Here is a 115,343-nt window from a genome sequence, read left to right on the forward strand (position 1 = left end):
TTATTTGCTCTGGTGTAGGCGTTGTATCCCGTATGGCCCAATATTTATAGCTGCTGCGATGCACATTGAATACGCTACACAACACGCTAATTGGGTAACGCTCTTGTTGATTTAATTTCTCAATTAACGAGAATTGTTCAGGGAGTCGGACATCAAGAGAGCGGTAGCCTTTTTTAATATATCCTTTTCTAATTCAATACGTTGGATTTGCTTTTTAAGTTCGCGGATTTCAATTTGTTCGGGTGTCATTGGTGAAGCTAATGGGGACTGGCCATTCCGTTCTTGCTTTAATTGAGTTACCCATTTACTTACAGTTGATTTACCAACCCCCATAGCTTTGGCTGCATCTTCTTGCGTGTAGCCTTGATCAACTACAAGCTGAGCTGTTTCTAATTTGATTGCAGCAGAATACGTTGCGCGTTTTAATTTCGTCATTTTTTCACCCAAATTTGTATGCAAATAGCATAACATTTCTTTCTTAATGGGTGGCCAAATTAACTATGCCACTACACAGGTATGCCATTCAATTTCTGGTTACGTACTCAATACAAATTTGACAAGTGAATAACTATAACCCCCGTAACTAAAGATCTTCGTCATAAGTTGTATGTGCTCAACTTTCCATTCGAACTAAAGTGTTTAAGTAATACACTTGGAAGGTGTGTTTTTATGCCTAGGGTGTATTTTTATTACCTATCTAAAAAGCAATAAAAACGTAACCGATTGTTTTTGTTGTATTGAAATTACCTTTGGTTGCTGGCATGGTGCTTGATATCAAGGAAGAATGTTTAATTAACTATGGAAAAAGCATGGCGTTGATTTATTACACAAACTTAGGAATTCACAGGCCAGACATCCTGCTTAGTAAAGTAGTGAGTGGTCTTGGTGACTTCTATAAGTATTTAGACATCACTCGAAAATACCTAGAAAGTACGAAGGCTGTTAAAGCGATAGCTTGGGAAAAGCTGGACGATGCTCAAAGTGGAGTATGGATACAATTAGTTGAGCCTGCCGATAACTGCGGTGATTTCGAAAAGAACTTAAAGCTCTTTTTAGATGAAAGTACCGACACGGTATACGAAGCAAGCCCCGCTAGATGGAAAGCCGTGGGTAGTGCTGCTAGAGAATGCCCAAATTGTAGAAGTCACGGTAAACCTAAAATGGCTTATGCAACTGAGGAGCACGCGGACGAAATTGCGAGTGAATTAGGCAATGGGCTGTCGTCGTATGAGTGTCCAGCCGGTTATGGTTGGCATTTGACTGGGAAATCACAAAGCAATGTTGGATTCAATAAATCCAACGCAATTTCAGTCCTGGACAGAAATGTAGAGAATGACAGCTTGTTATTGGATCGTTTACCTGACCACGACTATTTGGTTATTCGTCCAAACACATACCAGCTAAAATGTCAGATTAATGCATTACAAAGCTTACAAGACACCCCTTCTATTCACCATCTTCCGCTATTGAGGCTGTTTGAAGGTAAGGATCATGCTAAGTGGCCAAATGTTCCTTACGATGAGCACTTATTTAACGATGACTACTACGTTCTTACCGATGGAGCAAGAGAGGGAACATCTCAGCAGCGTGAGTTTGTAAATATTGCACTCAATACACCAGACTTTGCCTTCCTTGAAGGCCCCCCAGGATCTGGCAAAACTACAGCCATTTGCGAACTGATTCTTCAATTAATAAAGCGAGGTAAGCGGATCTTACTTTGTGCATCAACACACGTTGCTGTTGACAATGTTCTTGAACGAATGATGTCTGAAGAAAATATTTATCGCGACATGGTGTTACCTGTACGGATTGGAGATAAATCAAGCGTTTCTCAAAAGGCAAAGCCATGGCAATTGGAAGAGTTTGTTAAAACTGAACGCACAAGATTGCTAAAACATCTTCAGCAACAACCGCACATTTCAGTTAGTCAGAAGTTACTTAAAAGTAAGGTCGGTGAAGGTAAACATATTGTTGAGCGTCTTGTTCTTGAAGCGGCGAATTTAGTTTGCGGGACAACTATTGGGTTGCTTCAGCATCCTGATATCAAAAATAAACAATCAACATCGCCAATCTTCGATGTGATGATTATTGATGAAGCATCAAAAACAACTTTTCAAGAGTTTTTGGTGCCAGCGGTACTTGCCAAGCGTTGGATCATGGTGGGAGACCCAAAACAGCTTTCACCTTATGTTGATGATGAAGCTACCGAAGTAAATTTGCAGCCATGTTTACAGGATAGTTATCAGCGAGAAGCATGCGCAGATATTTTCTCTGCTCGACAAATCAATATTCAGAAACGAGAAGTATCCTTGGTTTGCACTGACGATGAAAAGACAATTGAATTTTATCATCAGCAAGCAAAGTCCAAAAATGTATTGGTTGCATCATCTAAAGGTCCGAAGACAGATCTCCCTTACGCATCAGTAGTCCTTGGTTCGTCAGCGTTCATCGCTCAGAATGCTAATCACCTTCCCCTGGATTTGACGACCATAAGGGGGCTGCCTGCGTTACCGGAAAAGTTAGAAATGCGACTTGCAGCGCATTCGAGATTAACTCGTTCAAAAATCAAGACCGAGTCCGATAGCTGGGAATCGCAGTTAGCGTGGCGATTGGCTCGTATGTACGAACAGCGCCTGAATACAGAATCTAACGGAAGTTCTAAAACTGTTAACAAGTTAGAGGAAGATATTAAAGCGCTACTACCATTTGACTCAGAAAAAGATACGTTCACTGCAATAGACAGGGTACGTAGGATCGCACTGCCTTCTATTCTTGAATCACTGCAAGTTGGATTTGAACGAACAGAGTATCAGAAACAAGGGACCGCTCTGTCTGATGGACTTCCAGCCAGCGTTTTAAATAAACGACAAATACGGCTTAGTTATCAGCACAGGATGCATCCAGACATTGCCGAATTTTCCCGAGTACATATATACCATGAAAAAGCACTGCAAAGCCCTGATGGCCAGGCTGAAAAGCGGGACTGGGGATACCGAAGCGGCTCACATCGTTGTATATGGCACCATATTAAAGGTCAAAAAGGCAAAGAAGGTGAAATCACCGATGAAGTAGAAGAAATATTAAAAGAATTAAGTCGCTTTGATTCTTGGGCAAAATCAAACCCAAATGTTGAGAAAAACCAACAAAAGCCTTGGGAAGTTGCTGTTTTGGCATTCTATCGGGCGCAAGAGCGAGCTATACGTCGAGCTTTACGAAAGTGGACGGGAAATCATCACGGAGTAAGGCATTTCTATCGAGGTGAAAAATCCTCACCGTATATTGATATTCTGATATGTACCGTAGACCGTTTTCAGGGGCATGAGGCTGATTTTGTCATGCTTAGTTTCGCAAATAATCATCCCACGAGTTTTCTTGAAAGCCCAAATCGCTTGAATGTGGCAATTACGAGGGCCAAGCATCAGCTCATTGTGTACGGAAACCGCCCTGCAATGCAAAAGGCATCGGGTGTGTTAGGTACTTTTGCCAGCAATTCATACTGGTCTACAACAATCGAGACTGAATCACAGGAGGCACTATGAGCCAGGACATCATACTAAAACGAGAAATTAAGACTGAAAGTTGGCTCATACAGGGTGAAATCGCGCTGGCAGATAGCCGTCCAGAAATTAACTGCGTGCTGCAATTCCTTCAAGATTATCCGAATGCGAGTTCTGCTGACTGCTCCGAGCATTTATTTGGGGATAAAATCGGACGTCGTGTCGTTGCTGATAGGTTACTAAACATATGTCGGTTATATGGGCTTGCTGAGTCTAATCGAGACCAATACAGGCTCACTGAATCAGGACTGATTGCTCTTGAGAAAGATCAAATCCTAGTGCCAGAAGATGGATGTTGGAGCCTTTGCGTTTGTCATGAGCCTTTATTGCCCCATCCACTTCTAACAATTGACGCGCATACAGAGCCAAGTGCAGCTTCAATCGGACTTGGAAAAAACAGAAACGAGCTAAATAAAAGAGCAAAGCGACTCGTTGAGGTTTCTCAACTAGTCAAAGACGTTCGTGGCCTGAAGGTTGAACCAATAGGTGGAGGCTCGGAAGTACGCGTTGACAAAATTGAACTCAAAGGTGAGCGCATCTCACCTCAAGGAAAACCGTATTACATCGAGTGGAATGTGACTGATGGCAATGTCGATGTGAAGCGCGGAAAGGATCTTATATTTTCACGTCGGGTTGAACCAATCAGTCGTCAGCAAGTTTTGAAAGTACTTCTGCATAGTGAGGGCTTGCTTGAACAATGGGATGAGCAAACGGAAATCTTGTCAGTGGTTTTCGAAAATACAACCGAAGCTGAGCGAATCAATATGAAGCGCTCGGTAAGTGTAAAAAGACCATCTGTTAACAAGTTGGGCTCGTTTGATGCGATGAAGTTACACAATATATCAATATCAGCATTGACTGAATTGGATGCTAAAAAGTGGGCTGAATGGAGATTAGAGAAAAATATCAATATGTATGCCACCAATAGCAAGTACCAAGTTTGGAGAGAAAAAGCACTCGAACCATTTAAAGGTTGGAATTTCACACTACCTGATAGGGCTGAACTGGCAAATCAGTTTTGGATTGAAGAAGACCAGCAAAATCAGCATACCTGGCATGTCATTGCAGCCCATGATTGGAACCTATAAGGAATAATAGTGATGAATCTAATTGAAAAGTTTACTAAGACTGAAACCAAAATTGTTGATCAATCTAATACCAAGTTGCCCCCTGTGCTTTTACCTGTTTCAACTAAACAGGTATCTGATCCGCAACCTATTAATAGCTCTTTGTTCTGCAATGAGCTGCAAGCAAGAGTTGTCGAATTAATCGATAAAGCTGAGCACTCGGTTATTCTTAGTACGTTTTTGCTTGCTGATGAAAATGTCGAGTCGGCGGTCTTAAAAGCTGCCAAGCGCAAAGTTCGTGTGTACATACTATTGGCATGTGAGACTCGTCTTGATGGCGATGTGCCTGATGATGACTTTGGTAAAAAGTGTCTTGTGCAGCATAAGGAAATGTTAAACAAATTGTCTGGACATGTTCACTTTGCATCTGCGCCGCATTTCCACGCAAAAGCTGTTGTCATAGATGCATTACATGAAACTGGTAATGCGAACGGATTGCTTTTAACGGCAAACCTTACAGAAGAAGCACTTAAACGAAATGAAGAGTTGGGGGTCTCGCTTTCTCAGTATCAAATAGATGAGATCGTGAAAGTGTTCCGTTGGGCAATCTTCGAGAGTGCGCAGCACCATATGACAAGTCGTGGTGAATTCTCAGCATACAAGTCGCCGGGTAATGTCGGATATCCAAGAGAATTAACTGAAATACTGGTCACATCGAGTGAAGACGCTCGAATTAGGGAACACGCATTAGCGTTGATCAATAAAGCAGATAAAGAACTCACTATATCGAGTTTTGGGTGGCAAGAGGACCATCTGCTTGTAAAAGCAATATGTGAACGTGCGAAGTCAGGGGTAAAAGTCACCGTTCTATCCCGCCAAAGACCCGCAGCCATGCCCGCGCTATTGGCTATGAAGGAGGCTGGTGCATCTGTGATGTGTTTTAAATGGCTGCATGCAAAAGCGATTGTAGTGGATGGAATGCATGGCATGGTGATGTCGGCCAATTTTCAAACGCATGGCATGGATCAAGGCTTTGAATTAGGTGTGAAACTCACAGGTACTCAGGTAACAGAGCTGATGAACTGCTTAAATGTGTTTTTAGCTAATATCCACAATGAATTGCACATAAATATGAGTCTAGGGATGATTTCTGGTGGTTTTGAAGCTTGGGAAAAGAATGCATTCAAGGGGTATTTAGTCAACGAAGTTGATGTTGTTGAGTTATCGCCTATTAAAGCAGATTGTTTGTCTGATATGGATAAAAAACCGAACATACCCAATGCAAACTGGCGGGAAAACACCTCGCAAAAGATTGAGTATAAATGGCGCATAGAGCCGCCAGTTACCACTAACGCCAGTCCAGAGTATTTCAAACCCTTAATGGCTAAGGATGAAGCTTCTAAAAAGCAGGATGCAGGCTCGCCTAGAGAAAGTTATGAGCCAAAGGTTGTTCGACTGACGAAAAAACAGCTAGCGATTACAGTTCGTCAAGAATCTGAACTTGCCATGGCAAAAAGGCTGAAGCAAAGTGAATTGCCAAACGCCCGAATTTTATTGGAGGCGTAACCGTGGATTTCAAAAACACATTGCTTTGTTGGCATTCAAAGAGAGCGGGTGTTGAGGTATTAGATGAGGCGTTAAAGCGGCTTAAGAATCGTAAAGTGGATATTGATAAAGTATTCGTGCTTACTCAGTCAGCTGGGGATAACAGTCTGTACAAAAAGCATGAATTTGGCGATATACAGATTACCTTTCGAACCGTAGCTATCGAGAGCCCAGCTGATCACAACGAAATTTATCACGCAATAGAATCTGAGATTATTCCAGAGCTAAGGCTTGAACAGCATCTTCATATCAATGTATCGCCGGGAACTCCGGCGATGCATGCGGTTTGGTTGATTCTTCATGCTCGGGGGCGTTTTCCACGCGAAACAATCCTCTGGTCATCTCAATATAACCCCGATACCAAAAGAGCCAGCATTGCCAAAGTTGACTTCAGTGTAAACACGTATCTGGCAGAGATCTCTGCTATTTCAAGTTCAGGGGGCGGTTACGCCCTTTACGATTTAGACCCTAAATCAAAAGCAAGGCAGGATGCATTACAAACGTTAAAGCAGTTTTCTTGCGTCCCCAAAGCACCGTTACTTGTATTGGGTGAACGTGGTACAGGGAAAACGAGGTTAATTGAAACCGTTGTCGGTAAGGTGAAGCAAAAGCAGGTAGTTACGCTTGCATGTGGAGGGTTAGATTCTCAAGTGGTTGATAGTATGTTGTTTGGCCACGTAAAAGGTGCGTTCACTGGGGCGGAAAAGGATCGCAATGGGCTTTTGAAAGAAGCAAATGGAAAAGTATTGTTCTTGGATGAGATACAAGATTTACCAACTTCGGTTCAGCGAAAGCTGGTTCGAGTGCTTCAAGATAATCATCACAGCTTTCGCCCTGTTGGAAGTGACACCGAGGAAGCATCTGACTTCGAGCTAGTTTGCGCGAGTAATAAATCTCTTGAGCAATTGGCAGCGATACTTGATGCTGATTTCTTTGATCGTGTATCCATGCTCACAATAACTATACCTCCACTTCGGGCATGCAGAGAAGATATATTGTCCGATTGGCAAAGAATCTGGCAGGAAGTTAATGTTAACCCCAATCTGCCTTCGGAAGCTCCAGTATCAAATGAGTTAATCCAGTTTTTTAACTCGGCATATTTACCAGGTAACTTACGTGACCTAAAAAAGCTAGCATACATGTCTTGTGCGTTTTTGAGCTCCCAAACTACAGAGTCTGCAATCTCTAGCTCATTAGCTTCTTTGGGCGAGCCTGGTATCCAAGAGGATAGTCCTGACACAAGGTTTGCATTTGGTGATTTATCCAAGACAACTAAGGATGAGTTAACGAAAGCGTTTCATAAGGAATTTGCAGCAGCCGCCAAAAGGCAATTTGGAACATGGATTAAAGCCGCAGAAGCATTGAAGGTGGATCAAAAAACTTTGCAAAAGTATATGCGATAAGGTGATTAGTAACTTGTAAATGTTTCAAGTTAGTACAAATGTATATGAAAGTTCACTTTCCATCTTTGTTTGCATACAAATTTAGCCTTATTGAGAAAGGGAAAAACTCTACTTTCCAACTTTGTTTGAATATACGCAAAAAACGGATACTGATTTTTAAAGAAAAGTGATCAGTGGTCACTTTCCAACTTAGTTAACAGATGACATTTTTTTGTGGGTGAACAATAAAGTTTCACCAAGGTTAAGTGTCATATGCACTTATAGAGTTTCTATCCTAAAATGGCAGCGATCATAGTCGATACAGAAAACAGCAGCCAACATTAGAAGCTTTTCTTCAACCCAATCACGGCGATGTTCATAGGATTTTCCGGTCAATTTATCTTCACCGCACAGAGAGGCCCGCCTCACGCAACGGGAGATATAGTGGTAGGTGTCATTGTAGTTCTTTTGTGGTTTCTTTTGCTTGATATCTTGAACAAAAAGTGGTGTGCGTGACTCTGAGGGGGAGATCTGTTTGATGATGGCATTTATTATTTTTAATGGAATGAGCGGTGTTGGGGGAGTAAGGCAGTACCTATTAGAGGATAAATTAACTGTTTAGCATTGAAATTATTAGGTTTTTGTGACTATATGTTGTTGGCTTTTCAATATTATAAAAGGAGATTTTATGAAAAAGTTTACAATGACGGGCATTGTCCTTGCTTTGTCACCCATGTTGAGTGTTGCGAGTTCAGACCTTCCTCTGCCAAGCGGATTTTCGGATTCACTGGAAAGGGGGAATACTGTTATTCACAGCAATCGGCAATTAATTACAAAAAGCGAAATGCGTGCTTCTTCTGCCACAGTGTTTGCTGAAACGAATCAACAAACTACGGCTATTACGCTGCGTTGCCCGACCACATTAAACATCAATACTAGCTATCCACTTGGTGGTGCGCAGACTGGCGGCTCAGATTGCTTTCACTTTAAACTCGACAATCCGAGTAAACTATATGCCTTTGTGACGGCACAAAATGCACAAACCAATGTGAATTTAACGCTGATCCGCCACAAGCCGGACGATACGCTGACTGTGATTGGCGCTTCATCAAATGAGGGAGGGCTGGATGAGCTGATCACGACGGTTTCACAAGCTGGTGATTACTATTGGTTATTGGACTATGTTCAAGCGGATGGCGGTGAGTTTAATTTTGGGGTGATGACCAGTGAAAGTATTGATAGCAACGAGCTAAATGATACGATTGCGGAATCAACAATTTTACCGGATCAGCTCAATAAAGTTGTGGGTAATCTGGACAGTATACTTGATGTTGACCACTACGCGTTCGAAGCGAAAAGAGGGCAAGAGGTCCTGTTAAAATTTCTGGATCCGGGTAATACCGGTGAGTTTGTACTTGAGCACTTAGAGGCCGGAGCCTGGGTAGAAGTACCACTTGCAAAAGGTAAGCTAATTACTCCTGCACAAGCTGGCGAGTATCAGATTGTACGGGTCAGACCAAGCTATAGCCTACCTAATAACCCGGCGAGCGCTTATCAACTTACTTTAGGTTCTAATGTTGCGTCATTTTCGCAGCACTCAATTGAAGGTGAGTCGAATGTTTTACGCGTACCTTATGCCGCTCAAAGCTCTCCTTACATGACTACACAGGCTTATCAAAAGTTGAAATGGAATGTTACTTTGCAAGACTCTAAGGGACATCCTGTACCTGGAGGACAGGCATTATTGTTCTTATGGCGTGATTATTATAACAGGACTACGTCCAACTTTGAGCTAACTCCCGCAGTGGCTGATGCTCAGGGAAAAATTTCTCAAGTCATTGACTTGGGACGTTGCGTGTCTGGAAATGGTGAGGCTTTGCATACTGAATATAGTGGTGGCTACACTAATGAGTGGTACTCCCAGTATCAAATCGGGGCTTGGCGAGTAGAAATTCCAAGTGGTCTTGAAGGTTCTATAGGCATTGGTGGAAATCGGCATCCGATTGTAACCCTGGGTCATATTTGTGATCAGGATCTTCTGTCAAGTACTCGTCAGTAACGCGTCTTATAGCCGGAATGCGAAGGCCTTCCGGCTATAAGGTTTATTTTGTGAAAACGGGCGCTGCTCTGGCGCTGAGCTGGTCGGATATATTGAATGTCCAATCCCACTTGTTGAGCAAATAGCCTGTTTTCTCTCTTTGGAGCTCGTTGTTGCTGCTTTGTGTGATCATCTCTTTGAAATCGATGATCTCCGCAAAGTTGTCTTCGTTGACATCATATTTTCCCCAGTACTGGCTCGTGCCGGAGCTACCCCGCTCAATCTCCAGCCCTTCTAAAAAGTTGGCTTTAAAGTCCTGTGCGGCACTGACTAGTTTGTCATTACTATTCAAAACTCCTTCCACAAGTTTTTTATCTGCCTGACTCAAATGGCCTGTTGCAACCAGTTTGCCCGTGTCATCAACTGAAAAGCCCCAACTTTTATTCTTTAGTTGTGGGTGTTGTTCATACAAGCCTGCAGACACTTTTTCATATTCTTCTGCTACCCTGTCAGCGGCGGCTGGGGTGTCGTGTAAATACAATTTGCTTGTGGAGTTTGCTACACGCTCAATGAGATCTCGGTGTTCTTCAAATCTGGCTGGTAGGTCCAATTTACCGTTACTGGTATAAGTGATTACTGTCAACTTGCCATCGTCAGACTTAGCTCGTAATTCTTCAGCAGAACGTGTCGGTTCGGTATTGGTAAATTGTGTGGCAGAGTCTACTGAAAATGTTTTTTTACTGCTTGAGGCAGTAACCCTAGTTTCATCATTAACCTGGTTGTTTTTTGCATGCAGGTGTTGACCCGCACTAGCGTCAATCTTCATGTCATTATCCTTATTACACGCTTCACTCATAACTGTATCGGCTGTACGGTGAATTAATTTAACAAAATTTACACTTATTTTAATCTAAATTGAGTAGATAACCTATGGTTGACTCAGAGTGTAGACTCTAGGTTCATGTATCCAATCTGTATCTGGCGGGTAGAAACCCCAGATGGTCCTGAGAGCCCCGTTAGTACCGAATCGATGACACCCAATACTATTTGCATCAACGCTGGACAAACTTAGGTTAAAAAGTATCAAAATACTTAAATCACTGGGTACAGAAACGCTCATCTATAGGCCAATTTTGAGCGCCCAAGCGTATCTCCGCACTAAAATTGGGTTATCACGCACGGCAACGCGCTGCAAACACAGCAGCACTGACACCCACGATTATTTACTCACGATGGTTATGGCAGTTTCGACTTAGAATTATACAAGATTGTTCATTATGTGTATCAAAAGCGCTTCTAAAATAAGGTAGCTGTTGGTGTTTGCTCATTTTTCGACACTAAAACTAGTGTATCACGCACGACAAGGGCGCTGTAATTTGCACAGCTTGAGGGGTTATCGCTAAAGGCGTTATTTGGTTAAGCTAGCAAGCGTTCACAATTTGCTAGATTTGTGCGCCGTCGTTTTTTAAGGGTTCCACAATAAGCTGTGAGTACTGTTCAAAAGGCAGCCCTTTTGGTATATGTTTTCGGGGACTTCCCGCAAACCGTAATAGGCTTTTTGGTTGTTTCCCTTGCCTTGCATGGTCGATACGCTTTTTGATACTGGTAAAGTCGGAGGGGTTATAAAGACACCCATAATTATTTGTCATCAAAGCTGCACTATCCATATACAACCTAATACGATTTGCATTGGCTTAATCGAAAAACGAAAATGATTTCTGTCCAGAAGTGAGTTACAACGAGTATGATACTTTAATACTCAGTTGTAGCTTGAGTCGGATTCGATAGTAGCAATTAGTATAAAATTTTATTCATCTCCTAAATTTTTCTGTAGCTTAGAATGAAGCTATATTCCCAAGTCACACAATAATTGCAACGGCTCTAATAGTGTCTAATTTGGATAGCCGTCTAACCTAATGCGTCGCGAACTTTGGGCATGATCCTGCGACTAACTGGGACTTCGTCACCTGTCGATAAATGTAAAATGCCGGTTCCTGATGCGCTTCTGGATAATGATGTTATGAACTGAGTATTCACTATATACGAGCGATGAACCCGTAAAAAAGTGGCAGGAAGTGTACTTTCGAGTTCAGACAAGCTGTTGTGGTGCAATACACTTCCCCTATTATTTATAACCAGCTCAACATAATCTCTCGCCCCCTTACAAAAACAAATTTCTTCGCAAGATGTAAAGTCTGTTTTTCCAGCATGGCTGATTTTTATTCTAGTTGGTTGTTCCCGTTCCTTCTGTTCGTCCAATATGCGCTGTAATCGATCTGCCCGATTTTGCTCAAACCGCTTTTCTTCCTGTTCTTTCTTGTAATCAATAGCATGTTGAGCAAAAAAGAAGACGAAAAGCAAAGCGATGCAATAGTAGTAATAAATATCCAAAAACTGGTTTGGGCTACTAGCAGTCAACAGAACAAACGCAAACAGTGCAATGCTATGTGGCAGCGCGTTGCGGGCTTTCTTTATCGCAGCATACCCGGTAATTAATGTGCCTATTCCCATAGGCAGCAGTACTGATGCAAGCGTTTTTGATTCAAAATGATCCAGTAACAAGACAGATATAAGGGTTGTTACACAACCAACGGTTAAGGCTGTTTTTCTCCTTTGTGTTAAAAAGCGTTTACATACATAACTCAATAAAAAGAATGAAACTATTAAGCTTGAGCAAAGAATAGTTAGCATCCTGATCCCATTGTATGGGTAACTATAATCAAACAATCCGCGTGATATTTCAGCAATTAATTGGATAACTGCGAAAAGCGATGCAACAGGGATGAATAGATTTTGCTTGGTGTTATTACTTTGCAAGGCTAATACAGATGAATAGATAAAACCGATAATTAAAATACCAAGCGGGATAAACACGGGTAGGTAGTGGTTTGTAAGATAATCCTTGGGCGTTTGATAATCGGTGATAAGCAACCTTTGTATAGGCGGATCAATCTGTAATAGCCTGTTATGTGAAGATAACTCGATGACTAAAGTATTGTGTTGTTTTATAAGGAGGCTGTCGGGTAAATAGAAGCTCTTATCTATGCGGCCGGCAACTTCATTTTTTGCTTCCTCAGCTGGCGAGCCATTGCGGCCGATCTTTACTCCATTAAGATAAACCGTCGTAGATGCTTCGGCTGACAAAACCAGTCCAAGAGGGCGCTCCCTAGGTTGCCCTGCGTTTGCCACATCGAAATGAACTTGTATCCAAACTAATGATTGCTTTGGGTCGACCTGATTGATTGACACCGATCCACAGTTTTTGACTTTTGTCAGTGTTCCCTGTGTATTTTTAGATACATCCAGACAGACAGATACTGATGAGATATGAACGGGAGAGGTTGAGGTGGCGTTTACCATTATTGAATAAAATAGACTTATCACCAAACAAAAACGTAAAACGTGGCCAGCACAAATTGAAGCATGTCTGGAAAAAAGACAGGTGACACCCTGAAAAAACCCTACCGTTAGCATAAAAAAACCGACCGTTAGCATAAAAAAGCGAGCAAAAAGGAATTTCGTAGATATATTCAAACGCACATTCTATATAACTTTCAGACACATGACAGCACAACTACTGCGGTCTGGACATTTATTAAAAGGAAAAGCAGTTTTATGAAGCTTTTAAGGTGTTTAATTTTATTATTTGCTTTGTTTTCAGTCGTGGCATCAGCAAAGCAACCTGTTAATTTTGCGAACGTAGACTTCGAAGCATTACTCAAGCAGCACAACTTGCCCGGGCTAAGTGTTGCGGTAGTGGAGAATTACGAAGTGGCATTTATCGGCTCGTATGGGAAAAAGGAATATGGTACTGGAGAGAACATAAATCAGTATACCGCTTTTGGCGCAGCTTCTATTTCAAAAGTGATAACTGCCATCATTGCAACTCAATTATCGGAACAAAACAGACTGAATTTAGATGTGCCTGTAAACAATTACCTGCGGAGGTGGAAACTTCCTGAAAACAAATATACAACCCAACAACCCGTGACGTTGCGCCACTTGCTCAGTCATAGCGGTGGGGTAAATCAAAGCGGATATTCTGCTTATTTTACGGGAGATGACATACCTACTCTGGTTGAAAGTTTAAACGGTAAAAAGTTAAAGAAGCCTGAGGACCCTATTACTGTTCAATCCTCTCCTGGAAGCCGCTTTAGTTATAGCGGAGGCGGTTTTGTTATTGCGCAGATGGTTATTGAGGATGTGGTAGGGCAACCCATAGCTCAGATAGCGCAGAATATGCTTTTTGAACCAATTGGAATGACCAATAGCACCTTGCTGCAATACGGTAGTCCAAATTTCCCAAAGAATGTAGCAAAAGCGCACAATTTTGACGGTACACTTGCCGGTGGGACTGGGCTTCCTATCTATCCGCAAGTGGCTGCTGCGGGGATGTGGACTACTCCGACAGATATGGCAAAACTGATAATTGATTTTCAACGTGCTTTACGAGATGAGTCTGGAACAGTAATTTCACCAAGAGTTGCAAGAGAAACAACTAAAATTCAGACACTAAAAAAGGCGGGTGGATGGGGATTAGGTTGGATGAGGTATATGGCTGACGGAAACCTCGAGTGGTTTTCTCATTCAGGCTACGGAGCGGGGTTTGGTGGACAAGTGATGGCGACGATGGAGAGAGGGCAAGCAATTATCATTTTTGGCAACGGAGCACACAAAAGCCGTATCCCTGTTATTGATGCCGTAATTAGTTCCATAATTAGCGAGCGCAACTGGGGACGAGAAATCAATGGCTCTAAAATTGCGTCAAATAAATCTCAGCATTTGGATATGGTGGGGCATTATTACAATATCAACAGAGGCTTTTTTTCACCGTTTAATGAAATAGTTACCGTCTTTGTAAAAAATGGAAGGTTACTTTTAGATAACTCATTTGGCACTAGGATGCCATACGAACTCCTACCAACAGAGAATGGCCGTTATCGAATAGATCAGTTTGTTAGTGCCGAGATTGGCTTATACAAAGGCAATCTCGCATTTTTTCACAAAGATGCTGACAAACCTGCAACTGCGCTCACACGCATAACCAAGGACACCCAACCTCCTTTTGTGCATGCTAGGAACAGTGGATATAAAGGAGGCTTAAATGCGTATAAAAGCTGGGCCGCAGCATACCCGAATACGCTATTAACGCGAGCAGCGACGTTTGAAAGGCTTGCTACTCATGCCCGAGGTGAAGGGCGAAAACAAGAAGCGATAACGTTTTATCAGTTAGGTTTACACTTCCACCCTGATAACGAGACTTTCCAAGCAGGGCTGAGCGCACTGAAAGTGAACAAACAACACTGACACCCGCTGTTATCTACACTCACCATGGTTATGGCAGTTTCGACTTAGCATTGTACAAGATTGTTTATTATTCGTATCAAAAGCGCTTCTAAAACAAGGTAGCTGTTTGTGTTTGCTCATTTCTCGATACTAAAACTAGTGTATCGCGCACGGCAACGGGGGAACACTGTGCCCCAGGCTATTAATGCGGTAATGATGTCTGCGTGAGCTTGTTCAAATTGAATCTTAAACTAGTTACGTGTTGTGTTAAAAAATATTTAAACTTGTTTTGTTTTATTTAAATTTGTTATGTGTTAGGTTTGCAATGCCTTAAATTTCAAGGGCTTTTAAATTTAATAAATGTATAAAGGACTAATATACAATGAAAGTATTAAACAAAGTTTTGGGTGCAACCGTTTTAGCGCTAGGTGTATCTACTGGGTCGGCTTCTGCTGCTGAAGTAAAAATCACAGAAGTAGATTATGGTAGTGTGATCATCCAAACTGCTGATGTTGTGTTAAACCACAGCCAAGCAGGCACTTTCTCTATGAATGTGAGCGAAAACCATTTAACGGTAAATGCTCAAGACTCTAATGGACGTAAGTTCCGCTGCGTAATGAATGGCACTTCAAGCTACAGCGATCCTGCTACTCTTGAAAGAGTAACGAACATCGCAGCGACTATCTCAGAAGGTGATAGAGTACAAATTGAGGTGCAAAAAAATGTATTACCTCAAGTTTGTCATGTTAAAAAAATGCTAAACTTCTAAGCTTTGCTATTTCGCAATGGAAAGTGTGCGCACCTTCCATTGCTTTAAGTACTTCTATATTAGCTATCTTGACTACACAGTGATAAAAGCTTTGGCAAAGTCATGACGGCTATATCTTATTAAACCACTGAATTATACAATGACCCCACTAAAAGTTGATTCAAGTAGGTAGGCAATAAATAAGTATCCTCTCGATCCTTTCAATTTTTTGATGATTCTCACTTTAATTACCATATAGGCGATAAAGGGATTATATCTACCGCTTTTGCCAACCATCCTTGATACAGTGTAAATACCTGTTTGGTGTAAGCTTGCTGATGATGAAAATCGAATGCGGCTTGATCGATAAAGCGCTCAACTAAGGTAAGCTGGGTGCGGTTTTCATTTTCATAAAGTTCAAAGCGTAAACATCCTACTTCTGCTCGAGTGGCTGGCAAGATCTCTTGGATGGCGTTAATACAATCTTGATAGTGCTCGGTTTTAGGTGTGATATGGGCGATAAAGTTGACGTTATTGTGGCTGTTGGCCATGGTATTTCTCCATAATGCGTTTAGTAACGGCGGTAACTGGGGCTGATAAAACATAGGCGGCGGTAAAAGAAGCTGGCCAAGCATTAGCAAAGGCATGCGCCCATCGCGTGGTGAAGTCTGCCACTAATCCCAAATTGATGTACGTGACCCATCCAGACACCATAAACGACAGGCACAATGACAGCAGTAATGTAAAAATGAGTTTTTGCATGTTTCCTCCTTTGGCTGTTGGTATGATTGTAGGGAATTGCCAGCCGATCAGAATGGCAAAAATGGAAAGCTAAGATTGCGGAGATAACTATGCTAGATGACTTACGACTCTTTGTTGAGGTAAGCCGCCGAGGAAGTTTTGCCAAGGCGGCAGAAGACCTTGGCATAGGCGCGCCGACCTTATCTAAGCGGATGTTAGCGCTGGAAGACAAACTCGGTTATCCGCTCTTACTGCGTAGCGCCAGAGGACTTACATTAACAAATCATGGTCAGGCGGTGGTGGATAAAATGGCGGAGTCTTTGCTCGCCTTGCAAGCGCAAAGTGAGGCGCTATCAACACTAGAAGCGTCCACTTTCCATCTGTTATGTCCGCAAAACTTAATGATTGGTCCTTTGTATAATGCGCTGCAATCGTTTCAGGCCCAGCATCCTGAGATCCAGTTGCATGTGGAGCCTGCCAATAGCGTGGCCTTACTCAGCCAAAAGCGGTTTGATTTAACCGTGCGAGTTGGGGAGCTGGATGATTCAAGCGTCTATCAAAAGCGGCTGGGGCAAATTGCGGTAAGAGCGGTGGTAGCCAAGGAGATTGCGACTACAAAAACCTTGTTTTTGCCCTTTAAAGCATCGCAACTGCCTGCAACCGATGCGTGGCGAGCACTACTGGCGCAGTTTAGCCACGTCTCTTATGTGGGTGATATTACCTTAGTGCGTAAATTGGTAAGCTCGGCTAACGGTGCGGGCGTATTGCCGATGACAGAAATTGCAGCGTTGGCAGCGCAATCTCAAACCGCATTTAGCTATATCGGTGACTGCCAATTTATTCGCAGCATCTACGCACTTTGGCCAAATCAACGAACTCCACCGACTCATACCAGAGATTTTATTGAGTTACTGCAAATGCGGTGTCAGGAGCTTGATTATCTGCAAGGGGCAGTGATAGCTCTGTAATGAACACCGCACAATCGCATTTTATCCTAAGCTCAGATTTCGCTCAAAATGCACAATATCGACATCAGGCTTTAGCTTATAGAGCTGTGCTAAACGTCCGCCTGACTTGACCTTTTCATCCAGTGCTTCAAACATGTTTGAGGCTTCAATTCGTCTTACCAAGCTCTTGCGCTGAATGGGTTTGGCGATAATGGCTTCAATGGCGGTTTTGAGTTGTCCAATGGTAAATTGATCAGGCAAACAATAAACCGGGATCATGGAATATAACGCCTTTTGCTGCAGCCTTGCCTTGGCCTTTTCAATAATGTGTTTATGATCAAAAGCCACGGCGAGATCTGGGATCTCGCTAAGATCCACCCATCTCACATCATCTACCGAGTCAATTTGCGTTGCCACTTGCTGAGGTGAAATCAAGGCGTAATAAACCAAGGTAACACTAAAGCCTCGCGGATCACGATTGATCCCAGAAAAGGCCTGAAGTTGTTCAAGGTATTGTGGGGCGACACTGGTTTTCTCTTTGATCTTACGCAGCGCGCTCATATCCGTGTTGTCATCCAGTTCAACATCAACAAACCCTCCAGGTAATCCCCAGCGGCCTTTAAAGGGAGCGTTAGCGCGTTTCACCAGCAGCACTTTTAAGCTGTCCTGCAAAATTGTAAATAACACGCTGTCTACCGTGAACAGTGGGTTTTGGTATTGGGTTAAATCGTAATCAGGGCTCATGATATTTTTAGTTTGTGTCTTTTGGACACAATAAACAATTGTAGCCAGTATGGCAAATATACTGAATATCCCTATGTTAAAAATAAACATTAAATGTCCTTTAGACATAAAGTTGTTGATTGATCAAAAAATGTTTGATACCTTATTTGTGTCTTAGGGACATTATTAAGGAAAGGTTATGAAAGTCACGAGTTATGAATTCTCTGGAAACAAAAAAGATGTTCAATATGAAGCATTTACCTTCTCAGGTGGGGAAGAGCATATTCGTTTCAAAGCATTTGATTTCCGTGATTGCGAAAAAGTTCAAATCACAGCCAGAGTGACCAATTCTTCTCATATCATGCGTTTACTGATGGCGGTGGATGCATTGAAGCGACTTTGTTTGGCGCGGACGCCAATAGAATTAGTGTTACCCTATTTCCCCTACGCGCGCCAAGACAGAGTATGCGTAACGGGTGAGGCGCTAGGTGCAAAAGTGATGGCGTCACTTATCAATCAACTGGCGCTAGACAAAGTCACCGTGTGGGATGCACATAGCGACGTCGTACCTGCACTCCTTGAGCGAGTGGAGAATGTTGAACAAACGACATTGATATCGCAGTGTCCGGCTTTACAGCAACAGTTGCAGTGCGGTGCACTCAGTTTAGTTTCACCAGACGCTGGAGCGAGTAAGAAAACACTGAAAATTGCGCAGCATTTTGGTGGTGAAGTTGAGGTGATCCAAGCACAAAAAGTACGTAACCTTAAAACGGGGGAGATTGTACAAACGCAGGTACTTGGTGAGGTAAAGGGTAAAGATTTACTAATCGTTGATGATATTTGCGATGGTGGTAGAACCTTCACTGAGCTTGCTAAGGTACTAAAAGCACAAGGCGCTAACTCAATTGCGCTTTACGTAACACACGGTATTTTCTCTCAAGGATTAGGCGTTTTTAGTGGACTGATCGATACCGTTTACACGACTAATTCGTGCCGTGATACAGGCGACTTAGCCGAGCACCACGATGTGCAACTCAACATGATTGAATTATAAGGAACATTGCCATGACAATTACCGCAGCAAGTATGCAAAAAGACGTTTATAAAGAATTTCACAGCCGCGCTTATCACCCCGAAGTAACAGAGGTTTATGCAAACTTTACCTCGCGCAGCGGCAAGTTAAGCAATGTTGCACATAACGATAAAGTGGCTTTTGTGGGGCTGCAGTATTTTATCAAAAGTTACTTACAAGAAGAGTGGCAAGACTTTTTTGCAGCAGACAAGCACACCGCTGTGGCAAATCATAGACGGATCATGACAGCAATGTTGGGCTATCCTGTAGACGTGGGTTATCTCGAGGCGCTACACGACTTAGGCTATTTACCGCTGAGGATTAAAGCGCTGCCAGAAGGGACTTTAGTGCCGTATCAGGTGCCGCCCATCACTGTGGTCAATACTAAGCCTGGATTTGAATGGCTAACCAATATGATTGAGACGGTATTAAGCTGCGAAAACTGGCCAATCCAAACGAGCGCTACCACCTCAGTTGCATATTTAAAAGTGTTCCGAGAATTTGCTCAAAAAACCGGTTTACCTCAGGAGATCGTGCCGTTTCAGGGTCATGATTTTAGTTTTCGCGGCATGTTTGGTAAGCACGCTGCGGCTATGAGTGGTTTCGGTCACCTTGCGTCTGGTCTTGTAGGGACGGATACCATCCCAGCAGTACTATTTGCTGAAAAGTACTATGGCGCGGATGTCGACAAAGAGCTGGTTGGCTGCTCAGTAGATGCAACCGAGCACTCTGTAACCTGTTCTTGGATCCAAGAAGGTGAAATCGAGTTTTTCCAATATTTGATGCGTGAGCAGTCACCGACTGGGATCCTCAGTGTGGTCTCTGATACTTGGGATTTTTGGAAGCTAGTCACTGAGTATTTGCCAGAATTAAAAGCAGAGATCATGGCGCGTGATGGCACTGTGGTGATCCGTCCAGACTCCGGAGATCCGGTGAAAATCCTGACTGGGTATTGTGTCTCACCAGTATCAGAATATAGCGAGTTGGTTGACTCTCAGCAGCAAGCGCAAGAAATGGCAATGACAGATGGCTTTGAAGCGTATCGTTGGCAGGGGAATTACTATTCAGTCGATCCACACTCAACGCAGCTGCAAGAGTGTGAAGTAAAAGGACTGATTGAATGTCTCTGGGACACCTTTGGTGGCACTATGACTGATAAAGGCTTTAAATTGCTAGATGAGCATATTGGCGCAATATATGGTGATGCAATTACCCTTGAACGTCAGCGTCAAATTCTACAGCGACTGATGGACAAAGGATTTGCGTCCAAAGTGGTGCTAGGCATTGGCTCATACAGCTACCAATATGTCACCCGCGATACCCATGGCTCTGCGGTAAAAGCAACTAGTGTGGTTAAAAATAACCAGCGTGTGGCAATTTTTAAAGAGCCAAAAACCGACAGCAAAAAGCGCTCAGCAAAGGGACTGCTGAAAGTAGAACGCGTAAACGGTGAGTTGATCTGCAAGGACAATGTCACCGAGGAAGAAGAAAAGCAAGGCTTGTTAGAAGTGGTGTTTGAAGATGGAAAATTACTAAAGGAAACCACTTTGAGTGAGATCAGAGCTTTGATCAGCGCGCAAATTAGTTAGATTCCATTGTTGTTCTCAATTATTTTTTGGTCGCGATAGGTTCCAGCCATCGCGACTTTTGTGCTTCACAATTGTACAGCTAATAATTACAATCAGTACAAAAAGCGCCTCCCTATGTCTGACCGATATACAGTTTTATATGTAGAAGATGACCCAAGCAGTGCCGAGATCTTACGTTTATATCTGGCACAAGCGGATATGCAGGTTGTCCATTTCGATAACGCCCCAGATGCCCATAGGGCGCTGCAAAATCTAACATTTCAACTCGCTATTTTAGATGTCATGCTACCTGGCGGTGATGGTCGTGAGCTACTCAAAGACGCCGTTGCGCGCAACATTCCTACCATTATGGTGACCGCCAAAGTGTCTGAAACCGATCGTCTTGAAGGATTTGAGCTTGGTGCGGACGATTATGTATGTAAGCCTTACAGCCCACGAGAAGTGATCTCACGAGCAAAGGCACTATGTAAGCGTAGCTATCGAGGTCAGCAGAGTGCTGCTTTGTTGTTTGATGGCTTAAGTATCAACCTTGAGAGCAAATCCGTAACGGTAACACAGCAAACACCAGCGTTAACGGCTGTGGAGTTCGAGTTATTACTGACCATGGCCAAGCAACCGCAACAAGTATTTAGTCGGGCGCAATTAATTGAACAAGTATGGGGAAGTGATGCGCCTATTACGGATCGGGCAGTCGATACTCACTTGGCTAACTTGCGTAAAAAACTAGGTGACAGTAAGGCTGAGCCCAAGTTTATCGCCACTCGTTACGGGCAAGGCTATCAATTTATCGCGCGTAAGGTGTCTTCATGAAGCTAAAAACCAAATTTACCTTACTCGTGGCGCTTTGTACCTTTGCGCTACTCGGGAGCTTCTATCAACTATCTAAAAACTCAGCCGAGCGCACCTTTTTAGCATTTAATAAGCAAAGTGCGGTAACGTTTGGTGATTCATTGCTTGATGATGACTTAGTGGAAGAAGCATTGGCTGGCAAAACCTTTGCGAGCCCAGACGCGACGTTAACGTTTTTAGCATCAACCTTTCCTGAGCAGCTGTTTATCTGGCGAGATGCTAACTCAACAGCGGATGTAAAGATCCTCAACCCCGAGCTCACCATAGACTACGAGCAGGTCGAATCCGGTCATCAATTTGCTATCCATCATCCCGGTGTCGCGGCGTTTGTGGTGCAATTTAATGAGGCGCAATATGCGTTATCACCACATGGTGAGTTGTTTTGGTTACCTGAGGTATTGCTAGATAGGTCGTTTGAAAAGGAAGCGCTGCAGCAAGCTATGCTGGACGATTTTATGCTTACTTTGGTCATCTTATCGATTATTGCAGCATTACTGGCTTGGTTGGGGTCATGGTACTTTTTGTCGCCACTTAAACAGCTCAAACGTAGCTTTAAGGCGATAGAATCGGGCGAGTTAGACACCCGCTTAGCGCTAAAACGCCATGATGAAGTGGGTGAAATCATTAGTAGCTTCAATAATCTTGCTGCTTGGCTACAAGGTTTGCATCAGCAGTATAAACAAATGAATTCCGACTTATCTCATGAGCTTAGAACACCACTTAACGGCATTCGTTCGCGCTTGGAGGCGATGGAAGACGGTATAGTCCCGATGGATAAGGCTCAGTTAGCGGTGATAACCCAAGACCTTCACAACGTTAACCGTATTATCGACGACTTGTGTTTATTATCATTAACCGAGTCAAAGCAGCTGACTTTGTCACCTGCACAGGTGAATGTCTCTGAGTTGATGACTTCGCTTTTGGTGCGTTATCAAGCGCAAGCAGAGGAGCAAGGTGTGGCGTTAACAGCGGATATTCAAGCGGGCGTAACGGTGACACTCGATGCTGGAAGAGTCAGACAGATAGTGGTGAATCTACTCGATAATGCGTTTAAATACGGCGCTGATGGCGGCATTGTGATGCTACATCTACATTATCAGGACAATGAACTGGTTATCACGGTCACTGACCGCGGGCAGGGTATGTCTCCTACTCAATTAACACAAGTATTTGAACGTTTTTACCGAGTGCAGGCATCACGCCATGATACATCCAGTTTGGGGCTCGGCTTACCAATTTGCCGTCAACTTGCTGAACTGATGGGCGCGACATTGACCGCGACCAGTACTGAAAATCAAGGCGCTAGCTTTTCACTTCGGTTTTCTCGACTAACTTGATAATTGCTTGACAATTGCTCGGCATAGTTAGCTCAACAACGACATCAACAGTTTGAGAGCAAGATTATGAGAGCAATTATTTTATCAGCATTGGCATTTACCACCGTTGGCTGTGGGAACACCGCGTCTACCGCGCCACAATCGCTCACTTTACCGATGAAGTACACCGAGAAAGGTCATGCCTATGCGATGGCAACGCTTAACTATACGGTTACCCATCCTATGATTTTAGACAGCGCTGCGAATGTTGGTATTTTACCGGTTAATCTGAAAGCAGCACTTGCCTTGCCAGAAGATAAGCTAAGCAAAATGGACGTGCAAGGCGCAAGTGGCAGCTCTGAGCTAGTATTGGCAACGATAGACCACACCAGCGTCGGCCACTTAGCAGCAGAGTCGCTTCCTTATGTATTTAAAGATATGACCCGCTTAGATGTGGAAGGCGTCTTGCCTGGAATTTTGGGGCATGGATATATGTCGCAATATTGTAATGTGTTTGATTTTAAAAATAATGAGCTGAGTTTGTATCAAGGGGCTTGCCCAAGTAGCGTGACACAGGGATTGGAGAGTGAAAGTTTTAAAATAGATAACAATTTTATCAAGCTGACAGCAAGCTTTAATGGCGTAGAAGTAGACGCCGTGCTTGATACCGGCGCTCCAACCAATTACATCAACTCACACTTGGCCAATAAACTAACATTAACGCTGGGCGAAGAAGATATCAGCCGCGGGTTAAACGACCAAGCAACTAAAAAGGTGGCCATAGGATCACTGCGCTTTAGCTTAGGAGGCAAGGAAATCATCAATACCGAAAGCCACTTATCGGATATGCCAGTGTTTGAGGTGCTTGGGTATAAAGACGAGCCGTTTATCCTGCTGGGTTTAAGTAACTTTAACGATGATAAGCTCATTATCGACTACGCTGAGAACAAAATTTACTTTTGATCCCAACGCTGCTGGCTTGACGCTCGACCAGTCAGTAGCTAATTAAATTTCATATTAATTTAGACAGTTATTGTGTTTACTATAGCGAATAGTTATTTGAATGATCATTCAAGTAAGGTTAGTCTAGCAGCCAATGAGTAGTTACCCTGAGGTTAGTTAGAGCTCAGGTTATACCAATACAAAATGCACCAAGAGGAGCAACTGATGACTGACTTTACAATCCATACTGTAGAAACTGCACCACAAAAAGGTAAACCATTACTTGAGAAATCCCAGCAAGCGTTTGGACGTATTCCGAATCTTCATGGTGTGATGGCGGAATCACCAGAGCATCTGCATGGCTATCAAGTGTTACATGAGGCTTTTTTAAATAGCTCGTTTAATAACGATGAAAAAACCGTGGTGTGGCAAGCGATTAATGTAGAACATGAATGTCACTACTGTGTGCCGGCTCACTCTGCCATCGCAAAATCAATGAAAGTAAGTGATGAATTGGTCAAAGCGCTGCGTGAGCAAGCACCACTTGGCGATGAGAAACTAGAAGTGCTGCGTGCCACTACACTTGAAATGCTGCGCGAGCGTGGCAAGTTGAGCGATGCACAAACGAAAGCGTTTTTTGCCGCAGGTTATACTAAACAAAATCTGCTGGAAATTATCTTAGCGTTAAGTCAAAAAGTGATGAGTAACTACGTGAATCATATCGCGCATACTCCGCTGGATGATGCTTTTAAAGCGTTTAGCTGATCAGTAGAGAGGCATTTAGCCTCTCTACTAGGTATTTACTCGCTTTCCAAACCGCCAAGCTGTGAGCCTATCTGAGTGCTCATTCCCACTAATATTTTGTTATAAATGTGGCTGTTTTACATCCACGGGGATGACCGAAGGACGTGTAAAAATATAGCTGAGTACGGCTGCCTCAGTTATCGCAACGGACCACACTACCCAAACAGGCGCGCTACTGAAACTCAAAGCCAGTAAACCAACACTCATACCAACCGCAGCGCCAATCTTGCCTTTTATGGGGATCACCTGATGTTGCCGCCATGCAACCAGACTCGGGCCAAATTTGGGGTGGGTGAGCAGCCAATTTTCTAGCTTGGGAGATGAACGGGTAAAGCAAGCAAGAGCGAGAATAAAAAAGATGGTGGTAGGCATAACAGGCAGTGCCATGCCGATAAAGCCAAGACCAACAAAGACGATGCCAGCAACATGAAGCCAAAAACAACGATTGAATAAGGGGATTTTTTTACGCATAGGCATCCTCATATTTCGGGAGTGCTGAACTGACAGCGCATCACGATGACCTGAACCAACATTGTTAACCAGAAGCCAATTATTAAAAGCATATCACAGCGGCTGAAATTCGCGAATTTTCAACTAAGCTAAAGCAAAGAGATTATCAGTCGGACGTTAGTGTTTAAAATAGCGAATCTGATCTCAGGTTAAATACAAGGAAGTAGTGCGACTGAAACGTTGAGGGGCAAAGTATGCAAGTAAATTTAGAACGTCTTAAGTCTACCTTATTTGCGCTCGCGGAGTTCGGCTATAACCATGAAGATAAGGGAATTTATCGCCAAGGTTTTAGCAATGAGGATTTTGCAGCGCGTAAATGGCTGATGGAATGCGCACAAAGCGAAGGATTTGTGAGTCGTATGGATGGCGCTGGCAATGTGATTATTGAAATGACCAGCCCGGATATTGCAGCAAAACCCGCGGTGATCATCGGCTCTCATCTTGATAGCGTACCGGCAGGAGGTATGTTTGATGGAACCTTGGGCGTCATTGCGGGGTTTGAGTGTATTCGTATTTTAAAAGAGCACAATGTGCAATTAGATAGGCCGATTTGGGTCATCGGTACCAGCGAAGAAGAAGGGCGCTTTGGTGGCATGATCGGGGCGCAAGCGCTCACTGGAAAATTAACGCCTCACCAATTGCTCACAAGTCATGATGCGGATGGCTGTATGCTTAGCGATGCCATGCGTGCGCAAGGGTTAGACCCTATGGATGCACTGAATGCAAGACTGGAACCTGAGCAAATAAATAGTTTTTTTGAATTACATATAGAGCAAGGGCCCGTGCTTGATCAAAAAGGCATTCAGATTGGCGTGGTGGAAGGGATTTCAGGGGTATTTAAATGGATGGTGAAATTAATTGGGAAAGCCGACCACGCAGGCACAGCCCCCATGGAGATGCGTAGCGACGCCTTTATGGGGCTGGCTGATTTTGCTTACCAGTTAGATCGCATTATTGCAGAGGACGGTACGGATACCACGAGGATCACCGTCGGTAAGGCGGAATTAAAGCCGGGTTTTGCACATACGATTGCTGGAGAGGTGGATTTCACCATCGTTGCGCGTGATATGGACGAAACGGTGATGGAGAACCTTGAAATTGCCTGTCGAAAAGCGCTTTCAGCCATCGCTCGGAAACACCATTTAATGTTTGAATACGAGCAGGTGAGTTGGTTGTCTCCAATGAAGTGCACACCTGAGATGGTTGAATTTATTAGTCAACAGGCAGAGGCCTTGTCGCTGAATTATCAAATCATGCCAAGTGGTGCTGGTCACGATAGCCAATTTTTTTCAGAAGTGTGTCCCACGGGGCTGATATTTATTCCATCACTCAATGGCGTTAGCCATGCGCCAGACGAATGGAGTCATTGGCATGATGTTGAAGCAGGGAGTAATTTGCTGCTGCAATGTGTTCAAAAAAGAGCAATAGAAACAAAAGAATAAATGTAAATTGAGGAACAAGCTGGGTGGCGTTTTACTAGACAAATTTGATCCTTGGGCTAGTCTTTGTTACTACTAGAATAATGTGGATAGCAAAACTTGCGGCGAATTCGGACTTGGATAACCGCAGTTAGGGATTATGAGGATGTGGATCGCCCGAGTAGTAACCTTAGTCTTACTTGCTGCGAGCTTTAATGGGCTTGCCGCCTCGCTGAGGGTGAGCGATGAGGTCGTGACTGCTGGGTTTATTACGCTACACATTGAGCGCACAGGTCCACCTCTACAGCAATCAACACAGCTATCTATTCAACATCTTTCAGAACCTTACTCCCTCTCCCTTTCGCTTCAGCCGACTCAACAAGCGGTAACCATTAGTGGCTTGGCTGATGGTGATTATCTCGCTACCTTAGGTGGGCTCTCAGCTAACTCGGCACAAACGTCGGTCTCATTTACAGTCAAACATCATCAGTTAACGCTGGCGCTTGCACTGTTTGTATTGGGCTTGTGCTTATTTGTGCTGCTTGTAGGAATGATTGTGGTGGGTAATAAGCAAATGCACGATAAGGAAAGCGTATGATAAATGCTTCATTGGCGCTCGGTCTCGCCCTGGCGTTTGCTTTGCTATGGGTATTTTTTGGCTGGTGGATTGGCAGGCGCGTACAGTCACATAATGAATTTGCGCTGGCCGGTAGAAATGTTGGGTTGGCCTTTGCTTGCGCCACTGCGATGGCAACTTGGGTCACCAGTAACACCACTTTAGTTGCGCCACAGCTCACTTATCAGTTTGGTATTTGGGGCATGATTGGCTACGCCTGTGCCGCATTCGGATTGCTGCTATTTGCGCCGCTTAGCCAACGCATCAAAACTTTACTGCCCCACGGCTACACCAGTGGCGACTTTATGCGGTTGCGGTTTGGGCGTTTCTCTTGGTGGGTCTTTTTGCTGATCTCTTTCGTGTATGCCATGAGTTGGCTCGTTAGCTTAGGCATGGCCGGTGGCATTTTGCTACACACCCTAAGTGGCTTAGATTATCACCTTGGTATGTCTATTATTCTGCTGATGTGTGTGGTCTACACGCTGTTTGGCGGTCTAAAAGCGGTGATCGCCACGGACTTTCTACAGGCCATTATTATTTTGGCAGGTGTCGTCGGAATTGCCATTGTCGTGGCGATGAATGTTGGGCTTGAACCAATTCATCAAAAACTCAGTAGTGACCATCCTAAACTACTCGACCTGCTTTTTCCTGCTGCTGTGATGTTTTTGTTCAACAATATCTTTTTTGGTTTAGGAGAGATTTTTCACAGCAACGTATGGTGGTCAAGGGCGTTTGCATTTAAAGGTGGAGTGGGCAAAAAGGCGTATTTTATCGCAGGTCTACTGTGGCTACCGATCCCCATCGTGACAGGGTTTATTGCGCTGGCAGCGCCGAGTTTAGGCTTGTATCCCGCTAGCGCCGATATGGTGGGACCCTTGGTTGCAAGCCAAGTGCTCGGCTATACCGGCTCGATCATTCTGTTCATTGTGGTGTTCTCAGCGCTGGCATCGAGTTTGGACTCCTTGCTCGCCGCAACGTCAGATCTCATCAATCAAGATATTTACCTGCAATACATCAAACCAAAGGCGAGCGATAGTGAACGCTTAAAAAGTGCTAAGTGGATTATTGTCATCCTCGGCGTCGTGACTTGGCTCTTATGTTTACCAAAAATCGCCACGCTGGGTGCCTTGTTGAACTTCGCTGGCGCTTTTGTCGCCAGCACCATTTGGCCTATCATATTTGGTTTGTACTTTGCGCGAATGACGGGAAATAGCGCTGGCTGGGCTATGTTGCTTGGTACGGTATCAGGTTTGATTGGGTATTTTTATATTGGTTTTTATGTCGCTGCATTAGTTTCTTGTGCGGTGTCGTTATTAATTTGTGTGATTGCTTGGCGTTTTAGTCAGCAATCATTCCATTGGCAAGCGTTGGGCACGCAAAGCAAAGTGGAGGATGTATGATCTCATTGGGCGCATTTTCTAGTTTAATTTGGCTGGCCATAGTGCTCAGTTGTTTATGTCCTGTTGTCCTTGTCGTTATGTTCCTTATTGATTTTAAAAAGAGGCAGTTATGGTAAGTGCGCAGCAAGTAGAGTTTAATCGAGCGCAACCGGATGTTTACGGGGATGCACATCCCAAAGCATTACTCAGAGCGATACAAGAAGACGGTGACAGGCTGCATTGTTTGGAGAATAAGCACATTATCAGTGTCGACCATCTTGACCGAGATGTGCTGATCCAGTTGTTTCGCCTCGCCGCGAAGTATGAAAGTAATCCTGCAAGGTTCAGCTCGCCGCTTAGTGGCAAAATTTTGATCAGTGCGTTTTATGAACCCAGCACCCGCACCCGTCTGTCGTTTGAAAGTGCATGGCACCGCTTAGGGGGCGACATTATGTCGATCACTGATCGCTCCTCAACGGGCATCGCGAAAGGGGAGTCGCTGCAAGATGTCGCTGAGATGTTCAATAATTATGGCGATTGTGTCGTCTTACGCGACACCTCAGTGGAGTCTATTGAAGAGATGATCCACAGCCTACGCATTCCAATTATCAACGCTGGTAATGGCATTGATGAGCACCCAACACAAGCGATGTCTGATCTCTACACTATCTTCAAATGGCGGCCGTCGTTATTACTCCCTGACAGTGAAGCTTTTAGTCCTATAAAAATTGGCGTGATTGGTGTGCCGAGCCAAATGCGTACGGTGCGTAGCCTGTTGAAAATGTTTACGCATTTTCCGCGCATTGTGGACGAAATATTCCTGCTCTACGACGAGAGTGTCGAGGAAGCGGTGTCGAGCGAGCAATTAGCCCAGCTAGAGGAGGCGGGGGTCAAAGTGTCTATCGGCCATGACTTGAACGCCGTTTTACCTGAGCTTGATGTGGTGTATATCAATTCCATTGCATGGGTTGGTGAAAGCTTCGAAACCTATGGAAAGTCATTTAAATTAAGTGCAGATTCCCCCTTTAAGCCCGATGCGATAGTGCTTCATCCTCTGGCTCGAGGTGAAGAGTTGTGCACCAGTTTAGATGCCACGCCACACAATTGGTATTTTAGTCAGGCACGTGGTGCCGTCTTTTTACGCCAAGCCTTATTGACCTGTATGGTGCAGCGCGCCAGTACTGTGATGGATGTGATTTAGGGAGATATTATGTGCGGAATTGCTGGTATTTTTTCAACGCAAGCGCAAACACAAATAGATAATCAATTATTGGTAAACATGGCAGCCATTCAACATCATCGTGGTCCCGATGGTTTTGGCTATAAACAAATGGCTGGCGTGGGATTTAGTCACGCCAGACTGTCGATAATCGACCTCGACGAGCAACGAGGTCGACAGCCCTTTATTAGTTCTGATAAGCGTCTAATGTTGGCGCACAATGGCGAGTTTTACGATTACGCGCGGATCCGAGCTGAACTAGTAGCAAAAGGGGCAAGGTTCCAAAGTAAAAGCGACTCAGAAATTGCTATGCACTTATATCAGCAGCTTGGTCTCGATGAGATGCTGACGCATTTGCGCGGTGAGTTTGCGTTTGCGTTGTATGACCAACAAACCGATACGTTGCACTTAGTGAGAGACCGCTTTGGTATTAAGCCTTTGTACTACACCCAAACAGAAGACGAAATTGTGTTTGGCTCAGAACTGAAGGTGCTGTTTGCCAACCCTAAAGTTAAGCGCCGATTCTCAAGTGAAGGCCTATTTCATCAACTGATCCAAGTCATGGTGCCCGGCAGCACGGCGTTTGCGAATGTACATCAAATCAAACCTGGACATGTTGTTAGCATCACCAGAAGCGAACAAGGTTTTAGCATTGAAGATAGACCTTATTGGGATATTAACTTTCCAACGGCGCAATCGTATTTAAATAGCAAAGATGAAGCATACTACATTGATGGCGTGCGCAAACAGCTGCTAGAAGCGGTGCAGTTGAGACTCACCGCAGACGTTCCGGTAGGTTGTTACTTAAGTGGTGGCATAGACTCATGCGCCATTTTGGGTTTGTCTTCAGCTGCGGCACAAGCACCAATTAAGGCCTTTACCATTGGCTTTGATAGTGCAGAGTACGATGAAACGCCAATTGCAAAACAGATGGCACAAGCGACCAAGGCCGATCATCATATTATGTCGTTAAGTGGCGACGAGCTATATGGCCATTTTGAGCGAACTTTATGGCATACCGAACGAACCATTTATAACACGCTTGGTGTTGCTAAGTATTTGATGAGTAAGCAAGTTAACGAGTCTAATTATAAAGTTGTGATGACCGGAGAGGGCTCCGATGAACTTTTTGCGGGTTATCCCGCATTTAGAAAAGACCTGTTTTTATATGGCTTAGATGAACTTGATGACACCGAAAAAGCCCAGTGGCAAACCATGCTGGAAGACAGCAATAAATTATTTAAGGGTGCCATGCTCTCCCGTGAGCAATACGATAGTGCAGCATTAGACGAAGTTGTAGGCTTTACGCCGAGCTGTTTACAGCCTTGGCTGTCATGCAGTCACTTTGCCCATCAACTCGTTGCCGCCGAACACAGAGAACTACTCACGGGTTATGACGCAGGCAAAGCAATCGCTGAGACTTTAGATGATGCCATGTTAGAGTCCCGTCATCCACTCGACAAAGCCCAGTATGTATGGATTAAAACCATGCTTGAAGGGCAAATATTAACTTGGGGTGGAGATAGGGTCGACATGGCCAATTCGATGGAGGCAAGGCCTGCCTTTTTGGATCATCACCTCGCAGAGTTTGCCTTTACTATTCCCCCGCAATATCGCATTAAAGACCGTAAAGAAAAGTATGTGTTACGTGAAGCGATGAAAGGGCTGCTGCCAGAAGTACTGTATGAGCGTGAGAAATTTGCATTTATGGCGCCACCGGCGCACTCAGATGAGAAAAAGTGGGCTGCAATGCGCGTGTTGGCTGATAAGTACTTATCTAGACAAGCTGTAGAAGCCGCAGGTTTATTAGACTTTGAAGCGGTAAATGCGCTATTTGAGTTACATGATTCACCAGACGCCGATGATTCACTCAAAGTGCAATTAGATGCCGTGATCAATCATTTACTTGGTGTGCAAATACTCCACAAACAATTTATTGCCGCAGATTTACCACAATTTGCCGCCACTGAAGCGGAGCGCCTAGGTTGGAGAGCTGCCACAAACTAACGTTGGTCTTATTGGTATTACAGGAAATAAGGTAATAAAAAGGCGATGCATCAACTAGTGCATCGCCTTTTTGATTTAATACCTAAGATTAATCCCAAAGATTAAAAGTAATAACCGAAGTTAATGTTGAAGCGACGCTCGCTTTCGTCACTATCGCCCGCGATTGAACCACCAATAAACGGCTGGTTTTTCGCGTGAACTAGATCAACATAGGTAAAGAATGCACCCGCAGCGAGTGACACACCTGTGACATTCATCCAAGTGTCTTCGGTGTTGTCAGATTTGTCGTAAATAATACCGAAGTCGTTATAAAACTGCAGATCAGTAATTGGACCGAACTCAACTGGCAGATTGTACGCTACATTAAAGTTCGACATAGTGGCTTCTGCTGCGATGGAATCATAAAACGCATAAGCACCTACTGCCATACGGTTTACATCGTCAATATCGTACTGGTACTCACCGTGTTGTAGCTGTAAATTCCAAGGGCCAATGTTGCTATTTAAATGCAGTGCCCACGCGTTGTAATCACCTGCTCGGTCATTACCATCGTGAAGGCCACCGGCAAGACCAGAGACGCCAATTTCAGTTGTGCCACCATTGTGTTCAATATGATACGCGTAGCGACCAACAAAGGTGTTGTATTCCCCGATTGGTTGCGTTGGGTCGTCATAAACGCCATCGCCCGCTTTACGGAAACCCACCACGTCATAAGAGTAGCGATCACTGCGGTCATCCACGTAACCATCGACACCACCTAGCTCATCGTTTTTGAAAAAACCAAGGTCAAGCTGCCAGTTGTCCGCCACTTTACGTTTAAATACCACCCCCATGTCGTGGTCGTCTTCAAGACCAATATAATAGGTGGTGTTAAAAAACCAGTTGTGCGAATTGTAAGGTGAGTTACCAAAAGGCACTTTAGTCATACCAACCTGAGCTTGCCAATGGTCGGCAAAGTCATAGTCGAGATAAGCGTATTTTACCGCAGTCATATAGTCGAAAAAGCGGATTTCGGCATTTAAGCCAAAGCCACCGACATTGCCAGAAAAGTTTAATCTGAAAATATCGAAGTCAAAATCGCCGCCACGGTTCTTGTTGTCATCGTCATAAGACGTATGGCTGTAGTTTGTTCTGATCGCGCCACCGACTTTGATGGTCGGTTTTGTTTCAGCTGCTGCAACTTGAGTTTTAGTTTCAGCTTTTGCTTCGGCTTTTTCAGCCTTAGCGATTTTTTCCTGTTGTGCTCGCGCCTGCTCTTTTTGTTCTAGCTGCGTGAGTTTCTTCTGAAGTTCAGCCAATTGGCGCTTTAACGCGTCAATTTCTGAGTTTTCGGCAAGCACTGAATTAGAGCAAAGTGCTAGACCTAATCCGAGTGAGATGGTTGAAAGTTTTAACATAGTTGTCCCGTTGTTAAATGGTTGAGCGCAAAAACCTCTTACAAATTGTAGACCACCAAAGCTATCATTGCAGAAAGCAAATAAATTTTATGGTCCTTGATTGAATTATCTATAGTAACACTGCGGCCTATCTGACCTCAAAGTTACCCAACATTTAACCATACCTAAGATGAATATAAGACGAACAAGTGATCACATTTGTATGTCATTCTTGCTCAATAGCCTAACCCTCACTATATTTTTACTATCTGTGAAATGGTGTTTATTCATGAATATATCGCAAAAATTAAAGCTGTCTTTCGCAACGGCAATCGCGCTTCCTTTGTTAATCATCGCGGGGCTTATTATCAGTCAAACTAGGCAGCAGGGGATAGAGACTTTCTCGGAGCTCAGTGATCGAGAGGCGCTACAGGTTGAGAATGGTATCCAGATGTTTTTTGATGAAATTGCAAAAAACGTAGACTATTTAGCAACCCATGCGCAGGTCTTGAGTGCGCAGCAAGACGTAAAAACTTATATGGATTCAACCAGCACCACTCGACTTAATTCCAAAGCTGGAAGCAAAACAGAGCAAGCAGCATATTCGTTATTTGAGCACTTTGGTAACACGCATCCCGGCATTGCCTATATCTACATGGGAAATCAGCAAGGTGGTTATATTCAGTGGCCTCTAGGTGAAGTGAATGCAAACTATGACCCTAGGCAGCGTCCTTGGTATCAAACAGGACAATCAGGAAATGGCGAGACGATCCGCACCAGCGCTTATTATTGGGCGCCGGATGATATGGTGATTGTGTCGACGGTAAAAGCGATAACTGCCAATGGTCAAACCGTGGGTGTCCAAGGTATGGATGTGTCATTGCAAGGGCTGACCAAAATCATCCGCAATATCAAATTGGGCGAGACCGGCTATTTAATGCTAGTGGAAGACACCGGAAATGTGTTGGTCGATGCCAAGTTCTCCGAACATAGATTTAAAAAGTTGGCAGACATTGCTAATGGTCGCTATCGTGAATTGGCTCAAAATAAAGATGGGCTATTTGAGCTCGAAATTAATGGGCAAGACTACTTTGCCAACATCTATACAGCACCCAAATTAGGCTGGAAGTTTATTGGTTTAGTTGAAAAAAGTGAGGTAATGGCTGCAGCCAATGCGATGACGCTGACGATATTGATTCTAAGTGCCGTCCTGATCACCGTATTTTTATTGCTAGCAAGTTATATTTCTAAGTTGATCTCAGCGCCCATTGTAGAAGTGAGTGATGGCTTAACTGAAATTTCGCAAGGCGGTGGTGATTTAACGCAGCGTTTAGACATTAAAGCTCAGGATGAAACAGGCAAACTGGCGACGAGCTTTAATTTGTTTTTAAATCTCATTGCTGAGCTGGTAACGCAAATTAATGAGTGTGCGCAGCAAGTTAATGAAACCTCACGACAAACCGCTTCTCAGTCTGATCAGCTCACGGGCGCTACCAGTCAACAGCAGCAAGCGCTTGAAATGGCTGCCACCGCAATTAATGAGATGGCGGCAACCGCAAACGAAGTGGCGGCAAGCTGCGCCAATGCGGCTGAGCTGGCAGGACAAACTCAACAAGCATCTGAGCTGGGCCAAAGGGTGATCACAGAGTCTGTCGAGAGCGTCACAACATTATCTGAAGTGATCAACAAGGCAACCGCAGATATCATGCAGCTCGACACCGAAAGCGAAAATATTATGTCGATACTCAGCGTGATCCGAGGCATAGCAGAACAAACCAATCTTTTGGCATTAAATGCGGCGATTGAGGCGGCACGGGCAGGTGAGCATGGCCGCGGTTTTGCTGTCGTGGCCGATGAAGTGCGAGCGTTGTCGCAGCGTACCTCTGAATCGACGGAAGAAATCGCTTCTCAGCTTGATAAGCTTAGAAAAATGACAGAAATGGTGTCGGGAGAAATGAAGCGCAGCCTAACGCGCACGGAGAAAACGGTTGAACTGACAAACTCAGCGCAACAACAATTTAGTGAAATTACCCAAGCGATTGTCAATATTAGCGACCTTAACACGCAAATCGCCACCGCAGCTGAAGAGCAGCAACATGTTGCTGAAGACATTAATCGTAACGTGGTGGAAATTAAAAATGCCGCGGATAGCGTGAGTGATATCGCTGTGAATACCAATCAAAATGGCGTGAGATTACATTCATTGTCGAGCACGCTCACTGAGCTGGTGGGCAAATTTAAAGTATAGCTTTAGCCCAATCCTCAAGTTCCATAAACCGTGAGAGCAACACTCTCGCGGTGCTACCGCATTGGTATAATTGAATAACTTTCAAATTGGATGGATAACAGTTTACTCGTAGTATTTAAGTGGTAAGGTAGGCATATCATTGAGTTGACGTAGGAATCACCATGGAATTATCACCTTCAGTTTCAATCGAGCGCACCGAGTCCGGACTTGAGTATATTTGGGTAGACAGTGCATTTTGCCAAGCAAAGATCTTTTTACAGGGCGCGCAACTTACCGAGTTTACACCAGCAGGTAAAGGCAATTTAATTTGGGTTTCTGAGGCGGAAGATTACCTTGAAGGCAAACCGGTACGCGGTGGTATTCCAATCTGTTGGCCTTGGTTTGGCGTACATAGCAAAGCGGATTGGCCAATTCATGGGGTTGCGCGCAAGCTACTTTGGCGCGCACACAGCGTTGAAGAAAAAAGCGATGAAATTACCGTTAAACTCACACTACCAATGACTTTAGTTGAAGCGCAATACTGGCCACACACGTCACAATTAGAGGTCGAGTTTGTGTTATCAGACAAGCTTGAAGTGCGACTGACCAATACCAATACTGGTGATGCGCCATTTACGTTAACGCAAGCCTTACATACGTATTTTCCAACGCCAGAAGTCAGTAATACCACGGTAGACGGGTTACAAGGCGCGAAATATATCGAGTTTGATGAAGGTCCATTTGAGCAAACCGAAGTGGTTGGCTTTGCCCGCGAAACCGATATGGTATACACCCAAGCAAGCCCAGTACAAACCATCAACACGCCTGCGGGCATTATTGAAGTAAAACGTGAAAACTCAACTTCTTGTGTGCTTTGGAATCCATGGATTGAAAAGTCACAGCGTTTAAGTAACTTTAATGATGATGAATACCACAAGATGTTGTGTTTAGAAGCTTGTAACGTAATGGACGATGCCGTGCAACTTGCACCGGGTGAAAGCCATACCCTAAGTACTATCATCCGTTGGTTATAATTTTATATTCGCGGAGCACACCTTGCTCCGCTGAAACTCTATAACAATAAAAATTCTCTCTATGGAAAAGCCCACAATACTGGTTATCGATGATAACGCCGAAGTACGCCTCAGCGCCGTATTCTTTTTAGAAGATCAAGGGTTCAATGTAATTGAGGCGGCAACCTTAGAGCTTGCCAAACCACTGATCACCGCTAAGCAAGTGTCATTAGCCTTGCTCGATATGAACTTCTCCCGAGATACCACTTCAGGCAATGAAGGATTGGACTTTTTGCGCTGGCTACGTGACTCCAACCTTAATGTGCCTGTGATCTGTATTACCGGTTGGGGAAATGTCGTGTTAGCGGTATCTGCAATGCAGCTTGGTGCGAGCGACTTTATCGAAAAGCCGTGGGACAATCAGCAGCTGTTGCAAGCCGTGCAGCAACAACTCAAAATATCATTGAAGCAAGCGAGTATCGTAGCAAAACACAGCGAGCGTGGCGCGTTTCAATGGCGCTCTCAGGCGATGCAATCTTTATATAAGCAGCTTGCAAAAGTAGCAAAAACCGACGCTCGGGTGCTGCTTACTGGGCCAAGTGGCGCGGGCAAAAGTCATTTCGCTCAGTGGTTACACCAACAGTCTAATCGTTCAGCAGGACCTTGGGTTGAAGTGAATATGGGCGCAGTGCCAGAGTCATTATTCGAAAGTGAGATGTTTGGTCACAGCAAAGGGGCGTTTACAGATGCAAAGCAGCATCGTGTTGGTCGTTTTGCGATGGCAAAGCAGGGCACATTATTTTTGGATGAAGTTGCGACTATTCCACTTCCTTTACAAGCAAAATTACTGCGGGTGCTGGAAAATGGCAGTTATGAAGTTGTGGGTAGCAGTCAGACGCAACAAGCGGATTGCCGACTTATTTGCGCAACCAATACCAATCTAGACGCTTTAGTGAAAGCCGGTGAGTTCCGAGAAGACTTGTTATATCGCATCAACACGATTGTGATTGAAGTGCCGAGGCTCGCCGAGCGGTTTGGCGATATCGTGCCGTTGGCTGAGTATTTTGTCGCTAAGTTTTGTGCGCAGTATGGTGAGCCAATTCGTGAACTTAGCCCAGCGGTTAAAGCTGCGTTGATTGAACACGCTTGGCCCGGCAATGTGCGTGAGTTAAGTCACGTTATGGAGCGTGCCGTGTTAATGGCTGAGGGCTTGCAGATTGAGCTCAGTGATTGCCAACTACGCTTTACCGCCGCACCTAAAGTGGCCAGTGATATGCCAAGTAAGACCTTGCAACAAGTGGAGCAAGAAATGGTTGAGCAAGCGATGCAACGCGCTCAAGGCAATGTCGCAGAAGCTGCTAAAATACTTGGGCTCACGGCCTCTTCTCTTTATCGGCGTTTGGAAAAATATGGTCTTAAAACATCTGGCTAGCGCTGAGTGGCGGTTTGGGGCTTACTGTACGCTGTTAACCATTAGCTGTACGGTTTTACTGACTTTGCTGCTTCTGCAATTACAGCTTGAGGTAATGTGGGTTGTGGCTGTATCGGTTGGTGTGTTGGGGCTATTGGGCGGGTTACAAAAAATACTGTTGTCTCACCTTAAACGTATTGCCATGCGTGCTAACTGGCAGCTAGAAGCGATTGCACAAAGTGATTTTACTCAAACCATTAAGCCACATTATACAGCGGGCGTGGTAGCTGAGTTTGAACAGCGTTTGCTTGCCTTAAGTGCACAGCTTCACAGCCAAAAGCGCCGCTATCATAGTCAGCAGTTTATCATTTATCAGTTAATAGATAGCCTTAATACGCCTATTATGATGTTTGACGAAAAACTCAAACTTGCTTATGCCAATGGTGCATTTGAGTCGCTTTATCATCGCCCTTGGTTAGAGTGTAAGGGAATAAGCGCGGCTCAGTTTGGGCTGGTGCAACAAGACAATCACTGGCATTTTGCAGATACAGCGCAGCAATCTCGGTGGCAGCTGCAAAGCAGTGAATTCCTTCAAGAGGGTAAGCAGTTTTCTTTACTAGTCGCACTCGATATTACCAAGGCATTACGTAAAAAGGAGCTGGCTGCTTGGCAACATTTAATCCGAGTAATAAGCCATGAGATCCACAACAGTTTGACACCCGTAAGCTCCTTAGCGCAAATCCTATTGGCAAGAGCGAAGGACGAAAAAGAGCAGCATGCGCTAAGAGTAATCGGTCAGCGTTGTCAGCATTTACAACAATTTGTGAGCCAATACGCCAAGGTTACGCAAACCCCAAGGTTAGATCGGGAGTCAGTCTCCATCATGCTGTTACTGTCTTCTGTTGCTGCGCTATTTGAGGATACCGACATCCAAGTAAATTGCACCGTGAATACGCTCAATCTTGATAAAGCTTTAATTGAGCAAGTGCTGATTAACTTAGTTAAAAATGCCATTGAGGCCAGTGGTGAAAATGCCAAGTTGACGCTACATGCTTATTATCAGCAGCAACAAGCGGTGATTGATGTGCAAGACAATGGCCCAGGCTTTGCCAACCTAGATAACATGCTTACACCTTTCTATTCCACCAAAGAAGGTGGGCAGGGAATAGGGTTAACCTTTAGTCGCACCATTGTAGAGTTACACGATGGACAACTGAGTTGTCATAACACCGACCTAGGTGGATTAATAAAAATCACTTTACCTTGTTGATAATAATTATCATTAGCATATAATTGAAGTTCCTTCAAAACCTTGGCAAGGAGCTACCATGTTAGTCACTTATCTGTTGGCCAGCGGCTTTATCTTTATGGCGTATAGCTACTCCAAATCATTCAACCCACATGCACATACCAAGGCAAAGTTGGCGGTGTTATTGAGCGCGGGTTTAATCGCTGCGGCAAAATGGCAGGCTGGGTTGAGTTCAACCGTGGTATTTTTTGTGTTTGCTGTGTCTCTAGGGGTACTTAGCCTGTTTATCACCCTCGCACAGCCACAAAAACACTGAAAATTACGCGCATTTAGAGCAACTAACATGTTGCTTGCCTCAAAATAGACGTTTTAAGGTGTAGCGTGCGCAAGAAATTGTTACTAAAAAGCACACTTTTTCTTTATATCTCTTGTTAAGCTAGCGCAACTGGATTTATTTAGGAAAGGTAATGCGAGCGCTACTGATAATTTTTGTTGCATTTACTAGCTTTGGTTTACAGGCTAAGTGGCAAACCATCAAAACCGAAAACTTCAATGTGCATTATCCCCAGTCGCTTCAGCAATGGGCGTATTCTGCAGCAAATGAGCTGGAGGTGGTACGAGATAAAGTACTGGCACAACAAGGCAGAGCATTGAGTGAACGTGCTGATGTGATTATTTACGATCCAGAAAATGCGGCCAATGGCTTTGCATTACCCAGCACAGATAAACCAATGATGGCATTGCAAGCAACGCCACCTCAAGCTGATTCCGTCATCGCAAATAACACCAGTTGGCAGCAGTTGCTCATTTTGCACGAATATATTCATCTCATTCATCTATCACAGCCTAGCCGTAATCAATGGCGACAACACCTCAGAGATTGGCACGATATTACCGACTTACTCGATGCGGTATTACCGCGTTGGGTCAGCGAAGGCTATGCGACCTTGCTGGAGTCTAGATTAACGGGGCGAGGACGTTTGTACGATAACTACAGTGAGAGCATTGTGCGTTATTACGCGCAGCAAGGCGCATTACCGACCTATAGCGCTTTAGATGATGGCGACAAGTCTTACCTTTCCAATTCCATGGCGTACTTAGTCGGCGTACGTTTTCTAGCATGGCTTGAGGATAATTATGGCGCACAGACGTTAGATGCCGTGTGGACAAGAGTGCAGGCGGTGGAATCTCGCAGTTTTGAAACCGCATTTAGTGGGGCTTTTGGAGCGCCAGCCAGCCAGTTATATCGTCGCTTTATTGTTGAATATAGCTATCAGGCCATGCAGCAAGAGAAAGCCTTGATCCCGACACAGAGTGAACTTTGGCAGCAGTTTGCGTATGCTGCTCGAGATATCGCGTTCTCTCCCGATGGCAGTCAGTTTTTGGTGGTAGAGCAAAATCGTAAACGCCAAGTCACACTCAATATCTACGAAAGCAAAGAAAATGTAGAAGCCATTGAGCAATTTAATAAGCGCAATGAAGCGATATTAAATGCCGATCCTAAAGATATTGTGGATATCGCACCTGAAGTCTTTCCAAAGAAGCGACTCGCGCAGCTTAATGCTCATAATTTTGCTGGTATCTATTACCCCCAATGGCTGAATGACAGCCATATTTACTTCGTTGCAAAAACGCCGGCTGCAGACGATAGCTTTATTAATGATTTATTTGTCTGGAAAGTTGGTACTGGAAAGCCTAAACAACTAACCGAAGGCGCGGGTATTCGCCGCTTTAGTATTGTTGATTCTAATACCGTTATTGCGGAGGTGTCCCGTTTGGGTTACTCACAGCTAGTGATCATGGAGTTGGACTCAGGCAAGCAAACGCCAATCACCACAAGTAAGCTTGGTGATGTCCATGACTTTCCTGTGCTTTCTAATAAAAAGACGACATTAGCTTATGTGCATGTTACTCCTAATAAACGCTGGCAGCTTGTTGTTAAAGATCTTAGCCATGATGCAACCGAAATCGTCTATTTGCCCAAGTCACATCAATACCTTTCGGGGTTAACTTGGTCTCATGATGATGACAAGTTGTACTTTATTTCTGGAGTCGCAGGCCACTTAGCAGTGATGCGTTATGATGTGGAGAGTAAAGTACTTGAGACCTTACCTGCAAGTGCTAAACCGCTTGAGCAAATTATTACCCATTCACAGCAGTTACTGGTGAGCTATGCGACCCCTGAAGGGGTCAAGGTTAACAAAATAGTTTCTCCGGCTTGGCGCACCGTGAGCGTGTTGGAGCAAGTGGATGAGGCGGAACAAAAAGAGCTGCATCCCCATCAATTACCTGCGGCTAAGATAGATCAAACTGCGCTGCCCAGTTCTGATTATTCTGTTTTCGAGCAGTCTTATTCTATCGCCTTATCTGGCGCATTAAATAGCGCTTCCTTTGATAGTTTGGGCGTGTCACTAAAAGGGCAGGATGTGCTGCGCCAACTTGCTTGGCAGCTTGGAGCTGAGAAAAGTATCAATAATGGCGCGTTGATGGGTGCATTCGCCCAATTCGAATATCGTCATGAAAACTGGAAAACAACGTTTGATGCTGGATATCAAGAGCTAGAAGCGGATAAGCAGTCTCACTCGCTACAAGCAAACACTTTGAATGAACGCAGCTTTAAGCAATTTGCTTTGTCATCTAGCTATCGTTTTGGTGAAGCATTGAATTACCTCGCTCCTGAATTGGGGGTTATTCGAGTGCAACATGGTGAAAAGACATGGAGCGGCGGACGTTACGGCTTTAACGGTCGAGCAATGTGGGATACGCAGCAGCATGGTGTAGCACTGCAAGTCTCTGCAGCTCAGTGGCTAGGTGAATTAGATGGTTTTGATTATCAGGTGAATCTGTTCGCTAAAGCATGGCAAATTCCATTCTACGCATCGGTCGATAGCCGCTACAGCAGCAAATTGCCTCTATCTGTGGGTGGTGGAGCGCTTACCAGCACTAGTATTAGTAACAGTTTACACGCTGTCAGCGAGCCTGTGTTACCGCATCTATTTGCTACGGGAAGCCGCTATTTAGGCTATGAATTTGCAACTTCATGGCAGCAGGGTAAACCTAAGTTATTTTATAAGCAGCATCAGTTAGATGGAGAAGTAATTGGGCAAAATTACGGTATTAAGATGCGCTTACCTTTGTCTCGAGTAATATTAGACAAGGCCGCTGATTTTGCTCCTGCAGGATTAACCGATCTACAGTTTAGTGCTGGAGTGGGTCGTATAGAGGGGCGTAACATGACCAATGAAAACCGTGTTTGGTTTAGTGTTTGGTATGAGTTGTAGGTAATCGCTGAAGATTGCTATCAAAAAAGCGGGGGTGAGCCCCCGCAAATCATTCAGTTTGTTTATTCGAAGTTTAGGCTAGTTGTGATCTGCTACGATTTGCAAATCTGAGTATGCATTATATCCGCGGATCATCACCCAATAACGTCCAGCCCCTTCATTGAGGCTGCAAGATTCAGTATTGCCAGAGCGATAAGGACGACAAGTCCAATTACTGGTTGTGGGCTCTGTGCCTTTTAGTACATACATATCAGCATCACCAGTGCCACCGCTAGTGTTAAATGTCACTGTATTTGCGCCAGCTGGCGCATCGTAATAGAAGAAAGTTTCACTGCCGCTAGCACCAGCAAGCCCCGTTTTTGCAACTCCCTTGATAAGCTTTTGCTCTTCACCCGGTAGCGTTACGGCAACTTGTTGTGTTGTTGACGCGGTGTCGCCATTACTATCTGTCACGGTGAGTTCTACGGTATAGCTGCCAGAGTTTGTGAAGCTATGTGAAGTTTGCGCGCCTGAGGCGGATGCGCCGTCACCAAACTGCCAACTATGCTGTGTAATAGAACCCTTTGGTGAGCTAGATCCTGAACCATCGAAGCTGCAGCTTAGGTCATTACAGCTGTAAGTAAATAACGCAACAGGCAATGGATCGGTAGTGCCATTATCACCAACAGGAATTTGGCCACCAAAGTGAGTAGAAACCTGAGGCCAAATTAAGCTAATTTTAGCGCCCTTATTGGTACAGCCACCTAAGTGGTGTAGCGCAACAACATTATTGGTTGAGGCTGCAAGTACGGGTGAACCTGATGAGCCACCAATAGTGTCGCAGTAATAGCCTATATCTGTACCAGTACCTCGACCATTCGCCGTTGCTTGGTTCACAGAGCATAGTCCATTGGTGTCTTGATCAGACTCAATCGACAGCTCTTTAGGGTTACCTGAACCATGCTGAGGTATGTAAATACGCTCGCCCTGCGATGGATTACGCACATCTAAGCCAAAGTAACCAAACGGCTGGGCCTTAGCGAAATCATTGATGGTAAACAGCGTATAATCTAGCGTGTAATCTGTTTTAAGGAAGTCTTTGCCTGTGACCTTTACCACAGTTTCGCGCTGGCTGCCGTTACAGCTCGTGCTTTGATAGTTAAACCATACCTCAGTATTTGCCAGCTCTGATGCTGATCCCACACAGTGATTATTGGTAAACATGCGGTTATCTGCACCAACACGCCAACCCGTACATAAACGACTGCCGTTCATAAGCAGTCTGGCGACTGGACGTGAACGCTCGAACTCTACCGGATGCGATTGCGCCCAGCACTGCACGTCTTTACGTTCCATTGCACCACAAGTTGACATGGGCGTCACATCGGTCATGCCCTCAACAGTTGCTTGCCCTTCAGTACCATGATAGTAAAAGTCGATCTCGGGTGTTTTGCCCGCATTATCTTGGCCTGAGGTATATTCAATGATGACTTTATCAGCAGAGACTGACATAGCAGAAAACTGTTTAACGCCGTCATCGCCGAGGTTTGGATCAACTGTTGCAGCGCGGAGGTTTGCTTGGGTATATTCATAGCGCTCGCCACTATCTTCCGAGCGAACAACGAGTTTACCGCCGTTTGCAAGATTGAGGTTTTTAAAGTGTAGTTTGATGTAGCTTGCATCTGGGTGTGAAACCGTTTGCACAATGGTCTGTGTAGACGTTGAAGTACTTGTAGCGCTGCTTTGAGTAATAAGCGGAAGGTTGAGTTCATACTTTTTACCAATCATTGCTTTACTAGCTTTGCTGGTATATTCCATCATCTGAGCTTCCGTTAATGGCGCTTGTGCCATCGCGATACCAGATGCTAAACCTAATGCTGTGACAAGAATGTGTCGTTTCATTGTTATTCCTTTTGAGTGTGTGGTTATCCAACTTGAGATAAAAAGTTGGGCGTCGTTCAATACCGAACCAAGCCTTGGGTGCACTGTAGAGCACGACTAGTGGTGGTATGTTTTTTGAACATCCACACACCAAAATAGAAACAATAATGTATTTTGTAAAGTTTTATATATATTGTTTTAACATAAGTTTTACTTAACTTGTGTCATTCCTTATTTTATATCCTCATTACGAACCAATAAATGGTTCAACATTTTTTGCTTGGCGATGTATAGGTCCTTTTTATACTGCTCTCTAGACTTATTGACAGCTTGCTCAAAATATTCAGATGCGGTTTGGTATCTTTGCTCTAAATAAGCAATTTTTCCAAGCTCGACATAAACTTCCGGCAAGTAATGATAATTCAGCAATAAAGGCTCAATAAGTTTTTTGGCTTTTTTATAGCGTTGTTGTTCAATGTAGCTGGAAGCTAACGAGAGGGTATCGAAAGGGGATGCAGGGCTTTGTTCAAGCTCCGCTAGGATCATATTCTTGAGATTAGTTTGGTCTTTGGGAACATAGTTAAGGTAATTCAATAACAGGTTGGTGCTGGTGAGATGATTGTTGAAGGCATAACCATAGATTTGCTTCGCACTATTTATATCACCAACATGCTTATGTAACAGCGCGGCAGTATTGATAGCTTCAGCGTCTCTTGGGGCGTATTTGAGCGCAGCAGACAATAAAGAGTAACTTAGGTCATAATCAGCTTCCAGCAGAGCAGAAACGGCTAAGTTAGTATAAAACTTTGCGACTAAATCTTCATACTGTGCGTTTCCAGAAAACACACTATCTTGATCTGGGAAGTAATCAACGACAGTACCTTTAATCAAAGTTTGTTGTTCATTCTCACCACCTTCTGTCGCCCTATTTGCGAATAACTTGGTTTTAAAATGGCTTGAGGTGATGATAAACTTTTCGTGCTTCCGAAACATTGGATAGCTGTCAACTTTAGCATAACTTGTTTTGATCCCTAATACATTGGCGTACGCTTGTGTTAATACGGCAAGAGAAATGCAATTGCCAGCTCTGTTGAGCGTTGCTTCAGTCGCAGTAAGCGTTTCTCCATCGTAAGAAAAGTTATCCAATTTTGCGTCTAGGAATCTTCCTAATACTTGGTCATCTCTCATGTTGGCATCTGCATATTTGCCAAAAAAGGAGATTGCAGCTTGCTGTTCGGATTCAGGTAAAGCGAAAATTTCAGCTTCAGTTTGCACTGGTTTCAGCGTAAAAAGAGAGTGGTTGAATAAAGAAGTTACGTCTACCTTCTGTTTCGTGTCAGCTGTAGTGGTGTGAGTGGAATTGCATCCGCTCAAGCCAATGCTAGTAAGTATAATGAGTAGCCACTTCATCGTAATTCCTTGTATTTATTTATATACACCTGTATTCCAGCCTTGCCATCTATTCAAAGTTGGATGTTCGGCGTCCAGTTGTATTTTAAAACTTAGCTCTTAAAATGCGCGCCTTCAAAAATAAAACCTTAAAAATCATAAATTTACAATGTGTTTTTAAAGGTTTTACAGCACTTTAACTTAGCAACAATTTAGACATTTGGAGTTGGCATTGAGCGAATATTTACCGATCGTTTCTTCCTTCGTTTTGGTTTTAAGCTTTGTTCCTTTGATTAGGAAGATCCGTAAAAATCGCAGTGTGTCAGGTGTATCACTGTTAATGATGAGTTTTGGTGTTGCACAAAGCTCTTACTTTATTGCCTACAACGTTTTCTTTGAACGTTTTTTTATGGTGCTACCTTTTGTTATTACAGGCTCTTTAAGTGCACTTATTTTATATTATTTTATTCGGTACAACGCAAGCTCGAAACAGCGTAATCAATTAGCACTTTTGCTTGGTTTGTCGACGTTGCCATTTGGGCTTTTATTGGCAAAGGACATCGAAGCAGCGGCGTTGTTAAATGCGTTAACTTACTTAGGGCTAGTGATGAGCTCAATTCGAGTTATGCCACAAACCTATAAAACGATAAAAAGCGGTGATGTCTCTAACTTAAGCGCTAGGTATTTTTCACTGCAGTTTTTAGCTGGAGGAATTGGATTGGCTGCTGAACTGAGCTTAGGTCATGTTAGCGTGGCTCATGTATTGATGTTTGTGATGATTTTACTGACTAATGCGGCGCAATTAGGTTGTATTCAGTACTATCGCTCTAAACCTGCTTTAGCTTAGTGATATAAACAGATAAAACATGGGCTAGCAAATTGCTAGCCCATAACGTTTTCGCTAACTTCACTTGCGCAATACAAAAATTTTTGAGTTACGCTTCAAGCGCTTTTGTGATCATACGGTCAATATACGCTTTATGTGCCTTAGTTGCCTGATCGGCACCCCAAGCTGTGCTCTTATCCAAAATACTCTGCAGTTGGAATAGTGCAGTGGCTTTTGCCAAATTGTCGTATTTGCTCGCTTTGCTCAATCCTGCAACATTAATTAAGCGAGAAACGTACTCTATTTTCAGGTTTTGGCTCAGTGTCGTTGCACTCTTATCAGCAACGAAAATAGCGGCAGTCAGGTCGTTCATCACCTCGTTTAGGCTGTATTCGTTACCATAGTACGCAGAGTCGTTGATACCTTGTGTTTTTGACTTGTTGTGTACTTATTTAGAGCCCCACAAAAGATAAACTGCATCTACTGCCTTTAATCTCCGATCCCGGAGTGAATGCTCCGATTTCGGAATATCAGCTGACTTTTTCAGTTACGTGATTTTTAACATGCTGAAATGTAATGTTATTTCAATTTGGCATAGTTCTCGCTCTTAGCGCTTATTCAGTTAGGAGAGGAAATGGATTTAGTCAAACCGGCCAAGCCAAAAAAAACCACACATTACATCGTTGTTGTCTGTTTAATGTCGGTGATAGTTGTCTATTTGCTGTGGCAACAATGGGCATTTCATTCCAGTGTGATGCGCGCTGAAATACTGGTCGCGGAGGTGAAACAAGGTCCGCTTACGTTGTCAGTAGATAGCTTTGGAGAGTTACGTAGTGCTGAGCAGTTTTTGTTAAACGCGCAAAGTGCGGCCATTGTTAAAGTGATCCATCACAAAGCGGGCGCAATTATTCGTAAAGGTGATGTGATTGCTGAGCTCATGAGTCCTGATCTGGTGTTGCAAGTTCAGCAAGCCAAACAAGCTTTGCGTCAGTCGTGGGCAATAAAAGAGCAGCTGCTACTCTCTCAGCAAAGGGAGCAGTTAAACGAACAAAAACAGCTGATGCAAAAGCGGGGGGAGTTAAAAACCTTAGTGTTGCGTCATCGTGCTGAGCAAAACCTTGCACAACAAGGCATTATTTCCGCGCTTAATTTTGCCCAAACTGAAACTAGTTTGAGTACCTTACAACATGAAATTACCATGCTAGAACAGCAAGCTAAACAGCTGCAAGCACTGCATGGTTCGGCGCTTACCCTTGCCAATGAAGAAATTAATATTCGCGAGCAAGAACTCAATAACTTGCTAGAAAAACAACAGCAACTAGAGATTAGAGCTAGTACCTCAGGGGTTATTGAGCGAATGCCTCTGGCGCTTGGGCAACGAGTCAATGTTGGTGACGAGTTAGCATTAATTGGCTCTAACCAGTCGTTGGTGGCGGTATTGTCTGTGCCACAATCCCAAGTGCGCTGGGTTGAAACTGGGCAAGATGTGATGGTGAACATGCAAGCCAATAAAGTAAAAGGCAAAGTGATCCGAGTTGACCCGGTGGTGACAAACAATAGCGTGGAAGTAGAGGTGAGTTTACCAAATGCCTTACCGAAGCAGGCGCGAGCGCAGCTGAGCATTTCTGCCAGCGTCGCCATTAAGCATCTTGCCAATGCCACTTATGTACAACGCCCCGCCAATGCCAAAGATAATCAAACGCAGACCTTATTTGCACTGACTAGTGATGACACCGCAAAGCCGATAGAAATCACTTTTGGTGCTTCAACTGGGAAATATATTGTTATAGATTCTGGCGTTGAAGCCGGGAGACGATTAATCATTTCTGATCTAGCCTATCTTGCCAGTCTAGATGAGACAATCTTATTAGAGTAGGAATATCAAAATGATAGTGCTTAAAAATATTAATAAAGTGTTCGAAACCGAAGAGCTGCAAACACACGCACTGAGAAATATTTCACTGGAAATAGCAAAAGGCGATTTTATTTCGATCTCTGGCCCATCAGGATGCGGTAAATCTACTTTGCTATCCATTATTGGTTTAATTGACCAAGCGACAAGTGGTAGTTATACGATTGGTGCTCATGATGTGACAACGCTGACGCTTGATCAAGCCGCTGAGCTTCGCAATGAGCATATTGGGTTTGTCTTTCAGGCTTTTAATCTCATTGATGAAATTTCGGTATTCGATAACGTTGCTTTACCGCTAAAGTATCGCTCTGAAAAGCTGAGTAAGGTTGAAGTAAAGCAGCGAGTCGAGTCTTGTTTACAAAAGGTTGGACTGTCGCATCGTGTTCAACACAAGCCAAATCAGCTATCAGGCGGGCAGCAGCAGCGTGTCGCGATTGCTCGTGCTTTGGTGACCGAGCCAAGCATTCTACTGGTGGACGAACCGACAGGTAACTTAGATTCGAAAAGTGGCGATCAGGTGATGCAATTAATCGCTGAATTGCATCAGCAAGGCACCACAGTTTGTATGGTGACGCACGATCCACGTTATGCCGATATGGCTCCAAGGCAGGTGAAATTGTTTGATGGTGAGCTGTTAGGTACCGTCGCTTCTGCTCAATCTGTTAGTCAACGAGCATAGAGAGGGCACCATGCAAGTGTTCAACTTAGGCCGTGCAAATATTTACCATGTTAGTGTAGTGACCACGCTGAGCTGCGTATTCGTTGTGATGCTGGTCGCGATGGGGATGTTACATAGCCTGTATTTCTCACCTCTACCATACCCGGATGCAGAACGTATTGTTAAACTTGAATATCCGATGTTTGATGAAAATGGCAACGAGAGCAGCGAAGCCTTTAACTACCCATCATTGATGCATTTATACGAGCATAAACCAGTCGCAATGGAGCAACTGGCGATGGTGCATTATGCCGAGCAGTTACTTACCTCAGATGCTGATACGCCTCAAGTTGAATCAGCTTATGTCTCGCCACAGTGGTTTAGTATTTTTGATATGCCGCTTGCGATGGGGCGGGTTATTACTGAATCTGTCGATGAGAGCAACCCTGTTGCAGTACTGAGCTTTCAAGCTTGGCAAAGTCACTTCAATGGCGATCCTGATATTTTAAATAAAACGCTGCGTCTGGATGAGCGAGAGTTCACGATTGTCGGGGTGGCGGCAGAGCGGTTTTATGAACCTAACTTAAAAAAGCTGATGCACAACACTGCGGTATGGCTACCTTGGCAATACAACCTAACCTCAGAGGAAGCTAAGCCTTACTGGTGGAACCGTTATGCGCTTAACTTGATGGTGGGTAAACTGGCTACAGGGGTGGAGCATGAACAAGTCAGCCTCTCGCTTTCCAACGAAATGAACACACTTTGGCGCAGCAAAGTGAGCGACAGTGAGTATTTTGCGAAGTGGCATATTGGCATTCGTGCGGTGTCGCTGAAATCAATTATGCTCGGTAAGTCTCCCTTATTGTTATTTGGAATGTTTGTGGTATCGCTTGGTTTACTTGGTATAGCGCTATTAAATATCAGTAATTTATACCTTGCAAGACTCAGTCAGATCCAGCGCCGGCTGGCAATTCAGGCAGTGGTGGGAGCAAAAATAAGAGATATTGCGCTGATGCAGTGGTTACCACTGCTAGTACTTTGCTTCGTATCACTCGTGGTTGCAATTGGATCGTCTTATGTTATCTGCCAGTGGCTACAAAAAGAACTAGTAGGGCTGTTGCCGCAAGCGCAGCTGATTTCGTTAACTTGGCAAAGTGTGCTTGCACTGGGATTGGTCGCTTTATTGACGAGCTGGTTATTGTTGTTAGCTGGAATGTCAGCAATACGCTTTCGTCACTTAACGCACATGCTAAAACAAAGCGGTAAGGGGAATGCCGTTGTTGTGAGTGAGCGAGTACAACGGATCATGGCGGTGAGTCAGTTAAGTATTTCTATTATCTTGACCTTCTTCTGCTTTAATGTCGGTGTTGCTGCCATCTCTCATCTCAAAAATGCTTATGCGGTAGATCTCAAGAATAAATACGAAGTCACGTTTTATGCTCCTGACACAATGCTGAGAGACGAATACCGAGAAGTCATGCGTCAAGCCAGTGAAGCCCTAGCCAATACCGCAGAAGTCATCGTGGTGAGTCGAAGCCGTTCACCCATCGGGCAAGGCGTTGGCACTTGGTCATTGCAAGAAGTCGAGACGCTCGAACGCTTGCATCCAGTTGGCCGAGTTGTGGATAGTGGTTATCTTGAGTTTTTTTCTTTACCGTTACTTCAAGGTCAGTTTTTCGATAGTGAAGCGGTGCGCCGCGGTGAGCAGCAGTTAATTATCAATAAAACCTTTGCCGAGCAACTAGGTGGAGAGGAAAAGGCGCTAGGCAAGCGCTTGAGTTTTAACATTACTGACGAAGATGCAGCGTTTGAAATTATTGGTGTCGTTGCTGATTTAGCCGTGCCAGGCGAACCCGCACTGCCCCATGTGTATCGAGCAGTACAAGGAAGTAATACGGCGTTAATTAAGACTCAGCAGCCAGTTACTAAATCCCATTTTGCAGCGCTACTTACACAAGTTCATCCAGCATTGAAAATCTTTAGTTTTAAATCACTTACAGCGCAGCGTGAGCAATACCTGTTGACTGATACCTTGGTTACCTATGGATCACTGTTTATCTTTGCGTTGGTGTTGCTGCTCGTGATTATTGGCCTGTTTGGTGTCTTTCGTTATAGCCAATCACTTAAGGTTTCTTATTACGGCACGAAAATGGTGCTGGGGGCCAAACACAGCGATCTAACTCGAGAGGATTTTACTACCCACTTTAAGCACATAGGTATTGCGTTAATGATCTCCCTGACAGGGTGTTTATTATTGTCGCCATACTTTCAACAAACATTTAATGTGGCAGATTTTTCGATTGCGGCAGTGGGGATAGTGTTGGTGTCGAGTTCGTGTTTGTACTTTTCACTACAACAAATACTACGCAGGCCACTCAATGCATTAATCAACCCATCTGAATTAGGGAAGGGATAAGCATGACATTATGGCATCAGCTATTGGGGCGATTGAGGTATAGACTTAGGTTAAATCTAACGTTAGCCGGGTTATTGAGCGGCGCTTTCGCCGCTATGATGCTAAGTATTGGCTTATCATGGCAAGCTTATCAGCCGTTACCTTATCCACAAAGCGATAAACTCGTATGGCTACAGGGTGATATGCTAGATGAACATGGCAAGGCAATCATGGAAAATGCTATCTCTACGCCTGTTGCGTGGCAGCTTGCTCAAGATCAGCAACTGTTTGATAAAGCCTCCGCAGTATTGTATAGCCACAGCTTATTACGTGGTTCAGTGGTTGAGCCGAGGATTGAGACAACTTACGTCAGTGATGATTTCTTTTCGCTCTTTAATATTACTTTAAAGGAAGGGAGGTGGTTTTCCCAAAGTAATGGGCTTGGTACCGCACCTAATGAAGTCGTTGTGACAGAGTGCTTTGTGCAGCAACATTTACCCGATGAAAATATTATAGAACAGAGCATTCAACTTGATGACCGTCGTTATATCGTGGTGGGAGTGGTCGCGTGCGATGAGTCCGAACCGCAGTTATATCAATCTAATCGGATGAGTGAGGTATTCTTGCCATTTGCACAGATGATGGGTGACCATATTACGGGTATGGATCACTTGGCGGTAAGAAGCGACTTATTTCTTGTGGGTCGCATAAAACAAGAAAATGCGCTGCTGCAATTAACGCTTTTGCAAGCGCAGTTTCAAGCTGCATTTGAGCAAGCACAATTAGAACAAGCGATATCTGGTCGTGCGACGCTCAGATTTTCGTTGTCACCACTTGCGGATAAATTAAAAGGGCAGCTAAGAACAACGACGCAATGGTTAGCATTTGCAGGCGTTGGGCTGCTTGTCATTACCTTAGTGAATGCATTTTCACTCTACTTGTTAGATTTTAAAGCCAAACAAAACCAGCTGGCACTGGCGGTTGTACTCGGTGCTAAGCGCGGCAATCTGCAACTCGAACAGTGGCGTTATATTGCCTTGATTTTTTTGTTTGCGTCATTGCTTGCCATAGGGATAGCGAATGCTGGCGTTTGGCTAATGCAGTTTTGGTCGAAGGAGACCCTAGCCCATGCTGTTTGGCTCAAACTTCCTTGGTGGAGCTTCTTATTGGTAGTTGCTTTTGCTCAACTCTGTGCACTGGTGTTTGTAAAACTGGCAATGTCTCAGGTGTCATTTAAGGATATTCGTAGTCAACTAAGTGGCTCAGGAAAGGGACAGGTCAAACAATTACCTAAGTCAATGAGCCAAGCCTTACTCGGATTGCAAATCGGTGTGGGCATAGTCACAATGAGCTTTGCGTTTTGGCTATTGAGCTACTTTGGCGGGCAGCTAAATACCCCAAGTGGTTTTAACTCAAATAACCTTTATTTTGTTGAGTTACAGCAAAGTAACTACGACCGCAGCTCAGGTGCTATTCAAGCAAGATATAATCAAGCGATGACAAACTTGTCGGCGCTTAGGCAGCACCCAAGTGTCGAGAGTGCTGCTCTGGCTGGCGTATTACCCCACGAGTTTGTGTTTCTGGAGCCGCTAAGCTTGCGTGATGATGGCAGCAACTCAGTTGTCGCTTATTTGCAGCTCAGCGGGCCAAATTACTTTAGCACCTCAGGTCTCAGGTTTATTGCTGGTGGCGGATTCTCTGAGGATGACTTAGCTATCAATAGTTCAGGGAAAAAAGTGGTGCTCAATCAGCTGTTAGCGCAGCGCCTTGGCGTAACAGCAGCAGATATCGGCATGACCATCTACGACAGGAATCAGCGCCCTATTACCCTTGTGGGTATTGTTGAAAACACCTTTAGCCATACCTCCCAAGTACAAGCCTTGGCTTATCTGCCTTTTAATTTTATTAGTGGAAATATTCTGGTGCGAGCCAAAGCGGGAGAGAAGTTTGACTTGCATACGGTTACCGCCTTGTACAAACAACAAAACCCAAGCCAATCTATTTTAAAGCTCGTCGATATTAAATTACGTATGCAGCAACTCAACAAAACAGCCAAGCTGAGCTTTTTAGCTGGGCTGATGATCGCACTGATGATGTTGATACAGGTAATTGCTGGTATGTATGGTTTGCTCGGCTACCTCGCCATATTAAATGCGCCAGTCTTTAATATTAAGCGTTTAGTCGGTGCTAAGGTACGCGATGTTCTTATCGAGCAGTGTTGGAGCCGGGCTTATCTCGTGTTAGTCGCGGTGTTTATTGCTGTTTTCTTGTCTTTAGTTGTGGCGAGTATGTTTGGCATCTTGAGTCCGCTGCTTGGGATCTATCTGTTGTTCGCTATCGTATTGGTAGGCTGTATCGTTCTAGCGCTTGAGCTTCACCATGTCACTAAGCAGATCTAGGGAGATAAATGTGACAAAAAGCCGAAAAAATTGTTATATAACTCACAAAAGTCGCACTTAGAAAGACCTTTATAAATCAAAGGTTTTGGTGCTTAATTGTTTGAAATTACTTTATAATTTCCGCTGTTTTTCGATAGTTATAAAAAGTTGTTCTAAAGGTGTAACAGATTCTTACAAATGTCACATCCGAGAACGCGCTAAACTTGGTACTATACGGTCAGGAAATTATCAATAGGTACTGTCATGCAAGCTAAAACTTTAAAATGGATTCTACCCTTTACCGTGCTTATAGTCGGTGTTGTCGGATTTATGTTCGTCAATGCCGTTGCTAAGAGTGAACCTGAGAAGCAAGAAGTCGATTCTCGTCCTGTTGTTGAAGTTGAAACTCTCGCTGCGCAAGATCACCAAGTTGTGATCCAAAGCTATGGCGAAGTAAAACCGCTAGAAAGTACACAACTTTCTATTCAAGTATCGGGCGAAGTTGAATACTGGCACCCTAACTTTGTTGAAGGCGGTGTGGTACAAAAAGGCGAGGTGTTACTGCGTATTGAGCAAGATAACTACGAAGCCGCGTTGCTACAAGCAGAAGCAGAACTTGCCAGAGCCGAGGCGCAGCTTATCGAAGAGCAAGCACAAGCTGATGTTGCCGCTGATGAAGCAAGAAGATTTCCAAATAAAAAGCATACCGACCTATTTTTACGTAAACCGCAGGTCATGAGCGCCAAAGCCTCAGTAAAATCGGCAAAAGCTGCACTGCAGCGTGCAAAGCGAGACCTAGAAAACTGCGAAGTTATCGCGCCTTATAACGCACTAGTGGTGAAAAAAGACGTTGGTCTTGGTCAGTTCGTTTCTATGGGTAGCTCAGTTGGTACGGTCAATAACATCGAAACTGCCGAAGTGATTATTCCTATCGCGGGTTTTGATTCTGTGTTTTTACCTGAGCGAGTGGCAGGCCTTGCTGCTACGGTTTATCAACGTGGTGTGAGCGCTTTTACTCGTGAAGCGGTAATTGATAGAGATTTAGGTACTGTTGACCAACAAACACGTATGAACAACCTAGTGGTACGTATCAATGACCCGTATGGTCTTACAACGCGCCAGCCAGCGATAAAATACGGTACGTATGTACAAGTTAGCTTTGCGGGTAAAACGTTAAAGCAAATCTACCGTCTACCTCAAGATATCGTGAATAATCAGTCGGTTTGGTTGCTTAATCAAGATAACCAGCTTGAGCCACGTAAAGTGCAAGTTATCCGCGAAGAGGGTGAGTTCTTCCTAATTGGTGATGGCATCACAAGTCGCGATAAAGTGGTCATGACACCACCTGAATATCCACAAAAAGGCATGGAAGTTAAAGTTGCTGGCACGGACTCTTCATCAAAGCCAAGTAGTCAGCCGGAAAAGCTGTAACAGCAAGGAGCGACCATGAGTGATATAGAAAAAGCATCGCAGCGCGGTATTATCGCTTATTTTGCGAATAATACGGTAGCGGCAAACTTGTTGATGGTCTTCATACTGATAATGGGTTTTATCAGTTATATGACTATCCAAAGGCAAATGTTTCCAAACTTTGAGATCAATTATGTAACGGTGTCAGCCGTGTATCCTGGCGCGTCTCCTCAAGAAATTGAAGAGGGGATCTTGATCAAAATTGAAGAAGCATTAAAAGACGTTACAGAAATCAAAAAAGGGGTTTACCGTGCTGCTAGAGGCAGCGGTAGTGCGCAACTTGAAATCTATAAAGATGAAGACTTAACGGAAGTAGAAGATAAAATTCGCTCGCGTGTGAATAGTATCGCGACCTTTCCAGCGTCCATGGAGCCTGTGCAGGTTCAGCTTATAGAATTTCGTCAAGACGTGGTGAACATCGCGCTGGCTGGTAATCTACCGTTGAATGCACTCAAGCCAATTGCCAAAGAAATCGAGGATGAATTACTCGAAATTCCAACGATTTCACTGGTTGACCGTTCAACCCCAGACTATGAGATTGGTATTGAAGTTGATCCAGACGCTCTGCGCCGTTACAACCTAACGATTAGTGATGTAAGTAGCGCAATTAGACGTTATTCGACCAACATTTCAGCAGGTCAAATCAGGACCGAATCTGGAATTATTGCAGTGCGTGTTGAAAACCAAATGTACCGCGGTAATGAGTTTAGAAACATTCCAGTTAAGGTCGGTGATAACGGCGCCAAAATTTATCTTCAAGATATCGCAGAAATTAAAGATGGTCTGACTGAAGGTGAATATTACTTCCGTTTGAATGGTGAAAATGCGGTATTCCTGTCGGTTAAAGCGACCAAAGACCAAAATATGATCCCAATCGCGAAGGCGGTACATAAATATATCGAAGAGAAAAACGCTAAGTTGCCTGCAGGCTTAAGATTAGAACCAATCGTTGATATGACGTACTACCTGAATGCTCGACTCGAGATGATGAAGAGCAATATGTTACAGGGGGCGTTACTCGTCGCCATCATGCTGACTATTTTCCTACGCTTCAAATTAGCGCTATGGGTAATGATTGGCTTGCCGGTGTGTTTCCTTGGTGCGTTCCTATTTATGCCAGCACTTGGGATCAGCATTAATATTGTATCGCTGTTCGCCTTTATCATGGTACTTGGGATCGTGGTGGATGACGCCATCGTCATAGGGGAGTCCGCCTACTCCGAAATTGAACGCAAAGGTCACAGCGTTAAGAATGTGGTAATTGGCGCTAAGCGTGTTGCAACGCCAGCAACCTTCGGTGTATTAACAACCATTGCTGTGTTTGCACCTATGTTGTTCTCATCTGGTCCTGAAAGTGCATTCTTTAAGTCAATCTCGGGCGTTATTATTCTGTGCTTGGTATTCAGTTTGATTGAATCCAAATGGATTTTGCCTGCGCACATTGCTCACACTAAGATTAAACCACTACGTCCAAACAGTCGTCGTGCTGCATTTAACAAGAAGTTCTTCGCATTTGTAAACGGACCATACAGACGCTTTATTCAGCGCTGTGTTGACTGGCGCTGGACCGTATTATTAACTTTTGTGGCGATGCTGGTATTTAGCTTTAGCTTAGTAACTTCGAACTTAGTGCGCTTTATTCCGTTCCCTAAGGTGCCTGAAGATTATCCAAAGATCGAAATTACCATGAACGACAACGTATCAGACGAGCAGACCATTACAGCGATGCAGTCTATTGAGTTAATGGTACGCAATGTCGATAAAGAGATTGCCCAAGAGTTCGGTCAAGGCATGATTAAGGATGTATATTCTTGGAACCAGAGCCGCACTAAGGGCTCAGTGTTATCGACGTTAGTGGACGAAGAGCAAAGACCATTTACGGCTTTTGAACTTGCACGCCGTTGGCGCGAGGCAATGCCAGAGATCACTGCAGTGAAGTCAATTATTGTGTATGACAGTGTTGGCGATCAAAGTGGTGGTGAGGGTGAATTTGGTTATCGCTTGCTAGGTTCTGATATCGAGACTCTCAATGCAGCGGGCAGACAGCTTATTTCAATGTTGCAGCAGCAACCTGGGTTATTTGATATTAGCTCGAGTATTGACCCTGCGAGTAAAGAAATGCAGATCGCGCTTAAGCCAGTGGCTTATGAGCTTGGCTTGCAACTTGCCGATGTTGCGATTCAGGTTGGTAATAGCTTCTACGGTGGCGAAGCACAGCGTGTTATTCGTGATGGCGAAGAGATCAAAGTGATGGTGCGTTATCCTGAACTTGATCGTAAAGCTTTGGCTTCACTTAAGCGTACTATCATCACAACGCCAAAAGGCAAAGAAGTGATGCTAGGCGATGTTGTAGAGTTCACCGAGAAGCCGGGTATCAATTATATTCGTCGTGAAGATGGCTTTAGAACGGTATATGTATACGGTAGCATCGATGAAGAGCTGATTGAGCCAGATGCCGTGGTTAAGAATATCGAAGAAAATATCTTACCAGAGCTACTAAAACAGTTCCCAGGCGTAAAAACTAAGCTAGGTGGTAGCGTGGAAGAGCGTCAAGCGCAAACCAGTGAGCAGATCTTATTCTTTGCCGCTGGTATGTTGATGGTTTATATCCTATTGGCTGTACCGCTTAAGAGCTATGCACAACCGCTTATCGTGATGTCGGTAATCCCGTTTAGCTTAGTTGGCGCGCTATGGGGTCACTTAGTGTTTGGCTTAGATATGAGTACTATGTCTATGTTTGGATTGGTAGCCGCTGCTGGGGTTGTGATCAACGACTCCTTGGTAATGACGGACTATATCAACCAAGCACGTGCTGAGGGCGTTAAGCTTAAAGAGGCTGTTATTGAAGCGGGTTGTGCACGCTTTAGGGCAATCACGCTAACCTCTATCACGACGTTTGCCGGTGTCATGCCAATCATCTTTGAAACCAGTCTACAAGCAAGGTTTGTTATTCCGATGGCGGTATCACTTGGGTTTGCAGTGCTATTCGCAACGCTTATCACGCTTGTGTTAGTGCCAGCTTTATACATCATCTTAACGGATGTGCAGGGTGCGGGTTCACGCTTAAAAGCGAAGATCAGACGCAAGCCTAAATCTGACGATAACCAACTAGAGAAAGCAGAAGCTTAGAAACTCTCGTCTACACTCAATAATCTAAAGGCCGCGCAGTGATGCTCGGCCTTTTTCTTTGTGCGCTGGTATGGCTCTTGAATCATGATACACTGGCGAAAAATAACGAATTTAGGATGACAACTTGGTGATGGAAAAAACTCAACCGCTAGCCAAAAAGCAGCCGAAATCCTTGCTGCACCATAATCATGAGCGTATCGACAACTACTACTGGATGCGTGATGACGAGCGTAAAAATGCTGATGTGTTGGCACACCTCAAAGCAGAGAATGATTACTGTGAAGCGCAAATGGCGCCTCACCAAGCGTTGCAAACCCAGCTGTTTGAAGAAATGAAAGGTCGTATCGTAAAAGACGATAGCTCAGTGCCCGCAAAAGATGGCAACTATTGGTATGTGAGTGAAGTGAGTGGTGATGAGGAATATGCTAAGTATTATCGCGCATCACAAGAAGATTTGTCGGATAAAAAACTGCTGTTAGACATTAATCAGTTAGCTGCTGGCAACGAGTTTTATGACATCGGTGATATTACCGTAAGCCCAGATGAGCAACTGCTTGCCTATAGCGAAGATACTGACGGGCGTCGAATTTATACCATCAAGTTTCTTGATTTAAATACCAATACATTACTGCAAGACGTGCTGTATAACACGGAAGGTCAGGTCATTTGGGCGAACGACAATAAAACCGTATTTTATGTCAAAAAAGACGAGCAAACGTTGCTCGGCTTCCAAGTGTATCGCCATGTGTTGGGAACGCCACAAAGCGATGATATTTTGGTGTTTGAAGAGCAAGATCGCCAATTTTATATGGGATTGGGTAAAAGTCGTGACGAAAGCGCTATTTATATCTATCTCGCTGCGACGGAAACGAGCGATCAGTTAATACTGGATGCAAACGATCCTTGCGGTGAGTTTAGCACCCTAATTCCAAGAGAAATTGGCCATGAATATGGTCTTGAAAAAATGGGAGAGTTCTTTTACATCCTGAGTAACAAGAATGCTAAAAACTTCCGCTTAATGCGTGCAACAGCGGCAACCGTTGGTGATGTCGAGCAATGGGAAGAGTTAGTCGCCCATCGCGACCATGTACTATTAGAAGGCTTGGAGCTGTTCAACAGTCACTTTGTGCTGACTGAGCGTGAACAAGGGCAGATCCGTTTTGTTGTCCACGATTATCAAGGGCAGAGCTATCACCTTGGATTTGATGATGCTTGTTATTTTGCTACGGTCGGAAATAACCCTGAGCCAAATTCAAGTAATATTCGTATTCACTATTCGAGCATGACAACTCCAAGCTCAGTGTACGATTGTGACTTAACCACAGGTAAGAAGACGCTGAAAAAGCAGCAGCAAGTGTTAGGCGATTTTAAACCAGAATATTATCACTCTGAACGTCTGCATATTACTGCAAGAGATGGCGTTAAAGTCCCTGTATCTTTGGTGTATCGCAAAGATAAGTTTAATCAAGACGGTAGCAATCCACTATTGCAGTATGGTTATGGTTCTTATGGTATTACTATCGACCCAAACTTCTCTAGTCAAATTCTAAGCCTGTTAGATAGAGGGTTTGTATACGCGATTGCGCACATTCGAGGTTCTGAGATGCTTGGTCGTGAATGGTATGAGCAAGGCAAAAAAGCGCATAAGCAAAATACCTTCAACGACTTTATTGATGTTACCAAGGCCTTGGTTGAGCAGGGCTACGGCCATAAAGACAAAGTGTTTGCATCAGGTGGAAGTGCAGGTGGCCTGTTAATGGGTGCAATTGCAAACCAAGCTCCAGAGCTGTATTTAGGGTTAGGCTGCCATGTGCCTTTCTTGGATGTGTTAACTACCATGTTGGATGAGTCAATCCCATTGACCACCAACGAGTATGATGAATGGGGTAATCCGAATAATGAAGCGGACTACCAGAATATTTTAGCGTATTCGCCGTATGACAATATTGAAGCCAAAGCCTATCCAAATATTCTCGTGACCACAGGCCTTCACGATTCACAAGTGCAGTATTGGGAGCCCATGAAGTGGGTTGCTAAGCTTAGAGAATATAAAACGGACGATAGCGTACTGGTCTTTAAAACCGACTTGGAAGCGGGTCACGGTGGTGCGTCAGGCCGATTTAAAAGCCTACATGAAAGAGCACTAGAAATGGCATTCTTTATCAGCTTATTGGATAGTAGGTCGTAGCTGCCACGGTTTGTAGGTCGTAGCTTTAGCTCGACTCGTACATCCAAGTCTTAGCTCGACAACAGCGAGATAAAAGATCGCGAGGTGAACTCGCTCCTACCAGAGGATAACCTGAGTAGGAGCTGGCTCGATTGTAGGTCGTAGCTTTAGCTCGACTTGTATATCGCAGCCTTAGCCCGACCTATCTTAGTTTAAATACGCTTTAAGCATCCACACCAGCTTTTCTTGCTCTTTGATGTAGTCGCTCATTAACGCGGCTGTGCCTTCATCTTCGGCTTCGCCCGCCTGCGCTAGAATCTCACGCTGCATAGAAATAAGCGTTGTGTAGCCATCAAGCAAGGTTTCTAGTGCTTGCGTACCATTGCTGATCCCTTTTGCTTCTTGAATTTTACTGGTTTCCAAATAATCAGAAAACGCATGCAATGGGTTGCCTTCAATCGTCAAAATACGCTCTGCGATTTCATCTACTTTCTCAAGCAATAGCGTATAAATTTCTTCAAATTTTAGGTGCAGTTCAAAAAACTCACGACCTTTGATGTTCCAGTGAAAACCACGGGCATTCATATATTGAATTTGGTAGCTGCTTAGTAGCGTATTAAGTGACGTTACTAGCGCTTGGCTCTTGGCTTTGTCTAAACCGATAGAATTAATGTTTGTCATGCGATGCTCCTTGTTGATTCACAGTCAGTATGGCGCAACCTTAGGTGATTGCCCAATGATTAAAATCAAAGTGTTTAATCGGAAAAATCAATCAATAAAATAAAAACATATCAAATATTAATACAATATGACGTTGGGATGAGCGTGGTAAAAAACAAGATGAAACCCTAAAAGGCACTCAAAAATAACAAGATGGCATGAATACTTGGCGGGAATAAAGCTTGCCAACTTTTCCCAAAGCCTTACCAGAGCGCGTAGTTTTTGATCTAAGACAAGTGTTTAATCTCGTTCGTATTTTGGCGGTTTTAAACTTGATTTAGGTCAAAATATCACCGCATCATAAGCGCATAATCATTTCATCAAGACACAAAAAACGCGGTGTCTACTACTTGAGGAAATGAGTATGAAAGGCAAAACAAAATCAGAACATAAAATGGAACTCGTCGTCGTTGTTATCGCTTTAGTGGCTTTTGTTGTTGGGCTAGTAGGTCACTTAGCTGGCGCAAGCATCGCAAACTCAGATACCTTTGGCTATATTGCTGCGCCAGTGCCGTTATTAGTTGGCTTGATCGCAGTGATTGCTTACAAAGTAGCTGCAAGTGCAGAGCACTAAGGCCTCTCTAACAGCTCGCAAATATAGTTCATTACCGCACGGGAATATATTAAGCTGGTATGGCTGAGATGAAATACTTTGTGCTCGGCCATGCCACTGAGCTTGGTTTCTTCTAACAACACAGTGCCATCCGACTGGCTACCTTTTTGTAGCAGTGGCATTAGTCCAATAGGTAAGTCACCGGCAATACTGTAAAGCTTGGCGTCGAAAGGCCAATCTTGATTGTTAGATAATAAAAACTCCACACTGTTTTTTAACAGTAGCTCCAGTCCTTTGTCGTGCATATGCTTGGCAATGGCACTGCCTTTATGTGGTGTCCCTAAGGTCACCACTTTTTTTACTTGCTTGCTCGCTATAGAGTCTCGCTCTAAATACGCTCTTGCAACTAAGCCTCCCATGGAGTGGCAAACGAGTGCAGCGGGGCGGTCGCCAACAAAAGTATCAATAGCGGCGCAGATCTCATCAATATTTGGTGTTAACGTGTTATAGCTTAAATTGAGAATACGGTAGCCCGATTTACCTAATCGAGCGCTAAGCGGACGCATCACAAAACCAGACATGTACAAGCCATGTAGCACCACAATGCTCTCGATTTTGGCGCTTGCGGTGATATTGAGTGGAATAGGAGCGTGGTTCATACCGCCTCTTCAAACTTGAATACTTCTAAGCCTTGCGCGAGTGTACCACCCTCACTTGAATACTTGATGTATAAATCAAACCAAATTGAAAAATTATTATCACAAGATCCTGTGATCTTGGTTAATCAAATTGCCACTCTTGCTTGTAATCGTACCTAAAGCCAATAGAGATGGAGTCCATATCGATTTGGTTGTCGAAGGACTTGTTTAAGTACTCCAAGTGCACTCTGAGGGGCGGTGTTGGCAGCCACTCAAGTGTAACATTGTAGCCATCGAAGCTTTGATTAAGCGGATCATGACTGCCGTAACCGTCATCAAAATCAAAATATCCGGTTTTGAGTTTATAGTGTTTTGCGAGTTGATAGGCCAACGAAAGATCAAAGGTGTGGCCTTGTCGAGAATTAAGTACGCCCACACGTTGATAGTCTTTGTCCTGATACGCCATGGCAGCGTAAAAGCGGGAGGTAAATTGATAAGCCAGCGCACCAGACCAGAGTTGGTTTTCACCAATATGCTGCTCGTTATCGTATACATTGTTTTGTTGATAAGTAATCGCCGCATGTAAACCCGCGTTATCGTAACTTAACCCAGTGTTGAATAAATCCGTTTGATTATCGCCCTTATCCCCATTAAATTGGCCTGCAGCGATAAACGTCATTGGTCCCAATTCATAGCGGTAAGTAACTAAATTATCAACGAAAAAAATACTCTCTGGATCGTAAGCAAATGGGCTGCTGGCGTGATTAAAAATATCAACGTATTCGGCAATAAACAGATACTGTGCAGGCCTTTGTTTGCCAATGCCAAACCGACCATACGGTGTACCTAGCGCTGTATAAGCACGACGTGATTTGCCAAAATTTCCTTCATTGGCGAGATCGATGCCCCATTCACCATGAAGTTCGGCCTGCCAGCCCGGCATAAATTCATGTGTCACTTTAATCCCTGCGTGGGATAAGGCATCACGAACATCCCAGTTACTTGTATCATCTTGATTGATTACGCCAAATGTCGGGCGTATTGTGGCATAGGTTTTGAGCGTGGTTGAGTGCTCAGTAGGTGGTTTTACCGGGTCACTTTGTGGTGTTGATTTTGCCACTGGGGCTGCGGCCTTTGGTTCGCTATTTTGGGTCATAAACCGAGCTTTAAGCTCAGCCAATTGCCGCTCAAGATTTTCAATGTCGGCCATGGTGACAGGTCGCTCGACTGCCAAAGCTGCTGAAGAAGTCAGTAAACAGGCTAGGCCAATCAGTGCGGTTGAGTTGCTCAAAGTAAAATTCATGGTTTTTACATCGCTCAGTTGCCAATAATCGAATTATAGACAACACTTTTGATATTCGAGCACTTTTTATTCAGGCTGTTGAATATGAAGATCCGCACTAAGTTCTCTGTGACTTCTGCCATAGTGATCTTATTGATCATCACCACGACGACGCTTTCTACTTATTGGTTTGTTAGTGATTCGGTGAAAACCAAAACTCATGCCTATGTAACGGATAGCACGCAATTGCTGGCTGTGAGCATAGAGAATTGGCTGGCCGGTAAAGCAACGCAAATTAATGTGATAAAAAGTCAGTTAGAGCAAAACTTTAGCGATGATAACTTTCAACAAGCGTTGAATACACCAGTGTTTAAAAACGAATTTTTGCTGGCTTTTGGTACTTTGGCTAATGAAGAAGGGCTCAGGTCGAACAACCCCGCTCGCAAAAATCCTCCAGGTGTCGATTTTAGAGAACGAGCTTGGTATAAGCTTGGTAAAAACCAAAATAAAACCGTTTATACCAGTCCATATACTGACGCAGCGACAGGTGAATTATTGCTGTCGGTGGTGTCTCCCATCATAGTGAACGGTAATTTTAAAGGGGTAATTGGGGGAGATTTAAGCCTAAAAACCATCGCCAATAGTGTCAATCAGGTCAACTTCGATAACACGGGTTATGCCTTTTTGGTCGATAAGTCTGGTAATGTCATTTCTCATCAACATGCCGAATTTAACGGCAAAAAATTGCAACAGGTATATCCAGCTTTACGCTTAGATAGCGTAGATAAGTTGCAAGAAGTGGATACCAAAGAAGGCAAAAGGTTGTTTTACTTACATTCGCTTGATAACACCTTTGGTACGGACTGGTATTTGGCGGTATTAATCGATAAATCAAAAGCCTACAAAACACTGACTGAAATTACAATAAACTCCCTGATCATTGCTATTTTAGCCGTGGCTATTGGAGTATTCTGCGTACGGACGTTAGCAATTCACTTACTCCAACCATTACGGGATTTGGAATCTGCAATCACCGGCATGGCAAGTGGGGGCGGTGACTTAACTCAGCGCTTAAAAATTGTTAACGAAGATGAGTGCGGCACGGTAGCGCGACAATTTAATTTGTTCTTGGGCTTTTTGCATGGGTTAGTAAGTAATGTAAAAGAACGTGCAGACGACGTGGTGATAAGCAGTGATGCCGCCAAAGAGCTGTCGACGCATTCTTCACAGAAACTTGATCAACAAGTTAGCCTAATTGAAAACCTCGCTACCGCGATGAATGAAATGAGTACTACCTCGACCGAAATCGCAGGTAACGCGCAGCAAGCCGCAAGCTCTATCACCTCTGTAAATGAAAAGACCTCCGAAGGGCAAGAGATATTCTTTAAAGCGCGAAGCCAAATTAATGCTTTGGCTGACGATATTACTGCATCGTACGAGTTGAGTACGCAACTTGCAGAATACAGCCAAAATATTGAGAATATTCTTTCGGTCATCAATGGCATTGCAGAACAAACCAATCTATTGGCACTTAATGCTGCAATTGAAGCCGCACGTGCCGGAGAGCAAGGTCGTGGTTTTGCGGTTGTGGCCGATGAAGTGCGTTCTTTAGCATCAAAAACGCAGGAATCCACCACCGAAATTAAATCCATGATCGACCAGATCCAAGCCTCGTCCATTCAAGTTCAGCAATCTATGGGAAGCAGCCGCGATAAAACCCAGCAATGTGTGTCGCAAACCGAGCAAGCGACACATATGCTAGAAGAAATCTCAGAAGCAGTAAAAGAGCTTATGGATCGCAATATTCAAATCGCAACCGCCATAGAAGAGCAAAGTGTGGTGATTGAAGAAATCAATAAAAATACAATACATATCAACGATATTAGCGTGGAGGTCGGCAGCTTTTCAGACAAACAATATAATGCCAGCGAAGAACTCGCTAAAAACGCCCATGAACAAGAAGCGCTGCTGTCTAAGTTTACGCTTTAAAAACATTAGTGACTAGCAGGCTTATATACCCACAGTTTGCTACAAAGGAAATTGCCTGCCGTCGCTAAGAGAATACTCAAGACAAATGCAGCATGTACGTTGGTAAGTGGTAAAAAAAGCCAAAATACACTTAGGTTCACAATGCCAAATAAATGGCTGATAAGTATATGCTTAGACAGCTGACTAATAATTTGCACTCGTTGTGCTTGTGTAAAAGTGAAAAGCCTATTACCTAACCATGTTGTAATCACTGCGCACCAAAATGCGATTAATCTTGCGAAAAATGGTGTAGATGAACTAGCTAAAAGCGTGCTAAAAACACTCCAGTCAACGACGCAGCCCACTCCTCCAACACATAAGAAACGAAAAAACTGCATAACAAGTCACCTCAAAATAACTGATCTTGCCGAGTAGCAGGTCGAAAAAAGTCGTCCCAACGTAGACATTTTTTCGACATTGTTAATTTTAAACTGCGCTAAATGCAATAATTGGAACAGAGTTATGACCAAGCGAATAGTTGCCATTGATAGGTCAAATATGGCCTGTATGCAGCGCAAAATACGTTTCACCAATAGGGCGCTTATCTCTTTAATAGTCCCAGCGTTTAATGAACAAGAGGTACTTAATACGGTACATCATAAATTGTGTACAGTGATTGCGACACTGCCTGAGTACCGGTTCGAATTAATCTACATTGACGATGGGAGTACAGATGAGTCGTGGAAAATGATGTGCCAGTTAAACAACAGTTTTTCATCTGTAGTTTGCCTTCAACTGAGCCGTAATTTTGGTAAGGAGGCTGCATTAACTGCTGGATTTGAATATGCGCAAGGCGATGCGGTGATCCCTATTGATGCTGATTTACAGGATCCACCAGAGTTATTGCAAAATCATTTATTTCAAGAGGTGCACAAGTGAGTTTATACAAACAAGAATTTGGCCAAGACTTTGACCTAGGCGTTGATTTAAAAGAGCATCCATATCTAATAGATAACAGCTGGCACAATTACCTTTGCCCAAGTTTCTATTTCAAAGTAGATGAACATTATTATTTTCTATGGGTGGACTATGCTGAAGAAGAGCAAAAAGAGGAGAATACGACACGATATACAGTTATTGAAGCTAATAATGAAGGGAGTGCGGAAGAGCCTGAAATTTATAATAGTACCAGTGCCAAAATTCTAGAGTATGACAACTTTCATGAGTTAGGAATACTTTTTCTATCACTGGGTGTAATCTCAACTTCAAATTAAATATTTTCCCAAGAAGACTTTAGAAGCAATAACATGTAGTATCAATTTTAATTAAAGGATTTTGCTGGATTTTTATGACTACATTAACAAAAAGTATAAGGCCTGCTGCTCGCTTATTAAGAACTATTGGCCAAGATTTAGTAAAAGATAGTTATGCAGCTATTGTAGAGCTCGTTAAAAATGCATATGACGCAGACTCACCGGATGCGAGTATTAAATTTAACTATGACAATGAAAAGACAAGCCTCATTATTGAGGTAATTGATCAAGGTCATGGCATGAGCTTAGACATCATCGTAAATAAATGGTTAGTCCCAGCAACAGATGATAAATTATTAAGAAAAAAGAGCTCAAAGAATCGAGCTTTACAAGGAAGAAAAGGTATTGGTCGATTTGCTGCCTCTATCTTAGGAGACATAATAATCCTAAGCTCAGTTCAAGACGGTAAAAAAACATACCTCAAGCTTGATATGAAAAAACTAGCTGAAGTTGAGTTTTTGGACCAATTTAAACTTGAAGTTAAAGAAACTGATACGGACAAAAAAAACGGAACATCCATAAAAGTTATTAAAAAGAATGTTACTGAAAAGGTTGTTAACGATATTTGGAATGATAAACAAATACAAAAGCTCCTTACTGAACTTAGAAACCTTTTATCACCTGAAGAGGTCTATAAAGCAGCTGAACAACAGGGTTACGAAATATCTCACGATAGCTTCTCGATGACTCTTGAATTCCTAAACTTCCCGAATCCTCGGTACGCATCAAGAACTATTAACTTAAAACCCTTCCCAATTCTCTCAGTTTATGACTATAAAATTTCAGGTAAGATTAGTTCAAAAGGAAACGCTACTCTATATTTTGAAAATCAGAATTTATCAAACTTAGGCCTAGAAAAAATAGAAGTTAACATTCCTATCTCTAGTAAAGAAAACCAAAATAGGCCCGGTGAAATATTTATTGACCTTAGAGTTTATGATAGAGACCCAAGCAATATTGACAATATCATAAAGCGGGGTTTAAAAGATCCTGACACTGGAGAGTTTGTTGGCAAACAAGATGCTCGTAAAATTTTAGACGAAACATACGGCGTTGGCCTTTACAGAGAACAATTTCGGATCAGACCATACGGCGATCCTTCATTTGATTGGCTAGACTTAGATAAGCGAAGAGTACAGCAATCAAATAAAGTGGGGCATAATCAAATCATTGGTTTGGTATATATCCGTTCTGAAGAAAGCTCAGGTTTAGAAGAGAAAAGTGCACGAGATGGGCTTGTAGAAAACAATTACTATTTTGGCCTTATCCACTCTGTAAAAGTCGTTTTAAATGAATTAGAAGCAAGACGAAGTCAGTATAGGCGTCTAACATCTAAGTATTTCAAAACAGGTGCTGTTGATGCCGAGCTCGAGGAGCTTTTCGACTTTTCATCAATTAAAAAACGAATATCCACTCAATTATTAAAGCATGGCTTATCCCATGGAAACCTTTTAACTGTCGAAAAAGTTGTAAGCAAAGAACTAGAATCTGATAGTGAGAAAAAGTCAGAATATCTTAGAAAAATCAAAGAGACTATTGCAACTTATCAAGGACAAGCATCTCTAGGTAAAATTACTCACGTTCTTCTACATGAAGGCCGGAAACATATTAAATATATCTCCGAGACAGTTCCTAGAATAACAAATTGGGCACACAAGTTAGGACAGGAACATGATACTATTCTTGAGGAGAAGCTCAGAAAACGTTCACACTCTGTTAAAGAACACACTAAAGGACTTACAAAACTATTTAAGCGAATAGAACCTTTGGCAAGAGTAAGAAAAGGCTCTGTAAAAAGCTATAACTTAGTTGATCAAGTATCTGAATGCTTTGATATTTTTCAATCAGAGCTTAAGTCTGAAAATATTGTCTATAAAATCAACTCACCAAGTAATGATATTGAAATAAAAGGCTATGATTTTGATATTATGACTGTTTTCTCAAATTTATTAGAAAATAGTATTTATTGGTTAAAAGACCAAGATGAAAAGCTAATATCTGTCGATATTTATCAAGAACATAACAAAGTTTTTGTTGAGTTTATTGATAATGGCCCAGGGTTTGAAGGTAATAATTTAGAGCTTATTTTTGAGCCCAACTACAGTATGCGGCCAGACCAAAAGGGCACAGGCTTAGGCTTAGCCCTAGCGGGCGAGTCAATGAAAAGAATGGGCGGTAGCATTTCTGCTCAAAGTTTAGAACATGGGGCATGTTTTGAACTAACATTCAACTTGGAAGAATAATTATGAAACAAGAATTAAAGCTTTTAATCGTAGAAGATGATAATGATCAGTATGACTTATACACAGATGCAATCGAAGAACTAAATGAAGACGATACTGATAGAATAAGAATAGAGATCACTAGAGAGAAAAATTCCGATAATGCGCTTCAACAAATATCTTCTGAAAAGTTTGATGGAGCAATAATCGACTTAAACCTTGAAGGTGAAGAAAATAATCAAGCATCAGGGAACAAAGTAATTAGAAGAGTTTTAGAGCAGCATAGATTTCCTATTTATATCGTGTCCGGTAATTTAGGCAACCTAGATAATGACATAGTAAATTATCCTAGCCCATTCATTACCTCATACAATCGTGATGACGAAGTTCAATATGTTGAAATATTAAAAGAATTAAAAGAAATTTTTAAAACTGGGATTACTAAAATCCTTGGTGGAAGAGGTTTGATCGAAGAGCATTTAAAAAAGATTTTTTGGGAGCACCTTGCAAATGACTACAAGAATATTGCCTCAACAACCGAACAAAGTTCAGAAAAAACCCTTTTAAGGTATGCCTTGAGCCATTTGAGTGAGTATTTGGCAGAGTATAGCGATGGGGAGTCAAGGTATTTCCACCCTGCAGAGTATTACATTAAACCTCCTATACAAAAACATATAGCTACTGGTGATATTATTAGCCAAAACAATAAGTATTTTATTAATATCTCACCAGCATGTGATGTAGCGGTAAGAAAAGTTAATGAAGATGGCACGTTAAAAATAAACGCTAACAAAGTAATACTAGCTCCATTAATACCTGTTTTGAGAGAATCATTTTTAGAAAAGGGAATTATTAAAGCAGATGATCCAGCAAAAACGATTGAAAAAATCATTGGGGAAATAGTCAAAGGGCAAAGAGATAAATATGCTCTTTTACCAGAATATAGTGATCTAAATGCCAAATTAATTGACTTACAAAATATCGAAACCATTGAAGTTAACCAATATCAAGAGTTCAATAGGGAAGCTACAGTGGCAGGTATTTTTTTGAAAGATATTCAGTCTAGATTTTCATCGTACATGGCAAGGCAAGGACAACCTGATCTCGATAAAAGTATCTTAATAGGTAAATACAAAAATATATTAAAGCGTGAATAAAATCCATAAACAGCCACGGTACATTAGAAGTGTACCGTAGCTGTTAATTAATGTATCTACCTGATATGTATATCGATAGAATTTTTGTTGGGCAATGAAAAAGACAAGAGATCACAGGATATTCATCAAGCAAGTTTTCCTCTTGAATCTCGCACTTAGTTGGCTCAGCCATTTGTGCAGATTCAATTGGTCCATTCTTACCAGGGAAGATAAACATATTAGAGACATTGTTCTCAGGATATATTGATTTCACAGCCCTTGCGTAGAAAAATTGCTTAACTAAATCAGGCCATCCTGGAGCCGTCTCAATGCTTTTTGCAGAGTAATATTTAGCGTCAATAACAGTGAAGTCACCAGTTTTAGGATCTCTAAGCACTATATCGGTTCTTTGTCCTTTCCTACTAGCCAGCTTCAATTCACCATTTATTTTATATACAGGCTTAGCTAGCTTTTTGTTAATAGGAAATACGTTTTTCAGTGTTTTTGACAGCATATGTTCCCACATGCCTTCAAACCTTTTTACACCAATAGAGAAGTCACTTTGCTGAGACATACTTTCTAATTTAAGATAATTTATTAACTGTTTAATGAGATAAATATCGCGATCTGAATATGCTCTTGTTAGCTCATTACTCAGGTGATAAAGCTTCGCATCATTATTCAGTAATGAGGCAGGAACATCGATAAGCTGTCTAGTTATTGCTCCATCAACATTAATTAACCACCCAATTTTTTGATCTAACTTGCGTAATATTTCAGCATGGATCCTCGCAGTTTCACAATTAGAGTATACGCGTTTGATAGAACCAGCTAACTCTAAATAAACAGGACTGTCGCCTGACATATATGGTATAGATTGCTTAATAGTACGGTTCCAATCTATTTTACCTGAGTTTACCTTCCTCTCGGATACTCGACGTGTAAAAAGACCATTGTTGAAGTAGTCTTCAAATAAGGCAAATATTAAACCTAGGTACTCCTTTCCATATACCCCTTCATCAATTAATTCATCAGCATTTATAGCGTTGTCTTTGTTATCTAAATAACGCTTCAGTGCCTTCAAAAGTGTCGCACACACCTCCTTTTGACTTAATTCATCAGCTTCTACAAAATCACTGTTCCGTGGAAGGAACACTGCAATTTGATCATCAAAGCTAATTAAGCCACAAAACATTACTTTTTGCTTATTACTGTAAAGAAGCCCTAGTTGATCCAGTTTTTGAACTAACTTCTTGGGCATTGCTTTTACAATACTTTGCCTGTCTTCAAATAGGTGTAATTTACGCATTTTTAATTACATCTATTCTGCTTGTTCATCTGCGGCCACTTCTTGGGCTTTTTGTGCGCTGTTTAACGTCTCTTGTAGTTTAATTTCAAATGTTTCGGAGAAAATAGGAGCACCTTCTCCAAATTTATGCGACAACTGACCAAAAGTGCTTACTTCTGATGTATTAAAAATCACATCACGCTTTCCATGGCGAAGTACATCATCCCAGAGGTAAACTAATATTTTACCTTTTAATGTATTATTGGCTTCCTCAATACTCGTAAGCTCATCATCAGATACAAAGCGGTGTCCTAGTAGGCGATCTTCTGGTACTTGTAAGGAAGACAAAGTATCATTAACAACTTCTGCAAATACTTTCCAAGGCACTTCTATCTTCTCACCGTCAGAAAGTGCAATCTCAAAATTACCATTACCTGCTTTAGTAAAATCTATTGGTAAATATTCGAATAACCAACGTCTCTTAAAGGCTGTATCCATTGGCATGACTGATTGATCGCTACTATTCATCGTTGCTAGAATTGAGAAGTTTGAGGGTAAGTAAAGCTTATGAAACTTATCAGGCTCATTTAGATGCTCCTTGATGTGGAGCAACATATCAGGATCTGATACTTCTATCTTATATTGACTTTCACCCTGCGCATTTCTATCTAATAGTTGGAATATCTCACCAAAAACAGCTGCTGCAGGTGCTCTATTAAGTTCTTCAATTACAAGATAAACATGTTTAGTAGTATCATTTAGAGCCTCTATAAGCGCCTTAGTGAAGGGCCCTGGCCTAAACTTATAAGAAATCTTCTTTTCACCATTGGCATCGACCATAACAGGCTTTAAAACACCTACAAGATCACTATATTGCGTGTCTGGGTGAAATACCGTTACATATCGAGAATGGCTTTCTGTTACTTTATCTATACGATGGCTTTTTCCTGTACCCGGAGCGCCATAATAAACCTTATTAAGACCTTTACCTGCATTGGATTTATATTGAAATAAGTTTTTATCTTCTACGGATTTGGTATTTCTTAGAACCTCGCCATCAGGGATAGTATTCTTTTCTTCTAGGAATTTTCTTAAGCTTGGCTTTTCGCTCAATAACTCAATAAGTAACTCAATTTTCCCTGAATTCTCTTGGATGAGAGAACAAACTTTGATTACACTTGAGGCGATTATTTCATCATTTCTTCGTGACAATTTTCGACCTTGCAACTCCCCCCTCTCTTCATTCTTAACTTCTAGCCAGCTTCGCCCCTCTAAGAAGTCTTCAAAAAAAGATATATCTTCTTCACTCAAGTTACTATTCAGAAAAGTATATAGCTTATCTAACTCCTCATTTGTAAATTTTGACTTCCAATTTAGAGAAGGCAGCGATTCAAATACTTTATGATCAACTCCAGATTCGTTTTTGATTCTATCTAAAACAGCTAAGTACTCAATTAGCCCTTCAATAAAACCAACACATTGTTGTAAACGAGCAAACCAACTAAAAGGAATATATGCTGTCTGTTTGCTTCTATTTACGAGTTTTATAGAGTCAGAAAGGAGGCTCGTATTCAAATTTTTAAAGTAGCCGATAAACTCTAAATAGATTTTTTCTTTATCCGTACTTGATAAGCTAATCTCATTAAAAATATTAGCTTGTACCTTCTCTATTGCTTCAATACGTAATGTAGAAAGATCTTTTAACATTGTTTCCCTTGCCTGATCATTTATACAGTGCTATATTTACCGGGATTAAAACCGGACAAGTTTAATAGCATCATGAGTAAAGTTTTAATGAATAACGATATAGCAAGTCAAATCAAAAGTATACGAGAAAGCTTAGGTTTAGGCCGGACTGAATTTGCGAACTTACTTGGTATGGCTTCTACTGGCGAACGAACAGTTAGAGGGTGGGAAACAGGTGAACACAAACCGACTTCAAAAAAGCTAACTGATATTCTCAATCTAGAGTCAGAGTTAAAATCACATCTAGATAATGCACCATTTAAACAGAAACCTTTATCTCAGTCTGAATTTTCATTCATAGACTTATTCGCAGGGATTGGGGGTATAAGGTTGCCTTTCCAAAAACTCGGTGGACACTGTGTTTTTACTTCTGAGTGGGATAAGTTTGCTCAAAAAACATATTTAACTAACTTTGGTGAAATGCCCAACGGTGATATCACTCAAATTGCTGCATCAGATATTCCAGATCATGACATACTTTTAGGTGGTTTCCCTTGCCAAGCTTTCTCTCAAGCTGGCCTAAAGCAAGGTTTTAATGATACCCGTGGAACAATGTTCTTTGAAATTCAAAGAATTCTTACTGAAAAAAAACCCAAAGCTTTTGTACTTGAGAATGTTAAACAGCTTCAAGGGCATGATAAAGGCCGTACTTTAAAAACTATTTTAGATATTTTAAAAGGTAATTTTGACCTAGAAATACCTGATGACGTACCTCTAAGTGAAGAAACACGACATGCGTTATCAGAGAAACTAAATTATTGGGTTGATTATAAAGTACTTAGAGCTGGTGACTTTGGTGCCCCACAAAATAGAGAGCGGGTATTTATAGTTGGATTTGATAAGAATCAATTTGATGGATGTGATTTTGATGAGTTATTTAAGTGGCCTACGCCTCCTAAAACACCAACTAAAGTAGGTGATATTTTAGAAGATTTAAGTGAAATAGCACCGAGTGATGATAAATTCACGATATCTGAAAAGCTTTGGGCTGGCCACCAGCGGAGAAAAGAAGAACATAAAACGAAAGGAAATGGCTTTGGTTATTCACTTTTCAATGCTGAAAGTGAATATACAAATACAATAAGTGCGCGCTACTATAAAGATGGTTCTGAGATACTAATTGATCAATCTGAGCTAGGTAAACGCCCCAGGAAGTTAACACCTAGAGAATGCGCTCGATTACAAGGTTTTCCTGAAGAGTATATTGTAGATGCGGTATCTCAAGGCCAGATTTACAAACAATTTGGCAATTCCGTTTGCATGAAAGTCGTAGATGCTTTAGCCGTGGAAGTAAAGCAAGCTCTGATTTTGGCTCTTGATAGTTGCTCAATAAAAAAAGCATCTTAGATCATTAAATAAATTTACAAGGAGCTTCTACTTGACAGCTTGGAGAAATAAAAACACTTTATTACACTTATAAGAGTACGTCGATTTTGATCCTTATGTTCAAAGAAAGTCAGGTAGAAGAGATGCTTAAACTTTTAAATAATCATACTCAATGTAGTAAACTACCTATATTAGATAAGTACTAATAGCATATCTTTACTTTTAGTACCCACATTAGTACCCATGGCCAAGAGCCTGAAAATAAAGGTAATATAAATCAAATGAGTAGAGCAGGAATACAGTGGTTCCCAGGGCATATGAATAAAGCGCGCAATGAGATCAAAGAGATCATGCCGCAGATGGATGTCATTATTGAAGTGCTGGATGCTCGTATTCCATACAGTAGCGAAAACCCGATGGTAGGGCAGTTACGTGGTGACAAGCCTGTTATCAAAATCATGAACAAAGCGGACCTTGCCGATCCTGAACTGACCAAGCAGTGGATGGAGTATTTTGAACGTGAGAGCGGCGTAAAAGCACTGGCGTTTGGTCATGATAAGGCGAATGAAGTACAGCGTATTAATGCGCTTTGCAAAAAGCTTGCACCTCATAAAGTGGGTCAAGATAAGCAGCTAAAAGCTATGATCATGGGTATTCCAAATGTGGGTAAATCGACACTTATCAATACACTTGCTGGCAGAATCGTTGCAAAAACAGGTAATGAACCAGCGGTAACTAAAGCGCAACAGCGTATTAAGCTTGAAGACGGCATTATGCTTTACGATACGCCGGGTATGTTGTGGCCAAAGGTTGAGAACGAAAACTCGGGCTATCGTTTGGCGGCAACGGGTGCTATTCGCGATACTGCTATCAATTATGAAGAAGTGGCGAGCTACACCGCTGAATATCTGCTAGGTGCATATCCAGAGCTTTTAAAAGCACGTTACAAGCTCGACGAATTACCGGACTGTGATTGGACATTTATCGAGATGGCTGGCCGCAAGCGCGGTTGTGTAAAGGGTGGCAATCAGGTCGATACGCATAAGATGTCGGAGATTTTAATCAACGAACTGCGCGATGCTGTTATCGGGCAGATCACGATGGAAACGCCGGAAATGCGAGAGTCGGAAGAAGAAATGGTTGCTGAGTTACGAGCACAAGCTGAGGCTAAAAAGGCCGCGCGTGAAGACGAAAAACGTCAGCGCCGCGCAAGAGCGCGTAAGAATCGCCGCTAAGCGGCGAATTTGGTTTGATTCCGGCCTTGTTTGGCACGATAGAGCGCGGCATCGGCGCGCTTTATAAAACCATCTTCTGATTCATCAATATGGTATTGTGCAACGCCAATACTGACTGTCACTTTGACCTCACATTCCGCTTGCTCTAGTGCAACATGGATCTTCTCAGCAATCGCAATTCCTTGCTCTAACGTCGCTTTGGGTAGCAATACCATAAATTCTTCGCCTCCCCAGCGGCACAGCAAACCTTTGTTTTCTATCTGGCGTTTACATACGTTGGAGAAACATTGCAGCACTCTGTCGCCTACCACATGGCCATGTTGATCGTTCACTTGTTTAAAGTGGTCAATGTCCATCATCAACATCACTACTGGGGTTGATTGGGTACGCGCTTTTGCTAAATGGTGCTGAAGCTGTGGCTCAAAGGCTTGACGATTAAAGGTATCGGTGAGTTTGTCGTACTTCGCCATTTTTTCTAAGCGTTTTTGATAGTGATTAAACGTCAACTGCGCCACGGCTAATATTAATAGGGTGACGAGGCTCCCTACCCATAAATTGGTTGTGAGTATGTCGCTTATTCCACTGGATTTATCTATTGTTTGCTCAACAATTAGATACCAGCCTATAGAGTCCAAATAGCGCGAATGAACAAACTTGGCATGGTCGTCGGTTTCCAACTGAAATTGATATTCGGATTGATTGAGCAGCGCCGTTGCTTGGGTTGGAAAACGATCATGAATACTGGTGCCAGATAGGGTCTGATCGTTAAAAAATAATAGCCTGCCTTTGTGGTCAATAAAGTACAGTTTGCGTGCGTAGCTGGCTTCGTATTGTTCGATTAAATTGTGTAAATCAGCCAATAAGATGCCAACCCCAACAACGCCAATTACATCGTTGTTTTGCCTTATTTTATGATTGACGTAAACAATGGCTTCGTTGTTATCTCTTGGGTCTATATCAACATTGAGCGCATAGTCAGCATCGCTATGCAGGCTTTCTCGGTACCAATCATTTTGTTTGGCACGGATGTCTAACTGCTGGGTGTTACCATCAAAGTGGTAATAAGTGAGGTTCTTGTCATCCACTAAAAAGCTCGTTTTTGCGTGATGTAATACTCGAGTATCTTCTAAGTAGGTGAAAATAAGCGCAGGGTCTTGCTGTGAAGACGTTAGCCAACGTTTAATAAAGACGTTATTTGCCATTTGCTGAGAAACAATAATTGGAGCTTGAAGCCGTTTTTGTATATCTAAATCAATCAGATGGCTGGTGAGTGGCAGAGCATCATCGCTCACCCCTTTATACAACGATTGTTTAGCATGCTCGATACTTATCCAGCTGGTGAAAATAAACCCTACCAGCAGCAGCAGGCTTAACAACATGTTATAACGGTAGCGTCGAGCGTTCATATTATTGTTATTTTTGGAAAAATAGAATGATACGGATTCTAGTAAAAGAAAACGATTACACGACATTACAGCTGAACAAACGCTGATAGAAAATGTAGGCATAAAAAAAGCCCTGAGCAGGGCTTTTTGATTCATATCTACCGTCACCGATATGAGCAATGTAGCAAGTAAAAAGTGGTTGTCAGTGATACACATCAAGGGGCGTTGTAGCACATCACCGACAACACGATTCAGGGTCGAATCAGCAAGAGTATGTCCTCTTGTTGATATTGATTATCAATTAGATTAGCCGTTAGGTCAATACCTTTTTGAAAATAATTCTCATTAATATTTGTGCGGCTGTTTTTCGGTAAGCGTTGAAAATAGATATAAATTTTAGGCATAAAAAAAGCCCTGAGCAGGGCTTTTTACGTTCATATCTACCGTCACCGATATGAGCAATGTAGCAAGTAAATTGTGAGAATAAACTTAGTCAGGTTTAGGGGCGACTGAGTTAAGTTCATTCAAGCCATTAACGTTGGCCAGCCGTGTTTCAGGGTCGAGAAACAAACTAGAGTACTAATGCCAATCTCAAGGTAGTGAGTACATCAGGTAGACAGGGCTTTACAACTATCAACCTTACTAACTGAGTTGGCGAAACAACACGTTGCCGTCTTGTTAATAGTGATTATCAGTTAGATTTAACAATGAGTCAATACTTTTTTGAAAATAATTCTCATTAATATTAGTGTGGCTGTTTTTCTAGGAAATACCGAAGTGAAAATAAATTTTGGGCATAAAAAAAGCCCTGAGCAGGGCTTTTTGATTTCATATCTACCGTCACCGATATGAGCAATGTAGCAAGTAAAAAGTGGAGTTAGCGTCTAAATACGAGGAGCAATGCAAGTGCCTGCTAACGTCCTTGGTAGTTGTGGATACCAGCCTTGTTTCGGGTCAAGAAACTATTGTGATAACAAGTTGAGCCGTCACTCTCGTCTTGTTGATAGTGATTATCAATTAGATTTGAAGAGCTGTCAATGCTCCTTTTGAAAATAATTCTTATTTAGATCTAAGTGGTTGGAATTACGCCAAATTTAAATTTATTGAGTGTATTGTTTTATTAATGTGATGGTTTTTGGTGTGTAGTATGTCTTATTTCTGCTTATTCTAGGGGGCAAAGTATTATTCTATATTGAGCTTTGTAGGTTCACCGCTTCTAGAGCTTCAGAGAAAAACTAGGTTAATTCACCATCCACATCTTAGATATTTTGATTAACGCAGCAGTCATACTTTCGCTTTACTCGTTATTTATTTCCACACTACTTTGTATTTTGTACATATTGCTCATGATTTTTATGCACAAAACGCGTTTTACTCAACTTAATCAACTTATTTCCGCAATCTATGGTTAATTGAGGGTTAACAATAAGCTCGTACTTGATAGCAGGTTGTAGTCGCTAGTCACAATACGTTTAAGACAAATGAGTACAGAGCAATGAGAACAACAATAATGAAGCCAGTTGCAGCAATGTCATTAATTGCGGTAACTGCTTGCCCCGTTTTGGCACAACAAGATGAAGCACTAGCCAGAAAGGTTGCAAAGCTAGAAGCGCAATTAAAGGAATTACAGTCCAATAAATCACTGAACCTTGAGTTTGGTGGGCGTGTACAACTCGATTTTAACCATTTTAGTGGTGCATACAGCGCCGATAATAAGGGTAATGCCGCCAGCGATTTTTTTCCGCGCCGGATCCGCACCTATGTCGAGAGTGAGCAGGGCGACTGGGAGCACAAGTTGCTACTCGATTTTGCCGAAGGCGATGCCGAGATAGTCACAGTAAGAGTGCGCTATACCGGCTGGAACAACGGCCCGCGCTTTCAGTTTGGTAAATTAAGAGAAGATATCACCCTGAATGCGCTCACCAGCAGCAAACACATCAATACCATAGAGCGCAGTTCCATCGCTGATACGTTTTCTCCTTACTTTCGATGGGGCGCATCAGCTTATCAATATTTTAAAGATTCCGGTTTTCGCTATGCGTTAGGGGTGTATAAAAACGACGCCTTTGGTGCATCTGGGCGTGACCAAGATGACCGTCTGGCACTTGCCTATTCGGGGCGTTTGACTTGGTCGCAACACACTCCCGGTAAAACCCTGCATTTAGGTGGTTGGGGTTCGTACCGTGATATGGGCGGCGCTACGCTGGGTAATCGCCTTGCTCGCGGTGAAGTACGCGAAGCCAAAGTGCGCCTCGTGGATTATGCTGCAGGCGGTGATGTAGTTGCTCTTGATAGCATCTCACAAGCCGGGTTAGAGCTCGCTTATCAACATAACGCCTTTATGCTTGAGGCCGAATATGCTACACGCAACTTAGATACCCTCGACCCTACTTCTGCTTTAGATGGGGGAGATATTTCGGGTTATCACTTGTCCTTGAGCTATTTCCTGACCGGTGAACACAAACAATATTCTGCAGGCTCTGCGGTATTTAAGCAACCTAAAGGGGTAAAAAATGCGTGGGAGTTGGTTGCACGTATTTCCAGTATGGATGCCGAAAACGCCAACCAAGGTACGCAAGTCGACGCCTACACACTGGGCGGCACCTATTACCATTCCAGCAGCTTAAAGTTCATGGCTAACCTTGTCTATGCGGATGTTTCAGGAGCTGGAAGTTCCGCGTTGGTTGGTGACGAAGATTCAGGGTTTGGTTTTGCTGCACGCTTGCAGTATCTATTTTAACGGGAGCAGGTTATGAAGTTTGCATTAAAGCATCTCAAGTTAGCAATGGCTGGCGTGGCAATGATGTCTACTCAGGTATTAGCGGATACCCACTTTTTAATTCCCGGCGGTCCAGGTGGTGGTTGGGATACTACGGCTCGAGCTGTGGGTGAGGCGTTGGTGAAATCAGGGCTTGAGTCCAATGCGTCGTTTCAGAATATGTCAGGCGGTGGTGGCGGCCGTGCTATTGCTTACTTAATTGAATCGGGCAATAAAAAAGGCGATATGTTGATGGTTAATTCAACACCAATCGTGCTGCGCGCATTGTCGGGTAAGATCCCCTACAGTTATCGTGATTTAACGCCCGTTGCCAGCGTAATTGCCGATTATGGTGCATTCGTGGTGCGTGATGATTCGCCTTTTAAGAGCTGGAAGGAGGTGATTGCTCGTCTAGAAGTAAACCCTGGCTCAGTGACAGTTGCGGGTGGTTCTGCTCGCGGCAGTATGGATCATCTTGTTGCAGCACAAGCAGTAAAAGCGGCAGGTGTTGACGGTCGCAAGCTGCGTTACATTCCTTACGATGCCGGTGGCAAAGCCAAGGCCGGTTTATTGTCTGGCGAGGTGAAGATGCTCTCGACTGGATTAAGTGAAGCGCTCGACATGGCAAAAAGTGGTCAGGCGCGCATTCTTGCTGTTACCGCGCCAGAGCCTATCGCGGACTATCCAGAGATCCCAACCCTGAAGTCTCTAGGCTATGACATGGAATTTGTTAACTGGCGTGGTTTTTTTGCGGCTCCGGATCTCCCCCAAGCAAAACTCGACGAATATACCGTGAGATTACAAAAGCTGGTGCAAAGCAAAGAGTGGGAAGCGGTGCGTGCACGCAACGGTTGGTTGAATCTATTTAAGCCACAGCACGAGTTTATTGAGGCGCTAGAGGCACAAGAAGCGCAGCTGAAAGTGGTGATGGAAGAATTGGGTTTCGTTAGACGCTGATTAAATTAAATAGGTGGCTGCAGTGAGGTTACTGCACCACCTAAAAGTGGGTAATTCACTATGTTAAACCGAGAATTGTTAGGCCCAGTGCTGTTTTTAATTCTGTTTTCACTCTATGCGGTATCTGCTTGGCAAATCCCGATTATGCCTTTTGAAGAGTACGAGGCGGTAAACTCAGCAACTTTGCCTAAGGTATACGCGCTGATTGGCATTGTTGTTTGTCTTTTGTCGATCGCCGCAACATTGTTTAAAGGCGTCTCTGCGCTTGATAAACGTGAAGGAGCGGAGACTATCTCCAAGGTAACCATAGCCCAATGTGCAGCACTGATTGTATTGATGCTTATCTACAGCAGTGTGCTTGAAAAACTCGGGTTTATTGTTTCGACCATTTTGTTTTTAGGCTGTGGCTTTTTAATTATGGGTGAGCGACGTAAGCAAATTTTGTTATTGGCTTCAGTGCCGGTGGTTATCGTGTTTTGGGCCATTATGACGCAGCTACTTGGGATCTATCTGGTTCCTAGTGATTTTTGGAGTTAAGCCATGTTAGACGGTATTTTAGTTGGCCTGTCCACGGCCTTTATGTGGCAAAACTTACTGTACGTAATTGTTGGTTGCTTTGTCGGGACTTTTATCGGCATGTTGCCCGGCTTAGGGCCAATCACGGCGATTGCGTTGATGATCCCTATCACTTACAACATCGGTGCCGACTCCGGTATGATCTTAATGGCGGGCGTATATTACGGCGCTATTTTTGGTGGTTCGACTTCCTCTATTTTGATTAACGCTCCCGGTGTAGCTGGTACTGTGGCATCGTCATTTGACGGCTATCCAATGGCAAAACAAGGACATGCGGGTAAGGCTTTGGCTATTGCCGCTTATGCTTCATTTACTGGCGGAACGATTGGTGCGTTGATGCTTATGATAGCCGCACCACTGCTTGCAAAAGTGAGCTTAAGTTTTCAGTCTCCAGACTATGTGATGTTGATGTTTTTGGGTCTGACCGCGATTGCTGCTTTTTCTGCAAAAGGGCAATTTTTAAAAGCCATGATGATGACCGTATTTGGCTTGATGCTGTCGACGGTGGGAATAGACCCTTCATCTGGAACTGAGCGTTTTACCTTTGGTCAGGCAGACTTGCTAGACGGCGTAAGCTTTTTGTTGGTCGCAATGGCAACCTTTGCATTGTCTGAGGCGCTGATCAACGTGATCCGTCCTGAAAAAGCTAATCAAGGTTCGAATGATGATGACACCCCCGTTATTGGCTCAACAAAATTATCTGGCGCTGAAGTGAAAGAAATGGCGCCAGTTGTGGGGCGCTCTTCGATTTTAGGATTTATCATTGGTGTATTGCCGGGGGCTGGCGCAACGATTGCGAGTTTTATGGCTTATGCGACAGAGCGAAATTTGGCACCCAAAGCCATTCGTGAGCGTTTTGGGCGTGGTGAAATCCGTGGCTTAGCGGCACCTGAGTCGGCAAACAATGCCGCTTGTACTGGGTCGTTTGTACCCTTGTTAACGCTTGGGATCCCAGGGTCTGGCACCACTGCGATTATGTTAGGGGCGCTGATTGCCTATGGTATTCAGCCGGGTCCTACGTTAATGCAGGATAATCCTACGGTGTTTTGGTCGGTAATTGTGAGCATGTATTTTGGCAACATTGTGCTGCTGATTTTAAATTTGCCACTGATCCCTTATTTCGCAAAGGCTTTGACCCTGCCGCGTTCAGTTCTCACGGTGATGATTTTATTCTTTAGCTTGATTGGTGTTTATCTGGTGTCATTTAATACTTTCGATTTGTTTATGATGGTGGGTTTTGCCTTGGTGGCGGTGGTGCTGAGATTATTGAGTTTCCCGATGGCACCTTTGCTCCTTGGATTTATTCTCGGCGATATGATCGAACGTAATTACCGCCGCGCCATGATGATTTCGGATGGCTCTATTAGCTTTATCTGGGAGCGGCCGTTAACTTTAGGCATATTTGCGCTTGCCATGTTAGTGTTGTTGATCCCATTAAAAGAGTACTTCCAGCAACGAAAAGTTGCGCAGTAACCCTAGTAAACCCGCAGTGAGGAAATACGTGTGTCGCAATCACAAAAATTAGCACGCAGACCAAAACGCTTAGAAACGCGACTGATCACTTGGGTTGTGGGCTTGTGTGTGATCCAAGCATGCTTATTTACCGCGCTGGTGTATCAGGTTATTACGCAAAGCTTACACCAGGAAGTGGGAGAAAAAGCCTTGGCTTTGGCTAAGGCGGTGGCGGTTCGTGAAGATGTTATGGCGGCACTCATAACAGATAGGGATAGCTCACAGATCCAACGCCTCAATACTAATGTTGAGCTGCTGCGCCAGACAACTGGCGCAGATTTTATCGTCATTGGTGACACCGAAACGCGACGTATCGCCCACCCAGATGAGCAAAAAATTGGTCGCACTATGGTCGGAGGGGATAGCCAAGCCGCACTGTCTGGAGAGAGTTATATCTCAACGGCACAGGGCAGTTTAGGTGAATCTATTCGCGGCAAAGTGCCGGTGTACTCTCCCGCTGGTGAGGTGATTGGTTTAGTCTCGGTAGGCTTTTTAGTGCAATCCGTCGAGTCGTTGGTGTTGCAGCGCAGCATTGCCGTTTTTGTTGGAGCTGCAGCGGTGTTACTGCTCAGTGTCATTGCCGCGATTTGGATTGGTCGACGTGTCCGCCAAGCCATTTTTGGCCTGCAACCAGATGAAATCGGGCGCTTATTTGCTGAGCAAGAGGCCATACTGAATACCGTACGTACGGGGATTATCGCGCTTGATCCGGATGGCAGCGTGCGCCGTTTGAATCAACGTGCGTGTGAAATTCTCGAAAAGCCTCGCGGCTTGAGTAAGCAGAGTTTGCACCTGAGCGACTTGTTGCCAGAGCATAGCGACTTCTTGTTGCATAACCCCAATCGCCCTTTGGTTGGTTTTGAGCTATTTGTTGCAGACAAGCGTTTGGTGTTATCGCGATTTGCGTTACAAGTGCAAGGTCAACACGAAGGGATTTTACTGAGTATGCGGCCCTCCGATGAACTAGAGTATGTGTCTAAGCAGCTCACTAAAGTACAGGCTTTTGCAGAGCTATTGAGGGTGCAAACGCATGACTATTCAAACAAGTTAAATACCATTGGCGCGCTTATCCAAATGGCGCAATATGACAAGGCGATTGAGCTGATAGGTCAAGAAAGTCAAGGCTCACAAGCGCAAATTGAAAACCTCCTCACCTATATACAAGAGCCAGTGATCGCGGGCTTATTACTCGGTAAATACCATAAAGCGCGAGAGCACAATGTGGCACTCGAGGTGAGTTCCGACAGTGCGCTGTGCGCTATCCATCAAAAAGAGATGTTGGAACGAATAGTTTCAATATTAGGTAATCTCATCGATAATGCCATTGAAGCGGCAAGAACGACGGCACAGTTGCGGCCTGCCAAAGTGGTCGTAACAGTGGATGAAACGGTTCAGGATATTATCTTTGATGTTGAAGATAGCGGCACAGGACTGATTGGTAACGTCGAAGAGGCGTTTACGCCGCAGTTTAGTACTAAGTCCGGCGACCAACATGGTGTTGGCTTATATCTCGTAAAAACAAATCTTGATTCCTGCCACGGAACCTTAGAGGTTGGGGAGTCTGAATTACTTGGTGCAAGGATCACGGTCTTTATTCCCAAGCAAGTAAAAGAGCAATAACAATGACTTATTCTGTGGTGATCATCGAAGATGAAGTAGCTGTGGCACAATTATTAGCGCAATACCTAGTGACACCGGCAACACCAAGTAGCGCGAGGCAAGGGCAATATCGGGTGGTGGCCAGTAGCGACAATGTTTCTACCGCGACGGTACTGTTGAGTGCGATACAAGCTGACTTAATTTTATTGGATATTTATCTACCTGATGGCAACGGCCTTGAGTTTTTAAAGATGCTACGCGAGCAAGGCTGTAAAAGCGAAGTGATGCTGATCACCGCTGCAAAAGAAGTAGCGACGTTAGAAAAAGCGATCCGTTTGGGAGTCTGCGACTTTCTAGTTAAACCGCTGATCTTGGAACGACTCGACCTCGCACTCGCTCGCTTTGAGGCGCGTCAGCAGTGTTTGGATGGTGCCAATGAAGTGACGCAATCTATGGTAGACACTTTATTTGGTAGTGAACAGGCGAGCGTACCAAGTACGGCTAGACTACCCAAAGGCGTAGACCCACTTACTTTGGAAAAAATTCGTACGGCATTTCAAAGCCAGCCCAAGCAGGTGTTCACTGCAACCCAAATGGGAGAATTGGTGGGTGTGAGCCGCTCAACCGCTCGGCGCTATTTAGAGTTTTTGGTTAGTATAGAAGAAGTAAAAGCCGACCAAAGCTACGGTAGTATTGGTCGGCCAGAGAGAAGCTATCATTTAAATTAAGGGTGTGCCTGTAGTGACTGCCATGGGATCACCGGCGCATCATTGCTGCTAGGACGAGTAAATTCGCTGAGATAAGGTGTAGGTCCTGTGAAGAAACCGGTATTACGTAAGTAAAAGCGGCTTTGCTCCTCACCACCTTGATAATCCAAACGCGACCCTTTTCTGGCGGTGGCGTCATAAGTGAATTTAGCCTGATTCAACTCAACCCAGTTACCTTGGGTGTCACGCAAAAACTGGCGGTTATAAAATGCCTTACGCTCAAACTGTCCAGCTTCGGGTAAAAAGTTTTCCAAAAAGCTATGCGGTCTTGCAACATAGGTGTTGGTTTCAGGGCGGCTAAAGGCTGCGATCAGCTTCCATTGACCGGTTTCCGGCGCATAAAAGTAGCCACGATATTCAGTATGGCCTTCATAAGTCGTACTAGGCTCGATATTGACTAAAAAGCGATATGTCGTATCCGGTTGCCAGTTATAACGTAAATAGCTTTGCCCACCAGAACCTTCATTGCCAAATTCACCGACGTAAACGCCTTCGCCTTTAGCGAGTAATTTGATTTTAAGATTGTCAGGAATTGTGCTCGGATCATCGGTTTGGTACGGGCTCCAAACCGAAAATAGCACGCGACGCTCGGTGGGTGAGTTTACCTGAATACCAAAGTAACCTTCGCCAAAACCATTCGCCATAAAATACGAACCTTGTGGATCATAGCCAGATGGCACCGTTACTTCGTTGTAAAACCAGTTATAGTCCTTTTTGTCAGGTACGGTATAGGAAAGGTGTACTGAAGGGCCGCGACGACCCCAGTAAAAGTCTTCTTTGACATAGTTAGGCGCGGGGGTCATGGCCTCACCATCGAGACTGAGCCCGGTAATGGCAGGGAAGGTACTGTTTCGCCCATTGGCTAAGGTGTCACCGGCTATTTGGACGGTTTGATAGCCAACTTGCGTCACGATAAAGTCACCGACTTTTACCTTAGTCGGGCTTTGTCTATCGAGGTTAAGCGTCACTTGTTTATTGTTATGCGTTACCAGCAATGTACTTGGTGCACTTGGTTTCTCAAGGTGTAAATAGAGGGTATAGGTGCCAACGTTATTGGCATAAAAATAGTGATTAAATCTAAGCTGCTTATCTTGCCATGGGGCAATTCCGGCTTGAGTTATATATTGCCTGCTGGCGTCAATATCATTATTGACCCAGGCGTTACCGTAACTGCTGATATAAGCCTCTTGTGCTGAGGCAAATAGTGAGGCGCACAGCAGTATCGGTGTGATTATTGTATTCTTCATCTTAAGTTCCTTGAATGGGGCGCGTTGCCCCATGTTGATTAGAAAGAAGTGTTAATGCCTAAACTGATACTGCGGCCGTAACGGCTCAAGTGGCTCACTTGCTCTTGGGTTTTAATGTATGACCATTGACGCTCATTGGTGAGGTTAGTCACGTTTAGGTCAATTCGTGTCTTTTCAGTAAGATTATAGCTGGCACTGAAATCAAACTGACCATAATCCGCTGCCCATTCCGGGCCGCCCCATGCATCTGGATACTTCAGGTAATCATCTCGCCAGTTGTAAGCGATACGCGCTTGGTAGTCATCCTTTTCATAATAGATAACCGCATTGTAAGAATGCTCAGACATACCAGCGAACGGTAGCTCGTCTTTTTCGGGGTCGTCGTATTTACTATCCGTAAATGTGTAGTTGATTTGCATACCTAGACCGTCAAATGGTGCCGGTAGCAATTCCTCAAATGACTGTTGGTAAGCAATTTCGAAACCTTTGATCTCTGCTCCCGCTTCTGAACGTGGAGATACTTGGGTAAATTCCGGACCGTCAACTTCAACGCCGTCTTTTATGAATTTCCCCACTTTTATCGTGCCAACACGTCCCTGAGCGATAACAGATTTAATGTCTTTGTAATAGGTTGCAAAGGTGAGCGCACCATAATCAGAGAAGTACCACTCTAGTCCCAAATCAATTTGGTCAGCTCTTAGTGGCTTGATACCAGGGTTGGCAAGATTAAGTTCAAACTTACTGAAATTAATTGAGCTATATGGAGTTAGAAAATCGATGCTAGGTCTGGTGATAACTTTAGCCGCGCTGGTTCTAAATAACAGTGAGTCTGTTATTTCTAACTTAAAATTCATGCTAGGCAGTACATCAGTGTAGTCATCTTCTACGTATGAATCGGAGTAATAATCGGCAATATCCCCTTCTATGCGATAGATAATGTCGCCATCTTCGTCTTCTTCTACGTTGTATACTAGACTTGGGTAATCAAAAACATAGCCATCAGAGGTGATCTCGGTTTTGATTGCTCTTACGCCTAAGTTTAAGTTGTAAGGCATTTCCGACAGCTCGCCGACTAGATTGGTCTCTAAATAAAGTGCAAACGTTGACTCAGAAAGCTCGTAGGAATCTTTAGGGCTCTTGGAAGCTCTAATTTTTTCATCTGCGGCTTGGGCATTAATAGATTGATAAAAAGCATAGAGTTTGTCGTAGTCAAAGCTTGCCCACGGCGCAGGGTGCATGCCTGGCTCACCCTCTAAGAAATTATCAAAGTTGGCGGGTACAAGTACATCAGCGGGGAGTCTAAATAAGTTAAGGCCGCCGAGCTTTTCTACGCTTGAGTTATCAAAGCTATCGTAATCTGAGTTTTTAAAATAAGCCCCACCATTACTGAACATCGATGGGTTATTTGACTTGCTGACATCTCTGGCTTTAGATTGCTTGCCGTAATGAAAGCCAAACTTGATGTCTTTGACAAATTCCCATTCTGGAATAAATGTCCCTTCGAGCCTTAACTCTTCAACATCACTGATCACTTCCGTGCCATAGTTGTAGCTGTAGTGAGCACCAAAGGGTTGATCGGCATTAAGTGCTGGCGACATAGTCACATCTGGCAGGAGGTTGTCGCCGGTTTGATCTATGGTGATGGTATCAACAAAGCCACGCGCCACGATGTAGCGGTTATCGCCATCATTGATCCGCTCGGCACGGGACTTAGACACATCAAATTCAAGCGTTAGATCGCTGGTAGCATACCACTTGAAGTTAAGACCGGCCTGCCAAGTGTCGGTATTGCGAGGCTCAGAGACGTTCAGTAGCTCAGCCATCGCACCATCGACTAACTCAATGTAGTTGACGTTGCCATCTTCATTGAATTTTAACTCACCTACTGCTGGGATCCCCGGCGTCCAAGGTTCATCATAAGTGACGAATGAGATTTGATATTTTTCACCGTCGGTTTTGTAACTTGAGTATAAGCTATCAAAGGTGACATCAATATCATTCGTTGGGCGCCATTGTAAGGCGAGGCTTGCACCAATGCGCTCACGTTCGTCTTGCCAGTTCGAGTAGCGTACATATCCTGGGATCATTGATGGGTGTACTTTCTCGCCCTCATCTAGCTCACCATTTCGGTTACTATCAACAGGGACTCGCACGTCGGTATTTTCTTCAGGATCGTAAAACCCTTGTCCCTCGTAGGAGTCTTCGCGTTGTGTTCGCTCTGAATAAACGGCGGTGAATAGGGCGCCAAAGGTATTGTCAAAAAAGGTATCACTAATTAGGAAGGAGGCTTGAGGGTTGGTATCGCCGGTACGTTCTTCGTAAATGGCTTTGGCACTTCCGGCGAGGGTAAAGCCATCCATATCTAACGGTCGGCGGGTTTTTATATTGATGACTGAACCAATCCCCCCCTCTTGCGTTTGTGCTTGTGGTGACTTGTACACTTCTAATGCTTGAACCATCTCAGGCGCAATTAAATCGAAGTTAAAGTCACGGCTAGTGTGCTCTGATGCCATTCTACGACCATTGATGGTGGTAACGTTAAAGTCCCCGCCAAGGCCCCGCACAGTGACGTTTTGTCCTTCACCTGCGTTACGGGTAATGGCGATACCCGTCATTCGTTGTAGCGCTTCAGCAAGGTTTTGATCTGGAAACTTACCAATGTCTTCGGCAACGATGGCATCCATTACGCCGACGGCGTTTTTCTTGAGAAAGAGTGACTCTTTGATACTAGAACGTACACCACGTACTTCAATTTTCTCGACTTGTTGCTTGGCTTTATCTTGCTCGTCGGATCCGCTGTTCTGTTCTGTTTCCTGTGCGTGCGCATATTGGGACAGGGCACAGCTCACGGCCAATCCCACAGCACACAATTTTAGAGTGTGTTTCATCTTGTTGTCCTGTTGAGTGTTGTTATTATTGCGCCCGCTTTACGGGCGCTTATTCAGGCATTGATAGCATTTGCTATAGATAACGTATTTAACCTTTGGTTAGTTATGTAACAATGCCTAGTGGTGCTGCAGTGCGCCATGTGCCCCTGGTGAAATCCGGGAAGTCCTTGCTATTACTTCTGTCTGCAACTGAGTCCATTGAAAGAGGGAAGACCGCTGACCAAGCAGCTGCGTCGTAAACATCCTGATCTAGCGGCTCGCCATTACGAAGGCAGTAAATAATGCGCCAGAACATTAAGAAATCCATGCCACCATGGCCGCCGTTGCGCTCTGCTTCAGCCCCCATTTTTTGCCAAAGTGGATGGTCATATTTACTGTACCAATCATTCATGTCGTAATCCCACTCGTGAAAGCTCTTACTCCCGCCGTTTTCAAGCGCGATGCGGTTGGGGAATCCTGCAAATACGCCGTTAGTACCTTGAATTAAATTGTGGCGGGAGTAAGGGCGTGGGGTAGTGGTATCGTGCTGTACCATAATCGAACGACCTTTGATGGTTTTAATGATGCTGGTGTTCATGTCTCCAGCAATATAGTTCAGTTGGTTACGCTCATGATTTGCTGGGAATTCTCGTTTGGCATAGGCTGCCCGACCCAGTGCTGGTGAGCTCATGGATGAGATATAGTCGAAGCGATCGCCACGGTTAATATTCATATATTGAGAAACCGGGCCTAAACCATGAGTGGGGTAGAGGTTACCGTTACGTTTGGTATGCCAATGTGTGCGCCATGAGCCAGTTTTATGCTCAATTTCTTTCATTTGCCAACGAAGTTCATGGATATAAGCTGCTTCACCGTGCAGTAACTCACCGAATAGCCCTTGGCGAACCATGTTTAATACCATCAGCTCGTCGCGGCCATAGCAAACGTTTTCCAGCATCATGCAATTCTTTTGCGTGCGCTCTGCGGTATTTACCAATTGCCACGCTTCTTCTATGGTTACTGCCGCTGGCACTTCAACCAAAGCGTGTTTGCCACTTTCCATTGTGTCTACCGCCATAGGCGTATGCCATTTCCAAGGCGTAGAGATGATCACAATATCAATGTCATCGCGCGCCAACATGCGGCGATAGTCCATATCACTCTTGCCGTAAGTCGCAGGCTTGGGTAAACCCTTGTCGACAACAATTTTAACCGCTCTATCGACGACTTCTTGGTGTGTATCGCAGATGGCCTTGATCTCGACACCGTCAAGATGGCAAAAGTGTTTTACCGCGCCAACACCACGTTGACCCACACCAATAAAGCCCACTCGCACGACATCCAGTTTCGGTACGACTAGACCTTGAACTGAATTTCCTTGTGGCTTTGGTGTAAGCGGCGTCTTATTATTGTTACTTGCGCAGCCAACCACTGCGCTTGTTGCTGCGATAGCAGCCATTGATTGAAGAAATCGCCGGCGGTTTAGATCACCCATAATAACCTCTTAGTTGTTCACTCTTATTGTTAAAAACGAAATGTTATTTTTTGGTTATTATTACGGCAGTTTTATTTTGAACGCAAGAAAAATATCTTTCACATTCTTTCGTTTGTGTTTCGGTTTGTTTCTGGATTAACTTTAAATCATTATAAAACAGATGTTTGTGTTTGTTTTTGTTTAAAGTTAAAAAAATAAATTGAAAGCAAATGAAAGCTGTGTAGACTAAATTCAACCAAAACGAAAGGAGGTGTCATGCTGAACACCATCGAAAGACGCCACGAAATCGTTCAACTCGTTGGTCAAACGGAACGAGTAGAAGTATCCGAGCTGGCAGAACAATTTGGTGTATCAACCGTGACGATCAGAAATGATCTCAATGCCTTACATGATAAAGGGTTGTTGGTTCGCTCTCATGGTGGTGCCGTTGCGAGTTCTAGGTTAACCAAAGAGCTCACCATAACGGAAAAGCACGATCATCATCACCAAGTGAAAGTCGAGCTTGCAAAGTTAGTGGCGGGTCTTATAGGCAATAATGAGTCTATTATTCTGGACTCAGGTACCACCACAGAAGAGGTTGCGAAGCAACTGACTGAGCATCAACAGTTAGTGGTGATGACCAATGGTCTTAACGTGGCGCAAGCACTCGTTGCAGCTGATGGCGTTGAAGTGTTGATGACCGGAGGCTCACTGCGTAAAAAGTCGCTGTCGTTTTATGGCAGCCACGCAGAAGATCAGCTAAAGCAATATCACTTTGACCGTTTGGTGCTTGGTGTTGATGGATTCTCTGTTGATGTTGGTGTAACAACACACTTTGAGCCAGAAGCCGCGCTTAACCGCGAGATGTGTAAAGCTGCAAAGCAAGTCATAGTGGTGACGGACTCCAGCAAGTTCGATCGTAAAGGTGTACACCGTATTATCGCCTGCGAAGAAATTGACGTTTTGGTAACGGACAGTGGTATTCCAGCTGATATTCATCAGCAATTGGTTGCCGCCGGAATTGAGGTACATTTAATAACGTCTTAAGAGGTGATCATATGCGGCGTTTTCAAGCCCTAATCGAAGCCAATAAATCAGGGAAAAACTCAGGCATTTATGCCATTTGCTCAGCTCACCCTTGGGTGCTGGAAGCGTCGATAAGATATGCCAAGCAGGAAAATACGCTGCTATTAATTGAGGCCACGGCCAATCAGGTTAACCAATTTGGCGGTTACACCGGGATGCGTCCCGCGGATTTTATTGCCAAAGTCGAAGAGATGGCCGACGAGCTTGGTTTTGATAAGCAGTTACTGATTTTTGGCGGTGATCACTTGGGACCAGTCTGTTGGACGAGTGAAAATAGCCAAGCCGCGATGGCCAAAGCGTGCGACTTAGTCGCTGAATACGTGAAGGCCGGTTTTAAGAAAGTTCACTTAGATGCCAGTATGCCCTGTGCTGACGATCCTGACGCGTTAAGTGATGATATTGTCGCTGATCGCGCTGCCTTGTTGTGTCAAACTGCGGAAGCCGCCGCGATTGCGACGTTTGGTCGTAGTGATATTGTTTATGTGATTGGTACTGAAGTTCCTCCTCCAGGTGGAGCTGATGAACAGATTGACAGTCTTCAGCCGACCAGCCAAGTTGCTGCGCAAGAGACCCTAGCTTGCCACCGTGAACTCTTTGCAAACAAAGGATTAACGGATGCGTGGCAACGCGTGGTTGCGATGGTAGTGCAGCCGGGTGTTGAGTTTGATAATACCCAAGTATTTGACTACAAACCGAATGAAGCAAGTGCACTAAAAGACTTTATTCGTACCGTTGACCGTATCGCTTTCGAAGCGCATTCGACAGATTATCAAACTGCAGGCGCTTATCAGTCGTTGGTTGCTGATCACTTTGCCATTTTGAAAGTCGGACCTGAGTTGACCTTTGTGCTGCGTGAAGGGTTATTCGCGCTTCACCATATTGAAAAGCAATTACTACCCGATGTTCATAGTCAGTTTATTGAGGTAGTGGACGAGGTCATGCTGGCAGAGCCTACGAGTTGGCAGCGTTTTTATCACGGTGAGTCACAGCAACTCCGGTTCTTGCGCCAATTTAGCTTTAGCGACCGTATTCGCTATTACTGGCATCAAGAAGCGGTGCAAAAGGCGTTAGCAACGATGCTCGAAAACCTAGCGCGGCAGACTTTACCATTGCCGCTTATCAGCCAATATTTTCCAGAGTTATATCAACAAGTACGCCGTGGTGAAATAGAAAGGGACGCCAAAGCGTTGGTGATTGCCAAAATTCAACGTGTTGTAGCTCGCTATTCAAATGCGTGTTTTGCCATGGAGAAAGCGTCATGAACACTTTGCTAGGACACGAAATTGCGCAATTAAAAACACTGAATGCCTATTGGACAGCAAAAGAGATTAGTCAGCAGCCACAGATGTGGCAAGAAACCGCTCAGTTGGTTGCGAGCATAAAGCCTAGGCTTTTGGTGGAGTTAGCTCCTTTTCTAGATGACCCTGATACTCTGGTTATTTTGACAGGGGCGGGTACATCCGCTTACATCGGTGACGCCATCGCCACTCATCTTAATGCACACATGCGCCAAAGTGTGCGGGCAGTGAGCACAACTGACTTAGTTGCTGCACCAAGGCAATACCTAGCGGCGGATAAACCGTGTTTATTGGTATCCTTTGCTCGCTCCGGTAATAGTCCAGAAAGTGTAGCGGCCGTAGAGTTGGTAACACAGCTGGTTAGTAACAGTCAGCACCTTTTTATCACCTGCAACCGTGATGGAAAGTTGCATCAAGCAGCGCAGCAGGCAAGCAATGCAACAAGTATATTGCTGCCGGAGCCTACGCTTGACCAAAGTTTTGCAATGACGAGTAGCTATTCGTCAATGATGGTTGCAGCGCTACAACTTTTTGCTGCGGATGACGGCTCCGTGGATAAGTTGATCAATGCAGCGCAAAGCATGTTAGCTGCGACAGAGCAGCAAAATATCCGTGCATTTGCACAACAACCATTTGAACGTTTGGTGTATTTAGGATCGGGTTGTTTACTGGGATTTGCAAAGGAGGCCGCGCTAAAAATGCTTGAGTTATCGGCAGGCCAAGTAATGAGCGTGAGCGAGTCACCGCTTGGGTTCCGTCATGGTCCAAAATCACTTATCAATAGCAAAACTGTCGTGGTATGTTTTATCTCAAGTGATGGTTATACCAGCTTGTACGATCAGGATTTAGTTGCTGAATTGCAGCGTGACGGTACAGCCATGACGGTGCATTCACTTTGTCCTAAAGTGCCACCACTAGAAGACGTGTGGCAAGGGTTACTGTATATGTTATTTGCACAGCAGTTAAGTTTCTATAAAGCGCTGAGCCTCGGCATTTCACCAGACAATCCTTGCCCGTCGGGGGAAGTGAATAGAGTTGTGCAAGGCGTAGTCATTCATCCATTTGGGAGTGAAGTATGATTTATGGAGTGGATGTTGGCGGGAGCAAAATTGAAATAGCGGTGTTTGATGAAAAGCTACAACGCTTAGAGTCTTGGCGTGTGGCGACACCAAAGCACAGTTATGAGGCGTTTTTGGCGCAAATCGTCACTTTGGTGCAGCAAGCCGATGACAAATATGGTTGTAACGGACAGGTTGGTATTGGTATGCCGGGGATAGTAAATGCGCAGCAGCGCGTGCTATCAGCAAATGTCCCTTGCGCCAATGGCAAAGAAGTTAAGGCTGATCTTGTTGCACAACTTGAACGGCCCATCGCTGTGGAAAATGACTGCCGTTGCTTTGCGTTATCAGAGGCCAGTCTTGGAGCCGGTAAGCAATATCAAAAGGTCTTTGGGGCAATAATAGGCACCGGTGCTGGAGGCGGATTTTGTATTGATGGCGCGTTGTATAAAAGTGCCCAAGGGATCGCCGGAGAATATGGCCACCATCCGCTTTCTGCGGTGTTACAGCAAAAATATCACCTGCCTATTTTAGCGTGTGGCTGTGGACTGCAAGGGTGTTTAGAGCGCTATGTTGCAGGGCCAGGGCTTGCCGGTTTGTATCAACATTTCACTACGCGAACACTTACCTCAGAACAAGTTATCACAGCGATGCGGGCTGGAGAAAGTGAAGCTCGCCATGCTTTTAATTGTTATATGGATCTGTTGGGCTCGGCGTTTGCAAATTTAATCAAAGCATATGACCCAGAAGTTATCGTGCTTGGCGGTGGTATGTCGCTTATTGATGAACTTGTAGAGACGCTCCCAAAAGCCATCGAACCTCATGTGTTTTCAGCTGTATCAGTGCCAGATATTGTTAGAGCCAAGCATGGTGATGCGAGTGGCGCATTGGGTGCGGCATTACTTGGGAGTAAAGTAAATGCTTGAGCAGCTTCGTTATATTCAGCCCCGTCGTATCTATACCCCTACCAGCGTCCTTGAAGCGCACGTTGCGGTAATAAAAGGTGAGCGTTTTCACGCGATTATTCCAGCGGCGGAAGCGCCTGATAATACCGAGTCTTATCCCAAACTCGACATGTGGCCTGGGTTAATTGATTTGCATATTCATGGCCGCGAGGGCTGTGATGTTATTGATGGCAAACTCTCCAGTATCGAAACCATTAGCACCTCGTTGCTCAAACATGGCGTCACTGGTTTTTTGGCAACCACGGTGACGACTACATGGCCACAGACTATTGCCGCGATGAAGGTTATTGGAGCCGCCTATAAGCAAAAGATGCCGGGCGCTCAGGTGTTGGGCGGATACAGTGAGGGCTTATTTTTTAGTGAAAAACACAAAGGTGCCCATAACGAAGCTTTCTTTAAGCCGTTAGACGAAGCCTTAATTGATGAAATGATTAGCGCGGCTGATGGTGCGCTTAAAGCGGTGGCACTCGCGCCCGAAAAGGCTAATGGCGTTAAGATGACACAGTACCTAAGTAAACATGGGGTGCGGGTGATGTTAGGTCATTGTGATGCGGATTTTGCGCAAACCAATGCCGCTCTAGCACATGGTGCCTGCGGCGGGGTGCACGTGTTTAACGGCATGCGCGGCATTCATCACCGTGAACCTGGTTGTGCTGGTGCGTTGTTACTTGATAGCCAAGCCTTGGTGGAAGTGATTGCCGATGGTATTCATTTACACCCTGCGATTTTACAGTTGATCTACCGCCTCAAAGGTCAGCATAAGGTGGCCTTGATCAGTGATTGTATTAATGCTGGTGGCCTTAAAGATGGTGAATATCAATTGGGTGAAATGCCAGTTGTGGTTAAGGATGGCGTGGCGAAAACTCACAGCGGCAGTTTGGCCGGCAGTACACTAACACTTGAAAAAGCAGTGAAGAATTTAGCAGAATTGGCCAACATTCCGCTTCTAGAAGCCATCAATATGGCAAGTTTAGTACCCGCAACTTATTTAAATATGGACAATGAACTTGGTAGCATTGAAGTGGGTAAAATAGCGCATTTTTCTTTGCTAGATGATGCCTTCCAAGTCCAGCATGCCAACTTGTTCGGAAAGCAGATATTTTAAGCAAAAACCCAAGCTCACCGCCCTGAAATTGACAAAATACAACTGAATTTTCTTAAATACAGCGGCCTAGCAGTAAGCGATACGGTAAAAATGGGTCGCAAAGTTTCGCATTAGAAACTTTTTCGCGAATTGATTGCATTTTAGACGACTTCAAGGATGATGTTCGCTACAAGAGGTGATATACTCCCGCCGAATAATTTTTCTACTTTAAATAGAGTAAAACAATGGCAGATTTATCGAAATACAGAAACATTGGTATTTTCGCGCACGTTGATGCGGGTAAAACTACCACCACTGAGCGTATTCTAAAGCTTACTGGTAAAATCCACAAAACTGGTGAAGTACACGACGGTGAGTCTACTACTGACTTCATGGAGCAGGAAGCTGAGCGTGGTATTACAATCCAATCAGCAGCGGTAACTTGTGAGTGGAAAGGCCACCGTTTAAACGTTATCGATACTCCTGGACACGTTGACTTCACAGTAGAAGTATACCGTTCACTAAAAGTACTTGACGGTGGTATCGGTGTATTCTGTGGTTCTGGTGGTGTTGAGCCACAATCAGAAACTAACTGGCGTTATGCGAACGAATCAGAAGTTGCTCGTTGTATCTTCGTAAATAAACTAGACCGTATGGGTGCAGACTTCTACCGCGTAGTTGGTCAGGTTGAGAAAGTACTTGGTGCTAACCCACTAGTGATGACGCTTCCAATCGGTATCGAAGACCAGTTCTGTGGTGTTGTAGACGTACTTGAGAAAAAAGCATACGTTTGGGATGACACAGGTCTTCCTGAAAACTACGAAATTACTGACGTTCCAGCTGACATGGTAGACAAAGTTGAAGAATACCATGAGATGCTAGTTGAGTCTGCTGTTGAGCAAGACGACGACCTAATGGAAGCGTACATGGAAGGTGAAGTACCTTCTATCGAGCAAATCAAAGCGTGTATCCGTAAAGGTACTCGTGATCTAGCGTTCTTCCCAACTTTCTGTGGTTCAGCGTTCAAAAACAAAGGTATGCAACTTGTACTTGACGCTGTTGTAGATTACCTACCTTCTCCTACAGAAGTTGAGCCCCAGCCACTAACAGATCCTGAAACAGGTGAGCCTACTGGTGAAGTAGCTACTGTTGACGCTGATGCACCACTTAAAGCGCTTGCGTTCAAAATCATGGACGACCGTTTTGGTGCACTTACGTTCATCCGTATCTACGCAGGTCGCATGAAGAAAGGTGACACTATCCTTAACTCTGCAACTGGTAAAACAGAGCGTATCGGCCGTATGGTTGAGATGCAAGCGGACGAGCGTACTGAACTTACTGAAGCACAAGCGGGTGACATCATCGCTGTTGTTGGTATGAAGAACGTTCAAACTGGTCACACACTATGTGATCCTAAGCACGAGTGTACACTTGAAGCGATGATCTTCCCTGATCCAGTAATCTCAATCGCTGTTGCACCTAAAGATAAAGGTGGTAACGAGAAGATGGGTATCGCGATCGGTAAGATGGTTGCAGAAGATCCTTCATTCCAAGTTGAGACTGATGAAGATTCAGGTGAAACTATCCTTAAAGGTATGGGTGAGCTTCACCTAGACATTAAGGTAGATATCCTTAAGCGTACATACGGTGTAGACCTAATCGTTGGTCAGCCTCAGGTTGCTTACCGTGAAACTATCACACAAGAAGTTGAAGATAGCTACACGCATAAGAAACAGTCTGGTGGTTCTGGTCAGTTCGGTAAGATTGACTACCGTATCAAGCCTGGTGAAGTTGGTTCTGGCTTTACGTTCAAGTCTACAGTTGTTGGTGGTAACGTTCCTAAGGAATTCTGGCCAGCAGTTGAGAAAGGCTTCAAGTCAATGATGGACGAAGGTGTACTAGCGGGCTTCCCAGTACTAGACGTTGAAGTTGAGCTATTCGACGGTGGTTTCCACGCAGTTGACTCGTCAGCAATCGCGTTCGAAATCGCTGCTAAAGGCGCATTCCGTCAGTCTATCCCTAAAGCGGGAGCACAACTTCTTGAGCCAATCATGAAAGTTGACGTGTTCACGCCAGAAGACAACGTAGGTGACGTAATCGGTGACCTTAACCGTCGTCGCGGTATGATCAAAGACCAAGAAGCTGGCGCAATGGGCGTTCGTATCAAGGGTGAAGTACCACTATCTGAAATGTTCGGATACATCGGTCACCTACGTACTATCACGTCTGGTCGTGGTCAGTTCTCAATGGAATTCTCACACTATGCACCATGTCCAGCAAACGTTGCTGACGCGGTAATCGCAGCTGAGAAAGAGAAAAAAGCAGCTAAGTAATTAATTACTTATTTTGCATGAGAAGGTCGCCTTTGGCGGCCTTTTTTATTTTTAAATTCAATTGGTTATAAGTTAAATACCCTGTCTAAAAGTCGTCACGATTATTTCATGTTTTATTAATTTTAAAGTTCTTGCTTTAGGAATATTAGCACTTTATCATTAGCTTTTCTTCAATAAATAGAGTCACATTATTGCGTCGTGGGCTCAAATTTGATTGTGGTTGGGTAAATAAAGGAGATACTCAATGAGAACTTTAGAGCTGGAAATAAACTGGCTTTTCTATGTACTGGCACTGTCCCTTATCTGGCTGGGTAATGAACTGTTTTTCATTTTAGATACTCCCTCATCATTATTGCAAATAGTTACACTTACCTTACTATTTTTTACCCTAACAATATTGATACTGTCACTAACCGGAAAGCGTTTTCTGCATATAGATAAGGCGGGGGTTAGCTATAACTTTTTAGGTAAAACCCATTATATCCATACGGAACATATTCAGGCGATTAGGTTGCGCTCTTTAGGTATTGTAAGTCTTCCCGAGGTATATCTTGATGATGGTCGTATTATTCGCTTCTTTAGCTGGAAAATGAATCGCGATGAGCTTTTAAAAGCAGAAAGTTTGGTCAGATAAGGTGTAATAAAGGAAGTGCAGGTGAGGGTTTCACCTGCTCAAATTTAAAGGTTTCACACCAATTGCATTAATGCAATTGGTATTACTTTTCATTCAGCCAAATTGCGGCTTGTTTTGCAAAGTAAGTCAAAATGCCATCCGCACCAGCACGCTTAAATGCTAGTAGAGACTCCAGTACAACAGGCTTCTCAGCCAACCAGCCGTTATCAATCGCAGCCTTATGCATGGCGTATTCACCGCTGACTTGGTAAGCAAATGTTGGTACTCCAAACTCATCTTTAACGCGTCTGACAACATCAAGGTATGGCATACCTGGTTTTACCATCACCATATCAGCACCTTCTTGTAAGTCCAAAGCCACTTCACGTAATGCTTCGTCAGAATTAGCAGGATCCATTTGATAGGTTTTCTTGTCTGCACCTTTTAGGTTGCCTGCAGAGCCAATCGCGTCGCGGAAAGGGCCATAATAACTCGATGCATACTTGGCAGAGTACGCCATGATACGAGTATGGATAAAACCGCACTCTTCAAGTGCTTCACGAACAGCGCCAATTCGGCCATCCATCATATCGGAAGGGGCGACGATATCGGCACCTGCCTCTGCATGCGAAAGCGCTTGTTTGACTAATACTTCCACGGTTTCTTCATTCATGACATAACCATCTTCATCTAAGATACCGTCTTGACCGTGGACTGTGAATGGGTCTAATGCAACATCGGTGATCACACCAAGCTCAGGACATGCTGCTTTAATAGCACGTACCGCTCTTTGTGCAATCCCTTCAGGGTTGTATGCTTCCTCAGCTAGTAACGATTTTTGTTCCGCCGGTGTTACTGGGAATAAGGCGATGGCAGGAACCCCTAGCTCTACTAGTTGCTTGGCTTCCTCAACTAATAGATCAATAGATAAACGCTCAATACCTGGCATTGATGGGATAGCTTCACGCTTAGATTCACCATCCAATACAAATACTGGATAGATTAAGTCATTAACCGTTAGCGTGCTTTCGCTCATTAGACGTCTTGAAAAGTCATCGCGACGCATTCTGCGCATGCGAGTTAGGGGGAAAAGATCGAGTCCTGATTGAGCCACGTTAGTTCTCCTGATTGGGTTTGAAAGTAACAACACGATTACGACCTTGCTGTTTTGCTTGATACAAGGCTTTGTCCGCATTGTCAGTGTAAAGCTGTGGGTTATGTGGATCGCTAACCACTGCACTATAAACGCCTGCACTGGTGGTCAACTTAAGCGTATCTTCACCAAATTTGATATTGAGATCTGCTGTAGCCACTCTCAGGCGTTCAGCTACTCCGACAGCACCTTCTTCTGGGGTGTTTGGTAGTAGCAAAATAAACTCTTCACCACCATAGCGGAACACTTCATCATGTGGTCGCCGCAAGTGTGATTTTATTAAGTTGGCAAATTCGCAAATTGCTTGATCACCAGCCAAGTGACCATATTTGTCGTTAATTTTTTTGAAGTGATCGATATCAAAAATAACAAGGCTCAATACTGTCTGCTCTCGTCTTGAACGACGTACTTCCATCTGTAAACGCTTGTCGAAATAGCGCCGGTTCTTCACTTTTGTGAGTGGATCTTCCATGTTCATGCGCTCGAGCTCTCGGTTTTTATCCTCAAGTTCCCTTAATGTGACTTGAAGCTCAAAAGTGCGTTCCTCAATGTTGGACTCTAAGTCGTACTGGGCCTGTTCTTGTAGTTTAAGCTTTTCTTTTAATAGGGCATCTTCAGCTTGAGTATGAGCTAGCCGTTGCTGTTGCTTGGCCAGCTTTTCATCTCTTTGAAATATATATAGACGTATGAGCAGGTAACTCAGCAACGTGGCTTCAACGACAAAAATACCAAAGTAACCCAAATGGCTCAAAAAGCTGCCGGACTGAACCCCCAGCTCAACCGTAAACGGGTAGCTAATTACGATAAAGTGGCAGAGTGCGATTGCAATTAAGATATTTCGACTCTTGTGGTTAACACGAGCGAGCGTATAGATAATCAATACAGAGACAATAAAGCTGATGCTAAGCGCTAGCAGGAGAGACTGAGAAACAGGTAAAAAAGCAATGAGCAGAAACAAGCACAATGTCGCTAGAATGGCCTTTCTTTTCGTCAGCTTTGGGTGCGCAAGCAGTGACTTTCCAGAGCAATAACTCAAAGCGGGCAACAGCAGTGCGCTGAGCAATAACATCATCATGCCTTGACCATACTGTTGAAACCACTGCCATGAAGAGTAAAAATATCGATAACCAAAGCCATAGATATGTGCATTGAAAAGCCATACTGTAGCGATAAACAAAGTGGCACATAAAAAGTAACCTTTTTTTGTAACACAATAGAGCGTGGCATTGGTTAGGGCGAGTGCTAGTACAAAGCCTGCTAAAATTCCAAAAATAAGATTAAATTTACTCTTAAATTGGAGGTATTCATTCGGCTCCCAAATTGCAAGAGGAGCCGTGATAACCCCCTCATCACTGATCTGTAAGTATAAATGGCTTTGCGTTTGTGGCTGCAGCTCAAGCGGAACAACTAGAGATTCATACTTTAGTGGTCGCTTAATCAGTGGCAAGGCATCGCCCATATCTAAGCTGAATATTGGATGGTTCGGCCTGACATGATAGGCAGTTACCGCATCGATGAGATTATTGTTTATACTTACCAATACTGGCGTGAGCGAGTTATTAGTATTGTGCAGCGCTATTTTTAGCCATAAGTACTTTGCTACAGGTCGAAGGCCTGTGGGGATTTGGGTGCTGCTATGCCATTCGACAGGAGCCGCAAGCAGTTCGTTTAACGATGCATATTTACTCAGTGTGTAACTTAGCTTTACTTGATGTTCTACCTTAAATGACTCTGAAATAGTGACGGCAGAAAATACAGCAGAGCTGTATATCAATATAAGTAAAGACAACACAATGCGCATTACTGGCTTTACCTCACAAACAGCTGTTTAAAATTAGCCGAAGTCGTGCTCATCACTTCCGTGACAGGACATTGTTTTAGGTGTGCAATTTGTTCAGCCACATAAGATAAATACATTGGTTCATTGCGGCGAGACTTGGGCTTTGGGCTAATTGTTCTAGGTAGTAGGTAGGGCGCATCAGTTTCCAACAGCAAACGGTCTAGGGGGATGTACTGGATTAGATCTTGTAGTGCTTGGCCTCTACGTTCATCGCAAACCCAGCCTGTGATGCCTATCATTAACCCATAGTCCAAGTAACGTCGTAGTGCGTTATGGTCACCAGTAAAACAGTGAAGTACTCCATGAACGTTAACTTCTTGCAGTAACGAAAATAGCGCATCGTGCGCGTCTCTTTCATGCAGATACACTGGATAATCAATAGCTTCTGCTAACTGCAGTTGCGTCAAGCATACGCTTTGTTGTATCGGCCTTGGTGAAAAGTCGCGATTAAAGTCCAAGCCACATTCACCAACAGCAATAGCCCTGTTGCTACTTTTTAAAAGAGTGAGGAGATCATCGTAGAGCGTGTCAGGTGCATCTTTTGCGTCGTGAGGGTGGACACCTGCTGTACAATAAAGCTGGTATTGCTCAGCGAGTGAAATACTTTGTTCGCTGCTTGTTAAATCGCAGCCAATGGCGAGCATAGATTCTATGCCAGCGTTTTTGGCTCTAGCAATTACCTCGGCCAAATCGGATGAAAATTGCGAGCTGGTGAGGTTTACACCAGCATCGAACATCGTGTTCATCAGTTAACTCGTTTAACTCGCGTTGTACGGTTTGAGCCCGCTTTCTTCATTAAAAAAGAGCCAAAAGACGCGCGTTCAATAATTAATGTGTCTCCTTCATTGGCGAAAAAAGTTTCTGAAGAAACTTGCCTCCATACTTGACCATTGTCTAAGGTGAATACCATTTTATCGCGGCCTTGAGTGGTTGTTTTTACGAGTTTAGCTGTAATTTCTTCGATTTCTTCGCTTGCCGCTTTAACTTTATGCTCTAAACCAAAGCCATCTTCTTTCAATTCTGCTTTTTTTTCATTGCGCACTGTGTTTATTTTATCTTTGTTTACAGGCGCTTTGCTTGAATGTGTTTCCGTGATTGGTTTATTAGCAATCACATTGTCGTAGCACATGAGTCGTTTAAAATCATTTTCAATCAGAGTACAAGCTTGTAGTGCTTGCGTATTTATCGGCTCTGCGGCGCATAAAGAGGAAAATCCTAGTGCGAACAGTATCATGGTTTTTTTCATTGTTCTGACTCCTGTTGTTTTGGTTTGGCGCTGTAAAATTTGGCTAGAATGAGTCCTAGTTCAAACAAGAGTAGCATAGGGAGTGCCAATAGAGTTTGAGATAGAACATCTGGTGGAGTTAAAAACATTGCGATGACAAAAGCACCAACGACAACATAAGGTCGTTTCTCTTTTAAGCTCGCAGGGGTTGTCATGCCACTCCAACATATAAGCATGATAGCGACGGGAATTTCAAAGGCGATGCCAAAAGCAAAAAATAGCTTAAGGATAAAGCCAAGGTAACTGCTAATATCCGGTGACAATGTCATCATCTCAGGCCCCACACTGGTAAAAAAGCCAAGTATGATAGGCATGACAACAAAGTAACAAAATGCTATTCCGCCATAAAATAACAATACACTTGAGAGTAATATGGGGATAAGCATACGTTTTTCGTGTTTATATAAACCGGGTGCGATAAAGCCCCACACCTGATGCAAAATAAAAGGCACAGCGGCAAATAGTGACACAAAAAGCGTTAATTTAAACGGAGCAAAAAACGGCGCTGTAACATCTGTAGCTATCATGGTTGTGTTGCTAGGCAAGCTATTTACAAGCGGTGCAGCAACGAAGGCATAGATATCATTGGCGAAGTACACCAAAGCAACAAAGATAACGAAAACGCTCAATAACGCTCTCATTAAGCGGTTTCTTAACTCAACAAGGTGAGCTATAAATCCACTTTGGGCTGATTCTGTCATGTAACTTGACTCGTACGAATATAATTCCAGTTAGATATAACAAAAAGGAGCTGTTTGGGCGTCTAAATTACCCAAAACTAGCCTTTGACTGAACTATCTAACTGCTAGATTGATTAGTCTTTGTTTTTATTATTTTCGGTTGATTTATAAGAATGTCTGACTGATTCAGCCGCATCTTGTAACTCTTGAACGGATTGCTTGAGTTCGGGGGCCAAATCTTGCATTCCCTGTTGTTCCGCTTTCTTCAAGTTATTATGTAGCTCGTGAACACGTAATTCTTCACTCACTTCAGCCTTGACTGAATTGGCGACAGATTTTACCGTTTTTATCCATCTTGCTACGGTGCGGATTGCAACGGGAAGACGTTCAGGGCCAAGTACAATTAGGCCAACGATAAGAACGACCACTAACTCCCACATACCCATGCTGAATTACACCTTATCTTTTTCTTTCTCTGATACCGGTTGTGCTTGCTCAGTTGTTGTATTTTTTAACTTTTCAGGCTCAGCGTCAGTCGCAGTTTGCTCATCCGATACCGCCTTTTTAAAGCCTTTAACTGCACCACCCAAATCACTACCAATACCGCGTAGTTTTTTAGTTCCAAATAACAAAACAATGATGGCTAAAATAATAAGTAATTGCCAAATACTGATCCCACCGAATCCCATAATAACTCCATTGATACTTACTGCTTATGAATAATGATTATACGCCTAGCGAGCAAAAAATCACCCTGTTTTACGCCATGCGCCAATAAATACTAGCACGGCAATAATCGCAAGTAGGCTACTTGCGACAGGCTTGTCAAAAATAAAGCTCAATCCCGATATAATTGCAAAACTGCTCGCTGCTAAGCCCAATAATAGAGGCTTAGTCGCAGTATCTGCTTTTTGTGTGACAGCTGGAGGGGGGCGGCGCTTAAGATTTTGGTAAATCAAATCTGGCAGTTCAGGCATTTTTTCAGCCCAAAATGGTAAATTCGCATATAGCTTTTTCGCCACCGCGAGAGGGCCAACTTGTTCTTGCACCCAATGCTCTAAAAAAGGTTTGGCCGTTTTCCACAGGTCTAACTGCGGATAAAGTTGGCGCCCTAGGCCTTCTACATACAGCAGGGTTTTTTGCAATAATACTAGCTGTGGTTGCACTTCCATGTTGAACCGTCTTGCCGTATTAAACAAATTTACTAGCACATGACCAAAAGAGATTTCTGCAAGCGGTTTGTTAAAAATGGGTTCGCATACAGTGCGAATGGCAAACTCAAACTCTTCTACGCAGGTATCTGCAGGAACCCAACCAGAATCCACATGAAGTTGCGCTACTTGGCGGTAATCACGATTAAAAAAGGCGATAAAGTTTTCGGCCAAATAGCGTTTATCTTCGCGGTTTAAGGTGCCGACTATGCCGCAATCTATACCAATATACTTAGGATTATGAGGATTTTCACGAGAGACAAAAATATTGCCAGGATGCATATCTGCGTGGAAAAAACTGTCACGGAATACCTGTGTGAAAAAGACTTCCACGCCGCGCTCGGCCAGCAATTTCATATTGGTGCCTTGTGCTAACAAGGCTTCGGTGTCTGAAACCGGAATACCGTAGATGCGTTCCATCACCAGCACGTTTTTACGTGAATAATCACTATATACCTCAGGGATATACAGTGAATCTGAGTCTTCAAAGTTGCGTCTGAGTTGAATTGCGTTCGCGCCTTCTCGCATCAAGTCTAGCTCGTCGAGTAAGGTTTTTTTGTATTCCCTAACAACTTCCACTGGGCGCAGGCGTTTTCCTTCGCTGAGTAAGTTGACAACGATTTTAGCGAAACGCTCCATTAAAGAGAGGTCTGCATGGATTTGTTTCTCGATATCGGGACGAATAACTTTGATCACGACATCTTTTAACTCATCTTTGTGTTGTAGCTTGGCTGCATGTACTTGCGCTATCGAGGCTGAAGCTAGCGGTTTTGATTCAAATTCAGCAAAGTATTCATGAATATTGTCGATTTCTAGTGCTTGCTCAATGAGCTTTTGTGCCATCGCGGGGTCAAATGGTTGAACTTGATCCTGCAAAAATGCAAGTTCTTCAGCAATATCTGGTGGTAGTAAATCTCGACGGGTTGAAAGCATCTGGCCGAACTTGATCCACACCGGCCCCAAAGTTTGTAATGCCAGACGTAGGCGTGTGCCTACTGGTTTGTCTTTATGTTTGTTGCGTAGCCAAAACAAACTCGCTCGAGCGAGTTTACCGTACCAAGGCTGCTTATGCGCAGGGACGATTTCGTCTAAACCATAGGTTAAAAATGTTTTGGTGATCTGATGCAAGCGAAGTAAAGACAACCTAATTTCCTTTGTTTTGCTGAAGTAATGCGCTGAGGCGTTGATTTAAGCTTTCGACTTGATTGTTTAATGTTCTCACTTGCTGCTTAAACTGTTGAAACTCGAGCGGGTGAGGCGCAACCTTCAACTCATCTTGAAATAACCCAGTTAGGGTTGCCTTGGCTACCTGTCCATCTTGCTTTGCGCGATGCGCCAACTTATGAAAAGCATCTACGGCAACTTGTGCGGGCCCATCACCGACATATTTGGCGAGGTGTTCCGCCCAATCAATATCAAGTGTTGCTAATGCATTACTATATAGTTGTGCGAGCGCCAAATCCCCTTCAAGGTCGAGCTTATCTTGACGGATAAGCGCAGTGAGTTGGCTTGGATCTTTGAGCTCAAGCAAGGTTGGTAAATCGGCACTAATTGAACAATCGGCTTCGCCATCAAAAGGACATAAAACGTGAATGTTAATGCCTGTGTAAGTCACAGCTAAACAAGTATTTTGATCTCGAATATCAACACTGAGCACTTTGTGTTGGCCTTTACTTAGCACATGCTTTAGCTCAGGCGAGAGTTTAAGGCCTTTGTTTAAAGCCGTCTCAAGTACGGCGCCAAGTAATGAAGCTAACACAGCAACTCCTAGAATTTAAAGCCGCGATGAAGGGCGACGATGCCTCCGGTCATATTTTGGTAGTCAGTTTGTTCAAAACCGGCTTCATCCATCATGGATTTTAGCGTTTCTTGATCTGGGTGCATGCGAATAGATTCTGCAAGGTAGCGATAAGACTCACTGTCATTTGCAACTAATTTGCCCATTGCAGGTAATAGTGTAAATGAATACATATCATACAGCTTTGCCAGCGCCTCGTTATCGGTCTTTGAAAATTCAAGTACCAGTAAGCGTCCACCTGGCTTTAGTACTCTGTACATTGAGCGCAATGCTTTATCTTTATCAGTTACGTTACGTAAACCAAAGGCAATAGTGATGACATCAAAAGTATTATCGTCAAATGGCAGCATTTCTGCGTTCATTTGAACGTATTCAATATTGCCAACAAGTCCCGAATCGCGTAATTTTTCGCGGCCTACTTTAAGCATTGAGTCGTTAATATCACCTAAAACAACTTGTCCTTTATCACCAACTAATTCGCTAAATCTTGCGGTTAAATCACCCGTACCGCCAGCAAGATCAAGTACTTTGTGACCAGCGCGTACACCAGAGCAGGCAATAGTTTGACGCTTCCACAAACGATGGATACCGAATGACATCAGATCATTCATGATGTCGTATTTTGCAGCTACAGAATGAAATACGTCTGCAACCATAGAGGCTTTTTTGTCGGTCTCGACTGTTTTGTATCCAAAGTGGGTAGTATTGTCTTGTGACTCTTTCATGTGGGTTCCATCATTACTCTGCAACTATGCTTGCTAGTGTACTTGATTGGTAGCCGTAGGTGCAATTTCTTATCCGTGTTGTATTGTTGAAAATGCAAACAAAAGAGGATATTGCAGATCAGTGACTAATATAACAGTGTTGGCCGAGAGAATGTGCCTTCTGCGCAGCATAACCTGCACGTTTAGCCAACACGTTAAAGTCTTGCTCTGGTGCAAGTTGGGCTATCCCAAGAGCCAGAGACACATTAGGTAATGGAATTTTCCCTTTCGCGCTGACAAACTTTAATCGTTCAACACCTTTACGCACTTTTTCCGCGATAACATTCGCGGTATCTAAGTCTACATCGGCAAGGATAACCGTGAATTCTTTTTTACCTGTGCGACCAGGTAAGCCACTTTCAACGACATAACGTTTGATATTATTGGCGATACGATTAAGCACAACTTCACCTACAACATCACCAAACCGCGTTGAAAACTCTTCAAGGTTATCAACTTGGATAGAAAGCGCGCAGACAGATTTTTGCTGTGATTGCCATAGGGACACTTTTTGATGAAGATAGTGACGCTTATAAAGACCCGTTTGTGGGTCTAATAAATGTTGTTTACGTAAGTCGAGTAGTAATTTTTGATTACGTTCATAATCTAAACGCGATTTTATTAACGCTTGTTTAAATTGTTTGTGCTGTTTTAGCAATAGCTCAGTTTGTTTAGTGAGTGTTGATAGTGCGCGCTTACTCTTTTGAATGTTGTGTTCATCTAAATTATGCACACATTGACTGACTTGTTGGGCAAAGCGAATAACCTGCTTTTGTGAGGTTTCTGCATTTTCGTGTAATTCAGTCACCAAAGAATCAACGCCTTCAAGTAATTCAGATTGTGTCTTTTGACCTTGATCTAAAAATTGGTAGTAGAGTTGTTCAATGAATACGCAGTCTATTTTTGTGTGCGCTTTGATGGCTTTGTTGATGGCACAGTCAAGATCTTTGTTCGTGGCGCTAATATGGGTATAAGCAACCTGATAATTTAAAGGCGTGGGCGGCAAATGATGTTGCTCTAAAAACAGGCACACCTGTGTCATTTTTTCTTGGGCAACAGCCATGGGATCATGGAACATCATTTCATTTACCACAACAATTAATTATCAAACGTTAATGAACTACCACCAGCTCCTTCGGTGTAACTCTTGTCCTAATTGCACTAGACCTACATTAATCTGTATCGTCCGAATTTAAAAGTAAAAAATTTGTCTTTGAAATAGAAAATTTACATTTTTTTGTTGAATTGCTGATTTTCTCATCAATTTTTACTAGGTTGGGTAAATTGTATTCGATCTGAGATATTCGTGATTCTATCGAATTAAGTTGCATCTGTTACGGGACTCTCCTACTTTGACTAGCAGAAAGTTCATTTCATCATAAAAAAGCTCAGGACGATGGATAATCATTATCTTTTGGCTATTTTACCGCGAACTGAGTAACAACAAAGTATTGAGGAAGTCAGCGTGTTATCACCAAAATTAAAGCTGTGGACTAAGCGTTCAAGCGTCGCCGTTTATTTAACTGTCGCCCTATCTGGTTGTGTTATTACCGGAAGTGACAATAACGCTGAGTTTACTCAAATAGCTGGCAGCGTTATGAAATTTAGAAGTGATAACAACGCCTATGGTCGCAGTGATACAAAAGCAGAGTTTCTACTACCAAACCTCAGCGCAGAAAAGTTGGCGACCACAAATCAGCAGCGCCTACAGTTTTTGGCACAGCTCGATAATATCGACACTTCAGCGCTAAGTGAGGAAAACCAAATCAATCTCACGATATTGCGTGCACAAGTGCAGAATAACGTAGATGAATATAGGTTTCATAGCCATTATATGCCGCTCACTTCGGAATACGGTTTTCATTCCGGTCTGTCTTTTATGATCTCGAGTCATGACTTTAAGAAACGTGCTGGTTACGAGCTATATTTGGCACGTTTGCAGCAAGTTCCTCGTTATTTCAAGCAAAATATCGACTGGATGAAAGAAGGCATGGCAATTGGTCTGACTCAGCCGCAAGCTGTGCTTGAAGGTTATGAAAGTTCTATTGAAGCTTATATCGTTGATGATGTGACAAAATCCGAGTTTTATGGCCCGTTTACACAAAACCAAGCGGGTTTACCTGATGCCGAATTTAAAGCACTGCAACAGCGTGCCAAAAAAATTATTAAAGGGGATGTGATCGCAGCATATCAAGATTACCTTAATTTCTTTGTCAATGAGTATCGTCCAGCGGCTAGGACCGAAATTGGAATTTCTTCTACACCAAATGGTGAAGCGTTTTATGCGAACCGAGCGAAATACTATACCACCACGAATATGACGCCTAAGGAGATCCACGAGCTTGGTCTTAAAGAGGTGGCTCGGATCCGTGCGGAGATGGAAAGAATTATTAAAAAAGTAGGCTTTAAGGGATCTTTTGCCGACTTTGTGCAGTTCTTAAGAACCGATCCACAGTTTTATGCTAAAACCCCCGAAGCGTTACTTAAAGAAGCTGCATATATAGCAAAGAAGATGGATGCTCAGCTACCTAAGCTATTCCATACATTACCAAGAAAGCCATACGGTGTCGCCCCAGTGCCTGCTAGCATTGCGCCTAAATACACGACTGGGCGTTATTCGGGTGCACGTAGCGATACTGACGCAGGCTATTATTGGGTAAATACTTACGCGTTGGATAAGCGCCCGTTATATGTGTTAGAAGCATTGACTCTACATGAGGCCGTGCCTGGCCACCACTTGCAGATCTCCTTGAATGCTGAGCTTGATTATCTACCGGAATATCGTCGTAATGAATACATTTCAGCCTTTGGTGAAGGGTGGGGGTTATACTCAGAGTTTTTGGGTATCGAAGCGGGGTTCTATCAAGATCCTTACAGTGACTTTGGTCGTTTAACCTACGAGATGTGGCGAGCGGCTCGTTTGGTTGTAGACACCGGCATGCATATGTTTGGCTGGAGTCGCGAGCGAGCGATGAACTTTATGAAAGACAACACAGCCTTGTCCCTACATAATGTTAAAACGGAAACTGACCGTTATATCTCGTGGCCGGCTCAAGCACTGTCATACAAAATCGGTGAGCTAACCATTAAGCGCCTACGTCGCAAAGCGGAAAAAGCACTTGGCGATCAATTTGATATCCGTGAGTTCCACCATCAAATCTTACGTCATGGCTCTGTGCCATTATTCGTGCTTGAAGAGCAAATCGACAAATATATTGAAACCACCATGAATCAAGCGCGTAAGTAATCGAGATTATCCATTTAATAAAAAAGCCCAAAGTAAAGACGTTGGGCTTTTTTATTTTATTAGCCTAAGCTAGTTTAGTTTACAAAACTAATAATTAGCTGATACACATCATCTGTCGTTCGGCATTTATTGGCATTAATGATGAGCTGTTCACCTAAGTGTAGTGCTCGCTGTTGTACCGCTAAGCGCGCGTCTTCATCTTCAATCGCATCTATGTCTGCAACATGCGCGAGACCAATGGTGCGGCGGATCAATTCGCACCCACAATAACCAACCGCGTCTTGCAATACCTTAGTGAGGAAGTATTCCGCGTAGCCTTCTGCTTGCAACGATAGGTCGCGTGTTTGTGTTTTCGCCAGTTCAAGCCAAGTTACATAGAAGTTAGATAGAGTGGTGGCGATACTATCGAGTAAATACACCTGCATATTTCGACGCTTTGGCAGAGCGTTAATGCGAGCATGTTGGGCACAGTAGTTGAGCAATAAATTGCCGATAAATGAGCCTAAGTCAAAGCCTATTGGGCCAAAAAAGCCAAACTCTGGATCGATTAGCTTAGTGTGCTCGGCGTCGACGAAAATACTGCCTGTATGGACATCACCGTGAAGTAAGGTTTCCGGTGCATTGAGAAATTGGGCTTTGAGCTTTGCCACTTCAACTAATAACGTCTTATTTTTTCTCAGCATTTCCACAGACGATTGCAACGCCTCTGGGAAGTTGTTTCTTTCAGCATCGCGGTATGGGTCGTCAAAGAATAAATCTTCTGTGATTGAGCACAGTTCGGGATTAGTAAACTCGGTGACTAGGGCTTTCTTTTCACTCGGTGTTAAGTAAAAACTTGAGTGGTAAAAGCTGGTTTTTGCTAGATAATTTGCGACGTCTTTACTGAGTCTTGCAAAAGTGTTCGCTTGGTTTAATTCACCGCGTAAAATGCGTAGATGACCAAGATCTTCCAGCACAGTTAGTGCTAACTCCGTATTATGGTGCAACACTTTTGCTGTGGTATCTGGGCAGATCTCACCATGGCGCTGTAATACACTGGCTTCAATTCTGGCTCTGTCTAATGTAAGCGGCCAGCTCTCACCCACACATCGAGCATAAGGCAAAGCTTGCTTGACGATGATGCTATTTTCTTGCGTATCTTGCACGCGGAAAACCAAATTCAGATTGCCATCACCAAACTCATAACAAGATAAGGTTGCATCTTTATCAAAGAAGCTTCCTAAATTAGTAATGTAATCAATAACTTTTTCTGCATCAAATTCAATGTAGCTCGACATGTTTCTGCACCTTGTGGATATTTGCTATTAGCATTCTATATTTTTAAATGTTTAGATGTCTATACTTCTTTAGATCTTGATGTAAAATATCATTAGTACACTTTGAAAGAGCGGGATGTCATGAAAACCTTAATTGCACGTAGTCTTAAATACGAATCGGGCGTGGTACAGGTATTGGATCAATACTTACTGCCACATCAACAGGTGTGGCATGAATGCCGCGACGTTGCGACGATGAGCGAGCTAATTCTGACACTTAAGGTTCGTGGTGCTCCGCTTATTGGTTTAGCGGCCAGTTTATTAATTGGTTATCTTGCCGAACAGGGAGAAGATAAAGACACCATTGCTCGCTCGATAGATGAACTTGAAGCAACGCGCCCTACAGCGGTGAATTTAATGCACTGCATGGCGAGATTGCGTGAAGCGTTACAAGCGAATGATTGGCAACAACAAGTGATCACAACCGCTGAACAGTTATTTGAAGAAGACACTGCGTTATGCGACCGTATGGCAAACATAGGCGCGGAGCTTGTGAATGCGGGAGACAACATTCTTACTCACTGCAATACTGGTGCGCTGGCAACGGCAGGTGTAGGCACCGCACTCGGCGTAATTCATCATGCTGCAAAACAACATGGTGACATTCATGTTTGGGTTGATGAGACTAGACCACTGTTGCAAGGTGGTAGGCTTACCGCGTTTGAACTAGATGCATGGCAAATCCCATACACGCTAATTTGTGACAATATGGCTGCGAGTTTAATGGCGGCGGGTAAAGTCGATAAAATCTTTGTAGGGGCAGATAGGATTGCGGCAAACGGTGATTTTGCCAATAAAGTCGGCACTTATAATCTAGCGGTGTTAGCTCATTTCCATAATATTCCTTTTTATGTGGTCGCCCCAATCACAACTTTAGATAGCAGCTGTCCAAATGGCGCAGCCATTCCAATTGAACAACGCGCCAAAAGCGAAGTAACAGGTGTCAGTGGTAGTTTTGGTGATTGCCAATGGGCACCCAACAATGCCGAGGTATATAACCCGGCATTTGATGTTACGCCAGCGAGTTTGATCACCGGATGGGTGTTGGATACGGGGTTGTTTACGGGTGATGAGGTTGCCCTAGGTGTATTTTCACAAAGTTAAACATTTGTAATTGTTTTAACTACTCGTAAATCCAAAATCTTGTTAAACTGTACCCATTTTGTGCTTCGATATAAATGGAGAAAGTAAAACAGGATGAAGAAGTTTATTGCTCTGATGTTGTTGGCTTTAGCTGCTAATGCATTCGCTAAACAGGAAATACCGCTAGAGTCTTTTAGTAAAGGTAGTGAGTTTTCTGATGTGAAGATATCACCTAACGGAGAATATCTTAGTTTTATCACTAAAAGAGAAGGTAAAAACACATTAGGTTTTTTACAACTTGATAAATTCAAACTGATTCATGCCGTGCGATTCAATGACAATGCTCAAATCGGCCGCTATGAATGGGTGAATGATGATCGCGTGGTATTAGAAAAGGAATATATAAGAGGTTGGAAAGATCACCCTGAGTTTCATGGCGAGTTATTCGGCGTAAATGTAGATGGAAGCCGTGGTAAGTATTTGGTGGGTTACCAAGGTGAGGGACAAACGGGGTCTCGTTTGCGCAAAGCTACCCCGCTGTATGGTACATCTTATATTCTTGACCCTTTGGTCAATGACGAAAACAAGATGTTGATTGTGACCTATCCTTGGACAGGCTCGAAAGAGCCTACTACACGAGTTTACGAGGTTAACGTTCATACTGGTGTCAGGCGCAAAGTAACGAATTCTCCAAGAAAAATGGGGCGCTTTTTGACCGATCACCAAGGAGAGGTTCGCGCCGTTGTGTCTGAGGATGATGATGGCAATTCATTAGTTTTCATCCGTGAAGAAGCAGACTCAAAATGGGCAGAGCTCACATTAGAAAACAACTTAGATGATTTCTGGATGCATGGATTCGATAAAACTGGAACGTCAGTTTATCTTTCAGCATCGACGGCTGGTGAGCCCATGGCTTTCTATAAATTAGGCTTAGCAAGCAAAAAACTCACTCATGTTTTTCAAGATAAAGTGGTTGATCCAACAAAAGTATGGATAGATCCGATTGATAAATCCCCTTTCGCTATTGAACTAGACCCCGGATATCCTACCTATGCATTTATTGATGAAAGTGCTGATTGGAGTCAACGCCTAAAGTCTCTGATAGCCTCGATCCCTGGAAATCAAATACGTATTGTAAGTAGTACGAGAGATGGTGGACAAGTGGTTGTATTCGCAAGCAGCGATACCAATCCTGGGGATTATTACCTTTATGATAGTAAAGCCAACAAGATGAAATATCTTGCGTCTGCAAGAGGCTGGATTAAACCAAATCAAATGTCTACAGTCGAGCCTGTTAAATTCGCAAGCCGTGATGGACTCACTATTCATGGATATCTAACAACACCAATAAACGCAGAAAAGAAAAACCTTCCTTTGATTGTTATGCCTCATGGTGGACCTCAT

Annotated in this window: 88 protein-coding genes and 4 pseudogenes (1 of these 92 running past the window's edge); 57 read left to right on the forward strand and 35 right to left on the reverse strand. The window is 43.6% G+C overall.

Annotated features, from left to right (window positions below; all coding sequences use genetic code 11):
• Positions 1-435: pseudogene (locus tag A587_RS0115070) on the reverse strand (transposase); the annotation flags it as partial.
• A 374-nt stretch (positions 436-809) separates the two neighbouring features.
• Here A587_RS0115070 and A587_RS0115075 point away from each other — a divergent pair.
• The 4 genes from A587_RS0115075 to A587_RS0115090 are packed head-to-tail and all read left to right on the forward strand — an operon-like array spanning position 810 to position 7,632.
• Entirely contained in the window at positions 810-3,539 is a 2,730-nt protein-coding gene (locus A587_RS0115075; protein ID WP_026001010.1) for a DEAD/DEAH box helicase family protein, read from the forward strand.
• Entirely contained in the window at positions 3,536-4,645 is a 1,110-nt protein-coding gene (locus A587_RS0115080) for a hypothetical protein (RefSeq protein ID WP_017218262.1), read from the forward strand. Before A587_RS0115075 ends, A587_RS0115080 begins: the two co-directional genes overlap by 4 nt.
• Before the next feature lie 12 nt (positions 4,646-4,657).
• Positions 4,658-6,190, forward strand: a complete 1,533-nt coding sequence (locus A587_RS0115085) for a phospholipase D-like domain-containing protein (protein WP_017218263.1) — start codon at positions 4,658-4,660, stop codon at positions 6,188-6,190.
• A gap of 2 nt (positions 6,191-6,192) precedes the next feature.
• Positions 6,193-7,632 (forward strand): sigma-54-dependent transcriptional regulator, encoded by a 1,440-nt coding sequence (locus tag A587_RS0115090; protein WP_017218264.1) that lies wholly within the window; start codon positions 6,193-6,195, stop codon positions 7,630-7,632.
• Between the two features lie 294 nt (positions 7,633-7,926).
• On the opposite strand, the pseudogene A587_RS25285 reads toward A587_RS0115090, so the two are convergent.
• Positions 7,927-8,100: pseudogene (locus A587_RS25285) on the reverse strand (transposase); the annotation flags it as partial.
• Positions 8,101-8,299: 199 nt separating this feature from the next.
• Between A587_RS25285 and A587_RS0115095 the strand changes: the two are divergent.
• Entirely contained in the window at positions 8,300-9,670 is a 1,371-nt protein-coding gene (locus A587_RS0115095; RefSeq protein ID WP_017218265.1) for a hypothetical protein, read from the forward strand.
• 43 nt (positions 9,671-9,713) lie between these two features.
• Here A587_RS0115095 and A587_RS0115100 read toward each other — a convergent pair whose 3' ends face one another.
• The 3 genes and pseudogenes from A587_RS0115100 to A587_RS0115110 form a co-directional block, all read right to left on the reverse strand.
• Complete coding sequence (locus tag A587_RS0115100; RefSeq protein WP_017218266.1) at positions 9,714-10,475, reverse strand: hypothetical protein; 762 nt, start codon at positions 10,473-10,475, stop codon at positions 9,714-9,716.
• A 655-nt stretch (positions 10,476-11,130) separates the two neighbouring features.
• Positions 11,131-11,265 (reverse strand): annotated as a pseudogene (locus A587_RS25290) (transposase); the annotation flags it as partial.
• Between the two features lie 292 nt (positions 11,266-11,557).
• On the reverse strand, positions 11,558-13,183 hold the full coding sequence (locus A587_RS0115110) for a LytR/AlgR family response regulator transcription factor (RefSeq protein ID WP_083838454.1): 1,626 nt from the start codon (positions 13,181-13,183) through the stop codon (positions 11,558-11,560).
• A gap of 81 nt (positions 13,184-13,264) precedes the next feature.
• Between A587_RS0115110 and A587_RS24535 the strand changes: the two genes are divergently transcribed.
• Both A587_RS24535 and A587_RS0115120 read left to right on the forward strand, forming a co-directional pair.
• Positions 13,265-14,956 (forward strand): serine hydrolase domain-containing protein, encoded by a 1,692-nt coding sequence (locus tag A587_RS24535; RefSeq protein WP_017218269.1) that lies wholly within the window; start codon positions 13,265-13,267, stop codon positions 14,954-14,956.
• 361 nt (positions 14,957-15,317) lie between these two features.
• Positions 15,318-15,704, forward strand: coding sequence for a hypothetical protein (locus A587_RS0115120; protein WP_017218270.1), 387 nt, complete (start codon positions 15,318-15,320; stop codon positions 15,702-15,704).
• Between the two features lie 227 nt (positions 15,705-15,931).
• Here the strand turns inward: A587_RS0115120 and A587_RS0115125 are convergent, their stop codons facing one another.
• Together A587_RS0115125 and A587_RS0115130 are read right to left on the reverse strand one after the other, a co-directional pair.
• Positions 15,932-16,234, reverse strand: coding sequence for a putative quinol monooxygenase (locus tag A587_RS0115125; RefSeq protein ID WP_017218271.1), 303 nt, complete (start codon positions 16,232-16,234; stop codon positions 15,932-15,934).
• A complete protein-coding gene (locus A587_RS0115130) occupies positions 16,215-16,445 on the reverse strand; it encodes a DUF2798 domain-containing protein (RefSeq protein WP_017218272.1) in 231 nt (76 codons plus the stop codon). The genes A587_RS0115125 and A587_RS0115130 overlap by 20 nt, the downstream gene beginning before the upstream one ends.
• A gap of 89 nt (positions 16,446-16,534) precedes the next feature.
• On the opposite strand from A587_RS0115130, the gene A587_RS0115135 reads away from it, so the two are divergent.
• Positions 16,535-17,392, forward strand: coding sequence for a LysR family transcriptional regulator (locus tag A587_RS0115135; RefSeq protein ID WP_017218273.1), 858 nt, complete (start codon positions 16,535-16,537; stop codon positions 17,390-17,392).
• 21 nt (positions 17,393-17,413) lie between these two features.
• On the opposite strand, the gene A587_RS0115140 is transcribed toward A587_RS0115135, so the two are convergent.
• Positions 17,414-18,205 carry an NUDIX hydrolase gene (locus tag A587_RS0115140; RefSeq protein WP_017218274.1) on the reverse strand — a complete coding sequence of 264 codons (792 nt, stop codon included), beginning with the start codon at positions 18,203-18,205 and terminating at the stop codon, positions 17,414-17,416.
• Positions 18,206-18,293: 88 nt separating this feature from the next.
• On the opposite strand from A587_RS0115140, the gene prs reads away from it, so the two are divergent.
• From prs to A587_RS0115170, 6 genes are all read left to right on the forward strand, one after another.
• Positions 18,294-19,148 (forward strand): ribose-phosphate diphosphokinase, encoded by an 855-nt coding sequence (gene prs, locus A587_RS0115145; protein WP_017218275.1) that lies wholly within the window; start codon positions 18,294-18,296, stop codon positions 19,146-19,148.
• Between the two features lie 11 nt (positions 19,149-19,159).
• Positions 19,160-20,755, forward strand: a complete 1,596-nt coding sequence (locus A587_RS0115150; RefSeq protein ID WP_017218276.1) for a nicotinate phosphoribosyltransferase — start codon at positions 19,160-19,162, stop codon at positions 20,753-20,755.
• Positions 20,756-20,869: 114 nt separating this feature from the next.
• Positions 20,870-21,565, forward strand: coding sequence for a response regulator transcription factor (locus A587_RS0115155; protein ID WP_017218277.1), 696 nt, complete (start codon positions 20,870-20,872; stop codon positions 21,563-21,565).
• The gene (locus A587_RS0115160) at positions 21,562-22,941 is read left to right on the forward strand and encodes a sensor histidine kinase (RefSeq protein WP_017218278.1); all 1,380 of its coding nucleotides are present in this window, start codon (positions 21,562-21,564) and stop codon (positions 22,939-22,941) included. Before A587_RS0115155 ends, A587_RS0115160 begins: the two co-directional genes overlap by 4 nt.
• Positions 22,942-23,007: 66 nt before the next feature.
• Positions 23,008-23,883, forward strand: coding sequence for a retropepsin-like aspartic protease (locus tag A587_RS0115165; RefSeq protein ID WP_017218279.1), 876 nt, complete (start codon positions 23,008-23,010; stop codon positions 23,881-23,883).
• A gap of 204 nt (positions 23,884-24,087) precedes the next feature.
• Positions 24,088-24,627: a carboxymuconolactone decarboxylase family protein gene (locus A587_RS0115170; RefSeq protein ID WP_010376566.1), complete on the forward strand. Its 540-nt coding sequence runs from the start codon at positions 24,088-24,090 to the stop codon at positions 24,625-24,627.
• A 99-nt stretch (positions 24,628-24,726) separates the two neighbouring features.
• On the opposite strand, the gene A587_RS0115175 is transcribed toward A587_RS0115170, so the two are convergent.
• Entirely contained in the window at positions 24,727-25,137 is a 411-nt protein-coding gene (locus A587_RS0115175) for a YbaN family protein (protein WP_017218280.1), read from the reverse strand.
• A 233-nt stretch (positions 25,138-25,370) separates the two neighbouring features.
• Here A587_RS0115175 and A587_RS0115180 point away from each other — a divergent pair, with 233 nt between their 5' ends.
• From A587_RS0115180 to asnB, 5 genes are all read left to right on the forward strand, one after another.
• The gene (locus A587_RS0115180) at positions 25,371-26,618 is read left to right on the forward strand and encodes a Zn-dependent hydrolase (RefSeq protein WP_017218281.1); all 1,248 of its coding nucleotides are present in this window, start codon (positions 25,371-25,373) and stop codon (positions 26,616-26,618) included.
• 142 nt (positions 26,619-26,760) lie between these two features.
• The gene (locus A587_RS0115185; RefSeq protein ID WP_017218282.1) at positions 26,761-27,192 is read left to right on the forward strand and encodes a hypothetical protein; all 432 of its coding nucleotides are present in this window, start codon (positions 26,761-26,763) and stop codon (positions 27,190-27,192) included.
• On the forward strand, positions 27,189-28,610 hold the full coding sequence (locus A587_RS0115190; RefSeq protein ID WP_017218283.1) for a sodium:solute symporter family protein: 1,422 nt from the start codon (positions 27,189-27,191) through the stop codon (positions 28,608-28,610). Before A587_RS0115185 ends, A587_RS0115190 begins: the two co-directional genes overlap by 4 nt.
• A gap of 109 nt (positions 28,611-28,719) precedes the next feature.
• Positions 28,720-29,790: an aspartate/ornithine carbamoyltransferase family protein gene (locus A587_RS0115195; RefSeq protein ID WP_010376561.1), complete on the forward strand. Its 1,071-nt coding sequence runs from the start codon at positions 28,720-28,722 to the stop codon at positions 29,788-29,790.
• A gap of 9 nt (positions 29,791-29,799) precedes the next feature.
• Positions 29,800-31,815, forward strand: coding sequence for an asparagine synthase (glutamine-hydrolyzing) (asnB, locus tag A587_RS0115200; protein ID WP_017218284.1), 2,016 nt, complete (start codon positions 29,800-29,802; stop codon positions 31,813-31,815).
• Between the two features lie 101 nt (positions 31,816-31,916).
• Here the strand turns inward: asnB and A587_RS0115205 are convergent, their stop codons facing one another.
• The gene (locus tag A587_RS0115205) at positions 31,917-33,212 is read right to left on the reverse strand and encodes a porin (protein WP_017218285.1); all 1,296 of its coding nucleotides are present in this window, start codon (positions 33,210-33,212) and stop codon (positions 31,917-31,919) included.
• A gap of 268 nt (positions 33,213-33,480) precedes the next feature.
• Here A587_RS0115205 and A587_RS0115210 point away from each other — a divergent pair, with 268 nt between their 5' ends.
• The 6 genes from A587_RS0115210 to A587_RS0115235 all read left to right on the forward strand — a co-directional run bounded on the left by A587_RS0115210 (position 33,481) and on the right by A587_RS0115235 (position 42,372).
• A complete protein-coding gene (locus A587_RS0115210) occupies positions 33,481-35,439 on the forward strand; it encodes a methyl-accepting chemotaxis protein (RefSeq protein WP_010376557.1) in 1,959 nt (652 codons plus the stop codon).
• A 161-nt stretch (positions 35,440-35,600) separates the two neighbouring features.
• Entirely contained in the window at positions 35,601-36,452 is an 852-nt protein-coding gene (locus A587_RS0115215; protein WP_010376554.1) for a D-hexose-6-phosphate mutarotase, read from the forward strand.
• 61 nt (positions 36,453-36,513) lie between these two features.
• Entirely contained in the window at positions 36,514-37,863 is a 1,350-nt protein-coding gene (locus A587_RS0115220; RefSeq protein WP_017218286.1) for a sigma-54-dependent transcriptional regulator, read from the forward strand.
• Complete coding sequence (locus tag A587_RS0115225; protein WP_017218287.1) at positions 37,841-39,112, forward strand: sensor histidine kinase; 1,272 nt, start codon at positions 37,841-37,843, stop codon at positions 39,110-39,112. The genes A587_RS0115220 and A587_RS0115225 overlap by 23 nt, the downstream gene beginning before the upstream one ends.
• Positions 39,113-39,170: 58 nt before the next feature.
• The gene (locus A587_RS0115230; protein WP_010376548.1) at positions 39,171-39,407 is read left to right on the forward strand and encodes a hypothetical protein; all 237 of its coding nucleotides are present in this window, start codon (positions 39,171-39,173) and stop codon (positions 39,405-39,407) included.
• Between the two features lie 151 nt (positions 39,408-39,558).
• Positions 39,559-42,372: a hypothetical protein gene (locus A587_RS0115235; protein ID WP_017218288.1), complete on the forward strand. Its 2,814-nt coding sequence runs from the start codon at positions 39,559-39,561 to the stop codon at positions 42,370-42,372.
• Between the two features lie 78 nt (positions 42,373-42,450).
• Here the strand turns inward: A587_RS0115235 and A587_RS0115240 are convergent, their stop codons facing one another.
• Together A587_RS0115240 and A587_RS0115245 are read right to left on the reverse strand one after the other, a co-directional pair.
• Entirely contained in the window at positions 42,451-44,253 is a 1,803-nt protein-coding gene (locus tag A587_RS0115240; RefSeq protein WP_017218289.1) for a PKD domain-containing protein, read from the reverse strand.
• A gap of 210 nt (positions 44,254-44,463) precedes the next feature.
• Positions 44,464-45,642 (reverse strand): tetratricopeptide repeat protein, encoded by a 1,179-nt coding sequence (locus tag A587_RS0115245; RefSeq protein ID WP_017218290.1) that lies wholly within the window; start codon positions 45,640-45,642, stop codon positions 44,464-44,466.
• Positions 45,643-45,853: 211 nt separating this feature from the next.
• Here A587_RS0115245 and A587_RS0115250 point away from each other — a divergent pair, with 211 nt between their 5' ends.
• Positions 45,854-46,468 carry a PQ-loop repeat-containing protein gene (locus A587_RS0115250; protein WP_026001012.1) on the forward strand — a complete coding sequence of 205 codons (615 nt, stop codon included), beginning with the start codon at positions 45,854-45,856 and terminating at the stop codon, positions 46,466-46,468.
• A gap of 88 nt (positions 46,469-46,556) precedes the next feature.
• Here the strand turns inward: A587_RS0115250 and A587_RS0115255 are convergent.
• Positions 46,557-46,868: pseudogene (locus A587_RS0115255) on the reverse strand (zinc-dependent metalloprotease); the annotation flags it as partial.
• Positions 46,869-47,081: 213 nt separating this feature from the next.
• Between A587_RS0115255 and A587_RS0115260 the strand changes: the two are divergent.
• The 7 genes from A587_RS0115260 to A587_RS0115290 all read left to right on the forward strand — a co-directional run bounded on the left by A587_RS0115260 (position 47,082) and on the right by A587_RS0115290 (position 60,577).
• On the forward strand, positions 47,082-48,323 hold the full coding sequence (locus A587_RS0115260) for an efflux RND transporter periplasmic adaptor subunit (protein WP_017218293.1): 1,242 nt from the start codon (positions 47,082-47,084) through the stop codon (positions 48,321-48,323).
• A 10-nt stretch (positions 48,324-48,333) separates the two neighbouring features.
• The gene (locus A587_RS0115265; RefSeq protein ID WP_017218294.1) at positions 48,334-49,038 is read left to right on the forward strand and encodes an ABC transporter ATP-binding protein; all 705 of its coding nucleotides are present in this window, start codon (positions 48,334-48,336) and stop codon (positions 49,036-49,038) included.
• Positions 49,039-49,048: 10 nt separating this feature from the next.
• A complete protein-coding gene (locus A587_RS0115270) occupies positions 49,049-51,433 on the forward strand; it encodes an ABC transporter permease (RefSeq protein ID WP_017218295.1) in 2,385 nt (794 codons plus the stop codon).
• A 2-nt stretch (positions 51,434-51,435) separates the two neighbouring features.
• Positions 51,436-53,811 (forward strand): ABC transporter permease, encoded by a 2,376-nt coding sequence (locus tag A587_RS0115275; RefSeq protein ID WP_017218296.1) that lies wholly within the window; start codon positions 51,436-51,438, stop codon positions 53,809-53,811.
• A gap of 243 nt (positions 53,812-54,054) precedes the next feature.
• Positions 54,055-55,221, forward strand: a complete 1,167-nt coding sequence (locus tag A587_RS0115280; RefSeq protein ID WP_017218297.1) for an efflux RND transporter periplasmic adaptor subunit — start codon at positions 54,055-54,057, stop codon at positions 55,219-55,221.
• A gap of 15 nt (positions 55,222-55,236) precedes the next feature.
• A complete protein-coding gene (locus A587_RS0115285; RefSeq protein WP_017218298.1) occupies positions 55,237-58,389 on the forward strand; it encodes an efflux RND transporter permease subunit in 3,153 nt (1,050 codons plus the stop codon).
• Between the two features lie 130 nt (positions 58,390-58,519).
• Positions 58,520-60,577: a S9 family peptidase gene (locus tag A587_RS0115290; RefSeq protein ID WP_017218299.1), complete on the forward strand. Its 2,058-nt coding sequence runs from the start codon at positions 58,520-58,522 to the stop codon at positions 60,575-60,577.
• Positions 60,578-60,763: 186 nt separating this feature from the next.
• On the opposite strand, the gene A587_RS0115295 is transcribed toward A587_RS0115290, so the two are convergent.
• Complete coding sequence (locus A587_RS0115295) at positions 60,764-61,237, reverse strand: Dps family protein (RefSeq protein ID WP_010376518.1); 474 nt, start codon at positions 61,235-61,237, stop codon at positions 60,764-60,766.
• A gap of 403 nt (positions 61,238-61,640) precedes the next feature.
• On the opposite strand from A587_RS0115295, the gene A587_RS0115300 reads away from it, so the two are divergent.
• The gene (locus A587_RS0115300) at positions 61,641-61,850 is read left to right on the forward strand and encodes a hypothetical protein (protein ID WP_010376516.1); all 210 of its coding nucleotides are present in this window, start codon (positions 61,641-61,643) and stop codon (positions 61,848-61,850) included.
• Here the strand turns inward: A587_RS0115300 and A587_RS0115305 are convergent.
• Both A587_RS0115305 and A587_RS0115310 read right to left on the reverse strand, forming a co-directional pair.
• Positions 61,847-62,488: an alpha/beta fold hydrolase gene (locus tag A587_RS0115305; RefSeq protein ID WP_017218300.1), complete on the reverse strand. Its 642-nt coding sequence runs from the start codon at positions 62,486-62,488 to the stop codon at positions 61,847-61,849. The two genes, A587_RS0115300 and A587_RS0115305, sit on opposite strands and share 4 nt — an antisense overlap.
• A 121-nt stretch (positions 62,489-62,609) precedes the next feature.
• Complete coding sequence (locus A587_RS0115310; protein ID WP_017218301.1) at positions 62,610-63,770, reverse strand: porin; 1,161 nt, start codon at positions 63,768-63,770, stop codon at positions 62,610-62,612.
• Positions 63,771-63,854: 84 nt separating this feature from the next.
• On the opposite strand from A587_RS0115310, the gene A587_RS0115315 reads away from it, so the two are divergent.
• Complete coding sequence (locus tag A587_RS0115315) at positions 63,855-65,738, forward strand: methyl-accepting chemotaxis protein (RefSeq protein ID WP_017218302.1); 1,884 nt, start codon at positions 63,855-63,857, stop codon at positions 65,736-65,738.
• Between the two features lie 5 nt (positions 65,739-65,743).
• On the opposite strand, the gene A587_RS25450 is transcribed toward A587_RS0115315, so the two are convergent.
• On the reverse strand, positions 65,744-66,115 hold the full coding sequence (locus A587_RS25450; RefSeq protein WP_017218303.1) for a GtrA family protein: 372 nt from the start codon (positions 66,113-66,115) through the stop codon (positions 65,744-65,746).
• 124 nt (positions 66,116-66,239) lie between these two features.
• Here A587_RS25450 and A587_RS0115325 point away from each other — a divergent pair, with 124 nt between their 5' ends.
• The 4 genes from A587_RS0115325 to A587_RS0115340 all read left to right on the forward strand — a co-directional run bounded on the left by A587_RS0115325 (position 66,240) and on the right by A587_RS0115340 (position 70,409).
• Complete coding sequence (locus A587_RS0115325) at positions 66,240-66,656, forward strand: glycosyltransferase (RefSeq protein WP_017218304.1); 417 nt, start codon at positions 66,240-66,242, stop codon at positions 66,654-66,656.
• Positions 66,653-66,991, forward strand: a complete 339-nt coding sequence (locus tag A587_RS0115330; RefSeq protein WP_017218305.1) for a hypothetical protein — start codon at positions 66,653-66,655, stop codon at positions 66,989-66,991. Before A587_RS0115325 ends, A587_RS0115330 begins: the two co-directional genes overlap by 4 nt.
• 74 nt (positions 66,992-67,065) lie before the next feature.
• Complete coding sequence (locus tag A587_RS0115335; protein WP_017218306.1) at positions 67,066-69,273, forward strand: sensor histidine kinase; 2,208 nt, start codon at positions 67,066-67,068, stop codon at positions 69,271-69,273.
• 2 nt (positions 69,274-69,275) lie between these two features.
• Positions 69,276-70,409, forward strand: a complete 1,134-nt coding sequence (locus A587_RS0115340; protein ID WP_017218307.1) for a hypothetical protein — start codon at positions 69,276-69,278, stop codon at positions 70,407-70,409.
• 43 nt (positions 70,410-70,452) lie between these two features.
• Here the strand turns inward: A587_RS0115340 and A587_RS0115345 are convergent, their stop codons facing one another.
• Complete coding sequence (locus A587_RS0115345) at positions 70,453-71,697, reverse strand: LlaJI family restriction endonuclease (RefSeq protein ID WP_017218308.1); 1,245 nt, start codon at positions 71,695-71,697, stop codon at positions 70,453-70,455.
• A gap of 12 nt (positions 71,698-71,709) precedes the next feature.
• Positions 71,710-73,383, reverse strand: coding sequence for an AAA family ATPase (locus A587_RS24545; RefSeq protein ID WP_017218309.1), 1,674 nt, complete (start codon positions 73,381-73,383; stop codon positions 71,710-71,712).
• Positions 73,384-73,470: 87 nt separating this feature from the next.
• Here A587_RS24545 and dcm point away from each other — a divergent pair, with 87 nt between their 5' ends.
• A complete protein-coding gene (dcm, locus tag A587_RS24150) occupies positions 73,471-74,769 on the forward strand; it encodes a DNA (cytosine-5-)-methyltransferase (RefSeq protein ID WP_017218310.1) in 1,299 nt (432 codons plus the stop codon).
• A 260-nt stretch (positions 74,770-75,029) separates the two neighbouring features.
• Complete coding sequence (gene ylqF, locus A587_RS0115360; RefSeq protein WP_026001015.1) at positions 75,030-75,983, forward strand: ribosome biogenesis GTPase YlqF; 954 nt, start codon at positions 75,030-75,032, stop codon at positions 75,981-75,983.
• On the opposite strand, the gene A587_RS0115365 is transcribed toward ylqF, so the two are convergent.
• Positions 75,980-77,389: a sensor domain-containing diguanylate cyclase gene (locus A587_RS0115365; RefSeq protein WP_017218312.1), complete on the reverse strand. Its 1,410-nt coding sequence runs from the start codon at positions 77,387-77,389 to the stop codon at positions 75,980-75,982. The genes ylqF and A587_RS0115365 overlap by 4 nt on opposite strands.
• A 1,489-nt stretch (positions 77,390-78,878) precedes the next feature.
• On the opposite strand from A587_RS0115365, the gene A587_RS0115370 reads away from it, so the two are divergent.
• Genes A587_RS0115370 through A587_RS0115395 form a run of 6 tightly spaced genes read left to right on the forward strand, consistent with a single transcriptional unit; the run spans position 78,879 to position 85,498 of the window.
• Complete coding sequence (locus A587_RS0115370) at positions 78,879-80,108, forward strand: OprO/OprP family phosphate-selective porin (protein WP_017218313.1); 1,230 nt, start codon at positions 78,879-78,881, stop codon at positions 80,106-80,108.
• Between the two features lie 12 nt (positions 80,109-80,120).
• The gene (locus A587_RS0115375; protein ID WP_017218314.1) at positions 80,121-81,083 is read left to right on the forward strand and encodes a Bug family tripartite tricarboxylate transporter substrate binding protein; all 963 of its coding nucleotides are present in this window, start codon (positions 80,121-80,123) and stop codon (positions 81,081-81,083) included.
• A gap of 60 nt (positions 81,084-81,143) precedes the next feature.
• A complete protein-coding gene (locus A587_RS0115380) occupies positions 81,144-81,620 on the forward strand; it encodes a tripartite tricarboxylate transporter TctB family protein (RefSeq protein ID WP_017218315.1) in 477 nt (158 codons plus the stop codon).
• A gap of 3 nt (positions 81,621-81,623) precedes the next feature.
• Positions 81,624-83,132, forward strand: a complete 1,509-nt coding sequence (locus tag A587_RS0115385; protein WP_010606897.1) for a tripartite tricarboxylate transporter permease — start codon at positions 81,624-81,626, stop codon at positions 83,130-83,132.
• A gap of 30 nt (positions 83,133-83,162) precedes the next feature.
• A complete protein-coding gene (locus A587_RS0115390; RefSeq protein ID WP_017218316.1) occupies positions 83,163-84,791 on the forward strand; it encodes an ATP-binding protein in 1,629 nt (542 codons plus the stop codon).
• A gap of 2 nt (positions 84,792-84,793) precedes the next feature.
• Positions 84,794-85,498, forward strand: coding sequence for a response regulator (locus A587_RS0115395; protein WP_017218317.1), 705 nt, complete (start codon positions 84,794-84,796; stop codon positions 85,496-85,498).
• Here the strand turns inward: A587_RS0115395 and A587_RS0115400 are convergent.
• The 3 genes from A587_RS0115400 to A587_RS0115410 all read right to left on the reverse strand — a co-directional run bounded on the left by A587_RS0115400 (position 85,495) and on the right by A587_RS0115410 (position 91,146).
• Positions 85,495-86,784, reverse strand: a complete 1,290-nt coding sequence (locus A587_RS0115400; RefSeq protein WP_017218318.1) for a DUF3472 domain-containing protein — start codon at positions 86,782-86,784, stop codon at positions 85,495-85,497. The two genes, A587_RS0115395 and A587_RS0115400, sit on opposite strands and share 4 nt — an antisense overlap.
• Before the next feature lie 38 nt (positions 86,785-86,822).
• Positions 86,823-89,672: a TonB-dependent receptor gene (locus A587_RS0115405; RefSeq protein WP_017218319.1), complete on the reverse strand. Its 2,850-nt coding sequence runs from the start codon at positions 89,670-89,672 to the stop codon at positions 86,823-86,825.
• Positions 89,673-89,775: 103 nt separating this feature from the next.
• Positions 89,776-91,146 (reverse strand): Gfo/Idh/MocA family oxidoreductase, encoded by a 1,371-nt coding sequence (locus A587_RS0115410; protein WP_017218320.1) that lies wholly within the window; start codon positions 91,144-91,146, stop codon positions 89,776-89,778.
• 255 nt (positions 91,147-91,401) lie between these two features.
• Here A587_RS0115410 and agaR point away from each other — a divergent pair, with 255 nt between their 5' ends.
• From agaR to A587_RS0115450, 7 genes are all read left to right on the forward strand, one after another.
• On the forward strand, positions 91,402-92,172 hold the full coding sequence (gene agaR / locus A587_RS0115420; protein ID WP_017218322.1) for a transcriptional repressor AgaR: 771 nt from the start codon (positions 91,402-91,404) through the stop codon (positions 92,170-92,172).
• An 11-nt stretch (positions 92,173-92,183) separates the two neighbouring features.
• Positions 92,184-93,473, forward strand: a complete 1,290-nt coding sequence (locus A587_RS0115425; RefSeq protein WP_017218323.1) for a D-tagatose-bisphosphate aldolase, class II, non-catalytic subunit — start codon at positions 92,184-92,186, stop codon at positions 93,471-93,473.
• Positions 93,470-94,588 carry an SIS domain-containing protein gene (locus A587_RS0115430; RefSeq protein ID WP_017218324.1) on the forward strand — a complete coding sequence of 373 codons (1,119 nt, stop codon included), beginning with the start codon at positions 93,470-93,472 and terminating at the stop codon, positions 94,586-94,588. Before A587_RS0115425 ends, A587_RS0115430 begins: the two co-directional genes overlap by 4 nt.
• Positions 94,585-95,493, forward strand: a complete 909-nt coding sequence (locus A587_RS0115435) for an ROK family protein (protein ID WP_017218325.1) — start codon at positions 94,585-94,587, stop codon at positions 95,491-95,493. Before A587_RS0115430 ends, A587_RS0115435 begins: the two co-directional genes overlap by 4 nt.
• Entirely contained in the window at positions 95,486-96,637 is a 1,152-nt protein-coding gene (gene nagA, locus A587_RS0115440) for an N-acetylglucosamine-6-phosphate deacetylase (RefSeq protein WP_017218326.1), read from the forward strand. The genes A587_RS0115435 and nagA overlap by 8 nt, the downstream gene beginning before the upstream one ends.
• Before the next feature lie 224 nt (positions 96,638-96,861).
• Positions 96,862-98,949 carry an elongation factor G gene (gene fusA, locus A587_RS0115445; RefSeq protein ID WP_017218327.1) on the forward strand — a complete coding sequence of 696 codons (2,088 nt, stop codon included), beginning with the start codon at positions 96,862-96,864 and terminating at the stop codon, positions 98,947-98,949.
• Positions 98,950-99,193: 244 nt separating this feature from the next.
• Entirely contained in the window at positions 99,194-99,583 is a 390-nt protein-coding gene (locus A587_RS0115450; protein WP_017218328.1) for a hypothetical protein, read from the forward strand.
• A gap of 82 nt (positions 99,584-99,665) precedes the next feature.
• Here the strand turns inward: A587_RS0115450 and hemB are convergent, their stop codons facing one another.
• The 11 genes from hemB to A587_RS0115505 form a co-directional block, all read right to left on the reverse strand.
• On the reverse strand, positions 99,666-100,676 hold the full coding sequence (hemB, locus tag A587_RS0115455) for a porphobilinogen synthase (RefSeq protein ID WP_026001016.1): 1,011 nt from the start codon (positions 100,674-100,676) through the stop codon (positions 99,666-99,668).
• A gap of 1 nt (position 100,677) precedes the next feature.
• Positions 100,678-102,516 carry a sensor domain-containing diguanylate cyclase gene (locus A587_RS0115460; RefSeq protein ID WP_017218330.1) on the reverse strand — a complete coding sequence of 613 codons (1,839 nt, stop codon included), beginning with the start codon at positions 102,514-102,516 and terminating at the stop codon, positions 100,678-100,680.
• Positions 102,517-102,524: 8 nt separating this feature from the next.
• Positions 102,525-103,301 (reverse strand): TatD family hydrolase, encoded by a 777-nt coding sequence (locus A587_RS0115465; protein WP_017218331.1) that lies wholly within the window; start codon positions 103,299-103,301, stop codon positions 102,525-102,527.
• Complete coding sequence (locus A587_RS0115470; RefSeq protein WP_017218332.1) at positions 103,301-103,801, reverse strand: hypothetical protein; 501 nt, start codon at positions 103,799-103,801, stop codon at positions 103,301-103,303. The genes A587_RS0115465 and A587_RS0115470 overlap by 1 nt, the downstream gene beginning before the upstream one ends.
• Positions 103,798-104,541, reverse strand: a complete 744-nt coding sequence (tatC, locus tag A587_RS0115475) for a twin-arginine translocase subunit TatC (protein ID WP_026001017.1) — start codon at positions 104,539-104,541, stop codon at positions 103,798-103,800. The genes A587_RS0115470 and tatC overlap by 4 nt, the downstream gene beginning before the upstream one ends.
• A gap of 113 nt (positions 104,542-104,654) precedes the next feature.
• On the reverse strand, positions 104,655-104,966 hold the full coding sequence (gene tatB, locus A587_RS0115480; protein ID WP_010376473.1) for a Sec-independent protein translocase protein TatB: 312 nt from the start codon (positions 104,964-104,966) through the stop codon (positions 104,655-104,657).
• Between the two features lie 6 nt (positions 104,967-104,972).
• Positions 104,973-105,209, reverse strand: coding sequence for a Sec-independent protein translocase subunit TatA (gene tatA, locus A587_RS0115485; RefSeq protein ID WP_017218334.1), 237 nt, complete (start codon positions 105,207-105,209; stop codon positions 104,973-104,975).
• Between the two features lie 60 nt (positions 105,210-105,269).
• The gene (gene ubiB, locus A587_RS0115490; RefSeq protein WP_017218335.1) at positions 105,270-106,874 is read right to left on the reverse strand and encodes a ubiquinone biosynthesis regulatory protein kinase UbiB; all 1,605 of its coding nucleotides are present in this window, start codon (positions 106,872-106,874) and stop codon (positions 105,270-105,272) included.
• Position 106,875: 1 nt separating this feature from the next.
• Positions 106,876-107,490: a ubiquinone biosynthesis accessory factor UbiJ gene (locus tag A587_RS0115495; RefSeq protein ID WP_017218336.1), complete on the reverse strand. Its 615-nt coding sequence runs from the start codon at positions 107,488-107,490 to the stop codon at positions 106,876-106,878.
• An 8-nt stretch (positions 107,491-107,498) separates the two neighbouring features.
• Positions 107,499-108,254 (reverse strand): bifunctional demethylmenaquinone methyltransferase/2-methoxy-6-polyprenyl-1,4-benzoquinol methylase UbiE, encoded by a 756-nt coding sequence (ubiE, locus tag A587_RS0115500; protein WP_010376465.1) that lies wholly within the window; start codon positions 108,252-108,254, stop codon positions 107,499-107,501.
• 118 nt (positions 108,255-108,372) lie between these two features.
• Positions 108,373-109,374 carry a GGDEF domain-containing protein gene (locus A587_RS0115505; RefSeq protein WP_017218337.1) on the reverse strand — a complete coding sequence of 334 codons (1,002 nt, stop codon included), beginning with the start codon at positions 109,372-109,374 and terminating at the stop codon, positions 108,373-108,375.
• Between the two features lie 384 nt (positions 109,375-109,758).
• Here A587_RS0115505 and A587_RS0115510 point away from each other — a divergent pair, with 384 nt between their 5' ends.
• The gene (locus A587_RS0115510; RefSeq protein WP_017218338.1) at positions 109,759-111,540 is read left to right on the forward strand and encodes a DUF885 domain-containing protein; all 1,782 of its coding nucleotides are present in this window, start codon (positions 109,759-109,761) and stop codon (positions 111,538-111,540) included.
• A gap of 74 nt (positions 111,541-111,614) precedes the next feature.
• Here the strand turns inward: A587_RS0115510 and mtnK are convergent, their stop codons facing one another.
• Complete coding sequence (gene mtnK / locus A587_RS0115515) at positions 111,615-112,817, reverse strand: S-methyl-5-thioribose kinase (RefSeq protein WP_017218339.1); 1,203 nt, start codon at positions 112,815-112,817, stop codon at positions 111,615-111,617.
• A gap of 120 nt (positions 112,818-112,937) precedes the next feature.
• Between mtnK and mtnA the strand changes: the two genes are divergently transcribed.
• Together mtnA and A587_RS0115525 are read left to right on the forward strand one after the other, a co-directional pair.
• Positions 112,938-113,960, forward strand: coding sequence for an S-methyl-5-thioribose-1-phosphate isomerase (mtnA, locus tag A587_RS0115520; protein WP_017218340.1), 1,023 nt, complete (start codon positions 112,938-112,940; stop codon positions 113,958-113,960).
• A 93-nt stretch (positions 113,961-114,053) separates the two neighbouring features.
• A protein-coding gene (locus A587_RS0115525) for an alpha/beta hydrolase family protein (protein ID WP_017218341.1) crosses the window boundary here: on the forward strand, positions 114,054-115,343 show its 5' portion. It continues 654 nt past the right edge of the window; only the first 1,290 of its 1,944 coding nucleotides appear in the window; its start codon is at positions 114,054-114,056; its stop codon lies beyond the right edge, outside the window.

The sequence above is a fragment of the Pseudoalteromonas sp. NJ631 genome (assembly GCF_000276645.1).
GTDB classification, from domain to species: domain Bacteria; phylum Pseudomonadota; class Gammaproteobacteria; order Enterobacterales; family Alteromonadaceae; genus Pseudoalteromonas; species Pseudoalteromonas piscicida.

What these genes read in the sequence shown, in the direction of transcription:
- A587_RS0115075 (WP_026001010.1), top strand. Translation starts at nt 810, where the DNA reads ATGGCGTTGATTTATTACACAAACTTAGGAATTCACAGGCCAGACATC.
- A587_RS0115080 (WP_017218262.1), top strand. Translation starts at nt 3,536, where the DNA reads ATGAGCCAGGACATCATACTAAAACGAGAAATTAAGACTGAAAGTTGG.
- A587_RS0115085 (WP_017218263.1), top strand. Translation starts at nt 4,658, where the DNA reads ATGAATCTAATTGAAAAGTTTACTAAGACTGAAACCAAAATTGTTGAT.
- A587_RS0115095 (WP_017218265.1), top strand. Translation starts at nt 8,300, where the DNA reads ATGAAAAAGTTTACAATGACGGGCATTGTCCTTGCTTTGTCACCCATG.
- A587_RS0115100 (WP_017218266.1), bottom strand. Translation starts at nt 10,475, where the DNA reads ATGAAGATTGACGCTAGTGCGGGTCAACACCTGCATGCAAAAAACAAC.
- A587_RS24535 (WP_017218269.1), top strand. Translation starts at nt 13,265, where the DNA reads ATGAAGCTTTTAAGGTGTTTAATTTTATTATTTGCTTTGTTTTCAGTC.
- A587_RS0115120 (WP_017218270.1), top strand. Translation starts at nt 15,318, where the DNA reads ATGAAAGTATTAAACAAAGTTTTGGGTGCAACCGTTTTAGCGCTAGGT.
- A587_RS0115125 (WP_017218271.1), bottom strand. Translation starts at nt 16,234, where the DNA reads ATGGCCAACAGCCACAATAACGTCAACTTTATCGCCCATATCACACCT.
- A587_RS0115130 (WP_017218272.1), bottom strand. Translation starts at nt 16,445, where the DNA reads ATGCAAAAACTCATTTTTACATTACTGCTGTCATTGTGCCTGTCGTTT.
- A587_RS0115135 (WP_017218273.1), top strand. Translation starts at nt 16,535, where the DNA reads ATGCTAGATGACTTACGACTCTTTGTTGAGGTAAGCCGCCGAGGAAGT.
- A587_RS0115140 (WP_017218274.1), bottom strand. Translation starts at nt 18,205, where the DNA reads ATGTTTATTTTTAACATAGGGATATTCAGTATATTTGCCATACTGGCT.
- prs (WP_017218275.1), top strand. Translation starts at nt 18,294, where the DNA reads ATGAAAGTCACGAGTTATGAATTCTCTGGAAACAAAAAAGATGTTCAA.
- A587_RS0115150 (WP_017218276.1), top strand. Translation starts at nt 19,160, where the DNA reads ATGACAATTACCGCAGCAAGTATGCAAAAAGACGTTTATAAAGAATTT.
- A587_RS0115155 (WP_017218277.1), top strand. Translation starts at nt 20,870, where the DNA reads ATGTCTGACCGATATACAGTTTTATATGTAGAAGATGACCCAAGCAGT.
- A587_RS0115160 (WP_017218278.1), top strand. Translation starts at nt 21,562, where the DNA reads ATGAAGCTAAAAACCAAATTTACCTTACTCGTGGCGCTTTGTACCTTT.
- A587_RS0115165 (WP_017218279.1), top strand. Translation starts at nt 23,008, where the DNA reads ATGAGAGCAATTATTTTATCAGCATTGGCATTTACCACCGTTGGCTGT.
- A587_RS0115170 (WP_010376566.1), top strand. Translation starts at nt 24,088, where the DNA reads ATGACTGACTTTACAATCCATACTGTAGAAACTGCACCACAAAAAGGT.
- A587_RS0115175 (WP_017218280.1), bottom strand. Translation starts at nt 25,137, where the DNA reads ATGCGTAAAAAAATCCCCTTATTCAATCGTTGTTTTTGGCTTCATGTT.
- A587_RS0115180 (WP_017218281.1), top strand. Translation starts at nt 25,371, where the DNA reads ATGCAAGTAAATTTAGAACGTCTTAAGTCTACCTTATTTGCGCTCGCG.
- A587_RS0115185 (WP_017218282.1), top strand. Translation starts at nt 26,761, where the DNA reads ATGTGGATCGCCCGAGTAGTAACCTTAGTCTTACTTGCTGCGAGCTTT.
- A587_RS0115190 (WP_017218283.1), top strand. Translation starts at nt 27,189, where the DNA reads ATGATAAATGCTTCATTGGCGCTCGGTCTCGCCCTGGCGTTTGCTTTG.
- A587_RS0115195 (WP_010376561.1), top strand. Translation starts at nt 28,720, where the DNA reads ATGGTAAGTGCGCAGCAAGTAGAGTTTAATCGAGCGCAACCGGATGTT.
- asnB (WP_017218284.1), top strand. Translation starts at nt 29,800, where the DNA reads ATGTGCGGAATTGCTGGTATTTTTTCAACGCAAGCGCAAACACAAATA.
- A587_RS0115205 (WP_017218285.1), bottom strand. Translation starts at nt 33,212, where the DNA reads ATGTTAAAACTTTCAACCATCTCACTCGGATTAGGTCTAGCACTTTGC.
- A587_RS0115210 (WP_010376557.1), top strand. Translation starts at nt 33,481, where the DNA reads ATGAATATATCGCAAAAATTAAAGCTGTCTTTCGCAACGGCAATCGCG.
- A587_RS0115215 (WP_010376554.1), top strand. Translation starts at nt 35,601, where the DNA reads ATGGAATTATCACCTTCAGTTTCAATCGAGCGCACCGAGTCCGGACTT.
- A587_RS0115220 (WP_017218286.1), top strand. Translation starts at nt 36,514, where the DNA reads ATGGAAAAGCCCACAATACTGGTTATCGATGATAACGCCGAAGTACGC.
- A587_RS0115225 (WP_017218287.1), top strand. Translation starts at nt 37,841, where the DNA reads ATGGTCTTAAAACATCTGGCTAGCGCTGAGTGGCGGTTTGGGGCTTAC.
- A587_RS0115230 (WP_010376548.1), top strand. Translation starts at nt 39,171, where the DNA reads ATGTTAGTCACTTATCTGTTGGCCAGCGGCTTTATCTTTATGGCGTAT.
- A587_RS0115235 (WP_017218288.1), top strand. Translation starts at nt 39,559, where the DNA reads ATGCGAGCGCTACTGATAATTTTTGTTGCATTTACTAGCTTTGGTTTA.
- A587_RS0115240 (WP_017218289.1), bottom strand. Translation starts at nt 44,253, where the DNA reads ATGAAACGACACATTCTTGTCACAGCATTAGGTTTAGCATCTGGTATC.
- A587_RS0115245 (WP_017218290.1), bottom strand. Translation starts at nt 45,642, where the DNA reads ATGAAGTGGCTACTCATTATACTTACTAGCATTGGCTTGAGCGGATGC.
- A587_RS0115260 (WP_017218293.1), top strand. Translation starts at nt 47,082, where the DNA reads ATGGATTTAGTCAAACCGGCCAAGCCAAAAAAAACCACACATTACATC.
- A587_RS0115265 (WP_017218294.1), top strand. Translation starts at nt 48,334, where the DNA reads ATGATAGTGCTTAAAAATATTAATAAAGTGTTCGAAACCGAAGAGCTG.
- A587_RS0115270 (WP_017218295.1), top strand. Translation starts at nt 49,049, where the DNA reads ATGCAAGTGTTCAACTTAGGCCGTGCAAATATTTACCATGTTAGTGTA.
- A587_RS0115275 (WP_017218296.1), top strand. Translation starts at nt 51,436, where the DNA reads ATGACATTATGGCATCAGCTATTGGGGCGATTGAGGTATAGACTTAGG.
- A587_RS0115280 (WP_017218297.1), top strand. Translation starts at nt 54,055, where the DNA reads ATGCAAGCTAAAACTTTAAAATGGATTCTACCCTTTACCGTGCTTATA.
- A587_RS0115285 (WP_017218298.1), top strand. Translation starts at nt 55,237, where the DNA reads ATGAGTGATATAGAAAAAGCATCGCAGCGCGGTATTATCGCTTATTTT.
- A587_RS0115290 (WP_017218299.1), top strand. Translation starts at nt 58,520, where the DNA reads ATGGAAAAAACTCAACCGCTAGCCAAAAAGCAGCCGAAATCCTTGCTG.
- A587_RS0115295 (WP_010376518.1), bottom strand. Translation starts at nt 61,237, where the DNA reads ATGACAAACATTAATTCTATCGGTTTAGACAAAGCCAAGAGCCAAGCG.
- A587_RS0115300 (WP_010376516.1), top strand. Translation starts at nt 61,641, where the DNA reads ATGAAAGGCAAAACAAAATCAGAACATAAAATGGAACTCGTCGTCGTT.
- A587_RS0115305 (WP_017218300.1), bottom strand. Translation starts at nt 62,488, where the DNA reads ATGAACCACGCTCCTATTCCACTCAATATCACCGCAAGCGCCAAAATC.
- A587_RS0115310 (WP_017218301.1), bottom strand. Translation starts at nt 63,770, where the DNA reads ATGAATTTTACTTTGAGCAACTCAACCGCACTGATTGGCCTAGCCTGT.
- A587_RS0115315 (WP_017218302.1), top strand. Translation starts at nt 63,855, where the DNA reads ATGAAGATCCGCACTAAGTTCTCTGTGACTTCTGCCATAGTGATCTTA.
- A587_RS25450 (WP_017218303.1), bottom strand. Translation starts at nt 66,115, where the DNA reads ATGCAGTTTTTTCGTTTCTTATGTGTTGGAGGAGTGGGCTGCGTCGTT.
- A587_RS0115325 (WP_017218304.1), top strand. Translation starts at nt 66,240, where the DNA reads ATGACCAAGCGAATAGTTGCCATTGATAGGTCAAATATGGCCTGTATG.
- A587_RS0115335 (WP_017218306.1), top strand. Translation starts at nt 67,066, where the DNA reads ATGACTACATTAACAAAAAGTATAAGGCCTGCTGCTCGCTTATTAAGA.
- A587_RS0115340 (WP_017218307.1), top strand. Translation starts at nt 69,276, where the DNA reads ATGAAACAAGAATTAAAGCTTTTAATCGTAGAAGATGATAATGATCAG.
- A587_RS0115345 (WP_017218308.1), bottom strand. Translation starts at nt 71,697, where the DNA reads ATGCGTAAATTACACCTATTTGAAGACAGGCAAAGTATTGTAAAAGCA.
- A587_RS24545 (WP_017218309.1), bottom strand. Translation starts at nt 73,383, where the DNA reads ATGTTAAAAGATCTTTCTACATTACGTATTGAAGCAATAGAGAAGGTA.
- dcm (WP_017218310.1), top strand. Translation starts at nt 73,471, where the DNA reads ATGAATAACGATATAGCAAGTCAAATCAAAAGTATACGAGAAAGCTTA.
- ylqF (WP_026001015.1), top strand. Translation starts at nt 75,030, where the DNA reads ATGAGTAGAGCAGGAATACAGTGGTTCCCAGGGCATATGAATAAAGCG.
- A587_RS0115365 (WP_017218312.1), bottom strand. Translation starts at nt 77,389, where the DNA reads ATGAACGCTCGACGCTACCGTTATAACATGTTGTTAAGCCTGCTGCTG.
- A587_RS0115370 (WP_017218313.1), top strand. Translation starts at nt 78,879, where the DNA reads ATGAAGCCAGTTGCAGCAATGTCATTAATTGCGGTAACTGCTTGCCCC.
- A587_RS0115375 (WP_017218314.1), top strand. Translation starts at nt 80,121, where the DNA reads ATGAAGTTTGCATTAAAGCATCTCAAGTTAGCAATGGCTGGCGTGGCA.
- A587_RS0115380 (WP_017218315.1), top strand. Translation starts at nt 81,144, where the DNA reads ATGTTAAACCGAGAATTGTTAGGCCCAGTGCTGTTTTTAATTCTGTTT.
- A587_RS0115385 (WP_010606897.1), top strand. Translation starts at nt 81,624, where the DNA reads ATGTTAGACGGTATTTTAGTTGGCCTGTCCACGGCCTTTATGTGGCAA.
- A587_RS0115395 (WP_017218317.1), top strand. Translation starts at nt 84,794, where the DNA reads ATGACTTATTCTGTGGTGATCATCGAAGATGAAGTAGCTGTGGCACAA.
- A587_RS0115400 (WP_017218318.1), bottom strand. Translation starts at nt 86,784, where the DNA reads ATGAAGAATACAATAATCACACCGATACTGCTGTGCGCCTCACTATTT.
- A587_RS0115405 (WP_017218319.1), bottom strand. Translation starts at nt 89,672, where the DNA reads ATGAAACACACTCTAAAATTGTGTGCTGTGGGATTGGCCGTGAGCTGT.
- A587_RS0115410 (WP_017218320.1), bottom strand. Translation starts at nt 91,146, where the DNA reads ATGGGTGATCTAAACCGCCGGCGATTTCTTCAATCAATGGCTGCTATC.
- agaR (WP_017218322.1), top strand. Translation starts at nt 91,402, where the DNA reads ATGCTGAACACCATCGAAAGACGCCACGAAATCGTTCAACTCGTTGGT.
- A587_RS0115425 (WP_017218323.1), top strand. Translation starts at nt 92,184, where the DNA reads ATGCGGCGTTTTCAAGCCCTAATCGAAGCCAATAAATCAGGGAAAAAC.
- A587_RS0115430 (WP_017218324.1), top strand. Translation starts at nt 93,470, where the DNA reads ATGAACACTTTGCTAGGACACGAAATTGCGCAATTAAAAACACTGAAT.
- A587_RS0115435 (WP_017218325.1), top strand. Translation starts at nt 94,585, where the DNA reads ATGATTTATGGAGTGGATGTTGGCGGGAGCAAAATTGAAATAGCGGTG.
- nagA (WP_017218326.1), top strand. Translation starts at nt 95,486, where the DNA reads ATGCTTGAGCAGCTTCGTTATATTCAGCCCCGTCGTATCTATACCCCT.
- fusA (WP_017218327.1), top strand. Translation starts at nt 96,862, where the DNA reads ATGGCAGATTTATCGAAATACAGAAACATTGGTATTTTCGCGCACGTT.
- A587_RS0115450 (WP_017218328.1), top strand. Translation starts at nt 99,194, where the DNA reads ATGAGAACTTTAGAGCTGGAAATAAACTGGCTTTTCTATGTACTGGCA.
- A587_RS0115460 (WP_017218330.1), bottom strand. Translation starts at nt 102,516, where the DNA reads ATGCGCATTGTGTTGTCTTTACTTATATTGATATACAGCTCTGCTGTA.
- A587_RS0115465 (WP_017218331.1), bottom strand. Translation starts at nt 103,301, where the DNA reads ATGAACACGATGTTCGATGCTGGTGTAAACCTCACCAGCTCGCAATTT.
- A587_RS0115470 (WP_017218332.1), bottom strand. Translation starts at nt 103,801, where the DNA reads ATGAAAAAAACCATGATACTGTTCGCACTAGGATTTTCCTCTTTATGC.
- tatC (WP_026001017.1), bottom strand. Translation starts at nt 104,541, where the DNA reads ATGACAGAATCAGCCCAAAGTGGATTTATAGCTCACCTTGTTGAGTTA.
- tatB (WP_010376473.1), bottom strand. Translation starts at nt 104,966, where the DNA reads ATGGGTATGTGGGAGTTAGTGGTCGTTCTTATCGTTGGCCTAATTGTA.
- tatA (WP_017218334.1), bottom strand. Translation starts at nt 105,209, where the DNA reads ATGGGATTCGGTGGGATCAGTATTTGGCAATTACTTATTATTTTAGCC.
- ubiE (WP_010376465.1), bottom strand. Translation starts at nt 108,254, where the DNA reads ATGAAAGAGTCACAAGACAATACTACCCACTTTGGATACAAAACAGTC.
- A587_RS0115505 (WP_017218337.1), bottom strand. Translation starts at nt 109,374, where the DNA reads ATGATGTTCCATGATCCCATGGCTGTTGCCCAAGAAAAAATGACACAG.
- mtnK (WP_017218339.1), bottom strand. Translation starts at nt 112,817, where the DNA reads ATGTCGAGCTACATTGAATTTGATGCAGAAAAAGTTATTGATTACATT.
- mtnA (WP_017218340.1), top strand. Translation starts at nt 112,938, where the DNA reads ATGAAAACCTTAATTGCACGTAGTCTTAAATACGAATCGGGCGTGGTA.